Annotated in this window: 113 protein-coding genes, 5 tRNA genes and 3 rRNA genes (2 of these 121 only partly in view); 31 read left to right on the forward strand and 90 right to left on the reverse strand. The window is 36.3% G+C overall.

Features of this window, described 5'->3' with window-relative positions; all coding sequences use genetic code 11:
- The 3 genes in view from IP358_RS06825 to IP358_RS06835 are tightly spaced (at most 16 nt apart) and all read right to left on the reverse strand, a layout consistent with a single transcriptional unit that may run on beyond the window.
- Nucleotides 1–950 carry the 5' portion of an RNA-directed DNA polymerase gene (locus tag IP358_RS06825; protein ID WP_006802840.1) on the reverse strand. Its footprint begins 643 nt before the window's first position, so only the first 950 of its 1,593 coding nucleotides appear in the window; the start codon lies at nt 948–950; its stop codon lies beyond the left edge, outside the window.
- Nucleotides 951–966: 16 nt separating this feature from the next.
- Nucleotides 967–2,211, reverse strand: coding sequence for a restriction endonuclease subunit S (locus IP358_RS06830; RefSeq protein WP_101357082.1), 1,245 nt, complete (start codon nt 2,209–2,211; stop codon nt 967–969).
- The gene (locus IP358_RS06835; RefSeq protein ID WP_040498578.1) at nt 2,208–3,713 is read right to left on the reverse strand and encodes a type I restriction-modification system subunit M; all 1,506 of its coding nucleotides are present in this window, start codon (nt 3,711–3,713) and stop codon (nt 2,208–2,210) included. Before IP358_RS06835 ends, IP358_RS06830 begins: the two co-directional genes overlap by 4 nt.
- Before the next feature lie 196 nt (nt 3,714–3,909).
- Between IP358_RS06835 and IP358_RS06840 the strand changes: the two genes are divergently transcribed.
- On the forward strand, nt 3,910–5,907 hold the full coding sequence (locus IP358_RS06840) for a methyl-accepting chemotaxis protein (protein WP_370525614.1): 1,998 nt from the start codon (nt 3,910–3,912) through the stop codon (nt 5,905–5,907).
- A 35-nt stretch (nt 5,908–5,942) separates the two neighbouring features.
- Here IP358_RS06840 and IP358_RS06845 read toward each other — a convergent pair whose 3' ends face one another.
- The 14 genes from IP358_RS06845 to IP358_RS06910 form a co-directional block, all read right to left on the reverse strand.
- Nucleotides 5,943–6,155 carry a hypothetical protein gene (locus tag IP358_RS06845; protein ID WP_006802844.1) on the reverse strand — a complete coding sequence of 71 codons (213 nt, stop codon included), beginning with the start codon at nt 6,153–6,155 and terminating at the stop codon, nt 5,943–5,945.
- Nucleotides 6,156–6,276: 121 nt separating this feature from the next.
- A complete protein-coding gene (locus tag IP358_RS06850) occupies nt 6,277–8,391 on the reverse strand; it encodes a heavy metal translocating P-type ATPase (RefSeq protein WP_006802845.1) in 2,115 nt (704 codons plus the stop codon).
- Nucleotides 8,392–8,399: 8 nt separating this feature from the next.
- The gene (locus tag IP358_RS06855; protein ID WP_006802846.1) at nt 8,400–8,735 is read right to left on the reverse strand and encodes a hypothetical protein; all 336 of its coding nucleotides are present in this window, start codon (nt 8,733–8,735) and stop codon (nt 8,400–8,402) included.
- On the reverse strand, nt 8,713–9,084 hold the full coding sequence (locus tag IP358_RS06860) for a hypothetical protein (RefSeq protein WP_006802847.1): 372 nt from the start codon (nt 9,082–9,084) through the stop codon (nt 8,713–8,715). Before IP358_RS06860 ends, IP358_RS06855 begins: the two co-directional genes overlap by 23 nt.
- A complete protein-coding gene (locus IP358_RS06865) occupies nt 9,084–9,392 on the reverse strand; it encodes a YtxH domain-containing protein (RefSeq protein WP_006802848.1) in 309 nt (102 codons plus the stop codon). Before IP358_RS06865 ends, IP358_RS06860 begins: the two co-directional genes overlap by 1 nt.
- A gap of 3 nt (nt 9,393–9,395) precedes the next feature.
- On the reverse strand, nt 9,396–9,989 hold the full coding sequence (locus tag IP358_RS06870; protein WP_006802849.1) for a ferritin-like domain-containing protein: 594 nt from the start codon (nt 9,987–9,989) through the stop codon (nt 9,396–9,398).
- Nucleotides 9,982–10,350, reverse strand: a complete 369-nt coding sequence (locus IP358_RS06875; RefSeq protein WP_101357123.1) for an HMA2 domain-containing protein — start codon at nt 10,348–10,350, stop codon at nt 9,982–9,984. Before IP358_RS06875 ends, IP358_RS06870 begins: the two co-directional genes overlap by 8 nt.
- Nucleotides 10,351–10,518: 168 nt before the next feature.
- The gene (gene mreC, locus IP358_RS06880) at nt 10,519–11,361 is read right to left on the reverse strand and encodes a rod shape-determining protein MreC (protein WP_083781390.1); all 843 of its coding nucleotides are present in this window, start codon (nt 11,359–11,361) and stop codon (nt 10,519–10,521) included.
- Nucleotides 11,362–11,374: 13 nt separating this feature from the next.
- On the reverse strand, nt 11,375–12,409 hold the full coding sequence (locus IP358_RS06885) for a rod shape-determining protein (RefSeq protein ID WP_006802852.1): 1,035 nt from the start codon (nt 12,407–12,409) through the stop codon (nt 11,375–11,377).
- A gap of 21 nt (nt 12,410–12,430) precedes the next feature.
- A complete protein-coding gene (gene clpX, locus IP358_RS06890) occupies nt 12,431–13,681 on the reverse strand; it encodes an ATP-dependent Clp protease ATP-binding subunit ClpX (RefSeq protein WP_006802853.1) in 1,251 nt (416 codons plus the stop codon).
- Entirely contained in the window at nt 13,674–14,480 is an 807-nt protein-coding gene (gene lpxA / locus IP358_RS06895; protein ID WP_006802854.1) for an acyl-ACP--UDP-N-acetylglucosamine O-acyltransferase, read from the reverse strand. Before lpxA ends, clpX begins: the two co-directional genes overlap by 8 nt.
- Before the next feature lies 1 nt (nt 14,481).
- Nucleotides 14,482–14,946, reverse strand: a complete 465-nt coding sequence (gene fabZ / locus IP358_RS06900) for a 3-hydroxyacyl-ACP dehydratase FabZ (protein WP_006802855.1) — start codon at nt 14,944–14,946, stop codon at nt 14,482–14,484.
- A 20-nt stretch (nt 14,947–14,966) separates the two neighbouring features.
- Entirely contained in the window at nt 14,967–16,346 is a 1,380-nt protein-coding gene (glcD, locus tag IP358_RS06905) for a glycolate oxidase subunit GlcD (protein ID WP_006802856.1), read from the reverse strand.
- Between the two features lie 9 nt (nt 16,347–16,355).
- On the reverse strand, nt 16,356–17,192 hold the full coding sequence (locus IP358_RS06910; RefSeq protein WP_006802857.1) for a plasminogen-binding N-terminal domain-containing protein: 837 nt from the start codon (nt 17,190–17,192) through the stop codon (nt 16,356–16,358).
- Nucleotides 17,193–17,394: 202 nt separating this feature from the next.
- Here IP358_RS06910 and IP358_RS06915 point away from each other — a divergent pair, with 202 nt between their 5' ends.
- From IP358_RS06915 to IP358_RS06925, 3 genes are all read left to right on the forward strand, one after another.
- Complete coding sequence (locus tag IP358_RS06915) at nt 17,395–18,000, forward strand: hypothetical protein (protein WP_006802858.1); 606 nt, start codon at nt 17,395–17,397, stop codon at nt 17,998–18,000.
- A gap of 55 nt (nt 18,001–18,055) precedes the next feature.
- A tRNA-Met gene (locus IP358_RS06920) sits at nt 18,056–18,133 on the forward strand.
- A gap of 23 nt (nt 18,134–18,156) precedes the next feature.
- Nucleotides 18,157–18,233, forward strand: a tRNA-Arg gene (locus tag IP358_RS06925).
- A 46-nt stretch (nt 18,234–18,279) separates the two neighbouring features.
- Here the strand turns inward: IP358_RS06925 and IP358_RS06930 are convergent.
- The 14 genes from IP358_RS06930 to IP358_RS06995 all read right to left on the reverse strand — a co-directional run bounded on the left by IP358_RS06930 (nt 18,280) and on the right by IP358_RS06995 (nt 30,882).
- Entirely contained in the window at nt 18,280–19,938 is a 1,659-nt protein-coding gene (locus IP358_RS06930) for a cation acetate symporter (RefSeq protein WP_006802859.1), read from the reverse strand.
- Complete coding sequence (locus IP358_RS06935) at nt 19,922–20,266, reverse strand: DUF485 domain-containing protein (RefSeq protein ID WP_006802860.1); 345 nt, start codon at nt 20,264–20,266, stop codon at nt 19,922–19,924. The genes IP358_RS06930 and IP358_RS06935 overlap by 17 nt, the downstream gene beginning before the upstream one ends.
- A gap of 190 nt (nt 20,267–20,456) precedes the next feature.
- A complete protein-coding gene (ribD, locus tag IP358_RS06940; RefSeq protein ID WP_257534915.1) occupies nt 20,457–21,518 on the reverse strand; it encodes a bifunctional diaminohydroxyphosphoribosylaminopyrimidine deaminase/5-amino-6-(5-phosphoribosylamino)uracil reductase RibD in 1,062 nt (353 codons plus the stop codon).
- Nucleotides 21,512–21,964 (reverse strand): ribosome maturation factor RimP, encoded by a 453-nt coding sequence (rimP, locus tag IP358_RS06945; RefSeq protein ID WP_006802862.1) that lies wholly within the window; start codon nt 21,962–21,964, stop codon nt 21,512–21,514. The genes ribD and rimP overlap by 7 nt, the downstream gene beginning before the upstream one ends.
- Nucleotides 21,965–22,327 carry a 30S ribosome-binding factor RbfA gene (gene rbfA / locus IP358_RS06950; RefSeq protein WP_006802863.1) on the reverse strand — a complete coding sequence of 121 codons (363 nt, stop codon included), beginning with the start codon at nt 22,325–22,327 and terminating at the stop codon, nt 21,965–21,967. It abuts the gene before it with no gap.
- The gene (gene infB / locus IP358_RS06955; protein WP_006802864.1) at nt 22,327–24,990 is read right to left on the reverse strand and encodes a translation initiation factor IF-2; all 2,664 of its coding nucleotides are present in this window, start codon (nt 24,988–24,990) and stop codon (nt 22,327–22,329) included. Before infB ends, rbfA begins: the two co-directional genes overlap by 1 nt.
- Nucleotides 24,983–25,228, reverse strand: coding sequence for a DUF448 domain-containing protein (locus tag IP358_RS06960; protein WP_006802865.1), 246 nt, complete (start codon nt 25,226–25,228; stop codon nt 24,983–24,985). Before IP358_RS06960 ends, infB begins: the two co-directional genes overlap by 8 nt.
- A gap of 19 nt (nt 25,229–25,247) precedes the next feature.
- Nucleotides 25,248–26,171 (reverse strand): homoserine kinase, encoded by a 924-nt coding sequence (gene thrB, locus IP358_RS06965; RefSeq protein WP_006802866.1) that lies wholly within the window; start codon nt 26,169–26,171, stop codon nt 25,248–25,250.
- 8 nt (nt 26,172–26,179) lie between these two features.
- On the reverse strand, nt 26,180–26,740 hold the full coding sequence (locus tag IP358_RS06970; protein WP_040498583.1) for a hypothetical protein: 561 nt from the start codon (nt 26,738–26,740) through the stop codon (nt 26,180–26,182).
- A complete protein-coding gene (locus tag IP358_RS06975; RefSeq protein ID WP_006802868.1) occupies nt 26,733–27,278 on the reverse strand; it encodes a hypothetical protein in 546 nt (181 codons plus the stop codon). Before IP358_RS06975 ends, IP358_RS06970 begins: the two co-directional genes overlap by 8 nt.
- 10 nt (nt 27,279–27,288) lie before the next feature.
- Nucleotides 27,289–28,146, reverse strand: coding sequence for a menaquinone biosynthesis prenyltransferase MqnP (gene mqnP, locus IP358_RS06980; protein ID WP_006802869.1), 858 nt, complete (start codon nt 28,144–28,146; stop codon nt 27,289–27,291).
- Between the two features lie 8 nt (nt 28,147–28,154).
- Nucleotides 28,155–28,697: a DUF502 domain-containing protein gene (locus tag IP358_RS06985; protein WP_040498585.1), complete on the reverse strand. Its 543-nt coding sequence runs from the start codon at nt 28,695–28,697 to the stop codon at nt 28,155–28,157.
- A gap of 39 nt (nt 28,698–28,736) precedes the next feature.
- Nucleotides 28,737–30,023, reverse strand: coding sequence for a ComEC/Rec2 family competence protein (locus IP358_RS06990; RefSeq protein ID WP_101312893.1), 1,287 nt, complete (start codon nt 30,021–30,023; stop codon nt 28,737–28,739).
- Nucleotides 30,024–30,060: 37 nt separating this feature from the next.
- On the reverse strand, nt 30,061–30,882 hold the full coding sequence (locus IP358_RS06995) for a universal stress protein (RefSeq protein WP_006802872.1): 822 nt from the start codon (nt 30,880–30,882) through the stop codon (nt 30,061–30,063).
- A gap of 228 nt (nt 30,883–31,110) precedes the next feature.
- On the opposite strand from IP358_RS06995, the gene IP358_RS07000 reads away from it, so the two are divergent.
- Nucleotides 31,111–33,684, forward strand: coding sequence for an ATP-dependent Clp protease ATP-binding subunit (locus IP358_RS07000; protein ID WP_006802873.1), 2,574 nt, complete (start codon nt 31,111–31,113; stop codon nt 33,682–33,684).
- A gap of 4 nt (nt 33,685–33,688) precedes the next feature.
- Here IP358_RS07000 and IP358_RS07005 read toward each other — a convergent pair whose 3' ends face one another.
- Nucleotides 33,689–33,985, reverse strand: coding sequence for a hypothetical protein (locus IP358_RS07005; RefSeq protein ID WP_006802874.1), 297 nt, complete (start codon nt 33,983–33,985; stop codon nt 33,689–33,691).
- A 108-nt stretch (nt 33,986–34,093) separates the two neighbouring features.
- Between IP358_RS07005 and IP358_RS07010 the strand changes: the two genes are divergently transcribed.
- Nucleotides 34,094–36,613, forward strand: a complete 2,520-nt coding sequence (locus IP358_RS07010; protein ID WP_006802875.1) for an autotransporter family protein — start codon at nt 34,094–34,096, stop codon at nt 36,611–36,613.
- 216 nt (nt 36,614–36,829) lie between these two features.
- On the opposite strand, the gene flgG is transcribed toward IP358_RS07010, so the two are convergent.
- The 3 genes from flgG to IP358_RS07025 all read right to left on the reverse strand — a co-directional run bounded on the left by flgG (nt 36,830) and on the right by IP358_RS07025 (nt 40,272).
- Complete coding sequence (gene flgG, locus IP358_RS07015) at nt 36,830–37,621, reverse strand: flagellar basal-body rod protein FlgG (RefSeq protein ID WP_006802876.1); 792 nt, start codon at nt 37,619–37,621, stop codon at nt 36,830–36,832.
- Nucleotides 37,622–37,633: 12 nt separating this feature from the next.
- On the reverse strand, nt 37,634–38,467 hold the full coding sequence (locus IP358_RS07020; protein WP_006802877.1) for a flagellar hook-basal body protein: 834 nt from the start codon (nt 38,465–38,467) through the stop codon (nt 37,634–37,636).
- Nucleotides 38,468–38,781: 314 nt separating this feature from the next.
- Nucleotides 38,782–40,272 carry a flagellin B gene (locus IP358_RS07025; RefSeq protein WP_006802878.1) on the reverse strand — a complete coding sequence of 497 codons (1,491 nt, stop codon included), beginning with the start codon at nt 40,270–40,272 and terminating at the stop codon, nt 38,782–38,784.
- A 283-nt stretch (nt 40,273–40,555) separates the two neighbouring features.
- Here IP358_RS07025 and IP358_RS07030 point away from each other — a divergent pair, with 283 nt between their 5' ends.
- Together IP358_RS07030 and IP358_RS07035 are read left to right on the forward strand one after the other, a co-directional pair.
- On the forward strand, nt 40,556–41,845 hold the full coding sequence (locus IP358_RS07030; RefSeq protein ID WP_006802879.1) for an O-acetylhomoserine aminocarboxypropyltransferase/cysteine synthase family protein: 1,290 nt from the start codon (nt 40,556–40,558) through the stop codon (nt 41,843–41,845).
- A gap of 9 nt (nt 41,846–41,854) precedes the next feature.
- A complete protein-coding gene (locus IP358_RS07035; protein WP_006802880.1) occupies nt 41,855–42,742 on the forward strand; it encodes a homoserine O-succinyltransferase in 888 nt (295 codons plus the stop codon).
- On the opposite strand, the gene IP358_RS07040 is transcribed toward IP358_RS07035, so the two are convergent.
- The 5 genes from IP358_RS07040 to IP358_RS07060 form a co-directional block, all read right to left on the reverse strand.
- On the reverse strand, nt 42,729–43,193 hold the full coding sequence (locus tag IP358_RS07040; protein WP_006802881.1) for a hypothetical protein: 465 nt from the start codon (nt 43,191–43,193) through the stop codon (nt 42,729–42,731). The two genes, IP358_RS07035 and IP358_RS07040, sit on opposite strands and share 14 nt — an antisense overlap.
- Before the next feature lie 3 nt (nt 43,194–43,196).
- Entirely contained in the window at nt 43,197–43,655 is a 459-nt protein-coding gene (locus IP358_RS07045) for a hypothetical protein (protein WP_006802882.1), read from the reverse strand.
- A complete protein-coding gene (carB, locus tag IP358_RS07050) occupies nt 43,655–46,924 on the reverse strand; it encodes a carbamoyl-phosphate synthase large subunit (protein ID WP_006802883.1) in 3,270 nt (1,089 codons plus the stop codon). The genes IP358_RS07045 and carB overlap by 1 nt, the downstream gene beginning before the upstream one ends.
- Before the next feature lie 76 nt (nt 46,925–47,000).
- A complete protein-coding gene (gmk, locus tag IP358_RS07055) occupies nt 47,001–47,615 on the reverse strand; it encodes a guanylate kinase (RefSeq protein ID WP_006802884.1) in 615 nt (204 codons plus the stop codon).
- Nucleotides 47,615–49,183: a hypothetical protein gene (locus IP358_RS07060; RefSeq protein ID WP_006802885.1), complete on the reverse strand. Its 1,569-nt coding sequence runs from the start codon at nt 49,181–49,183 to the stop codon at nt 47,615–47,617. Before IP358_RS07060 ends, gmk begins: the two co-directional genes overlap by 1 nt.
- 76 nt (nt 49,184–49,259) lie before the next feature.
- Between IP358_RS07060 and IP358_RS07065 the strand changes: the two genes are divergently transcribed.
- Entirely contained in the window at nt 49,260–49,793 is a 534-nt protein-coding gene (locus IP358_RS07065; protein WP_006802886.1) for a phospholipase D-like domain-containing protein, read from the forward strand.
- Nucleotides 49,794–49,837: 44 nt separating this feature from the next.
- Here IP358_RS07065 and nrfD read toward each other — a convergent pair whose 3' ends face one another.
- The 13 genes from nrfD to aspS form a co-directional block, all read right to left on the reverse strand.
- The gene (gene nrfD / locus IP358_RS07070) at nt 49,838–50,797 is read right to left on the reverse strand and encodes an NrfD/PsrC family molybdoenzyme membrane anchor subunit (RefSeq protein WP_006802887.1); all 960 of its coding nucleotides are present in this window, start codon (nt 50,795–50,797) and stop codon (nt 49,838–49,840) included.
- On the reverse strand, nt 50,794–51,363 hold the full coding sequence (locus IP358_RS07075) for a 4Fe-4S dicluster domain-containing protein (RefSeq protein ID WP_006802888.1): 570 nt from the start codon (nt 51,361–51,363) through the stop codon (nt 50,794–50,796). The genes nrfD and IP358_RS07075 overlap by 4 nt, the downstream gene beginning before the upstream one ends.
- Before the next feature lie 9 nt (nt 51,364–51,372).
- Complete coding sequence (gene phsA, locus IP358_RS07080; RefSeq protein WP_006802889.1) at nt 51,373–53,646, reverse strand: thiosulfate reductase PhsA; 2,274 nt, start codon at nt 53,644–53,646, stop codon at nt 51,373–51,375.
- A 211-nt stretch (nt 53,647–53,857) separates the two neighbouring features.
- A complete protein-coding gene (locus IP358_RS07085; protein ID WP_040498588.1) occupies nt 53,858–54,484 on the reverse strand; it encodes a formyltransferase family protein in 627 nt (208 codons plus the stop codon).
- Between the two features lie 30 nt (nt 54,485–54,514).
- Complete coding sequence (gene pseH / locus IP358_RS07090) at nt 54,515–54,985, reverse strand: UDP-4-amino-4,6-dideoxy-N-acetyl-beta-L-altrosamine N-acetyltransferase (protein ID WP_306820935.1); 471 nt, start codon at nt 54,983–54,985, stop codon at nt 54,515–54,517.
- Between the two features lies 1 nt (nt 54,986).
- A complete protein-coding gene (locus IP358_RS07095; protein ID WP_006802892.1) occupies nt 54,987–55,742 on the reverse strand; it encodes a cytochrome c biogenesis CcdA family protein in 756 nt (251 codons plus the stop codon).
- Nucleotides 55,743–55,749: 7 nt separating this feature from the next.
- On the reverse strand, nt 55,750–57,024 hold the full coding sequence (locus tag IP358_RS07100; protein ID WP_006802893.1) for a TRAP transporter large permease: 1,275 nt from the start codon (nt 57,022–57,024) through the stop codon (nt 55,750–55,752).
- A gap of 17 nt (nt 57,025–57,041) precedes the next feature.
- Entirely contained in the window at nt 57,042–57,560 is a 519-nt protein-coding gene (locus tag IP358_RS07105; protein ID WP_083781394.1) for a TRAP transporter small permease, read from the reverse strand.
- Between the two features lie 62 nt (nt 57,561–57,622).
- Nucleotides 57,623–58,642 carry a DctP family TRAP transporter solute-binding subunit gene (locus IP358_RS07110; protein WP_040498592.1) on the reverse strand — a complete coding sequence of 340 codons (1,020 nt, stop codon included), beginning with the start codon at nt 58,640–58,642 and terminating at the stop codon, nt 57,623–57,625.
- Nucleotides 58,643–58,791: 149 nt separating this feature from the next.
- Nucleotides 58,792–59,310, reverse strand: coding sequence for an inorganic diphosphatase (gene ppa / locus IP358_RS07115; RefSeq protein WP_040498594.1), 519 nt, complete (start codon nt 59,308–59,310; stop codon nt 58,792–58,794).
- Between the two features lie 16 nt (nt 59,311–59,326).
- A complete protein-coding gene (locus tag IP358_RS07120; protein WP_050754817.1) occupies nt 59,327–59,809 on the reverse strand; it encodes a hypothetical protein in 483 nt (160 codons plus the stop codon).
- Between the two features lie 13 nt (nt 59,810–59,822).
- Nucleotides 59,823–60,395, reverse strand: coding sequence for an adenylate kinase (locus IP358_RS07125; RefSeq protein ID WP_006802898.1), 573 nt, complete (start codon nt 60,393–60,395; stop codon nt 59,823–59,825).
- Nucleotides 60,396–60,404: 9 nt separating this feature from the next.
- Nucleotides 60,405–62,156 (reverse strand): aspartate--tRNA ligase, encoded by a 1,752-nt coding sequence (aspS, locus tag IP358_RS07130; protein WP_006802899.1) that lies wholly within the window; start codon nt 62,154–62,156, stop codon nt 60,405–60,407.
- A gap of 207 nt (nt 62,157–62,363) precedes the next feature.
- On the opposite strand from aspS, the gene yedE reads away from it, so the two are divergent.
- The 6 genes from yedE (at nt 62,364) to IP358_RS07160 (ending at nt 67,126) form a co-directional block, all read left to right on the forward strand.
- Entirely contained in the window at nt 62,364–63,422 is a 1,059-nt protein-coding gene (gene yedE, locus IP358_RS07135) for a YedE family putative selenium transporter (protein ID WP_180322714.1), read from the forward strand.
- A gap of 10 nt (nt 63,423–63,432) precedes the next feature.
- A complete protein-coding gene (locus IP358_RS07140) occupies nt 63,433–63,642 on the forward strand; it encodes a sulfurtransferase TusA family protein (protein ID WP_006802901.1) in 210 nt (69 codons plus the stop codon).
- A gap of 42 nt (nt 63,643–63,684) precedes the next feature.
- Nucleotides 63,685–64,857: an aminotransferase class V-fold PLP-dependent enzyme gene (locus tag IP358_RS07145; protein WP_006802902.1), complete on the forward strand. Its 1,173-nt coding sequence runs from the start codon at nt 63,685–63,687 to the stop codon at nt 64,855–64,857.
- A gap of 3 nt (nt 64,858–64,860) precedes the next feature.
- Entirely contained in the window at nt 64,861–65,088 is a 228-nt protein-coding gene (locus IP358_RS07150; RefSeq protein WP_006802903.1) for a DUF3343 domain-containing protein, read from the forward strand.
- Nucleotides 65,089–65,129: 41 nt separating this feature from the next.
- Entirely contained in the window at nt 65,130–65,696 is a 567-nt protein-coding gene (locus IP358_RS07155; RefSeq protein ID WP_101342459.1) for a hypothetical protein, read from the forward strand.
- Nucleotides 65,697–65,779: 83 nt separating this feature from the next.
- On the forward strand, nt 65,780–67,126 hold the full coding sequence (locus IP358_RS07160) for an LTA synthase family protein (protein WP_050754819.1): 1,347 nt from the start codon (nt 65,780–65,782) through the stop codon (nt 67,124–67,126).
- A gap of 34 nt (nt 67,127–67,160) precedes the next feature.
- Here the strand turns inward: IP358_RS07160 and IP358_RS07165 are convergent.
- Nucleotides 67,161–67,235, reverse strand: a tRNA-Asn gene (locus IP358_RS07165).
- A gap of 135 nt (nt 67,236–67,370) precedes the next feature.
- On the opposite strand from IP358_RS07165, the gene IP358_RS07170 reads away from it, so the two are divergent.
- The gene (locus IP358_RS07170; RefSeq protein WP_006802905.1) at nt 67,371–68,084 is read left to right on the forward strand and encodes a YebC/PmpR family DNA-binding transcriptional regulator; all 714 of its coding nucleotides are present in this window, start codon (nt 67,371–67,373) and stop codon (nt 68,082–68,084) included.
- A gap of 88 nt (nt 68,085–68,172) precedes the next feature.
- The gene (locus IP358_RS07175; protein ID WP_006802906.1) at nt 68,173–68,493 is read left to right on the forward strand and encodes a thioredoxin family protein; all 321 of its coding nucleotides are present in this window, start codon (nt 68,173–68,175) and stop codon (nt 68,491–68,493) included.
- Nucleotides 68,494–68,601: 108 nt separating this feature from the next.
- Here IP358_RS07175 and IP358_RS07180 read toward each other — a convergent pair whose 3' ends face one another.
- The 20 genes from IP358_RS07180 to IP358_RS07275 all read right to left on the reverse strand — a co-directional run bounded on the left by IP358_RS07180 (nt 68,602) and on the right by IP358_RS07275 (nt 89,233).
- Entirely contained in the window at nt 68,602–69,048 is a 447-nt protein-coding gene (locus tag IP358_RS07180; protein WP_006802908.1) for a YqaA family protein, read from the reverse strand.
- 14 nt (nt 69,049–69,062) lie between these two features.
- Complete coding sequence (locus IP358_RS07185) at nt 69,063–70,388, reverse strand: sodium-dependent transporter (RefSeq protein ID WP_006802909.1); 1,326 nt, start codon at nt 70,386–70,388, stop codon at nt 69,063–69,065.
- Nucleotides 70,389–70,500: 112 nt separating this feature from the next.
- Nucleotides 70,501–72,231 carry an ATP-binding protein gene (locus IP358_RS07190; protein ID WP_006802910.1) on the reverse strand — a complete coding sequence of 577 codons (1,731 nt, stop codon included), beginning with the start codon at nt 72,229–72,231 and terminating at the stop codon, nt 70,501–70,503.
- Nucleotides 72,219–73,157: a cation diffusion facilitator family transporter gene (locus tag IP358_RS07195; RefSeq protein WP_006802911.1), complete on the reverse strand. Its 939-nt coding sequence runs from the start codon at nt 73,155–73,157 to the stop codon at nt 72,219–72,221. The genes IP358_RS07190 and IP358_RS07195 overlap by 13 nt, the downstream gene beginning before the upstream one ends.
- An 8-nt stretch (nt 73,158–73,165) precedes the next feature.
- Nucleotides 73,166–73,639: a hypothetical protein gene (locus IP358_RS07200; protein WP_101312890.1), complete on the reverse strand. Its 474-nt coding sequence runs from the start codon at nt 73,637–73,639 to the stop codon at nt 73,166–73,168.
- Nucleotides 73,632–74,519: a UDP-3-O-acyl-N-acetylglucosamine deacetylase gene (gene lpxC, locus IP358_RS07205; protein ID WP_006802913.1), complete on the reverse strand. Its 888-nt coding sequence runs from the start codon at nt 74,517–74,519 to the stop codon at nt 73,632–73,634. Before lpxC ends, IP358_RS07200 begins: the two co-directional genes overlap by 8 nt.
- Nucleotides 74,519–75,121 (reverse strand): septum site-determining protein MinC, encoded by a 603-nt coding sequence (locus tag IP358_RS07210; protein ID WP_006802914.1) that lies wholly within the window; start codon nt 75,119–75,121, stop codon nt 74,519–74,521. The genes lpxC and IP358_RS07210 overlap by 1 nt, the downstream gene beginning before the upstream one ends.
- On the reverse strand, nt 75,122–76,579 hold the full coding sequence (locus IP358_RS07215) for a M23 family metallopeptidase (RefSeq protein WP_040498596.1): 1,458 nt from the start codon (nt 76,577–76,579) through the stop codon (nt 75,122–75,124).
- Between the two features lie 161 nt (nt 76,580–76,740).
- Nucleotides 76,741–77,925 carry a DNA-processing protein DprA gene (locus IP358_RS07220; protein ID WP_050754820.1) on the reverse strand — a complete coding sequence of 395 codons (1,185 nt, stop codon included), beginning with the start codon at nt 77,923–77,925 and terminating at the stop codon, nt 76,741–76,743.
- Between the two features lies 1 nt (nt 77,926).
- Nucleotides 77,927–78,586: a hypothetical protein gene (locus IP358_RS07225; RefSeq protein ID WP_006802917.1), complete on the reverse strand. Its 660-nt coding sequence runs from the start codon at nt 78,584–78,586 to the stop codon at nt 77,927–77,929.
- The gene (locus IP358_RS07230; protein WP_143440576.1) at nt 78,586–78,831 is read right to left on the reverse strand and encodes a hypothetical protein; all 246 of its coding nucleotides are present in this window, start codon (nt 78,829–78,831) and stop codon (nt 78,586–78,588) included. The genes IP358_RS07225 and IP358_RS07230 overlap by 1 nt, the downstream gene beginning before the upstream one ends.
- A 208-nt stretch (nt 78,832–79,039) precedes the next feature.
- Nucleotides 79,040–79,189 (reverse strand): hypothetical protein, encoded by a 150-nt coding sequence (locus IP358_RS07235; RefSeq protein ID WP_180322713.1) that lies wholly within the window; start codon nt 79,187–79,189, stop codon nt 79,040–79,042.
- Nucleotides 79,190–79,288: 99 nt separating this feature from the next.
- A 5S ribosomal RNA gene (rrf, locus tag IP358_RS07240) occupies nt 79,289–79,404 on the reverse strand.
- Nucleotides 79,405–79,797: 393 nt separating this feature from the next.
- Nucleotides 79,798–82,681: ribosomal RNA gene (locus IP358_RS07245) — 23S ribosomal RNA — on the reverse strand.
- 443 nt (nt 82,682–83,124) lie between these two features.
- Nucleotides 83,125–83,200 (reverse strand) — tRNA-Ala (locus IP358_RS07250).
- A 14-nt stretch (nt 83,201–83,214) separates the two neighbouring features.
- Nucleotides 83,215–83,291: transfer RNA gene (locus IP358_RS07255), tRNA-Ile, on the reverse strand.
- An 86-nt stretch (nt 83,292–83,377) separates the two neighbouring features.
- A 16S ribosomal RNA gene (locus IP358_RS07260) occupies nt 83,378–84,876 on the reverse strand.
- The 16S, 23S and 5S rRNA genes sit together here with 2 tRNA genes alongside, the layout of an rRNA operon.
- A 771-nt stretch (nt 84,877–85,647) precedes the next feature.
- On the reverse strand, nt 85,648–86,196 hold the full coding sequence (locus tag IP358_RS07265; RefSeq protein ID WP_040498777.1) for a UbiX family flavin prenyltransferase: 549 nt from the start codon (nt 86,194–86,196) through the stop codon (nt 85,648–85,650).
- Entirely contained in the window at nt 86,193–87,104 is a 912-nt protein-coding gene (locus tag IP358_RS07270; RefSeq protein WP_006803088.1) for a flagella basal body P-ring formation protein FlgA, read from the reverse strand. Before IP358_RS07270 ends, IP358_RS07265 begins: the two co-directional genes overlap by 4 nt.
- On the reverse strand, nt 87,092–89,233 hold the full coding sequence (locus IP358_RS07275; RefSeq protein ID WP_006803087.1) for a heavy metal translocating P-type ATPase: 2,142 nt from the start codon (nt 89,231–89,233) through the stop codon (nt 87,092–87,094). Before IP358_RS07275 ends, IP358_RS07270 begins: the two co-directional genes overlap by 13 nt.
- Nucleotides 89,234–89,338: 105 nt before the next feature.
- Between IP358_RS07275 and IP358_RS07280 the strand changes: the two genes are divergently transcribed.
- The 6 genes from IP358_RS07280 to IP358_RS07305 all read left to right on the forward strand — a co-directional run bounded on the left by IP358_RS07280 (nt 89,339) and on the right by IP358_RS07305 (nt 95,409).
- On the forward strand, nt 89,339–90,364 hold the full coding sequence (locus tag IP358_RS07280; RefSeq protein ID WP_040498775.1) for a ribonucleotide-diphosphate reductase subunit beta: 1,026 nt from the start codon (nt 89,339–89,341) through the stop codon (nt 90,362–90,364).
- Complete coding sequence (locus tag IP358_RS07285; protein ID WP_006803085.1) at nt 90,354–91,079, forward strand: carbon-nitrogen hydrolase family protein; 726 nt, start codon at nt 90,354–90,356, stop codon at nt 91,077–91,079. The genes IP358_RS07280 and IP358_RS07285 overlap by 11 nt, the downstream gene beginning before the upstream one ends.
- 2 nt (nt 91,080–91,081) lie before the next feature.
- On the forward strand, nt 91,082–91,717 hold the full coding sequence (locus IP358_RS07290) for a protein-L-isoaspartate(D-aspartate) O-methyltransferase (RefSeq protein ID WP_006803084.1): 636 nt from the start codon (nt 91,082–91,084) through the stop codon (nt 91,715–91,717).
- A 248-nt stretch (nt 91,718–91,965) separates the two neighbouring features.
- Entirely contained in the window at nt 91,966–92,769 is an 804-nt protein-coding gene (locus IP358_RS07295) for a phosphatidate cytidylyltransferase (RefSeq protein WP_006803083.1), read from the forward strand.
- Nucleotides 92,766–93,890 carry a 1-deoxy-D-xylulose-5-phosphate reductoisomerase gene (gene dxr / locus IP358_RS07300; protein ID WP_006803082.1) on the forward strand — a complete coding sequence of 375 codons (1,125 nt, stop codon included), beginning with the start codon at nt 92,766–92,768 and terminating at the stop codon, nt 93,888–93,890. Before IP358_RS07295 ends, dxr begins: the two co-directional genes overlap by 4 nt.
- 100 nt (nt 93,891–93,990) lie before the next feature.
- A complete protein-coding gene (locus IP358_RS07305) occupies nt 93,991–95,409 on the forward strand; it encodes a DegQ family serine endoprotease (protein WP_006803081.1) in 1,419 nt (472 codons plus the stop codon).
- A gap of 16 nt (nt 95,410–95,425) precedes the next feature.
- On the opposite strand, the gene bcp is transcribed toward IP358_RS07305, so the two are convergent.
- From bcp to IP358_RS07340, 7 genes are read right to left on the reverse strand one after another with little or no spacing between them, the layout of a single operon-like run.
- Entirely contained in the window at nt 95,426–95,896 is a 471-nt protein-coding gene (gene bcp / locus IP358_RS07310) for a thioredoxin-dependent thiol peroxidase (protein ID WP_006803080.1), read from the reverse strand.
- A 2-nt stretch (nt 95,897–95,898) separates the two neighbouring features.
- Nucleotides 95,899–96,216: a dihydroneopterin aldolase gene (locus tag IP358_RS07315; protein WP_006803079.1), complete on the reverse strand. Its 318-nt coding sequence runs from the start codon at nt 96,214–96,216 to the stop codon at nt 95,899–95,901.
- Nucleotides 96,217–96,224: 8 nt separating this feature from the next.
- Nucleotides 96,225–96,773 (reverse strand): hypothetical protein, encoded by a 549-nt coding sequence (locus IP358_RS07320; protein WP_006803078.1) that lies wholly within the window; start codon nt 96,771–96,773, stop codon nt 96,225–96,227.
- A 2-nt stretch (nt 96,774–96,775) separates the two neighbouring features.
- Complete coding sequence (locus IP358_RS07325; RefSeq protein ID WP_006803077.1) at nt 96,776–97,594, reverse strand: MlaD family protein; 819 nt, start codon at nt 97,592–97,594, stop codon at nt 96,776–96,778.
- Between the two features lie 8 nt (nt 97,595–97,602).
- Nucleotides 97,603–98,349: an ABC transporter ATP-binding protein gene (locus IP358_RS07330; protein WP_006803076.1), complete on the reverse strand. Its 747-nt coding sequence runs from the start codon at nt 98,347–98,349 to the stop codon at nt 97,603–97,605.
- Nucleotides 98,350–98,351: 2 nt separating this feature from the next.
- Nucleotides 98,352–99,473: an MlaE family ABC transporter permease gene (locus IP358_RS07335; RefSeq protein ID WP_006803075.1), complete on the reverse strand. Its 1,122-nt coding sequence runs from the start codon at nt 99,471–99,473 to the stop codon at nt 98,352–98,354.
- On the reverse strand, nt 99,473–100,207 hold the full coding sequence (locus tag IP358_RS07340; protein ID WP_006803074.1) for a thioredoxin domain-containing protein: 735 nt from the start codon (nt 100,205–100,207) through the stop codon (nt 99,473–99,475). Before IP358_RS07340 ends, IP358_RS07335 begins: the two co-directional genes overlap by 1 nt.
- 217 nt (nt 100,208–100,424) lie before the next feature.
- On the opposite strand from IP358_RS07340, the gene IP358_RS07345 reads away from it, so the two are divergent.
- Together IP358_RS07345 and IP358_RS07350 are read left to right on the forward strand one after the other, a co-directional pair.
- On the forward strand, nt 100,425–102,623 hold the full coding sequence (locus tag IP358_RS07345) for an NADP-dependent isocitrate dehydrogenase (RefSeq protein ID WP_040498773.1): 2,199 nt from the start codon (nt 100,425–100,427) through the stop codon (nt 102,621–102,623).
- Nucleotides 102,586–103,308 carry a DNA alkylation repair protein gene (locus tag IP358_RS07350; protein WP_370523256.1) on the forward strand — a complete coding sequence of 241 codons (723 nt, stop codon included), beginning with the start codon at nt 102,586–102,588 and terminating at the stop codon, nt 103,306–103,308. The genes IP358_RS07345 and IP358_RS07350 overlap by 38 nt, the downstream gene beginning before the upstream one ends.
- A 4-nt stretch (nt 103,309–103,312) precedes the next feature.
- On the opposite strand, the gene IP358_RS07355 is transcribed toward IP358_RS07350, so the two are convergent.
- A complete protein-coding gene (locus IP358_RS07355; RefSeq protein WP_006803071.1) occupies nt 103,313–103,567 on the reverse strand; it encodes a helix-turn-helix transcriptional regulator in 255 nt (84 codons plus the stop codon).
- Between the two features lie 159 nt (nt 103,568–103,726).
- On the opposite strand from IP358_RS07355, the gene IP358_RS07360 reads away from it, so the two are divergent.
- From IP358_RS07360 to IP358_RS07375, 4 genes are read left to right on the forward strand one after another with little or no spacing between them, the layout of a single operon-like run.
- Nucleotides 103,727–104,260 (forward strand): DarT ssDNA thymidine ADP-ribosyltransferase family protein, encoded by a 534-nt coding sequence (locus tag IP358_RS07360; protein WP_006803070.1) that lies wholly within the window; start codon nt 103,727–103,729, stop codon nt 104,258–104,260.
- Between the two features lie 9 nt (nt 104,261–104,269).
- Nucleotides 104,270–104,959: a DarT1-associated NADAR antitoxin family protein gene (locus tag IP358_RS07365; RefSeq protein WP_006803069.1), complete on the forward strand. Its 690-nt coding sequence runs from the start codon at nt 104,270–104,272 to the stop codon at nt 104,957–104,959.
- Between the two features lie 14 nt (nt 104,960–104,973).
- On the forward strand, nt 104,974–105,636 hold the full coding sequence (locus IP358_RS07370) for a hypothetical protein (protein WP_040498769.1): 663 nt from the start codon (nt 104,974–104,976) through the stop codon (nt 105,634–105,636).
- Nucleotides 105,637–105,649: 13 nt separating this feature from the next.
- Complete coding sequence (locus IP358_RS07375) at nt 105,650–106,021, forward strand: hypothetical protein (protein WP_006803068.1); 372 nt, start codon at nt 105,650–105,652, stop codon at nt 106,019–106,021.
- Nucleotides 106,022–106,098: 77 nt separating this feature from the next.
- Here IP358_RS07375 and IP358_RS07380 read toward each other — a convergent pair whose 3' ends face one another.
- From IP358_RS07380 to IP358_RS07405, 6 genes are all read right to left on the reverse strand, one after another.
- On the reverse strand, nt 106,099–106,794 hold the full coding sequence (locus IP358_RS07380) for an ABC transporter ATP-binding protein (RefSeq protein ID WP_006803067.1): 696 nt from the start codon (nt 106,792–106,794) through the stop codon (nt 106,099–106,101).
- Nucleotides 106,781–107,557, reverse strand: a complete 777-nt coding sequence (locus tag IP358_RS07385) for an ABC transporter ATP-binding protein (RefSeq protein WP_006803066.1) — start codon at nt 107,555–107,557, stop codon at nt 106,781–106,783. Before IP358_RS07385 ends, IP358_RS07380 begins: the two co-directional genes overlap by 14 nt.
- A complete protein-coding gene (locus tag IP358_RS07390; RefSeq protein ID WP_040498765.1) occupies nt 107,554–108,738 on the reverse strand; it encodes a branched-chain amino acid ABC transporter permease in 1,185 nt (394 codons plus the stop codon). Before IP358_RS07390 ends, IP358_RS07385 begins: the two co-directional genes overlap by 4 nt.
- A gap of 9 nt (nt 108,739–108,747) precedes the next feature.
- Nucleotides 108,748–109,647 (reverse strand): branched-chain amino acid ABC transporter permease, encoded by a 900-nt coding sequence (locus tag IP358_RS07395; RefSeq protein ID WP_006803064.1) that lies wholly within the window; start codon nt 109,645–109,647, stop codon nt 108,748–108,750.
- Between the two features lie 23 nt (nt 109,648–109,670).
- On the reverse strand, nt 109,671–110,786 hold the full coding sequence (locus IP358_RS07400) for an ABC transporter substrate-binding protein (protein WP_006803063.1): 1,116 nt from the start codon (nt 110,784–110,786) through the stop codon (nt 109,671–109,673).
- A 187-nt stretch (nt 110,787–110,973) separates the two neighbouring features.
- Complete coding sequence (locus IP358_RS07405; protein WP_006803062.1) at nt 110,974–111,516, reverse strand: YceI family protein; 543 nt, start codon at nt 111,514–111,516, stop codon at nt 110,974–110,976.
- A 124-nt stretch (nt 111,517–111,640) separates the two neighbouring features.
- On the opposite strand from IP358_RS07405, the gene IP358_RS07410 reads away from it, so the two are divergent.
- Both IP358_RS07410 and IP358_RS07415 read left to right on the forward strand, forming a co-directional pair.
- A complete protein-coding gene (locus tag IP358_RS07410; protein WP_006803061.1) occupies nt 111,641–112,294 on the forward strand; it encodes a thioredoxin domain-containing protein in 654 nt (217 codons plus the stop codon).
- A gap of 83 nt (nt 112,295–112,377) precedes the next feature.
- Nucleotides 112,378–112,779 carry a DUF5666 domain-containing protein gene (locus tag IP358_RS07415; RefSeq protein WP_040498763.1) on the forward strand — a complete coding sequence of 134 codons (402 nt, stop codon included), beginning with the start codon at nt 112,378–112,380 and terminating at the stop codon, nt 112,777–112,779.
- A 41-nt stretch (nt 112,780–112,820) separates the two neighbouring features.
- Here the strand turns inward: IP358_RS07415 and kpsS are convergent, their stop codons facing one another.
- Both kpsS and IP358_RS07425 read right to left on the reverse strand, forming a co-directional pair.
- Entirely contained in the window at nt 112,821–113,984 is a 1,164-nt protein-coding gene (kpsS, locus tag IP358_RS07420) for a capsule polysaccharide modification protein KpsS (protein WP_006803059.1), read from the reverse strand.
- Nucleotides 113,950–115,343, reverse strand: partial view of a capsular polysaccharide biosynthesis protein gene (locus IP358_RS07425; protein WP_006803058.1) — the 3' portion only. Its footprint extends 682 nt past the window's final position; the window shows 1,394 of its 2,076 coding nt (coding positions 683–2,076); the start codon falls outside the window, past its right edge; its stop codon occupies nt 113,950–113,952. The genes kpsS and IP358_RS07425 overlap by 35 nt, the downstream gene beginning before the upstream one ends.

The following is a 115,343-nucleotide window of genomic DNA, read 5'->3' on the forward strand; positions in this document are numbered from 1 at the left end:
TTTAAAATTGTTTCCAAAAAAAGCCAATCCATTTTATCTTGTTTTATTGAGCCTTGAACAATGTTTTGGGAAACGCAAGTTTTATGAACATTAAGCTTTAAGCCTAAGCCTGTAAGGATTTTAGACAATTTTTTCAAAATAGTTTCTGCATCTTTTGGGTTATTCGTAAATATCCTATAATCATCTCTGTATCGTATAATCTTAAAATCATTAGAACAACCTATCTCTTTCACTAGAAGTTCATCAACATAAGCCAAAATAATCTCTGCTATAAAGTCCATTAAAACAGAGCCTTGTGGGATTCCATTTGTCTGCCCGTAAGACATATTCATAATTGTCCTATCAATTTTATTTCCCAACAACAACCTATCATTGCGTCCTTTTTTTGCCATATCCTTAGTGTGTAGAGCCCAAGCAATGGAATGTGTATAAATAGATGGGTAGAAATTAGCTATATCTGTATGGAGCAAATAATCAAACTCTATGCTATATTTTATGGAGTTTTGCTCGACCAAATTCCACCATTGTGAGATTTGCTCTGCTTGATTTGAATGTTTTGTTTCTGATACCACAGGGATACTACAGCATTCTATAAAGCTATCTTTGGCACACTCTTGAAATCTAGTTTTGATAAACTCCCAATTATCCTTTGTGGTCATTTCTCGAACAAGACAAGCATATAAAACAGGGTGTATCAACTCAAATGGACGCCAATCATATTTGCCATTTTTATTGGTAAATAATTTATAATTTACAGAATCATATTTTCTAGGCTCTCCTTTTAAGATATCCTCAAGTGTATAATTATTTATTTCAAATTCGTTATTTATAGCGTTAAACAAACCACCAAATTTAATATAAGGTGGCAAACTAAAACTACAATAGCTTTTTTCTTGTAGGAAAAAATCTCTAGCTTCATTATATTCAAGATCCAAAATATTTTTAGCCATTTTACATCTCCATTTTTTAATTGAATATTTTTCCCAACATCATATCCCGCATTGCTTGGAGATTCTGAATCTGCTTTGTGTTATTGTAGATTTTATCAAAAAATCCTTTAGCAATCATAGAAAATTCTACGATAATTTTTCTGTCGGGAATTCTTATATTTATACTTTTTATAAGCGTAGAATTGATTGCTGTAACTATTGATGATGTGCTACCCAAAGTTTCATACTTAAAAGTTTTTAAAAAACAATATAGATACTCTGTAAATAATCTATATTCACTATAAAGATTAAAATGTGCGATAGCTTCATTAGATAACATATTTTCAGTTGTTATGCTTACTCTACCTAAAGTCATTTTAAAACTTAAAAGGATTGTATTGGGTGGTATAAGGGGAATTCTAAATTTCCTAATAGCTTCCATTGTTAAAAATTCTGAAGTATTAACTATAAAAATTTTTTCTTCCATATCTTTTATAGAAATCCATTTGATATCTCTAGAATCTGTTGAAAACCAGTGTCTTTCTTTTCTAGGTGGTGTTCTACCGATACCTATTTCTGCAATTTCACTTAAAGGTTTTTCTTCCCATTCATTTCGGTTTGGATTGTCTATAAAGTAATGGCGAAAAAGGGTAAGGGCTAGAGATTCTAAAGTTTTGTTTTGTCTATGGAGTAAATCTATCTTATCATCAAAGCTACTTAGAATCTCTGCTATTTTTTGTTGTATTGTAAGTGGTGGGAGTGGGATTGTGAGGTTTTCTATATCCTTACTTGAAATGTTTGCTTGATTAGCACTCCCCGAAGAATGACTAGCTAAAATATTATGAATCTTGTTTGTCTTAAGCAAATAATATAAAAAATCTTGTTCTGCATCTTTTGTAACTATTTTCGCAACTCGTTGATTAAGCAATGCAAATTGTTTGTATTTGTATTTAGAAATTTGTCCTACAACTTGACTTTGAGCCTGTGGGTGATTCCCTGTCAAACTAACCAAAATATCCCCATATTTTATTAAAAATTTTTCTAGCTGCTTACTATAAGGATAAAACACAACATCATTTAAATTAACATCACCATTAGCAACATTTTTAATTTTTATGATAGGGAGAGAATCTCTTTGTTGGATATTTAAAAATTCCTTTGATTTAAATGCGTAGCCATTAACTATCTCCGCAACTTCCCCAAGCCTTACTTCCTGCCATTGCTCTTTATGGAGAGATTGTAGAAAATTCTCACAATGCTGTTCTTTTAGATTCACAATCATTTCCCACCTATAATCTCTAAATTATTTAGAATCTTTTCACTTAAGATTCTCTCTTCTTTGATTTGAGATTCTAGCTCGGCTTTTAAGCGTGTAAATTCTCTTTCAAAATCAAAGTCTTCATCATCTTCTGCCAAGCCCACATAGCGACCGGGTGTAAGGACATAGCCTAGATTTGCTATCTCTTCTTTGCTTACACTTTTACAAAAGCCTAGAATATCGCTATATTCCCCATCTTTTTGCTCTTGTGCCTTTTGCCATTTGTGGTAAGTCTCTGTGATTTTAGCAATATCACTTTGAGTTAGAATCCTATTTTTACGATTGATGAGCTCACCTAGACTTCGCGCGTCAATAAAAAGCGTGTTGTTATGGGATTTATTGCGTTTGATAAACCACAGACACGCTGGAATCTGCGTGTTTAAAAAGAGTTTTGCAGGGAGATTGACAATACATTCTATTAAGTTAGATTCTATTAAGTTTTTGCGGATTTGCCCCTCTGTGCTTGTGTTGCTTGTAAGAGAGCCTTTCGCAAGGACAAATCCCGCCCGACCTTTTGGAGCTAAATGGTGGATAAAGTGGCTTATCCACGCATAATTGGCATTTGTGCTAGGGGGTGTGCCATATTGCCAACGCACATCATTTTCTAGTGCTTCACTGCCCCAATCTGTGGCGTTAAAAGGTGGGTTTGCGATGATGAAATCTGCCTTTAAATCCTTGTGTGCGTCATTGAGAAAGCTTCCCTCGCTATTCCACTTTAATGAGCTAGAATCTATTTTTCGCAAGGCAAGATTCATCTTTGCTAGTCGCCAAGTGGTTTGATTACTCTCTTGCCCATAGATTGAAATATCGCTGATTTTACCCTGATGCTCTCGCACAAATCGCTCACTTTGGACAAACATTCCCCCACTTCCACAGCAAGGGTCAAACACTCTGCCATTATAAGGCTCTAGCATAGCTACTAGCAATTCCACAACGCTTTTTGGCGTGTAGAATTGCCCGCCTTTTTTGCCCTCACTCAAAGCAAACTCACCTAAAAAGTATTCAAAAATATGCCCTAAAATATCGCTTGTATTCTCTTGATTTAGTGAGATAGAATCTATTAAGTTTATCAAATCGCCCAAAGTCGCACTATCTAGGTTATCTTTAGCATAGACTTTAGGCAGCACGCCTTTTAACTGCGGATTGTCCTTTTCTATCAAGTCTAGGGCATAGTCTAAATCTTTGCCAATCTGTGGGCTTTTTGCCTTGCTTAAAAGAGAACTCCATCTAGAATCCTGTGGCACAAAAAAGATATTTTTTGCGATATATTCATCTTTGTCTTCTGCATCTTCATTCTGTGAAAGTAGCTCTTTATGTAAAGATTCAAAGCTATCGCTAATGTATTTTAAAAACACAAGTCCAAGCACGATGTGTTTATACTCTGCGGCGTCTATGTTTTTACGAAGTTTATCAGCGGCACTAAAAAGGGCGGCTTCTAGCTTTTGTGTTTGTTTTACCTTTGCCATTATGTTCCTACTTTTCATTTTTCTAGCATTATAACAAAGAACAACAAAAATACGATTCTACACATTTTTAATATTTTATTAATAAATTCTACTAATTTATAATAAAAATAATTTTTTTAATTTGATAGAAAGCAAGTTTATACTAGAGTATCAAAGAATCAAATAAAAATCTTAATCATAAACAAGGAGAACAGAGGTGTTTAAATCGCTTGTGTCTAAACTATCTATTTTGGCAATTGCCATTTTTGCAGTTATTATGTCCGTGGTATTGTTCTTTAGCTACCGCTCAACTTTAACAAATATGGAGAATATGTATCACACCCTACAAGATTCTATACTAAAAGCAAGCCATACCACAATCAATATTACAATGAATATTGAAGCAAAACAGCATTTAGAGGTTATCGCTGATAGCATCTCTCAATTATCAAAAAACGATATCATCTCTCAACGCGAAATACTTTCACATATCGCTGAAGCGGTAAAATATCCTGATGCTTTTGTTGTCTATGAAAGCGATGGAAGCTACATAGAAGAAGCTTATCACGAGAAAGCTTCAGCAAACTTTAATGATGTTTTAGATTCCACAGAAGTAGATATGCGCACACGCCCTTGGTATCAAGCAGCAAAACAAACTCAAAAATTCCATGTAACCAATGTTTATATAGGAACAGTTGGTAGCGTTAAGGGAAAAAAAGTTGCAACTGCTGTATTGCCTTTTAAGAAAAATGGGGTATTTGCTGGGGTTGTGGGTGTAGATATTATCATTGATGGCTTCCAAGATAGATTTAAAAACTTTGATACAGAATCTTTTCCATCACTCTCTGTTTTCTTAATAGATAATTACGGAGAAATTATATCCCATAAAAATCCAAATTTAATTTTAGATGGTAAAGAACTTCCAGTAGAAAAGCACTTGCGCGAACTCATTAAAACAAAGCCTAATGGAACCGCTACTTACAACAATGCAGAAGGCATTAAAACATTTGCATACTACAGGACATTTGATTTTGGTTGGACAATCGTAGTTTCTGCAAGTTTGGCAGACTATTCAAGAGCAGTCAATAAAGCAACTTTAGAAACATTGATTCAAACAATTGTTTTAATGCTAGTTGGAATCGCATTGCTCTATTTTGCGATTCGTTATTTTCTAAAACCTATCACAACAATCCAACAAGGTCTAGCACGCTTTTTTGCATATCTAAACAATGATATAAATGAAGCACCTAAAGCAATTATGATCCACTCCAAAGACGAATTTGGCGCAATGGCAAAAGAAATCAACACAAATATCCAAAATATTGAAGCAGGGCTCAAACAAGACTCCCTAGCCATTGCACAATCTGCACAAACAGCAAAAGCAGTAGAAAGTGGAGATTTAACAGCTAGGATTATAGAAAATCCTCATAATCCACAATTAATAGAATTAAAAAATGTGCTCAATAATATGCTAGATGTTCTACAAGAAAAAGTAGGCTCTAATATGAATGAAATCCATAGAGTCTTTGAATCTTATAAATCCTTAGATTTCACAACAGAAGTGCAAAATGCTAAAGGAAGTGTAGAGGTTACTACAAATATTTTAGGTGAAGAGATTAGAAAAATGCTAGCTTCTTCTGAAAGCTATGCAAAAGAATTAGTAGAACAAACAGATGTTTTACAAGAATCTATGAATAAACTCTTAGATGGTAGCTCATCTCAAGCAAGCTCACTTCAACAATCAGCAGCAGCTATTGAAGAGATTAGCTCATCAATGCAAAATGTTAATGATAAAACTACAGAAGTAGCAAGACAAGCAGAAGATATTAAAAACATTGTAGGAGTCATTAAAGATATTGCAGATCAAACAAACTTGCTTGCTCTTAATGCTGCTATTGAAGCAGCAAGAGCAGGTGAGCACGGAAGAGGCTTTGCAGTTGTAGCAGATGAAGTAAGAAAACTAGCAGAGAGAACAGGAAAATCACTTAATGAAATTGAAGCTAATGTTAATGTGCTAGTGCAAGGTGTTAATGATATGAGTGAATCTATTAAAGAGCAAACTCAAGGTGTCAGTCAAATCAATGAAGCTATTGCTCAATTAGAATCTGTTACACAAGATAATGTAAGTGTTGCAAATCACACTAGTGATATTTCAACAAATGTTAATAAGATTGCAGATGATATTTTAGGAGATGTGAATAAGAAGAGGTTTTAGGGGAGTAAGGGAGTTTTTATAACTCCCATTTCTTATCAAGACTTTTTAGGATACAAAGAAGCATGCCAAATAGAAAATCCAACTAACGCTACACCTGCTGTTATATGGATTGTTTTTGCAGTTTTGTTTTTCAAAAATAATGCACTTCCAGCTGTTAGTAACAAACTAGTGCTCATACCTATCTTTGCAATCTCGCGCTTTGTTTCAATAGAGATTTTATTGTCTTTAATTTCTAATTCTTTTTGCATATTTTCTCCTATTTTCTTTGCTTCTTTTTGGAATATTTTTTATACTTTAAAAACGCTTGTTTTGTCATTTGTGCTGTTAAAAATCCACTTCCAGCAGCTGCTAAGATCAAGAAAAATGGCATTAAACTATTTGCTTCTTTCTTACACGAATTCTTTGTAACGCATTTAAAAGCAAGCCAATAGTGGTTCCATTGTGCATAAATGCCGTTTGAATAGGACTTAGTTTTCCAAGAGTTGCTAAGATTAAAATCACAGAATTAACACCCACTGTAATCTTAAATCCCCTTTGCACTTTTCTAAGACAGGCAATTGCAAGTTCCCTAGCTTCCGCTACTGCTTCAATATCATCACGCAATAGCACCACATCAGCACTTGCCTTTGCAATATCAGCCCCCTTGTGCATACCAATCCCAATATCAGCACGGATTAAAGCTGGAGCGTCATTGATTCCATCTCCGACAAAAGCAACCTTTTTGCCTTCTTGCATAATTTGTTCTAAAATCTCCGCCTTTTGTGTAGGTAATAACTCTGCATAATAGCGATTAATTCCAAGCTCTTTAGCGATTTTTTCTGCCTTTTTCTTCGTATCGCCTGTTAGCATAATAATCTCTTTAATCCCGCTTTTACGCAATCGCTCCAATGCTATCTTTGCGTTCTCTCTTAAAGAATCTTTAAGCAAAATCATTCCCAAAAGCTCTTTGTCATAGCCGATAAACAAGGGCATTTCACCGCTTTCTAAAATCATTTCAATTTCTTTATTTTGCGCCTTAAAGCTAATCCCTTCATCATCTTCTAAAAAATGCCTAGAACCTATCACAACGCTTTTGCCATTAATCTCACTTTTCACGCCATGTGCCACGATAAAAGTTACCTCATCGTGATGAAAATGCTTAAAGTCCTTATCCTTTGCCGCCTTTACAACGGCTTGTGCCACTGGGTGAAAATAATGCTCTTCAATACTAGCGGCAAGATTTAATACCGCATCTTTATTCCAAGTTTTGTGAAAGGAATACACATCAAGCACTTCTAAATCCCCTTGTGTTAGCGTGCCTGTTTTATCAAAAATAAACACTTCACTAAGTTGCAAGGATTCCAAACTTTTTGCCCCTTTAATGATGATTCCTTCTTTTCCAGCACTTGAAATTGCAGATTTAAAGGTTACAGGCGTAGTAAGCTTTAATGCGCAAGAATAATCTGCTTGCAACACGCTAGCACTACGCATTAAATCCCGCGTTAAAATATAAGAGAGTGTCGCAAGTCCTAAAGTAATCGGCACTAAGGAATCTGCCATTTTAGAAGCATTAAGTTCTTGTGCAGATTTTTGCACTAAAGTTTCTTCAATATAGTTTTTAATCCTAGCCATTGCTGTTTGCGCGCCCACAGATTCTGCCCATACTTTAATTTTCCCTTCTTGCACGATTGTGCCAGATAGCACCCTATCACTATGCCCCTTTTGCACGGGAGTTGCTTCGCCTGTCATTGAAATTTGATTCACAAGTGCTTCCCCATCAATAATATGCCCATCAACTAAAATCGTATCACCCGCGCCAATTACCACAATATCGCTAACTTTTAACTCTTCACTTGGAATTTGTTTTAAAACACTCTTTCCATTCTCTACACGCTCAACCCAAGCTAAACCACTCTTCTGCTTGGCTAACTCTTTAATCAAATCATCGCTTTTATACATTGTTATTTCTTCAATATATTCGCCAAGTGCTAGCATAAAATTTGTGGAATTTGCTGTTTTAAAATCTTTTAAATAGAGAGAAATTGCAACTGCCATCGCTTCTAAAGAACGGGAGTTGATTCCATGCTCAAAAGTTTCTTTTAATCCACTAAAAAGCAAAGGAGAAGACGCAATAAGAGAGAATCCGAGTTGAGCCGTGGCATTATTTAATAAAGGCGAGAGCAACAACGCACTCCCAGCACGCGTTACTTCTGATGAGCTTGGAATCTCATCTCTTAAGGCTAAATAACTCTCATCATTCCTAATTAAATCCGATTCCACAGCAATACTATTTAACACTTCAAAAAGTGCGCATTTTAAGCTTTCTAAATCCCCACAATACTGCAAAATAATATTGTTTAAAATCGCATTGACACGCACTTCACTCACATTTGGTATTTCTTCTAAAGCCACACGAAGTTGTATGGGATTAACCCTAAAACCCCTTTTGCAAATGTATTTAAAACGCGCTCTTTTAGGCGTTGCGTGAAGCAAAATCAATCGCATTTTTAGCCTTAAATTTTATCACTATCATGGATTTCAGCTTTTGCATCTTCATAGCGTTCTTTTAGCTCTTCAATCCCGCTTTCAAATAAGCTGCTAATCTTTGCAAAGCCTTTAAAAATTGCTCTTTGCGCATTTTCATTTGTTAAAATAAAAGTTGCTGCCGCGCCAATTAATGCCCCTTTTAGAAAATCTTGTTTGGAATTGTTAGAATCCAAAAAATTTCCTAAAAAATTTTGCGCGCTATTTTGCGTATTGCCCTGTGCTTGTAAAATTGAATTTTGAGAATTCTTCACTCCAGAATCTGCTTGGTCAATATAGGGATTATTTGGATTTGGTTGTGCCATATTGGTCCTTTGTTAAAAATTTTGTATTAGCGCAGCAGCCCTTGCTTGCTAGCGTTTGGATTCCATACACGCTCGCTGCTCCAACAGCAACAAATGCAGAAGCTTCAATGATTCCCTGCGTAGTTGTTTTTGTATTGCTTCCTAATGCATTTGCTGCTGCAATGCCGCAAGCCGTAATGATTCCACCTTCTACACTTGCCTTAAGCGTATCTGTAATTGCTTCTTGCCTGCTAATTTCCTTGCGCTTATATTTTGCATACGCATACGCCCCACTTAGCATAAATGCAATAAGCCCCCCACTAATTGCATGTCCCGTAATAGAGCGCGGAGTGCCTGTGTTTGCTACCATTAATTCTCCTTTTTTGTAGTTTTACGCGTTGCGCGTTGTTTTGGGCTTTTGGATTCCATGTTTTGTAAATCTTGATGAGATTCTTGTATTTTAGATTCCGTATTTAGTGCATTTTTAAAACTATCTTTCGCGTAATTTAGCGCATTATTAGAGATTTCTTTTCCCTTGTTAATACTTTCACTTAAGCCTTTTTGAATATTTTGAGAAAAATCGCTACTGCTTAACTTTTCTTTAATCTGCTCTCTTTTTGTAAATAAAAGTGCAACTCCTGCACCAACTGCCAATCCTGCAATAAATGGTAATGCCATAATTTACTCCTTGTTTTGATTTAAAAGTTCATTGCAAATAATCACGCCAAATGCGCCTACAATCACACCGCCAACCAACGAATAATTAAGTCTGCTCAAGAAGTTTTCTAGCTGCTCTTGATTAAGCGTGCCTTCCTTTAGCTTCTCAATCATTTCACCTGTTTCATCTAAAAGTTCCCTGCCATTATTTAGCATATCCATTAGATTTCCTGTATTTTTAGAGCTAGCAAGTGCTTGTTGAAGTGCTGGAATGTGATGATTAAAACTTGCAGCTTGCAAACGATAAAATACATCTAAAATCTCTAGGTTTTGCTCCTTTGCAATTAAATCATTATAAAGCGCAATATTTGCATTTTCTTGTTCTAGCGCGATTTGCAAAGCTTCTATTGCATTACTTGGGAGTGCGATTGTGTTTAAATAAGGATTATTAGGGATAGGTGAATTTAACTTTTGAAGCTGAAAAGTTAATGCATTAATATGTGCATTCTCTGCATTTTGCAGATTTGTAAAAATCTCTCCAAATGGAATTGCTAGTGTATAAAAACTATATGCCTTATATTCATCATCTAATGCTTGCAATAAATTCTCTTCACTCATACAACCTCCTTACACTTTGATTAATAATTTCTGCAATTTGCTCTAGCGACTCTCCTTTAATACAATCCTCCCAAAGTGTAGGGCTTAATAGGTTAGAATCGTAATGGATAGTTAAAGAACCAATTAGTATATTAAACTTGAGTGATTTAATTAATGGAATCTTTTCTAACACTTCTAAAAGCGCCTTTGGGTTTATCCCCTTTTCTTGCGTAGCAGCTTTTAACTTTAGGCTCGCTCTTAAGCGGATTCTACCTTTTGTATGATGCACAATAGAAAAATAATCCTTTAAAACCAACAAATCACTAGGCTTTATTTCTAAATTTCGCAAAGTCTGAAGCAATGCCACTTTGTCATCTTGCATAATCATTCGCTTAAAAATTAATTTGGTAAGGATTTTAGAATAAAGGTTATAAAAATTTTCTTAATAAAAAATAATGAGATTTAATTAATAAAAAGGAGTATCATATTTATGGTATTTTTTAAAGCAAAAAAATTTTAAAAAATAAAAAAAATAAGAATCAAAAATAAGTTAATCTTGGGAATTAAAATTAAAAATTTTAGCTTCTTGTGTTTTAGATTCCATATTTTCCTCTAAAATAAGTTCTGCTTTTTGACTATCAATATCTACCAACCAATAAAATCCTGCTACTTTTTGGATTGATGGCTTAACTCTAGCAATTTGATAACCTTGCTGTTCTTCCACTGACTCTACAACACCAACAAACACGCCCGGATAAAAAATTTCATCAAAACCACTTGTATAAACACGCTCCCCAATTGCAACCTTAGGATATAAAGGAATATAATCCACTACAAAGCCTTTATTTAAATCATATTTTGCAACACCGGGAATATTTTTATCCCCTACCATCACGCTATAACTACACTTCTCATCTCCATTTAAATAACCCAGCAAGCGACCACTTTGCATTATAGCAATTCCAGCAACTTGATTTTCACTAATTAGCCCAAAAATTGTTTTTTCTCTTTGTTTTAATGTTTTATTTTTTTCAAGCCAAACTTTTGTGTAATTATTTATCTCTACATAAGAAATCATTCTAGTAAATGCAATTTGCATAACGCTTGGTTTCACTTCCAAGGCTTGCAAAAGTGCATTGTGTTCAATCTTTAAAGCATCGTAAGAATATTGTAGCTTTTCCTTATCTGCAAGTGCGTTTGTCAATTCTTTGATTTGCTGCACTTGATTAAAATGACGCGTGATAATATCAGCAACATTATTATTTAAATTTAGGATTCCAATTTTTATAGAATCACTTAAATACAAAACCTTTGAGTGAAGTTCTTTGGATACCTGCATTGCGATAAAAAATGCAACCACCAAGAATAGCACCCAAAGAAAAAGTTTTTTCAAAACAAGCCCTTAATCACTCGTATGTTAGCTGCTGTAAAACATCAATTTCTTCTAATGCTTTACCTGTTCCTTTTGCCACACATAAAAGCGGTTCATCGCCTACATACACAGGCAACTTAACAATATCTGAAAGATATTTATCAAGCCCACGAATTAATGCACCACCACCTGTTAATGCAATCCCATTTTCCACAATATCCCCTGCTAAATCTGGTGGCATTTGCTCTAACACATCTTTTAGCGCATTTGAAATTTCTTTAAGCGTTTCTTTCATTGCCTCTCTCATATCTTCACTTGTAAGTTCAATAGAATTTAAAAGCCCACTCACTTGATCACGCCCTTTAACTTGCATTATCAATGGCTCTTCAAGACTAATTGCTGAACCAATTTGAATCTTAATCTCTTCTCCAGTTCTCTCCCCAATCAAAAGACTATATTTTCTGCGCACATAATCCACAACTGCCATATCTAGCTTATCTCCAGCTGTGCGTAAAGACTTTGAGATCACAAGCCCACCAAGAGAGATCACACCAATCTCTGTTGTTCCACCTCCAATATCCACTACTAAGCTCCCCTTAGGCTCTTTTACTGGAAGTCCTGCTCCAATTGCTGCTGCCATAGGCTCTTCAATCAAAAAAACTTCTCTAGCCCCAGCACTAATAGCTGATTCTCTAACAGCCTTGCGTTCAACCCCTGTTAGCCCATAAGGCACGCACACAATAATTCTAGGGCGCATTAAAGCCTTTCTTCTGTGTGCCTTTTCAATAAAATGGCGGATCATTTTCTCTGTCATATCAAAATCTGCAATTACTCCATCTTTCATAGGTCTAACCGCTGTAATGCTTCCGGGAGTTTTACCTACCATTTCTTTTGCTTCGTGTCCTACGGCTAAAATCTTATTTTTTCCATAGCGGTCATTTTGCACCGCTACAACAGAAGGTTCATTAATAATTACTCCCTGCCCTTTGACTAAAACAATCGTATTTGCCGTCCCAAGATCAATGGAAATATCATGTGAAAACCAACCAATTATTTTATCTATCAACATATTCTCTCTCTTTTTATGGATTTAAGCACTTTTTTTGCTTGTCTTTTTTTGCTTTATTAGCATAGGTTTTGCTTCTTTTAATACAGCTTCTTTTGTAATAACTACTTCATAACCACTAAGCTCTGGCAATTCATACATCACATCTAACATAATCTCTTCCATAATCGCACGCAATCCTCTAGCCCCAGTTTTTCTAGAGATGGCAAGTCCTGCAATCTCTTGCAATGCTTCGTCTTTAAAAGTGAGCTGCGCGCCATCTAAAGAAAAGAGTTTTTTATACTGCTTTGTTAGGGCGTTTTTAGGTTTTTGCAAGATTTCTATCATTGCTTCTTTTGTGATTTCCTCCAAGGTTGCAAACATATGCAAACGCCCAATAAGCTCAGGAATAAGCCCATAACTTACTAAATCATCAGGCTCAACAAACTCTAACACATATTCTAATTCCTTCTTTTTACCCTTTTTATTGTGGAATCCCAGCGTATTGCCACCTAAGCGACGCTCAATAATATCCTTTAGCCCATCAAATGCCCCACCACAGATAAATAAAATATCTTTTGTGTCGATTTGAATAAACTCTTGATTTGGGTGCTTTCTGCCACCTTTTGGAGGCACATTTACCACACTGCCTTCAATAATTTTTAAAAGCGCTTGCTGCACGCCTTCCCCTGAAACATCACGCGTAATTGAACGATTCTCTGAAAGTCTTGAAATCTTATCAATCTCATCAATAAATACGATTCCTTTTTGCGCCTTTTGTATATCTCCACCCGCCTCTTGCAAAAGTCTTGTTAAGATATTCTCCACATCCTCGCCCACATATCCAGCCTCTGTTAAACTTGTCGCATCACAAATTGCAATAGGGATATTTAAAAACTTAGCTAAAGTCTGCGCCATTAGCGTTTTTCCACTTCCTGTTGGACCAATTAGCAAAATATTTGATTTTGTAATTTCTGTATCATCATCATCTATCGCAGCTCCCTGTAAAACACGCTTATAATGATTATACACTGCTACACTAAAAACCTTTTTCGCCTTTTCCTGTCCGATAACATATTCATCAAGCACTGCTTTTAACTCTTTTGGCGACACGATTTTTAAATCATCACTTTCTTTTGCTACTTCTTCTTCCCTATCTATTTGGGATTCCACACCAAAAAGCAAGTTATAAGATGCAATAATACAATTTTTACAAATACAAGCATCATTACCTGAAATCAAAGGATTCTTAATAGATTCCTTACTTTTACAAAAATCACAAACTCTTTCACTCATAATTCTTCCTTACAAAAGGTATTCCGCGTGTGGAATCCATTATAAACTGACACATTTTTACAACATTTTCATCTTGCGGATTTTCCCCTAAAATCTCTTTGGCAATCTCTTTAATTGGCGCATTTCCTAAAAATAGGCGTTTATAAGCATTATGGATTTTATCAACTTGATGGTGTTCAAAGTTTTTGCGTAATCTATGCAAATTTAGCCCACGCACTACTGCACGATTTCCTTCTGCCATACAAAAAGGTGGAATATCCTGTGAAAGCGCGCTTGCTCCTGCAATCATTGCATAATCTCCTACTTTTACAAACTGATGAATAGGCGTTAATCCTCCAATATTTATATAATTGCCAAGCACGATATGCCCACCTAGCGTTGCTCCATTTGCCAAAATACAAGAATCTCCAATAATACAATCGTGTGCAATATGCACATACGCCATTAAAAGATTTTTATTTCCAATAATTGTTTTACTTCCACCACCTTCTGTGCCGGGATTTATCATTGTAAATTCTCTAATTTTATTATAATCCCCAAAAATCAAAGAATTTGGTTCTCCATTATATTTTAAATCCTGCGGTTGAGTCCCAAGCACTGCATTTGGAAAGACTTCATTGCCCTTTCCTAAAGTTGTATTACCAAGAATTGTTACACAATTATAAAGCTTACAATCATCACCAATTTTTACATCTTTACCAATCACACTATAATGTCCAATTTCTACATTTTCACCAATCACAGCCCCTTCTTCAATAATTGCTGTTTTGGCGATTTTCGCTGATTTTGCAATACTCACTTTATGCCTTTTTCTCTGCATTATCTACAACCATCGCTTTAAGCTCTGCTTCTGCAACAAGTTTTTCATCAACATACGCATAACCTTGAAGCACCCAAATCCCCCCTTTTTGCTTTATCACTTCAAGCTTATAAGTTAGTCTATCGCCAGGGACTACAGGATTTCTAAACTTAGCTTTATCAATACTCATAAAATACACGATTTTATCGCCATTATTATTTGCATTCTCACCAAACATACTCACAAACGCTAGAACGCCTCCTGTTTGTGCCATTCCTTCAATGATATACACACCCGGATAAATAGGCTGGACTGGAAAATGCCCATTAAACACATCCTCATTAATTGTTACATTTTTATAGCCTTCAATACTTACATTTGGAGTAATTGCTGTGATTCTATCCACTAACAATAATGGATAACGATGGGGTAAAATCTCACGAATCTTTTGCACATCAAAAATCATATTATTTTCCTTTTGTTTATTTATAATCCCATTTTGCCTGGATTTAAAATATTATTGGGATCAAAAGCCTGCTTAATGGAGCGAAATAACTGCATTTCTTCTTCAGAGAAAGCCAAATGCATAAAAGGTGCTTTAGAAAGCCCAATCCCATGCTCTCCACTAAGCGTTCCACCAAGCTCTACTGTGATTTTAAAAATCTCCTCAATTGCCTTATGCCCCTTTTCTAACTCTTGGGGATTTGATCCATCAACCATTACATTTGTATGCACATTGCCATCTCCTGTATGCCCAAAACACGGAATTACAACACCATATTTTTTAGACACTTCTGCAATTCTTTCTAAAAGCTCTGGAAGTTTTGAACGCGGCACAGTGATATCTTCATTTAATTTTTTGCTTCCATAAATCGTAATGCTAGGGCTTGCATTTTTGCGCGCAAACCATAAATCCGCTACTTCTTCTTCATTGTTTGCTTTAATAAAATTAACCGCACCATTTTCACAGAATTTCTCTTCTATCTTATTAATTTGATAAGTAATTTCTTCAGGCAAATTTCCATCTACTTCTGTAATCAAAATCGCTCCAGCATCTTTTGGTAAGCCTTTATTAAACTTCTCTTCTACAGCTCTAATGCTAAGATTATCCAAAAACTCCATTGCCACAGGCGTAACTCCACTTGCCATTGTCTTATACACAGCATTCATTGCAGATTGAATACTAGGAAATACACCCATAGCACTTTGTTTAAACTTTGGCTTACTTAAAAGTTTTAGCGTAATCTCTGTAATCACACCCAGCGTGCCTTCACTCGCAATTAAGATTCCAGCAATATTATAACCTGCCACATCTTTAATCGTTTTTTTGCCAGCACGGATAATATCCCCATTTGGCAACACTGCGCGTAACGCCATTACAAAGTCTTTTGTGATTCCATATTTTGCCGCACGCATTCCCCCAGCATTCTCACTCACATTTCCACCAAGCGTAGAATAATGCTCGCTTGCAGGATCTGGCGGATAAAACAGCCCCACAGCTTCCACTGCTTTTTGAAGTTGCATATTGACAACTCCAGGCTGCACCCTTGCTACCATATTCTCCATATCAATTTCTAAGATTTGGTTCATATGTTTTTCTAGTGCTAGCACAACACCACCATTTACCGCTAGCGAACCTCCAGTAAAACCACTTCCTGCACCGCGTGGAATCACGGGAATTAAATGCGTATTACAATATTTTAAAATCTCACTCACTTCTTCTTCATTATGAGGAAATACAACACATTCTGGATATTTTCGTTCCTTTGTTGCATCATAACAATACGCACTTAAATGCGCCTTATCACTAAAGCACTCTCCCTTACCAACAATGGCTTCAAGATCTTTAATATTTTGATTTGTCATCTTGCGCCCTTAAAAAATATTTTTAATTTGATTTGTAAAATACCTTGTTACGCGCCCAAAAAATGTTGCGTCTTCATCTTTAATCTCACCCTTTAAAAGTGCATCAAAATACAAATAATAATCTTGTGTTGTAACATCATTTATAAGATAAGAAAACCACGCTTGATTATCGCTTCCAATACGCGAAAAAAAAGGCAACATTCTCTCATTAATTGGTGCGCGCCCTGTAATATAATCTTTCTTTACAGGCTTAAAAGTTTGGCAATCCAATGCTTGCCCTTCATTAAGATTGACTAAATACACAATCCCAGCAGCATATTGCGTGCAAACCCTACGAAAATCCCCTTTAACAGGTGATGTATGTCCAACATCCATTAAATATGCCGCTAACAAATCTGGATGCAACCAAGTAACATCAGGATATACTGCTTTAATCTTTTCATAAATTTCTTGAGAAGGGGCTACCAAAAATGCGCGATCATTAAATGCACGAAAAATCACTTCATCATTTTTCTTTGGATACAAAATTGGTGCTGGAAATGCTCCTTGTTCCAAGCCCTCAAATGGTTCAAATGCGATTTTAGCGCGATTATCTTTAATCTCCACAACAGCAGCCCTAGCAACAATAGCTGAATGCTCTTTTGTAAACCAGCGCACAATCTCTCCACTTTCACCAACTTTTAAATCAAAAGCTGGAACATAAGCATAATGCCTAAAATCTTCATCTAACTCTACAATGGGAACAATAAGTTTATTTCCAAAAGGAGAAGCATAGGAAAAAACATTAAAAAGCACAAGAAACAAGGAATATTTCAAGAAGTATTGAAAGGAATTTAAAAATTTCATACACAAACCTTTTAAAAGCCAATAATTGCTGTGCGATTTTAATTGATATTTGCTTAAAGTGGAGCAATGTTTTATATAACTTTTGTATATTTTTTACAAGTTTTTAAGTTTTATACACAAATTTTTCACACAACTTAAATTCTAAAAATGTGGAATTCTTTTTGCTTAGATGCTCTTAACTCTAAAAAGGATTCCATTCTAAATGCTTATCAATCACAACTTAAACACATCAGGCTTAAATGAGATTTTTAACGAAGCCAATCGTCTTTTAGGAAGCAATACACAAACAACACAATCCAACGCAAAAATACAAAGTGCCGATAAAATCCAAGATGAAAAGCAAGATTCCGATTTTTCCACAAAAGAACGCATAACCTATGGGCTTGTAAGCCTAGAAATTATGAGTGATGAGCAATACAAAGCATTTGAGCGCGTTACAGCAAATATGTCTCCTAATGAAAAAATCGCAGTAGCACAAATTCTAACACGCGCTGGAAATCTAAGTGCTAGCGTGGAACACATCAGGGAGCAAGAAAAAGCAATTGCCAATCAAAATGCAAAAAGTGCGCAAGGCAATACACAAGGTTTTTTGGGCGTTACACAAAATGGCTGGAAAGAAGTTGCAAAAGAATTTCAAGACAATCTTAATAATCTTAATGGAATCTATACAAAACACTACAAAAAAGATATTACAAGCAACTACAATGATATTTTACGCAAAAACAATGAAGCAAAAACGCAACGCATTCTGCGAGAATTTAGCCATGCAATTTTTAGTGGTAGCGCGCGGATTGATACAATAGGCTAATTTTATCATTTTTTAAAGAAAAGAATACTAAAATACGCCTTCCACTTTTTGGTATGCCAAGGTAGCTCAGCTGGTTTAGAGCGCTGGTCTCATAAGCCGGAGGTCGGGGGTTCGAGTCCCCCCTTTGGTACCACTTAAGATTCTTTTTATAACTTTGCGCTCATAGCTCAGCTGGATAGAGCAACGGCCTTCTAAGCCGTAGGTCAGAGGTTCGAATCCTCTTGGGCGTACCACCTAAATAATTCCTATTCTATATCTCATAACTTTTAGAATTACAAATCAATGCGCCACCGCTTCGCTAATCCCAACTCCACTTTGCGCACGAAAGTCTTGTGCATTAAATCCTGCTCTATCCACTACTGCACGCTCGCTATTATCTAGTTTTGAGATAATATAAATTAACACAAAAGTTAGTGGCATTGAAAAAAGAGCTGGGTGATCGTAAGGAAAAATTGCCTCTGCAAATCCAAAGCTTTTTACCCAAATACTAGGACTTAAAAGAACCATTGTAACAACCGTTACAAGCCCGATTAATCCTCCCCAAAACGCACCTTTTGTAGTCAGCTCTTTCCAATAGATACTTAAAAGCAAAATCGGAAAATTTACACTTGCTGCAATTGCAAAAGCAAGTCCTACGGTAAATGCAACATTTTGATTCTCAAACACAATTCCCAAAACAATCGCAAAAATTCCAATCCCAATGGTTGCCATTTTAGTAACTTTCATCTCAAGTTTTGGATCACATTGCCCATCTTTGCAAACATTTACAAACAAATCATGAGAAATCGCCCCAGCCCCAGAAATTGCAAGCCCAGCAACAACTGCTAAAATCGTAGCAAAAGCAACCGCAGAAATAAATCCTAAGAAATAATCCCCACCAATAGCCTGTGCAAGAGTGATTGCCACCATATTTGTGATTCCATTAAAACTTCCATCAGCATTTGTAAATTGTGGATTCCCAAGCAATAATGCAATTGCTCCAAATCCAATAATAAAAGTTAAGATATAAAAATATCCAATTAATCCTGTCGCATAAAATACAGACTTTCTAGCCTCTTTTGCGTCTTTTACAGTAAAAAAGCGCATTAAAATATGTGGCAATCCAGCTGTTCCAAACATTAACGCAAGCCCTAAAGATAGCGCAGAAATCGTATCTGGTAAAAATCCTCCCGGCAGCATTATTGCCTCACCTTTAGGATGATTTTGCACTGCCTGTGAAAAATAATAACTCAAATCAAACTTTGTTAAATACAAAATCATAATCGCCATAAAAGTAGCTCCACCAAGCAACAAAATCGCCTTGATAATTTGCACCCAAGTTGTTGCGTGCATTCCACCAAAGACAACATAACAAATCATCAAAATCCCAACAAGCACAACAGCCACCGTGTAAGGAAGTCCAAACAAGAGTTGGATAAGTTGCCCAGCACCCACCATTTGCGCGATAAGATAAAATACAATCACACTAAGTGCAGAAACTGCTGAAATCACACGAATAGGCTTTGCATTTAAGCGATACGCCGTAATATCCGCGAAGGTGAATTTACCAAGATTTCTAAACTTCTCCGCAATCAAAAACAAAATAATAGGCCAGCCAGCAAGAAATCCAATAGAATAAATTAGCCCATCAAAACCATTTGTAAAAACAAGTGCTGTAATCCCAAGAAAACTAGCCGCGCTCATAAAATCTCCAGCAATTGCTGTCCCATTTTGCATTCCTGTAATATTCCCACCTGCTGTGTAAAATCCACTTGCGCTTTGGCTTTTTTTGTTTGAATAATAAGTAATTAGCAAAGTGCCAAGCACAAAAATTAAAAACATCGTTACTGCAATAGGATTAAACGCATTTTGCGTAACATTCTCCACATCAAAGCTAGCAGCATTTGCAAGACTTGCACCAAACAATACCCCCAAAGTTAGTTTAATACTTTTTTCCATTTTTCAATTCCTCCAATGCTCCGCTTTGCTCTAAATTTTGCAAAATCCCATCTTGTTGCCTGTCAAAATACTGGTTTGCTAAAAATGTATAAAGACCAGTAGCCGTGATACACAGGGCAATCAAAAAGATTCCGACAATAATTCCAAGTGTAATTGAGCTAGGACCTAGACGATACCCTAAAATATCTGGAAAAAGCCCTATACTAATAACAAAAGCGTAATAACAAACTAGAACAATGGCAGATAACCACAACGCTACTTTGTTTCTAAAGGAAACAAATTTTTTAAATTCCTGGATAGATTGTTGATAATCCACATTTTTTCTCATTTATTACTCCTTACAAATTGTAATTTAGCCATTAAAATGTTACAAAAATTCCAATAATAAGTATAGAGTAAAAAATAAATATTTCAATAAATACAATATAAATGTATATTTTAGTAACATTTATATATTAAATTACATTTTGTAACATATTAGTAAATAAAAATTTGGAATAGTATTTTTGGATTCTATCTTAGTCCTTTGGTATAAGCCACAGAAAAATATCATCTGCAATTTGCTCACTATGAAGTAGATTAAAGTTTGCATTTAGCGACATTGTAAGATTGGAATCCCTTTTGAAATTTGGGCTTAAAATCACAAGTGTTAAATCCATAGAATTTTGAAGTGCCTTAAAAAGCCCAGATCCCCCTTCACAAAAGATAAAACCATGCAAGGCTTTCACTTGCTCTAGGCTATGTAAAATCTCTACTTTACGATTTGGAATTTCAAATAAAGGCGCGGATTTTGGGAAGTCCTTTTGACGCGTTAGAATCGCTACATTTGGATTTCTTTGCTCTAAAGTCGCAAAGCGCGTATCAAGACGCGGATTATCCACACGCACACTCTCTCCAGAAATTAGCAACACATCAGCTTTTGTGCGATAATCGTGCATTAGGCTTTGTGCTTGGTGTGTGCTAATTTGCCCACCATCAATGCTACCATCAAGCCTGCTTGCATATTTAAAAAGCATAAATTTACCCTGTGTTTGCAACAATCTAAAGGGAAGCAAAAGTGCATTTGCTTGTTTATGGATTGCTTGTAAGGCTTCCACCTCCCACGCTTTAATCACACAAATTCCTGCTTCTATAAGCTCTTGTGCGCCGCCTTTTGCACTTTTATCGCAATCTTGTGTAGCAATGATTACACATTTTGGCTTTAGAGTTTTAAGCAAAGTAGCACACGAAGGTGTTTTACCCTTTTTATTGCTACTGCAAGGCTCTAGGGTTACATAAAGCATTGTATCCTTAAAAATTGGAATCGCATTTTTCAAAAGATAGGAATGAATTGCTTGAGATTCCTTTAAAGACAAAATCGCATTATCGCCACTTAGGGCTGCATAGGCTTTTTGTAAAGCTAACACTTCCGCGTGGGGCTTACCACATTCTTTGTGAGATTCTAAGCTTACAATCGCCCCATTTTCATCTAGCACTAAAGCTGCGACAGCAGGGTTTGGAAGCGTTTTTAACTGCTCTTTCCACGCACATTGCAAACACAAATCCAAATAAAATGCGTGCGCCAGCATTTTATTTACCACTCAAAGTAGGTTTGAGCCTTTTTAATCGCATTTAGCGGAATCTCTACGCCATTTTCTAGCACAAGAACACTTTCGCTAACACTTACTAACTTGCCCTTAAATTCTTTTTTACCTGCAATTTCTTGAAGCGTTTTAACCTTAATTAACTCATTAATCGCGCCTTTATAATGCGCTAAGGTTTTCAAAACGCGTTCAATCCCGGGTGAGCTAACTTCTAAGTAATATTTTTCAAAATCTGGCATTTCTACATCTAGCAAAGGAGAGAGCGCAAGGCTCACCTCTTGACAATCATCAAGGCTTACACTTTTGGATTCCATATTTTTTGTGATACAAATACGCAAAATTTGATTTTCATTTTCTTTAAGAGTTAAAACATCATACAAATCAAATCCCAAACTCTCCACTAAAACTTTAATCTTATCTTCCAAATTTGGCGAAATTGTCATTTAAGATTCCTTTTCTTTGTTTTCACGCTCTTTTTGTAAAGCTTCAAAGATTTGATCAAGGCGATTTTCCTGCTCTAAGCTTCCATCAAAGATAAATTTAAAGTCTGGGCAACGAAACCAGCCTGTTTCCTCTAAGCAAAACGCCTTGATTAAACTATGTGCCTTTTTGAGCTGCTTTAAAATCTCTGCTTTTTCTTTTTCTGTGGCAAATGGTGCATTTAAAAACACTTCAGCAAAGTATTTTCCACGCGAACAACGCACATCAACAACATTAAGCGCATTTAAGCGCGTATCACTCAAATTTGCTAACGCACTAGGTAAAATCTCTTTTAAAAGGGATTGTGTGCGTGCTTGTTTTAGCATTAAAGCGTCCTTTGTTTTTCTACTTCTTTGTAAGTTTCAAACACATCGCCAATTTGAATATCATTATAATCCTCTAGCATAATTCCACACTCAAAGCCTTTAGCCACTTCTCTTGCATCATCTTTGAAGCGTTTTAATGAAGCAATATTTCCCGTGTGAATCACTACCCCATTGCGGATTAAACGCACTTTAATTCCGCGCTGAATTGTGCCTTCTGTAACAAAACAACCTGCAATTGTGCCAGCTTTTGCAATACTAAAGGTTTCTCTAACCTCTGCTTGCCCAGTATTTTCTTCTTCCATAACTGGTGAAAGAAGCCCGCCTAATAAAGCTTTAATATCATCTAATAAAGAATAGATAATAGAGTAGGTTTTAATCTCTATTCCAAGCTCTTTTGCCTTGTTTTTAACACTACCAGTTGGACGCACATTAAAGCCTAAAATCACGCAATTTGTGCTAGCTCCAGCGAGCGTTACATCACTCTCTGTAATGCCACCTACACCTTTGTGGATAATATTAACTTTAACTTCTTCATTTTGGAGCTTATCCAAACTTCCACGGATTGCTTCTAAGCTTCCTTGTGTATCTGCTTTAATAATCACAGGCAAAGTTTTTAACTGCCCTAAAGCAACCATTGAACTTAACTCATCAAAAGAAACCTTTGTGGAATGTGAAAGCTCTTTTTGACGCAAGTGTGCTGCACGCTTTTGCGCATAATCTCTAGCAATCGTATCATTTTCTACCGCTAAAAGCACAGAGCCAGCTGGTGGCACTTCGCTTAATCCTGTAATCACACCAACGCCAGATGGAGTAATACTAGAGATAGAACGCCCTAAATCATCACTAATTGCCCTAACTCTTCCAAAAGAAGTATCCGCAATAATGCTATCACCAACCCTTAGCGTTCCATTTTGCACAATAAGTGTTGCAACAGGACCTTTGCCTTTCTCTAAACTGCTTTCAATAACAATAGCGCGTGCAGGGCGATTTGGATTTGCCTTTAAATCTAAAATCTCTGCTTGCAAAAGAATTGTTTCTAATAAATCATCAATTCCTTCACCAGTTTTTGCAGAAATATGCACAAACTCATATTCTCCACCCCATTCAAGCGGTGTGAAGCCTAGCTCTGCTGCTTCAGCTTTAAGCTTATCTGGATTTGCATCAGGCTTGTCAATTTTATTAACTGCAATGATAATAGGCGCATTTGCCGCTTTTGCGTGGTTTAATGCTTCAATAGTTTGAGGTTTCACCCCATCATCTGCGGCAATAACAATAATTGCTACATCTGTAACAGAAGCTCCTCTAGCGCGCATTTCACTAAAGGCTTCGTGTCCGGGCGTATCAATAAAAGTAATCTCTCTACCACCCTTACTAATGGTGTAAGCACCAATATGTTGCGTGATTCCGCCTGCTTCACCTGAAGCAATTTTTGTATTTCTAATGTAATCCAACAAAGAAGTTTTGCCGTGATCCACATGCCCCATAATCGTAACAACCGGAGCGCGCGTAATTAAATGCTCTTCTTTGTCTTCATTATCGTGAAGTTGAGTATAATCTAACTCATCAGCAGTATTTAAAAGCTCCACTTGCACGCCAAATTCTTCCGCTAAAATTTCAATAGCGTCTTTTTCTAAAAAGTCGTTTTTAGTTACCATCATTCCAAGGCTAAAAAGCACTTTAATCACTTCACCGGTGGTTCTACCAATTTTCTCTGCAAATTCGTAAGCCCTAATTTCCTCTGGAATCTTGACCATACCACTTACGGCTTCTTGCACCTTTTGGACTTTTGGAGCCTTTTTGCGACTAGAACGCCTTGTGCTACCCTGCTCCATAAAAGGATTATGGCGTTGGACTTTAATACGCTCAGTTGTCGCCTTGCGTTCATTTTCTTCTTCGTCCATATCGCGTTCATCTTGCACACTTAAGTCAAATAAAATAACTTCTTCTTCATCGTCATCTACACTTTGAAATTCTCTATTATCCAACAAATCCATTTTTTGCTGTCCTAAATTTTTACTAGTTTGCAAGCTTGGCTTTTCTTTTTTCTTTTTCTTTTGCTGTGTGTGGCTTTCTTCTAAATTTCCTAATAAATCTTGCAAAGTGCGCGGTGATTCTTTGCGTTCTTCTTTTTTAGACTCTTTAATGCTCTCTGTCTCTTTAAAATCACGCTTTTTGACAATCCTTAAACCCGTGCGTTTAATTGCTAGATTATCTTGCCCATTCACTTCTTTTGTTACTAATGTTTCTTTTGATGTATCTTGCAAGGTTTCCTGTGGCGCTTCTTGCTTTTCTTGCAAAATCTCTTGTGTAGCTTTTTTAATAGACTCTCTAGGCAAATTCTCTTGCATAGAATCCTTTTTGAGAGTTTTTGAAGTAGTGGCTTTTGGCTTTTTTTCTGTGCTAGATTTTGCTTTAGCGCTAGATTTTGCACTTTCTTTTGTATCTTTTTTAGAATCCTTAGTTACAGTTTTTTTAGGGCTTTCTTTGCCAGCGTTTGGATTAACACCTGATAAAATATAGTTATAAAGAACATCGGCTTCTGTGGCAGTAACGGCACTTGAAGCAGTTTTTACTTCAAAACCTAACTCTTGTGCTTTTTGCAAAACTTCTTTGCTTGTTTTACTTAACTCTTTGGCAATTTGACTAATACGGATTTTATCCATATAAAAAAATCTCCTTTAATGCGGTTTTAATTATCTCTTTGTGTTTCTTATCCAATTTGCAAATTCTTGTGATGTGATCGCTTAATTTTGGAGCTTCTTGGCAGTTTCTACACACATAAAAGCTTCTGCCAAAGCCTTGAAATACTTGCAATTTAGAATTTTGATATTGCAAGCGTAGCAAAGATTCTTGTGGAAACCTCCCCCTACACACAACGCACATTCTAACCGGACTAGACATAAACTCTCATTATAGCAAACTAGAACTTAAATTCATCACCAAAATATTCTAAACTCTCATTTTCAAATAACACACCATCATTATCAAACTCCAAGCTTAACACTTTTAGCTTTGAAAACTTCTGACTAAGCGCATCAAATAAACGCTTTTTGTCATCTTGATAACACAGACTAAAAAAGCTTGAACCGCTACCTGAGAGTGTGCTCATTAATGCACCATTTTGTAAAGCGGTGCGTTGCACTTCAAAAAGCAATGGAATTTGCTTCATTCTATAAAATTGGTGAAGTCTATCTTGACTTGCTTCACGCAACAAATCAAAACGCCCTGTAATAAACGCACTTGAAAGCAAACTTGCGTGCGAAAGATTAAACACAGCATCTTTTTGAAAATAGCGTTTAGGAAGACTTTGGCGCGATAAATGCGTGGAAGTAGATTGATTTGGAATCACCACTACGGCAGAAATGCTATCTGGCAAAGACTGATTGATAAAACGCACTTCCTTGTCTCTACTTGCCAACATACAAACATTAAATCCCCCCATACACGCTGGAGTGATATTATCTGGATGAGACTCATAACGCAATGCAAGATTTACAATCTTTTGCTTATCAAAAGGCACTTGTGCCACCTTAAATGCAGCAGAAATTGCACCAATAATTACTGCCGAACTACTTCCAAGCCCCCTAGAAATAGGAATTGCATTATCAAAAACAAACTTAAATGGAATCGCAGAACCTGTGAGTTTTTTTAGTTGCTCATTAAAGATTCTAACAAAAACATTATCCACGCGTAATTTTGGATTCTTAGAACCTTCGCCGTGGATTTGGATAGAAGTAATTTTAGATGGCTTTAGACTAAAACGATTATAAAGCTTAAGCGCAAGCCCTAAGCTATCAAAGCCCGGACCCAAATTAGCACTTGTTGCTGGGACACGAAACTCCATATTATTCCCTACCCTAGATTTGCAAATTTTAGAGTAAATTCCACTTCACCCTTACCAATGCGTAGCTCTTTTGCAATAGAATCTACACTCCAACCATCTTTAAACATAGCAATAATACGCCCTTCATCAATATTTGTAGGACTCGTAGGTGTATAAGCAAACTCTTTAATCCTATCTTCTAGAGCAAACATTTTATTTTCTAAATGCTCTATATTATCCAAAATACTCTTTGTCCCTTGCCATTGTGCTTTAAGCGATTCCATATCATTACGCAAGGGAGCAACTTGCGCCCCTAAATTTGCATCAAGCAGATTTTTCATCTCTAGACGCGTATCTTGATAAATTTGCGCCTTAATACTAACTTTAAAGCGTTCTAGCTCACTTTCTTGCTCTTTTATACGCTTAGTTAAACGATAGATTTCCTTATTTAATTCTTCAATAGACTTTTCATATCGTCTTGCGCGCTTATTGCTCTCACTCTCCTTTAAATACAAGTATGCAATCAACAAAACAAAGACAACAACAATTCCAATTCCGCCCCAAAGCACAACATTTATCTCACTACCCATTTTCTGCCTTTTTGCTATTCTTTATTGATCGGATTAATGCTCTCTCTTTGCTTGCAACATAGCCGTCCCATTCCACTTCATCGCGTCCGTGGATTTTTTCAATCCACGCAAGCCCAGAATGATACACAAAATACACTGGAACAATACGCGCAGGAAAAGTTGGAAGCTCTATTCTACCATAATAAAGCGTATTTTCTAAAAGATTAGAATCCTTAAGAGCAAAACAACTATGCCCAATTGTAACAACACTCCCTTTGTTTTCTAATGCTACATAATTCTTTTTTTCTCCACTAATACGCGCTTCAAGGGATTCTATCTTTCTATAAATCTCTACAAGTAGTTCTAAAATCACCACATTATCCGATTCCAAATTTCCCTTTTTAGCGCGCGTTAAGCGCAACCATTCTCCAATAGGATCTTCATCGCTTTGTGTAAGTTTGTTAAACTCTTGCACAAAGGCTTCTGCATTATTATGCACTGCTTCGTATTGAATATTTAAGAATGTTTGGATTAAACGGCTTTTTGCAAAATTTTCCATTGAATTTTCCTTATCTACTCATAAAATCCACAATACAAAATCCTAAAAACGCAATTCCTAAATAGCCATTTATTGTAAAAAACGCGCGCGGAATATGTTCAAAGTTTTTAGACACCAAATATTGCTCAACACTTAATGCAACAACTGCCACAACAAGCCCTATCCACATCCACATTCCAAGCCCAGCTTCTTTAATAAATAATGCCCAAAAAATAAGCGTTAAAGCGTGAAAAATACGCGAAATCCAAAGCGTTTTTTGCACTCCAAAAACACTTGGCACAGAATATAACCCTTCTTTTTTATCATGATTTATATCTTGCAAAGCATAAAGCAAATCAAACCCAGCTACCCAAAATAGCACACCAATGCACAAATACACACTCCATAGCGGAATCTCTCCACTAACTGCAACAACTCCAGCAATTGGCGCAAGCCCTAAAGATAGCCCAAGCACCAAGTGTGCTGCGCTTGAAAACCGCTTCATTAAAGAATAACTTGCCAAAATAATTAGAATCGGAAATGAGAGATAAAAGCACAAAGGGTTAATCACATATCCCATTGCCACAAAAATTAACGCATTTACAAAAATAAAAAGTAGCATTGCCCCCTTAGAGATTCTACCATCAACGCTTGGACGATTTTTTGTGCGTGGATTTGTCGCATCAAACTTTCTATCTGCAAAACGATTAAACGCCATTGCAAAATTCCTAGCGCTCACACTTGCAATCACACCAAAAATAAGCAATTTAACACCAAACCAACCTTGCGCTGCTGTAACCATTGCGATAAAAATAAAAGGCATAGAAAAAATACTATGCTCAAACATTACAAGCTCTCTAAAGTCTTTAACCTTTTGCAAAAATTGCATAAACTTCCTTATTTTACACCCAAAGAGATGATTTTCTTAAATCCTTCGCTTACTGATAAATCCGAGATTTTCACCTTATCTTTTGCGATTTTTAATACAAAGCCTGAAGTAGGATTTGGCGTTGTTGGCACAAACACCCAAAACACTTCCTCTTCTTCTTTTGTAATAAAACCTAGAAGCTCCATATTCCCCACATTCACATACGCCACGCCTAAATAGCCATCTTTATTTTTACCAGAGAAAATGTTTAAAACTTCTTTAATCCCAGAATAAATGCTTTTAACCAGCGGAATCCTACCAATGATAATTTCTGATACTCTAATGAGCAAAAATTCTTTATTCTTATCCACTAAATACCCAATATAATAGAGCAAAACCACACTTAAAACAAAGATTAAAAGCGTGATAAATAAATTTGCATTTGTGATTCCAAAAACAGAATAAAAAATGTTCGCGCAAAACTCATAAACAAAAGAAAATATCCAAAACAATAGCAAAAAAGGCAGAATCGCAAAAATCCCTTTGCTAACTTTAGAAATTATGGTATCCACACAAAAATCCTTTGCCAAACAAAAATTTCAGATTCTAACCTAAAAAGCATTAAAATACAAATACACTCCATAGCAAAAATACACAATATTAAGCCCCAAAAGTCCTAAAAAAGCAATTTTATACCTAACTGCCACAAGGCTTAGGGCATTACAGAATAAAAACGCATAAATTCCGGGATTTAAAGGAATTGTGCGCGTTGGAATCTCTAACCACCACAGCAAAAGCGTATCTAAGATTCCACCCAAGCCTAAAAAATGGGCAAAGAAAACCAAGGGATAATATAAGCTAAATAATGGCGTAAATATGAGTGAAAGCAGTGATAAGGGGGAAAATGGCGGAAAAAAATAATATACAATAATTCCCATTTGAAAAAAGGTAGAAGCATTAAGTGCGATTCCATAAAATAACTTCTTTAATACGCCTTTTGGAATCTTAAAATATTTAAAGAAAAGAAAAATATACAGCACACCAAGGCAAGAAAAATAAAAGCCCACAGAAAACAATAATTGCGGAAAAAACGCAAGCAATCCCAAAACGCACCAAAATAACATCTCAAGTCGCCAAATATCAATCCCTCTCCACAGCATAGCAAACGCCACCACACTCATTGTAATAGCACGCAAATATGAAGGTGATTGCGTAAGGATTAAATAATAAGCCAAAAGCAACGCAACCACCATAAAACCCACATCAAAAAAGAAATTCCTAAAAGGAAAAAATCTTGCCTGCAAAGGCTTATATAAAAATCCCAAAATAAAAAACCCAACCGCGCTTAAAATCCCAGTATGAAAACCAGAGATTGCAAAAATATGTGCGATTCCATAACTTTGGGCTAAATCTCTCCATTGCTTTGGCAAACTATCAGCTAGAAAAAGTGCTAAATAATACTCCCCCATAATTTGCGTAGAATGCTGAGAAATAATACTTTGGCGCAAACTCTCTTTAAACCCTGCACCAGAATCGCGCAACAAAATAATGCTAAAACTAGGCGCGTAAAATCCCTTCAAAAACTCTAAAAATCCCACATTTTTAAACACCAAACGCAACAAAACTTCTTTACGCTTAATATCGCGCAAATCTTCATAAGTGGTGGTATAAAAGATTCCAATATCACTTTTAAGTTTTAAAACAGAATAAGTTTTATTATTTTTTGTTTTTGTGTATTGTAATAAGACTTCAGCTCTAATTTGTGGCGTTTGCTCCAACTTTAAAGTGTGAAATTGATAAAACTTAAACAAAAGTGTGCAACCACACACAATAACTAAAAAGGCAAATAATATAAGGCGTTCTTTAAAAGTTGTAAATAAAGAAACAGGCTCTAACACAATCAATCAAAGAATCGCAAAAGCGATTCTTATAGAATTAAAATTTGCAAATAAAAATGTCTATATTAGAATTTTGCAAAACATCTAAGGCAAAAAAGCTAATTTTTCCGCTTGTTGGCAAGGCGATTAATGAAGCATTTTTAGATTCCGCCACACTTAGCAATCTTGTATAAGATAAGATTCCACTATCTAGCACCACTTCACTTTTACCAGAGAAATTTTTTAAGAATTTTTTTGAAATTTCTTTTGCCCTATTTTCAGTATCTTTATTAAAACTTGAGATTTGTTCATCATCAGCACCATAATGCCCCAAACGCAACTCAAAAGGGCGTGCAATCATATGATAAAAAATTAAATTTGCATTTGGAAAGAACTTGCGTGTCGCCTTTGCTGTCTTTAAAGAATCTTCTGAAAAATCCGTTGGAGAAAAAATATTTGCGTAATCTGGCAAAGACTCATCTTTTGTTACAAGCACTGGAATTTCAGCCTTTCTTACAATGCGTTTTGCCACAGAACCTAGTAAAACTTCTGTTAAATGCTGCGTCTCTCCCGTTGCGCCAATGATTAGCAAACGGCATTCCCTGTCTTTTGCGTGTTTGTGAATCTCTTTGTGGATTGTGCCCACATAGCAAAATTGTGCAATCTCCACTTCTGGTTTTGGAAAATGATCTGCAATAAACTTTGCTAATGCCTCTTTACCGGCTTTTTTATCCTTTTTTGGATCGTGAAAAATAGAATATTCCACTATATGCACAATATCAAGTGAGCATTTTTCTTTTTTTGCTAGATACATTGCCTTTGTTAAGCTAACCAAACTGCTTTTTGAAAAATCCGTTGCGACTACGATTCTATCTTTCATACACCACCCTTAAATTTTAGATAAATAGCCTACATTATACCAAAGATAAAGATTAAATAAAGCCAAAGACTTCATAAAATCCTTTAAATTTTTCATTATATTTTCAAAACTACCCATTTATCTTTTAGTTTATAAGATTTAGAAAATCTTAGTATTTAATCATTATAAAACTTGACAATAATAGACTAAAGTTATATAATACACGCAATCTTAACACAAGGAAAATCTATGAACCTTTTAGAAAAGCTCACCAACACATTACAAGAAACCTTAGAGCAAGGTGCTTCACTTGCCTTACATAATAAAAACCAAGAAATTGAACCTATTCATCTCTTTTGGGCTATGCTAACTAACACTAGCTCACTTTTAAACCAAGCTCTAAACCGCTTAAATATTGATAAAACAGCTCTTGAACTTGAAGCAAAAAGCATTGCTAGCGCACTTCCACAAAGCAGTAGCGTAACAAAAGAAAACCTTAAAATCTCACGCAATCTAAGCGATGCCTTAAACCAAGCTGATGGGCTAGCAACAAAAAATGGCGATTCTTATATTGCTCTTGATACCTTTATTCTGGCAAATCTACAAGAGCCTACTATTAGGAATCTTTTTTCTAAATTTTTAGATATTAATGAGCTTAAAAAAACTTTTGAAGCAATGCGTGCAGGAGCTAAGATTGATTCACAAAGCGCTGATGAAAACTTAGAATCCCTAGAAAAATTTGGCATTGATTTAACAAAAAAAGCCATTGAAGGCAAGCTTGACCCAGTCATCGGTAGAGATGAAGAAATCACCCATATGATGCAAATTTTAATTAGAAAGACAAAAAACAATCCTATTCTCCTAGGCGAACCCGGCGTTGGAAAAACCGCTGTTGTAGAGGGACTCGCACAAAGAATTGTTAAAAAAGAAGTGCCACTTTCTTTGCAAAACAAACGCGTAATTGCCCTTGATATGAGTGCATTAGTTGCAGGGGCAAAATATCGCGGAGAGTTTGAAGACCGCTTAAAAAAAGTGATTGATGAAGTCAAAAAAAGTGGAAATGTTATTTTATTTATTGATGAAATCCATACAATCGTAGGTGCAGGCGCTAGCGAAGGTGGAATGGACGCTGCAAATATCCTAAAACCCGCTCTTGCAAGGGGAGAACTCCACACCATAGGCGCAACAACACTCAAAGAATACCGCAAATATTTTGAAAAAGACGCTGCCTTACAAAGACGATTCCAACCTGTAATGCTAAATGAGCCTAATGTTAATGAAGCCTTGCAAATTTTACGCGGGATTAAAGAAAGATTAGAAGCCCACCATAATGTAACTATAACAGATAGTGCATTAGTCGCCGCTGCAAAACTCTCAAGTCGCTATATTACAGATAGATTCTTGCCTGATAAAGCCATTGATTTAATTGATGAAGCAGCCGCTGAACTTAAAATGCAAATAGAATCCGAACCAAGTGAGCTTGCCAAAGTTAAAAGAGAAATGGAAGCCTTGCAAGTTGAAAAAGAAGCACTTTTAATGGAAAAAAGCGAGAAAAACCAAGCACGCATTGCAGAAATCCAAAAAGAACTTAGCGACAAAGAAGAAGTTAAAAAAGCTCTAGAAGCGCAGTTTGAAACAGAAAAACAAGTGTTTAACAAAATTGCTAACATTAAAATAGAAATTGACTCTTTGCGCACACAAAGCACGCTAGCTAAACGCAATGGGGATTTTAGCAAAGCTGCTGAAATTGATTATGGCAAGATTCCACAGCTAGAAAACGAACTCAAAGAGCAAAATCAAAAATGGGAGAATATGCAAGAAAATGGCACACTTTTAAGAAATGCAGTATTACCAGAATCCATTGCAGCAGTGATTAGCCGTTGGACACAAATCCCTATTAAAAAAATGCTCCAAGATGAAAAGGACAAAATTCTAGGCATTGAAGAAGAGCTTAAAAAAGATGTTGTAGGACAAGATAATGCCTTGCACGCTATTGCAAGAGCTATAAAGCGCAATAAAGCAGGCTTAAGTGAGCTAAATCGCCCCATAGGAAGCTTTTTATTCTTAGGACCCACAGGTGTTGGGAAAACAGAATCAGCTAAAACGCTAGCTAGATTCTTATTTGATAGTGAGAAAAATCTTATCCGCATTGATATGAGCGAATATATGGAAAAACACGCTGCAAGCAGACTTGTTGGCGCACCTCCGGGATATGTAGGCTATGAAGAAGGTGGGCAACTCACAGAAGCAGTGCGTAGGAAACCTTATAGCGTCGTTCTATTTGATGAAATTGAAAAGGCACATCCAGATGTGTTTAATATGCTTTTACAGGTGCTTGATGATGGGCGATTAACTGACAATAAAGGCGTAACCATTGATTTTAGAAACACCATTATTATTTTAACAAGCAATATTGCAAGCAATGCGATTATGGAAATTAGTGATTTAACAGAGCGTGAAAAAGCAGTAAAAGAAGCCCTAAAAGGCTATTTTAAGCCAGAATTTTTAAACCGCTTAGATGATATTATTATCTTTAATCCTTTAGGATTAGAGCAAATCACAAGCATTGTAGAAATTCTCTTTAAAACAATCCAAAAGAAAGTGCAAGAAAGAGATATTAACGTTACATTAGAAGAAAGCGCGAAAGAATTTATTGCAAAAGTCGGATTTGATCCTATTTATGGAGCTAGACCCCTTAAACGCGCACTTTATGAAGAAATTGAAGATCGCCTAGCAGATTTAATTTTACAAGATAAAATCAAAGAAGGGAGCAAGGTTAGCTTCTATGCAGAAAATGGTAGCATACACGCTAGAATCCTTTAAGATTCTAGCTAATATCATTTTCTTCAATCTTATTCTTTTCTTTCAAATTCAAAAGAAATTCATCAACACCTACAAAGAAATCCATTACATTTACTTCTAAAATCATAGATATTTGCAAAAGATGTTCAATATTAAAATGTGCTCCTTTTAAGCAAATCTCTGAAAAAGATACCAGACTTACAGAATTATGTCCCATTGCAAGAGATAATTTTAATTGCGAATATTTCTTTTGTTTTCTAATTTTTGCAACATTTGCTCCAATAATTTTATAAGCATACAAAACATCTTTTTGCTCTAACAAACTTCACCTTATAATAATAAGTTATTTTTAATTATATTTTTTATAAAATCACTTAACAACTTGTAATAATAAGTTGTTAATAATATTATTTAATTCAAGGAGATTAAGATGTCCAAATTATCACTCGTAACGAGTAGGATCCTTCTAGGAGTAGGAATTGCAGGTGCTGTTGTAGCAAACGCAGTTACTATTTCAGATAAACCGAGCTTTGATACAAATTTCAAGTATTCTAATGGCTCTATAACAACAAGTGATAAATCAGCAATTACAACTGATTCGAATTCAACTTTTAGCTATGATGTTAATACTTATGTAGATAAAGATGGAAAACCTTTAGATGTTAAAAATTTAAACATTAATGCAGATGGTAAAGAACTAACTGTTAGTGCTGGAGCAAGTCTTGGAGGGGAAGCACAAGACAATTATGCTTTCAATATCAAAGCTAAAACAATCAATATTGATTCTGCAAATGTTTTTCAAAACTCTAACATTACAGGGGATACAACTTTCACTAATTCTTTGAATGTTACAGATAGTGTATTAAATATTAAAGGAAACACAACTTTAGGAAACAACACTTCTTTAGATAATGGTCGTATCAATATCAATGGAGATTTAACAGCTAATGGTGGAACATTTAATTTTGCAGGAAATAGCTTAATTCATGCCACTGGAGCAGGAAATATCACAGGCTCAACTTTTAACCTAGATTCAGGAAATAATTTCTTCTTAGGAAAATACACTCTTGTGCAAGCAGATAAAAAATTAAATGCAAATGCAGCAACAAATACTCTAGGAAAAATTTCATATGATAGACATATTAATAGCTTGCTTAGCAATCCAAACACTCTAGGTCAAGGTGAAAATGGTGAATATGAAATTACAATGAATATCAACCAAGCAGGTGGCAATAGCACAAACACTCTACTAGGTCAGTTTGGATTAGATTATAAACTAGAGCTTTCAAAAGATGGAAAAACACTCTACATCAATGGAGAATCAACTGCAGACTTAAGCAAGACAGAAGTGAAAGCACTTCTTGGTGGTTTTATTACTCAAGAACAAACTTTAGTTACTGCTGCAACACAAAAATTAAACACTTCAAAGACAGGTAAAGAAGCTAGCAAGAAAGGTGCTGAAACAGGCAAAAAAGACGCTGAAGCACAAAAGAAAAACTTGCAAGCACAATTAGAAACTGCAAAAGATCAAGAGCAAAAAGATAAAATCCAACAACAAATTGATGCGCAAGATAAAATTATCGCAGATACAACCGCGCAAATCAATAAATTAACAAATGAGCTTAAATCTATTGAAGCAGCTCTAAAAGATCTTGCTAATAAATCTCAAGGCTTAACTGCAGCCGCAGGAAAAACAGAAGCAATTGATATCATTAAAGCAATCACACCAAATATCAATGCAAATCTTGCAAATAGCGCACTAACTAATATCAAAGATAAAAATAACACCGTTTTGGCTGGAGTTATGCTTGATAGTGGAAATCTCGCTTCTATGACAACTTCACTTTCTAACGCAGGAAATAACGCAGAAGCAATTGGAATCTTAAATGGTATCGTAACTGCTAAAGGCATAGATAATAGTAAAATTCTAGGAGCAATCACAAACACAAACTTCTTCAAAACTACAAGAGATAATGCAAAAGCTATCGCAAACCTTTCTGATTCTTCATCTTCTGCGACAAATGCAATCAATGTGTCAAATGATATGGCAATTGGAAGTCGTATTGCAAGATTTAATAATCCTTATGGAGATAAATTTGCAAGTGTAGCTTCTGATACTGGATCATACAAATATTATGACACATATACAGCTAGCGTATGGACAAATGTGTTTGGTGGTGCAAATATCATTGATGGCGAATCTGGTGGTTTATATGGAATTAGTGTTGGTGTTGATGGAAACCTTACAGACAATGTTTTATTGGGTGGATATATAACTTATGCCAATGCAACACTAGAAGACAATCTTGTTAATCAAGAGTCTGATAACTTCCAATTTGGTGCATATTCTCTTATTAAACTTAATCCAACTTGGGAGCTTAATCTAAGAGCATATGGACAATTTGGCAAAACAGATCAAGAAGTTTCTACAATTGCTGGAGCAAATACTGCAGATTTTACAAAAAGATTCTTTGGTCTTAGTGCAAATGTTGGAAAAGTGCTAGATTTTGGTAATAGCATTTTCTTAAAACCATTTATCGGCGCAAATTATTACTTTAGCTACACTCCAGACTATACAGAATCCGGCGTTTTAGCTCAACATGTAAGATCATCTACAAACAATTCTTTAAGCCTTGAAGTAGGTGCGGAATTTAGAAAATACTTCAATGCAAGTTCTTATCTTTTCGTAACACCAAAAATTGAACAATATGTTTTAAACAATGGGGACGATTATGTTGCAAGATTTGCTGGTTCTAGCTCAGTATTTAGCATTGCAGGAACAGACAAAGAAAAAACTTATGGTCAATTAACAATTGGCGGAAATGTAGAGCTTAGTGATTCTTGGAGTTTCAATGCAGGTATCGGGGCAAAACAAATTTTAGCAGGTGAAGTTGATGACAAAAATGAAACTTATCTTAGCGGAAATGTTGGCTTAAAATACAAATTCTAAGCAACAATACAAAACCAAACTTCAATTTTAATCTCCACCTATTTAAGTTAGGTTTTCACCTAACTTAAATAGAATATTCGTATCTCACTTGTATTAAAAAATTCATAAACAATAAGAGAATATAAAAGTTACCGACTATTTTGGAAAAATTGGAGAAATATAAGAATCATTAGAAAAACTAAGCATAATAATATGCCTAGCTTTTTACAGAAAATTTTAATTACGCTTGAGCTGATTAACAATTTGAAGCATAGAATCTGCAGTTTGAATAGATTTAGAGTTTGCTTCATACGCCCTTTGTCCAACAATCAAATCTGTCATTTCTTCAACAAGCTTCACATTACTTGTTTCTACAAATCCTTGCGCTAATTGCCCAAAGCCATTTAACCCCGGAGTGCCTACAATTGGATCGCCTGAAGCGTTTGTGTTAAGATAGAGATTATCTCCTAGTGCGTGCAAACCTGCTGGGTTAATAAAATTCACCGTTTCAATCTGCCCAAGTTGATTGACTTCTGTTTCATTGCCTTGCACAACAGTTACGGTGCCGTCTTTCCCAATATTAATCTGTGTGGCATCATCTGGGATTGTGATATTTGGCACTAGCAAATAACCTTGCGCATTCACTACATTCCCTTCATCATCACGCTTAAACGAACCATCGCGTGTGTAAGCAATCGTGCCATCAGGCAATTCAATTTGAAAAAACCCATTCCCTGTAATTGCCACATCAAGATTCTGCTCTGTTTCTTTAAAATTCCCTTGCGAGAAAATCTTTTGCACCGCTGTTGGTCGCACACCTAGCCCCACTTCAATCCCCGTTGGGCTTAGCGTTGTTTCACTTGTGCTAGAACCTGCATATTGCAACACTTGATGGAACAAGTCCGCAAACTCCGCTCTTTCTTTTCTATAACCAAAGGTATTTACATTTGAGATATTGTTTGAAGTTACATCAATTTGTAATTGTTGTCCTAACATTCCTGTTGTTGCTGTATAAAGTGCGCGCATCATTTTAAATCCTTTTTATGCTTTTGCTGCTAGTTTTGTGATTGCTTCTGTGTTTAGCTCATCCATATGCGTTTTTAACACCTTAGAATAAGCTTCTACTAAGCGATTTGTTTCAATCAGTCCTGTCATCTCTTGGACAACATTAATATTGCTTTTTTCTAAAAACCCTTGGCGGACTGCCCCGCTTCGCTCTAGTGCTTCGCGTTCATCTGTGCGTTCTTGCGGGTAAGAGTAGAGATTATCGCCGATTTTTTTAAGATATTTTGGATTTTCAAAAGACACCACGCCGATATTTGCCATTAATGCCATTTCACTAATGCCTTCGTTATTTAAATCCCTTGTATAAATGTTGCCATTGCTATCCACTTCTACTTGGAATCCATCAATAAATTCAATATATTGTGGAGCGTCTAAGTATTCGCGCGGAAGCACGGGATAACCTTCTTTAGTAACAAGCCTGCCTTGCTCATTTAGCACAAAGGAGCCATCACGCGTGTAGCGGATTCCATCAGGTGTCTCTACCATAAAATACATATTTTCTTTACTCAAAGCAAAGTCAAATGTATTATCTGTAATCATCATTCCGCCCACTTTATTGTCTGTGTATTCTTCTACAATTTGTGGAACGCGGTTTAAAGAGCGGTTATAAAACTGCGCTGCGTCTTTTGTTTGCTCATCAATAGGCAAAAACTCTTTGTGCTGTTCATATAAGCGCATAAAATCACCAATCACAACATCATCGCGTTTAAAGCCTGTTGTGTTAGCATTTGCGATATTGTTTGCAATAACATCTAGGCGGTTAATTTGCGTAACCATACCGCCTACGGAGTTGTAATATCCACCTTGCATTCTAAGCCTTTTTTACAAAATTACAAGACTTAAAGCAAAAGGTATTCCACAATAAAATCGTGTTTAATTATTCCTTAAAAAGTTTGCTATGGCTTCCTAGCCTTACAAGGTAGATTATTTTGTAACTTTCTGCTTCTTGCATATACTTCTGCAAAATTACTATAAGTCTTAGAATCTCCCTTACCACACATTTTAATAGCTTCTAGTGTTTAGGCTTTTTGGATTCCTTTAGAGACTAGCATTATAATGAAAGATTTTAAAAAAAGAAAAAGAAGCGGAGATAAAGAATAGAATCCCAAAAAGGGATTCTAAGACTACTGAAGTAGTCTTAAGATATTTTGTTGTGTTGCGTTTGATTGACTTAACGCATAGCTACCAGCTTGAGCTAGAATGTTTAGGTTAGAGTAGTTTGCAGATTCACTTGCAAAATCCACTTCTCTAATACCAGATTCTGCTGACTTCACATTCACTTGAGTGATTGTGATGTTGTTGATTGTTGATTGCATTTGTTGTTGCACAGAACCCAAGTCTGAACGGATAGCATCTAGTTGCTTGATTGCGGATTCTGCGATATCCATTACTAGCATCGCGCCTTTAAGCGTTGTTACACCACCACCTAGTGCATCTCCAGCTTGTCCAACAAATGTATTTCCTAAATTTGCGTTTGCTCCAATAGCTGATTTAACATCCGCACCAAAGACGCCTTTTGTTTCTCTTAGAGATGTAGTAGTTTGTGCAATTGAAGTATCACTAAAGAATGCGCCACCAGAAACTTTCATATCGCTTGCACCAAGCTTGGTTAGAGTTAAAGAACCAATATTTGTTGTTGAGAAACCATCTCCAATAATGTCTGATCCTGACGCACCTGAAACTGTAATCGCTCTACCATCTGTTGAAGTTAGGATTAGCTTACCATCTTCAGAGAGAGATGCTTCGACACCTGTTTCTTCTTTTCTTGAATTGATAGCTTGAATAAGTCTTCCATCTGCGTCATTTTTCTGGACACCTGTAATATCACCAATTCTTACACCATTGATAGTTAAACTTACAATGTCTCCCTCAGCAATAGAATCCGCACCAATACTTTGCACAGTTGCTTCTGCGCGGATTCCACCTAGATTATCAGAGTTTTTATTAATAACTTCTGCTAATGCACCAAGTCCTGTTCCAGCTGAATGAGAGATTTTTACAGATTCAAGAGTAATGTCTTTTCCATCTCTTTGTCCAACAAATTTCATTGTGATTTCACCCAAAGCTGTTCCTGCTGAGAATCTGATTGTCTCATTTCTCACATGCCCGATTTTATCAGAGCTTGTCGCACCAATACTTGTTCTAATTGTTTGGTTAGAATAAGCACCTACTTGGAATTCTTTGTTTGTAAATCCACCAGCAAGCAAGCTTAAGCCATTGTAACTTGTAGTTGCCGCAATATTATCCAAAGATTCAATCAAGCGGTTAATGTCAGCCTGGATTGCTGTTCTTGTTTGTGTTGTTTGACCATCTTGAGCAGCTTGAGTTGCTTTAGTTTTAATAGTATCTAGGATTTTAACTTGCTCGTCCATTGCTTTATCTGCAATTTGGATAATTCCCATACCATCGTTTGTGTTTCTAATCGCTTGTCCTAGTGCGTTTGCTTGAGAGCGTAAGCTATCAGCAATCGCCATTCCTGATGCGTCATCTTTTGCAGAGTTGATTCTTAACCCTGAACTTAACTTTTGCAATGAACTAGAAAGACTAGTTTGTGTAAAAGTGCTTTGAGCGTGTGCGTTTAACGCATTAACATTGGTATTGACTTGAAATGCCATTTTTAACTCCTTTTAATTGTGCTAACCCGTCCTTGGGTATGCATTGGTTTTACTAAAGACTAGCGTAAATTTATCTTTAGTAAGCTAAGCCAAAGACTTAAACCGCCTTGTAAAGTTTAGCTATGCAATTATATCGGATAAAAAACAAAAAAGATTAGAGTCAATTCTAAAAAATGTGCAAAATTTACAAAATTGTTAAAATTTTTGATAAATTTTATAAATACATATTGTATTTTTAAAATTTTATGATAGAATAGTGCAAATTTAATCAAAAAGGACAAAAATGACAACAAAAAATTATCAACAAGAAACTCTAGCACTACACGCTGACTATACCTTTGATACACAACGCACTTTAAGCGTGCCAATTTATCAAAACACTGCATATAGCTTTGAAAGTTTAGAGCAAGCAGCAGCTAGATTTGCGCTTCAAGAGCTTGGGAATATCTACTCTAGACTAGCAAATCCCACGCTTAATGTTTTAGGCAATAGGCTTGCAGCAGTTGAGGGTGGGGCTTTTGGAGTCCCAACTGCAAGTGGAACAGCAGCGATTTTTTACGCGCTTGTAAATCTAGCACAAAATGGCGATAATATTGTGTATTCTAATAAAATCTATGGTGGAACACAAACGCTTATTGCACACACTCTAAAACGCTTTGGGATTGAAGCTAGGGCGTTTGATATAGATAATATAGAAAAATCTTTAGAAAAAGTGATTAATGAAAAAACTAAGGTAATTTTCTTTGAGAGTCTATCAAATCCACAAATTGCAATCGCTGATGTGGAGAAAATCACAAAAATTGCTAAAAAATATGGAATCATAACGCTTTGTGATAACACGGTGGCAACGGCATTTTTACACAAGCCTTTTAACTTTGGCGTGGATCTTGTGGTGTATAGCCTTAGCAAATACATTAATGGGCAAGGAAACGCACTTGGCGGAGTTGTGATTGAGCGCAAAGGCTTAAATAGCTTGATTGTGGATAATCCACGCTATGCACCTTTTAATGTGCCTGATGAGAGTTATCACGGCTTGGTGTATGCGTCTTTAGCAGAATCTTTACCGATTTTTAGTATCCGTTTAATTACAGAGTGGCTAAGAAATATCGGTGCGACACTCTCCCCACAAAATGCTTGGCTTATTATTCAAGGCTTAGAAACACTAGAGTTGCGCATTAAAAAGCATAGTCAAAATGCCTTAGAAGTAGCGCGATTCTTGCAATCTCACCCAAAAGTTAAAGCAGTGTTTTATCCTAGCTTAGAAAACAATCCTTACCATTCATTGCTTCAAAAATATTTTAAAGACTCTCAAGCTAGCGGACTTTTGAGCTTTGAAGTGGAGAGCTATGAGAAGGCAAAAAGTGTTTGTAACGCACTAGAGATTTTTGAGATAGTCGCAAATATCGGAGATTCTAAATCGCTTGTGATTCACCCAGCTTCTACAACACATTCGCAATTAAATGAAAATGAATTAAAATCTGCTGGAATCACGCCTTGCACAATTCGCTTAAGTATCGGATTAGAATCACCACAAGATTTAATTACAGATTTAAAACAAGCATTAGAAAAATAAGGATTTAAAATGCCACTTGTTATTTCAGAAGAGATTCCAGCTTTTAAACTGCTAAAAGAACACGCTTTTATTATGGGCTGCAATCGCGCAAAAACGCAAGATATTCGCCCCTTAGAAGTGCTAATTTTTAATCTAATGCCAACAAAGATTCAAACAGAAAATCAGATTCTCTCTTTACTTGCAAACTCCCCTTTGCAGGTAAATATTACTTTGCTATCCACTTCTAGCTATATTGGCAAAAACACTCCAAAATCGCATTTAGACAGGTTTTATGTCAATTTTAGTGAGATTCAAGGCAAGAAATTTGATGGCGCGATTGTTACAGGCGCACCTATTGAGCATTTAGAGTTTAAGAGTGTGAAATATTGGGGCGAGCTTGTGCTAATAATGGAGTTTTTAAAAACGCATTGCACAAGCACGCTGTATCTGTGCTGGGGAGCAATGGCTGGGCTATATCACTTCCATAACATTCAAAAAATTGCTTTAGATTCCAAACTTTTTGGAGTGTTTGAGCATTTTTGCGTGCAACAAGATTTAATCTTAAATGGGCTTGATGAGCTTATTAGGATTCCACATTCTAGGCATTCTGGCATTAATGAAAATCAAGTTAGGAAAAATAAGAATCTAAAAATCTTGCTTGAAGGAAAAGAGAGTGGGATTACTGCATTAAAAGATGAAAAAGACTTTTTTATCCTAGGACACCCAGAGTATTCTAAAGATACACTAGATTTAGAATACAAGCGCGATTTGCAAAAGGGCTTAGAGATTACCAAGCCAAAAAACTACTATAATGCAGAATCTAAACCTGTTTTTTCGTGGCGTTCAAGTGCTAGCGTACTGTTTGCTAACTGGCTTAACTTCTCTGTATATCAAGACACGCCTTTTATTTTGCAATAGGTTTTTCATAGTAGATTAGATTCCGCTTGCGCGTTTCAAAATCATCAGAATCTGCGCTTAGATACACAATATAGCGATGATTTTCATAAAGACTATTAACGCTCTTTTGCTCGCCTTGTGTGGTTATAACTTGCTCTTGTGCTAGAAAAATTCCCCCCATTACCCTACCAAAAGGTGGCACAAAAAGTGATAAAACACACACCAAAGACACAAAAAATAAAAACTTAAAAAACTTATCTAAAAATGGAATCGCCAATCCTATACCAAAAATCCCCACACAAATAAAAAACGCCACAGGATTAAAAACATTGCCAAAAAAGGGGTTAAAAAACTCTCCGATTCCATAATATTTGATGTAACTTGCATAAATCCCAGCCCAGAACACGCAAAAGAGTAAAAAAACTAATACCAAACTCAACAAAAAAGACTGCAAAATATCTGTTGTTTTCATTATCTACCTTATTCTTTTTATTTGTAAATTTGAAATTTTATACATTTTTGAAGGCTTTTGTGCGCTTAAAAAACGCTTATCTAACACAATAATATCGGCTCTATCTAGTGCGAAATTTAAATCAAACTCCGCTTTGTGTGCATTTGCGGAGCTTGAATATAAAAATGGAAAAAACTCTAAAAACGCGCTGTGCGGGCTTTTGGCATTTACAAGGCGAACGGCTAGGGATTCTTGGCTTAAAGAGTTTTTGCCCCTATAAACAAAAGTGCTTTTTGTGCTTTTGCGCACCCTGTTTTTATGCGCATTTGGAATACGCACAAGATTTTTTAACTTACTCAAAGAATCTAGCGTTAAAAGCACACTTTGTTGTGTATTGCGCATCTTTGTGCGGTTTAATGCTCTAAAATCTTGGCTTAAAAAGCCAGCAGTTGTATCGCTTTGGGCTAAAAAAATGTATTCCATTATGCTAAATAATCTTGGATTGCCTTAGCAAAATTTGGATTCTTACTTTCTATCTCACAAATTGCGCTCACCGCTACACGCGCCGCTTCTATGGTGGTAAAATACGGCACATTATTGCGTAAAACTTGCGTGCGGATTTTGTCAGTATCATCCTTGCTTGAGGCTTCATCGCTTGTATTAATCGCTAAAGCAATTTCTCCATTTGCCAGCCTATCACCAATGTTTGGACGCCCTTCGCTAATTTTCAGTTCTTCTTCACACGCAATTCCATTTTGATTTAAAATTTCTGCTGTGCCTTTTGTTGCACAAATGCTAAACCCTAAACTTGCTAAATCTTTTGCTAAAGGCAAGGCTTGGGGCTTATCAAGCGCGCGCAAGGAAATAAACACTTTGCCTCTTGTTGGCAAGGCATTTTTACACGCCATTTGACTTTTTGCAAAACTTAGCCCAAAACTCTCACTTATCCCCATAACTTCACCCGTTGATCGCATTTCAGGTCCCAAAGTCATCACTGCGCCACTAAGTTTATTAAAAGGAAACACCGATTCTTTAACCGCAATATGTTTCAAAGCTTTTGGCTTATAAAGCCCATCTTTAAATTCCACTTTTTTGAAAGTATCATAGCATTCTAAAGCGGCTTTTAGATTTTGATTTACCATTACACTTGTGGCAACCTTTGCAAGCGGAATCCCTGTTGCCTTACTCACAAAAGGCACGGTGCGACTAGCGCGAGGATTGACTTCAATTAAATAAAGCGTATCTTCAAAAATCGCATATTGCGTATTCATAAGCCCTATAACACCTAAATTTCTAGCAATTTTTGCAGTGGTTTGCTCTATCTCTTCAAGCTTCTCTTGTGAAATACTAATTGTAGGCAAAGAACAAGCAGAATCACCACTATGGATTCCAGCTTCTTCAATGTGCTGCATAATCCCTGCAATATAGACATCTTCACCATCACAAATAATATCTACATCAAGCTCAATAGCGTTATTTAGGAATTTATCAATTAATACTGGGGAATCTTCACTAACGCTTACTGCTTCACTCATATACTCTTGCAATTCTAACACACTATACACGATACGCATTGCACGCCCACCTAGCACATAACTAGGACGCACAAGAACAGGGAAGCCTATGTTTTGGGCAATAGAAATGGCTTCTTCTTTCGTATAAGCAGTGCCATTTTTTGGTTGTAAAAGCCCATTTTCTTCTACAAATTTTGCAAATTTTTCTCTATCTTCTGCAATATCAATGGTTTTCGCACTTGTGCCGATGATTTTTGCACCAATGGTTGTGAGCTTTTTTGCAAGCTTTAAAGGCGTTTGCCCTCCAAAATGCACAATGATTCCATCTGGCTTTTCTCTCTCAATCACGCTACGCACATTTTCAAAAGTGATTGGTTCAAAATATAAAACATCACTTGTATCATAATCTGTGCTAACGGTTTCTGGATTACAGTTATACATAATGCTTGTATAACCCATATCACGCAATGCAAAGCTTGCATGCACGCAACAATAATCAAACTCAATGCCTTGCCCTATGCGGTTTGGTCCCCCACCTAGAATTAGCACCTTTTTGCGCGGATTTTCTTGTGTCCTTTCTTGTGTTTTACTTGCGTATTCTAACGCGTGCGCAAAGCTGGAATACAAATATGCCGTATTTGTAGCAAACTCTGCTGCGCAAGTATCCACTTCATTATAAATAGGTTGCACATCCGCTTTTTCTCTAAGAGCATAAATATCTTCTTCGCGCAATTCTAGCGATTCATTTTTATTAATCAAAAAAGCAAGCATTTTATCACTAAAACCACTTGTTTTTAAGTCTCTTAAAAATTCTGTATTGCTCAGTTTTTCAAAAGAAACTTCCTTTTCAAGCGCAATAATCTCTGCAATCTGCCCTAGAAAATATTTGTCAATCTTGCACCACTTTTGCACCTCATCTACACTCACACCACAGCGGAATGCGTCAGCAATATAAAGCAATCTTTGCGCATTTGGGCGACGCACTTCGCGTTGGATTTGACTTAAATCTGTGCTTAAAGAATTAAAGCCAAAAATTCCTGTTTCAAGGCTACTAAGCGCCTTTTGCAAAGATTCTTTAAAGGTTGTGCCTATTGCCATAACTTCACCGATGGATTTCATAGAAGTTGTAAGTGTGGAATCTGCTTGTGGAAACTTCTCAAAAGTGAAGCGCGGAATCTTCGTAACAATATAGTCAATGCTAGGCTCAAAACTTGCTGGAGTGCCTGTAATATCATTTTTAATTTCATCTAAGGTATATCCCACCGCCAGAAGCGTGGCAACCTTTGCAATAGGATAGCCTGTTGCCTTAGAAGCAAGAGCAGAGCTTCGCGAAACGCGTGGATTCATCTCAATTACAGTCATTCTTCCTGTGCTAGGATTTATCGCAAATTGCACATTAGAACCGCCTGTATCTACGCCAATTTCTCGCAAAATCGCAAAGGAAGCATCTCGCATTCTTTGATATTCTTTATCTGTGAGTGTTAAAGCAGGCGCAATAGTGATAGAATCTCCAGTATGCACGCCCATAGGATCAAGGTTTTCAATACTGCATACAATAATGCAGTTATCCACCCTATCGCGGATAACTTCCATTTCGTATTCTTTCCAACCCAGCAAAGATTCCTCAATTAAAATCTCATTAATTGGGCTAACTTCTAAGCCATTTTGCGCTAAGGCCTTAAATTCATCAATATTATAAGCAACACCACTTCCCCCACCTGCTAGTGTATAGCTTGCACGGATAATCAAAGGAAATCCAATCTCTTTTGCTGCTTCAAGTGCTTCTTCAAGCGTGTAGGCATAGCGTGATTTTGGCAAATCCATTCCAATTTTTAGCATTGCCTCTTTAAAAGCTTGCCTATCCTCACCCTTTTTAATCGCTTCAGGCTTTGCTCCTAGGAATTTAACACCTTCAAGCATTCCTTTTTCAAACATACTCATTGCGATGTTTAGCGCAGTTTGCCCGCCCATTGTTGGCAAAATCGCATCAACTTTTTCTTTTTTAATAATATCAGCAACAACTTCTTCAGTAATTGGTTCAATATAAGTTCTATCGGCAAACTCTGGATCTGTCATAATCGTAGCAGGATTTGAGTTAATCAAAACAACTTTAAATCCAAGCTCTTTTAAAGTCTTTGCAGCTTGTGTTCCAGAGTAATCAAACTCGCAAGCCTGCCCAATTATAATTGGTCCAGAACCAATAAGTAGGATTGTGTTAATATCATTTCGTTTTGGCATAAAATCTCCGTAGAATCTCTTTGGCGTTAAAATTTAAAAATTCTAGCGTTTTATGCCTTAATCTTGTAGAAAATATTTATTTTTCCCAGTTTTGCAAAAAGGATTCCAACTCATAAAGAGAAGCTTTGCAAAATGCGCTTCTTGCGATACACAACAGCTTGCTTGTAGCTTCATCTAAGCTTTCATTAATAATTAAATAATCATAATTTGGCAAACTTTTAACCTCATCAAGAGCATTTTTTAGACGCGTTTGAATCACACTATTGCCATCGCTCCCACGCTCACCTAAACGCTCTTGTAAAATACTTTTGTTTGGCGTTGTAACAAAAACACTCGTTGTGTGGCGCGGAAAAGCTTTTTTAAGATTAATTTGTCCTTGCACATCAATATCAAAAACAACAAGCTTATCTTCTTCTAATGCCTGAATCACTTGTGCTTTAGAAGTGCCATAATAGTTATTATGCACTCTAGCCCATTCCAAAAACTCCCCATTATTAATTCCTGCTTCAAACTCATCTTTAGAAATAAAATTATAATGCACGCCGTGAATTTCACCTTCACGCTTTTGGCGTGTTGTTGAAGAAATAGAAAAATAATGGTTTGGAAACTCTTGTGCTAGCTTTTTATACAATGAGCTTTTTCCCGCTCCGCTAGGACCAGATAAAACAAGAATCGCACCTTTTAGTTTCATTAATTTTCATCTTTTTTGGGAAATTGGATATTAATATTAATTGTTGCGCCACTTAAAAGCTCTTTTAAAGCCTGTGTTTGAAGTGTTTGCAATGCTCCAATTAAAGAATCTAAAGAATTTGCTTGAATGCTACTTGGAATATTATTTGGGAGTTGTATTTCTTGGCTTTTAGGGGCTTCTTTTGCAATAATTGGTGCAGGGATTGGCTCTTTTTGGATTGGCTCACCTAATGCTTCCCCCATTTCTTCAAGACTAAGAGTCGCAAACTCATCATCACTATCCACCTTTAAATCCATTGGTAAATCTGTGTCTAATTCCACTTTTTGCTCTGAAATTTCATCTGTAATTTTCTCGCTAGACTCTATATTTTCATTATTATCTAAATTAAAGCTTTCTAATTCTGTTAAGTCTTCACTTGCGCTTTCTGCGGTTTCTATATTTTCAGAATCTGTCTCTTTTGTAGAATCTTCTAAATTAGATTCTAAATTAGAATCCAAATCCAACTCTAAAGATTCCGCATTATCAAAAGATTCTTCACGCTCTACTTCTTCTAAATTAGATTCTATATTTTCAGACTTTTCTACTTCTTGACTTTTTTCAGATGTTGTATTATCCATTTCAACACCTAAATCAAAATCACTTAAATCAAGCTCAAAATTTTCCGCTTCTTCCTTGACTTTAGATTCCGCATTATTTTCAATATCAGTCCCTATAATATCCTCTAAGTTAAAATCCAAATTATTATCTGTCTCTAATGTAGAATCTAATTCTAAATTAGCTGGCTCTTCTATTGCCTCTAGCGCAGATTCTTGATTTTCTTCTTTTTGTTCTGCAACTTCTAATTCCTCTTTTATACTCTCTGTGCTAGTTGGTTCTATATCTCCTGCATTATCTGTAATTTCACCAAGTTCTTTATCCAAATCAAACCCTAGCAAAGGATCATCAACCACTTCTTTAGAATCATCTAATAAATCCTTAATTGTATCCACCTCACTTTTATCTAACACTTGCAAATCATCACTTTCTTGCACCTGTTCTACACTTTCTGTGGAATCTATATTATCAAGCCCATCATCTCCACCAAAATCAAGCTGCGTATTGCCATCATCTAAATTTAAATCATTATCACTTTCTAGTCCCAAATTATCTAAATTAGACAAATCCAACTCATCATCTAAATTTAACTCGCCTAAATCATCACTGCTATCAAGCTCTAAAATATCACTCTCTACATTCTTTTTAGTAGAATCTTCTACGCTAATTCCTGAAATCTCGCTTAAAGTTTTTACTAAATCTGTAGGCAAAAATGGCTTTTGGATATAAGTATCAAACCCTTCAATACGCTCAGTTGCCTTGGAGTAAAACAAAATAATTTTCGCTTCTGCATTCCCTTCCTTATATACTGCAAAACTCTCCGCTTCAAAACATTCATCATCCATTAATACAAGCTCTGCACTAATGTTAGTATCTAAATCTTGAGATTCTACCATTTCTACACCAAGCTTAGACGCGCTTAGGGCTACAAGCTTGTTAATGATTGGATTTTTGCTGATAAGGTATAACTTCATAAATACTCCCCTTGGCTTAATCAAAGAATTGCTACAATTTTAACAATTTGTATCTTAATTTTTTAAAAGGATTGTAATGTTTAAAAAAGTTTTCACACTATTTTACCTTAGTGCATTGTGTTTAAGCCACCTAGTTGCAAACGATTTATATTTTATGCCAAAGGAACAAAAGCAGGCGTTAAACACCCTTTTGCACACGATTAAAAACACGCAAAACACGCTAGATGTCGCAATTTACAGCTTTACAAATCGCGAAATTAGCAAGGCAATTAGAGATATTGCCAAAAAAGGCGTGAAAGTGCGTATTATTTATGATGAAAAAAGCAATAAAGATCCAAACAAATCCACAATTGGCTATCTTGCAAAACTAAACAATATAGAAACTTGCCTATTAGAAGGAAAGCGTTCAAAAAATGGAAAATACAATGGCTTAATGCATATTAAAATGGCAATTAGCGATGATAAACGCCTTATTTTAGGCTCTGCTAACTGGTCCAAAAGTGCTTTTGAAACAAACTACGAAACCCTTTTAATCCTAGATGATAAAAAGCTAATAAAACAATCCCATAATGCTTTTGAAGAAATGTTTAAAAAGTGCGAGAAGTATTGATTGCTAAAATGCGATTCCAACCTTTGAAAGTTGGAATCTAAATCTTACACACCTAGATAAATTTGCCCAGCGTATAAAATATACATTCTTAGCGCAAAAACTCCAATCATAATTGAAGCAGCATTTAGCAAGATAAAATTCACTTTGTAGGCGTGATTCTTAAGCGCTGTTAGGGCAATAACACTAGGAATTACAATACTAAATCCAATCACACACAACCAAAATATCGTCGCCCAAGACCCACTGCTGAGTGCTGTTATTGCAACAACTGCTTTCTCTCCACCCTGGAAATAAAGTCCGACAAATAACGCAAAGATCAATAAGGACTCAATAGGAATTACCCTTAAATCCATTGTCAAAAGATATTTTGTTGTGCTTTTAGAAACTTCTTTTTCAAAGAATAACAACCCAAAGCAAATGCACGCTGCAATTCCACTTGACAATCCACTTGCAAGGAATAAAATTGGCAAAATCGGGCTGTTATAAAGCGGAAAGGTTTGGATTGCAGAAAGCAAGAATCCTGTATAAACTCCAACTCCGCCTGCAAATGCAAAAATCAATCGTCCAAACCACAAAGAATGCCTTTCTAAAAAGTCTAAGATTCCGCCAAATGCACGCACCAAACCTCCTAAAAAGCTAGATTCCAAACTTGCACGGAATCGCATAGCCGCATAAATAATAGAAAGTGGCGTATAAACAAGCAACAACAAAACACCTAGCGACATTACAGATTGCAAATTGTAAGTCAAAAGCAATTTGTAAAAATTTAAAGGCTTTGTTAAGTCAAACACCAAAATCAACAACCCCACAATAATCGTTACAGGTGCTAGCAAAACCCCAGCCCTAACAAAAGCGTCCCAAGGGGCTTTTTTCTCTGGATTCATCCACTCAACACTTAAAGCTGTCATCATCGCCCCAGATGACAAACCTGCTAAAAACAAATACACCGCAATTGGCCAATGCCAAATTATAGCTACTGCATCAGGTCCCCATATTGGATTCATAGTGTGATACCTCCCTTAGAATTAGGAATAACAAAAAGCTTAGGTTTTGTTCCTAAATGTGGTTTATTAACAACAAAAGGCTTTGTGGTTAAAATATCAAAAATTGGACTATTTGGATCATCTAAATCCCCAAATACTAGCGCATCTGTTGGACATACCGCAACACAAGCTGGCTCTCCATATTGCTTTAAATGCGTATGCTTACAGAAGTTGCATTTATCAGGCACTTTGGTTTCAGGATTCACATAGCGCGCATTATAAGGACAAGCCACTACGCAATACAAACAGCCCACGCATTGACTTGCATCAATATCTACGATTCCATTTTCATCCATAAAAGAAGCGTGCGTTGGGCAAACCGTTACACAAGGTGTATGTTCGCACATCTCACAAGAGTGGCGCACATAATTAAAGCTTAGATTTGGGAAAACTCCGTGTGGTCCGTCCATTTTAACTTTCAATCTAAAAAACCCATCAGGGATTGCATTCTCACTTCTACAAGCAATCGTGCATCCTTGACAACCGATACATTTTACAGAATCGTGAATCATTGCATATTTTGCCATAATAACCCCCTATACTTTTTCAATTTTAACGCCAATGGTATGGACATTATTGCCCGTTACCGGAGAGATTGTATTTGCTAGCAAGTGGCTTGCACTCATTCCCTTTTCATAAGCAATCTCTTGATATTTGCTTGTGTGTCCAAACCCAAAATACGCAAACAAAGTGTCCTCTCGGATTCCAACTGTTGGCAACACGCTTGCAATTTGTGAGCCGACTTTGCTTGTAATTTTAATTTTATCTCCCTTTTTAAGGCGTAGCTTGCTAGCGACATCTTGATTAATCCAAACCGCATTATCGTCCATTAAGGTATTTAGCCAAGGCACATTCATTGTGTGTCCATTTGTATGCACGGCAACTTTACCTTGTATGAAGTAAAACTCCCCTTCTTCTTTAAGTTTTGGGTCATTATAGGTTAATCCACCACGCCCACAAGCTGCTTCTAACACTTCGTCAAAAAGCTCAATCTTCCCACTTTTGGTTTTGCATTTTAAAAACTCTGCAAACTCGCCATCCGCGTCTAAAAACTGCTTAGAGTTAGGGTATTTTTCTACAAACTTCTTCACACTTTTGCTATCTCTTGCTAAAAGTGGGATTCCATATTTAATAATCCCTTTGTGCTTTACTTCAAACATATCTTCTGGGTATTCATAGGCTTGTTGCATTCTATAATCATTCATATCTTTATAAGGGAATGCTGCCTCATAGCCCATTTTTTGCGCCATTTCTAAGTAAATCTGCCAAGAAGGTTTTGTATCCCCGATAGTCTCTACTACTTTTTGGCGCACTTGATAGCCCGGATTTTTACCATTTGATGCTAAAAACTGCTCATCTCTTTCAAGGTAAGTAGATTCTGGCAAAATAATATCCGCATATTGTGAAGTATCAGAAACATACACATCCACACTTACAAACAAGTCTAACTTCTTAAGTGCTTCTACAACTTCATTGGAGTTATTGACCGTCATCACAGGATTTGACCTTGTAATCCACAATCCACGAATCGCATAAGGCTTTCCATCTAAGACTGACTTAAAGACCTGAGAATACACTCCGCGTGTTTTTGAAATCTTGCTAAACTCTCCATCTTTAACATCAATAAGGTCAATGCGTGGGTGCTTTGGAGCTGGAATCTTTGGCAAAATAGAGCCCTTAAACACAGGTGCAACCTTTTCTCCTGCAACTTTATTGTAGATACCAGGACCCTTAGGGAAATAAAGCCCACCTTTAGCTTCCACATTTCCAAGCAAGGCATTAGCAATAGCAATGGCTCTTCTAAACTCAATCTCCTCTGGCGTGAAAGTCGCACGATGTCCAAAATCCACTATACAATGTGGCGCATAACTTGCACACTCTCTTGTGATTGCCACAATCTTATCCGCTGGAATATCACATTCTTTTGACATTCTCTCTGGCGTGTAGTCCTTAACACTCTCTTTTAACTTCTCAAAACCTATGGTGTATTTTTCCACAAATTTCTTATCATACAACTCTTCAAAAATTAGCGTATGCACAAAAGCCATCATAAAGGCTGTATCCCCAGCAGGTCTAATAGGAATCCACTCACTCGCCTTAGAAGATAACACAGAAAATCTAGGATCTAAAGAAACAAGCTTGCAGCCTTTTTCTAACGCTTCTGTAACTCCCCTAGCATAGCTAATCACAATCCCTTCATACACATTATGCCCAAAGTTTAGCATATATTTACAATTTGAAAAGTCCCTACTCACAGAGCCTGAACCAAACACACTTGTAAGAGCCACAGCATATCCAGATGGACAGGTGTTTCCGTGATCAAAAGTATTTGGGCTACCATAGGCGTGCGCAAATTGATTTAAAAACGCTTGCTCCGGACCTGATTTTGAAGCAAAGGCAACACTTTGTGCGCCATACTTCTCTTTAATCTCCACAAGCTTTTTGGCAATATAATCATACGCTTCTTCCCAGCTTATCTCTTTCCATTTGCCCTCACCCCTTTCTCCTGTGCGCATAATAGGCTTAACAAGACGCTTAGGATCAAAGAGTTGATTTGCGCCTGAACCTCCCCTTGCACATACTGAACCACCTGTTGCAACAGAATAAGGATTCCCTTGAATAAACACCTTTTCCCCATTATCCACCCTAGCTTCTATGGGACAGCGCGTGCTACACATCTCACAAATGCTTGGCACAAACTTTGAAACTCCTTCTAGCTTTCCTTGAAATGCCCCTAGCGTTCCGGGCATACTCAAAGCAACAGACCCAACACCAACTCCCTTTAGGAAGTCTCTGCGATTGACACTCAACTTTGCCTCCTTTTTTAGTTTTACAAAATTGCATTTTACGACTTTTTATGTGAAAAGTTAGTAAAAAATTTATATTTTATTTATATTTATTTATGTATATCGGATTATTCTTAACACCATTAAAAACATTTATATATCCTAGCTTTATAGATTTCCAAGAATATTTTTTACTTTTACCTTAAATTTAACTAGAATATTAAAAGTTATTGTTCTAATTTTCTTTATAAATTTTTACAATAAACTTTTTTCCATTTTTATAAAAAAATGCTGGAAATTTCTCATTACTAACAATTCTTAAGAGATTAAATTGCTCTTCTATGCTCTTTGTAATATCAAGCTCACTATCTGCTTGCGTGCGTTTTTTATAAAAACTCTCATTACCACATTGCGCAGTAGGCTGCAAATTTGGATACATTGCCAAAAACTCTAAACAAAGTATCTGACACATTTCTGCCTGCAACTCTCTTAGCTCACCATAAAGCTCCACTCCGCTTAAATGTAATGTTTTTTGGAGATAAATTACTCCATTATCTGCTTTTAAATCCGCTTCAAAAAGCGTGAAAACCACTTCATTTTTGCCTTCTAACACTTGCCAAAACAAAGGCGACCAACCCTTTCCTTTAGGCAAACTAGAAGCGTGAATCACTAAATTATGCTTATGAAGTTGTAAAAACTCTTGGGGAAGCAACTGATGATAAGACAAGATAAACACCACATCATAAGACTTTTTAATCTCTAAATGCGATAAATATAGCCTAGAAGTTGGAATCGCTTTTTGAAGCTGTTTTGCATAAGGAATAAACCATTGATTTTTGGAAGTTAAAATCGCTACTTTCACGCTGCCACTCCATAGCCAAGGCAGGAATAGTTAAAATTTAGCCCCCCCCCCCGCACAAATAAAATAACTCATCGTTTCATCCTTTCTTATTATCTTAAATCCAAAGCGCAAATATAAATCAATCGCTCTAGTATTAACATTAAATGCACAAGCACGCAATTCTTTAACCCTTAAAGTTTTAAACGCATAATCCAAAACCTTTTGCATCAACTTTTCCCCATAACCCTTAAGAAATGGGCTTTGATAGACTCCAAACTCACAAGATACCCCACGCACAATAGCAATAAAATCAATCACGCCAAGTGGAATCGTATTTTCAAAAACTAAAAAATACTCTTTTGAACAATCACTCTTTAACGATTCTATAAAATCCAAATGCTCTTGCTTTGTGATATGTTTTTGTTTCATAAAAGTCGCCACACTTGCGTGATTACGCCACCTAAGCACAAGTGCAACTTCATCTTCATTTAATTGCGTGAAATTCTTAAGCTCCAATCTCACCCTACAAAACCTTTAGCAAATATGCAGAAAGTGCGCTTATTCCACCACTTGCTACTAGGATTCCAATACCAATTAACAACAATCCAGCACACCATTCAATCACACTAAAATACCGCTTGATTCCTTCTAAAAAACTAAAGGCATAACTAATAAGCAATGCACAAAGCAAAAAGGGCAATGTTAAGCCAAGCGTGTAAATCACTAGCAATATAACTCCACCTTGTCCATCTAAACTAGCAAGCGCAATAATACTTGCCAGAATCGGACCCACGCAAGGAGTCCAGCCAAGAGAGAAGCTTGCACCTAATAAAAAAGGCGTTAAAAAGTCTTTTAGAATTCCAAACTCTTCACTAGTGCGCGATACCCCTTGTAATGTCTTTTGATAATTTAAAAATGGAATTCTAAAAACCCCTAGCGTATGTAATCCAAAAAGTATTAATACTCCACCAGCAAAATAGCGCAAATTTGGGCTTAATAAGATTCCTCCATTTAAGATTCTAGCTGCCACAGCACCAAAAGCAATAAATACAAGCCCTAACCCAAGAGTAAAAAACAGCGCACTTCTTAAAATCCTAAAACGCTGCTTTAAATCCAAAACTTCAGTGTCTTTAAGCGATTCTAAGGAAATTTCAGAAATATAAGAAAGATAGATAGGGATAAGTGGAAGCACGCAAGGGCTAAGAAAAGTTAGAATCCCAGCAAGTAGGCTAATTAAATGCGGAGCATTATCAAAAAGCCCAAGCAGTGATTCTTCCATGCAATATTTATCCTAGCAGACTAGGCAACCAAAGAGAAATCTCAGGAATATAAGTAATCAGTCCAAGTCCTACTAATAACACACAAAGCCAAGGAATGATAGAAAGTGTAACATCTTTTAGGCTAAGTCCCGTTAAAGAGCTTGCAACAAAAAGGTTAAGCCCAACAGGCGGTGTTAGCATTCCAAGCTCCATATTTACAATCATCACAATCCCAAAATGAATAGGATCAATCCCAAGTTGCATAGCAATTGGCAAAAGCAAAGGCGTCATAATCATAACCACAGATGATGGCTCCATAAATTGCCCCATAATAAACAAAGCAACATTTACCAAAATCAAAAACATCCACCAACTCATATTCATACTAACAAGATATTCCGCAATCATATGTGGAATGCGTTCTCCAGTTAAGAAGTGTGCAAACACAACAGCAAAACCAATGATAAAGAAAATCATCGCTGTTGTAATTGCTGCGTCTAAAAATACACTATAAAGATCTTTAAGCTTAATATCCTTATAAACAAAAAGTGATACAATAAATGCATACACTGCACTAATTCCAGCAGCTTCAGTGGCAGTAAAAACCCCTGCATAGATTCCACCAATTACAACAAACACAATCAATAATGCCCAAAATGCTTCTTTAAATTTCAGCCACCGCTCTTTAAAGCTTGCAGGTTTTGTAGCTTTAAACCCTAAGCGTATTGCACCAAAATATGCATAAAGCATCATCATTCCGCCAACCAAAAGCCCCGGAATTACACCCGCCATAAAAAGCTTTTCAATAGAAACTTCTGCTGTTACCCCATAAACAATCATTACAACAGAAGGCGGAATCAAAATTCCAAGACTTCCAGCTGATGTAATTGCTCCAACTGAATAACTCTTAGGATACCCTGCTTCTTTTAACGCCATAAACATTACAGAACCAATAGCAACAACTGTCGCTGGGGAACTTCCACTAACTGCTGCAAAAATAATACAAGCTAAAATTGCACTCATAGGCAAGCCACCGGGCAAATGCCCAACGATACTTTTAGCAAAATCCACAATTCTCTGCGCAGAACTTCCTTTGCTCATTAAAGAACCTGCCAAAATAAACATAGGAATTGCCATTAATGCTGGCTTTAAACCATTTAACATAATCTCTGGCACAGCAAAGACATCATAAGAACTAAATAACAACATTGTTAAAACCGCGCTCACCCCTAGCGAAATTGCTACGGGCACGCCAAGCAATAACAATCCAAATAAAACAATTAATAAAAATGCAACACTCATAGAAATCCCTTACTTTTCTAGTCTTTCACAACAGAATCGTGAATCATTTCTTTCTCTGCGCTTTTAACTACCTTATCTGCTGGCATCAAAGAAACCTCATAAATTTTCTCCAAAGAGCGATAAGTTGCGCCCAAAAAAGCAATTGGCAAACACAAAAGAAATACCCACAAAGGAACACTATGCAGTGCTTCACTCATATAACCAATTTCATAATTTAAATAGCAAACCATCAAACTTGCATAAAACATAAATCCCAAAAACACAGAGTTTAAAAGATGTGTTAATAACACACAAGTTTTTGCAAGAGATGGTGGAAATTTCTCAATCAACATTGTTACAGCAATATGCACTCCTTTTCTAAAGCCATAAGCTGCTCCAAAAAATGCCGACCATAAAAAGCAGTATCTTGCCACCTCTTCTGCCCAAGTAAGGGAACCAATTTCTGGATAAAATCCTGCAATATAGCGCACACAAACATTAATCGCTGTAATTACAATTCCAGCCGCTAGCCCGAATACAGCAACGCTCTTGTTCATTGTCGCAATAACCCTATCTAACGCTTGAAAAAAATTCACCAATGCCCCTTACTTAAATTTAATTATTTTGTATTAATTGTTTTTTCAATTAATTCTTTACCCACTAAATCATAAAACTTAGGATAAATCGCAATCATTACATCTTGCCATTGTTGTTTTTGTGCAGCATCCAACTCATACACTTTTGTGCCTGTTTTATCATCAGCTTTTAAGCGATCAAGCAAAACTTTTTCCTCTTTTGCGCTTTCTTCTCTCTCATAAATTGTAGCCTCACGCATTGCAGTTGTAAATTTTTCTTGTAAATCCTGCGGCAAACTATTCCAAAACTTCTCGCTTGCAACAACCAAATATCCTAAATAGCCGTGATTTGAAATAGTAATAGAACTTTGCACTTCATAAAACTTAGAATTATAAAGGTTTGAAAGTGGATTTTCAGCAGCATCTACAACACCAGTTTGTAACGCTGAATACACTTCACCAAATGGTAAAACTTGCGGGATTGCTTTAATTGCCTTTGTTTGCTCCTCTAACACTTTAGAACTCATAATACGCATTTTTTGCCCCTCAGCATCACTAGGAAGAATAATAGGTTTTTTATTTGTGCTAAACTGCTTAAATCCAGCATCCCAATAATCTAACGCAATATAACCTTTAGAGCTAATCACATCTCTTAAGATTTTTCCTACTTCGCCATCCATTACATTATGCAAATGTTCAGTATCGCGAAAAAGAAAAGGGACATCCCACAAATTAAATTCTTTTGCAAAAGGTGTAAATTTAGAAAAGCTTGGTGCTGCAAGCTGCACATTATTACGCTTTAACTCTTGAAATACCTTATCATCATCCACAAGTTGCGCAGAAGGAAAGACATGCACTTTAATTTGCCCATCCGTTAGCTCTTCTACTCTTTTTGCAAAGAAATTTGCTGCCTTTCCTTTTGGTGTATTCTCGCTTACAACATGCGCAAATTTCACTTCATAGACTTTTTTATCACCTGCCGCACCTGCTGTTGTTTCTTTTTGTTCACCACAACCAACCAGCGCAAATGCTGCTAGCACTGAAGCTAAAATAACTTTTTTCATTGTCTTCTCCTTTAGAATTTACTCTAGCATTTAAGAGTTAAGTATTTTACAAATTTTTATTACAAACTTAAGAAAAAAATCAAAAATCCTTTACAATTCTCTTTGCAATCTATAATTTTTAGTATTAAAAATTACTTTTAGTAACAAAATTATTTGTAATTTTTAATTGCCTTATCTAATATCTCTTTTGCTGTGTTTAAATCCTTATATTCTTTGACTTTTACCCATTTATTTGGCTCTAACATTTTATAAGTTTCAAAAAAGTTTTTGATTCTATCTAAAGTGATTTGTGGTAAATCTTCTAAACTCTTAATTCTGTCATATCTTGGATCAATCTTGGAAATAGGCACAGCGATAAGCTTTTCGTCCATTCCACTCTCATCTTCCATAATCAAAACTCCAATCAAACGCGCTTTGATCACACTTCCAGCTTGCAAAGGATATTCATTAATCACAAGCACATCAGCAGGATCTCCATCATCACTTAGTGTATTTGGAACAAAACCATAATTTGCAGGGTAAAACATTGCACTATACATTACTCTATCCACTACAACCGCACCACTATCCTTATCAATCTCATATTTAATATTTGAACCATAAGGAATCTCAATCACAACATTTAACCTCTCTGGGTTACTTCCTACTTCAATTTTACTTAAATCCATTTTTGCTCCTTTAAAATTATTTTTGAGACATTTTATGCATATAATCTGCCACTTCTGCACAAAATTCCTTACCATTATAAATGTTGGAAACGGCAATTTGTGCAGATTCTGTATATTTATGCGTGATAAATACCGTATAAGTTTTTAGGATATAGGACCAAAAACTTTGTTGGAACATAGCACCTCCGCAATCATTCCAAATAATCCCATTGACCCCTTTAGTCCAAGGAAATATTCCCCGATGAAACCAAACTCCACGCTCATTCATAAAAACATATTGTGCCCTCAAGGATAAAAAACGAAGTGTGAAATTTATCAACTCCAAAACTCCAAATCCAAGAAGAATCTTCCAAAAAAATTGAGGAAGAAAATATTTTGCCCCATACACAACAATTATAACAAAAATCAAATGCACTAAAGACATTTTAACATAAGCAACCCAAGAAATTCCATATCTTTTTGACTGGAATCCTCTTCCGTCAATTTCTCCAAATTCCAAATTATCTCCTTTGTTAAATCTTGCCTTTAATAAATGCTTCCATTTCATTTGTGATTTCTTCAATAGTGCGCTCGCCATCAATTTTATGTAAGATTCCTTTTTTGCCATAAAATTCTTGAATTTCTTTTAAAGGCTCTTGAAACACGCGCATACGATTATTAAACACTTCTACATTATCATCTGCCCCCCTTGCACGCCCCAACACTCTATCACAAGCTGTTTTCTCACTAACTTCTACTTCAATCACACTTGCAAGTGTAATATCGTTTTTATCCTGCAAAATCCTATCAAGCTCTATCATCTGCTCCACACTTCTAGGATAACCATCAATTAACACCACATTTTTTGGTGCATTTGAAATCGCATCCACGATTGTTTTTACCACAATCTCCAAAGGCACAAGATTTCCCTTGCTTGTAAAACTATCAATAAGTTTTCCTAGCTCACTTCCACTAGCAACTTCCGCACGCAAAAGCTCACCTGTAGAATAATGCACCATAGAATCGCTATTGTTTTTACTGATAATCTCCGCATCTGTTGTCTTTCCGCTTCCGGGCGCACCAATTACTAAAAATAATTTTTTCATCTTTTCTCCTTACCTTTTAGTTTCTCTAACTCTTATATGCAACTCCCTTAATTGCTCTTCATTTGCCACACTTGGCGCATCTGTTAAAGGACAAGTTGCCTTTTGTGTTTTAGGGAATGCAATCACATCACGGATTGAATGCGCTTTACACAAAAGCATTATAATTCTATCCAATCCAAAGGCTAAACCGCCGTGTGGTGGAGCGCCAAATTGCAAGGCTTCTAAAAGAAAGCTAAATTTATCCTGTGCTTCTTCTTTTGAAATTCCTAACAAATCAAACACGCGACTTTGAATCTCTTGCTTATGGATTCTAATGCTTCCTCCGCCAATTTCAAAACCATTTAAAACCACATCATATGCCACAGAGTTAATCTCCTCTAAATCCTCTACTTCTAAATTGCTAGGCATTGTGAAAGGGTGGTGAAGCGCTGAAATGCTTCCATCATCATTGCGTTCAAACATAGGAAAATCTACAACCCACAAGAATTTATACGCATTTTTATCAATCAAATCCATATCTTGTGCGATTTTTTGACGCAATCTTCCCATATAATCCCACACAATCTTTTTCTCACCCGCTCCAAAGAAAATAATATCTCCAACACTTGCTCCCGCGCGCTCAAGCAAAATTTTTAAGTTTGCTTCACTTATAAATTTTACAAGCGGACCTTTTGCGCCTTCTTCTTTAATTTGAATATAAGCCAAACCTTTTGCACCAAATTTTCTCACAAACTCTTCTGCCTCGCCTAAAGTTTTGCGACTAAAGAATGTATCGCCACCTTTTACACAAAGGGCTTTAAAGCGATTCTTTTTAGGATCTTTTGCAATGGAGGCAAAAATATCATTGCTAGAATCCACAAATAAATCCCCCACTTCAACAAAAGGTAAATCAAAGCGTAAATCTGGCTTATCACTTCCATAAGATTCCATAACTTCTTTATAAGAATAACGCTCAAATGGCGTAGCAATCGTAATCCCACACGCATTAAAAATAGATTTTAAAACTGCCTCTGCCACACCCATTACATCATCAGCATTACAAAAACTCATTTCTAAGTCAATTTGTGTAAATTCCGGCTGTCTATCTAGGCGCAAATCCTCATCTCTAAAGCACTTTGCGATTTGAAAATACCGATCAAATCCACTCACCATCAAAAGTTGCTTAAAGAGTTGCGGAGATTGTGGCAATGCGTAAAACTCCCCGTGATGCACACGACTAGGCACCAAATAATCCCTTGCACCTTCTGGCGTGGCTTTTGTTAAAATTGGAGTTTCAACTTCTAAGAATCCTAAATCGCTAAGCGTATTGCGCGTAGCTTGTGTTACTTTGGAGCGTGTGATAAAAATTTCTTGTAATCTAGGATTTCTTAAATCTAAATAGCGATATTTTAAACGCACATCTTCACCCACGCTCTCATCGCCCACAGCAATAGGTGGCGTTAAGCTTTTATTTTCCACTACCAAAGATTCCACGAGCACTTCAATTTTGCCTGTTTTAAGCTTAGGATTTTCTAGCCCTTCTCCCCTTCTGCGCACCTTTCCTTTTGCAATTAAGACATATTCATCACGCACTTCACTTGCAATTTTATGTGCCTCTTGGCAATCTTTTGGATCAAACACAAGCTGCACCAAACCACTTCTATCACGCAAGTCAATAAACACAACTCCTCCGTGATCGCGGTAAGTATTACACCAACCACATAAACTTACCACTTCTCCAATATTTTGCTCGCCTAAATCCGCGCAATAATGGCTTCTCATCTTTAAAACTCCTAAAATTTTTACAAAACAAGGCGATATTCTAACAAAAAATAGCAGAAGAAAAAATTAAATCCTAGAGCATTGTAGTCTTTTAAGCAATACTCTGTTAAAATATCCGCTTTTATTTGGCTTGAGGCTCAAGCAAACAGCTACTTCTTAACTTTCTTTTCACACTAGCTGTCTTATTTTATCTTTTAGGAGTTTATGATGAAGTTGGCAATTTGGCCGATTCTTGCAGGGATTGCACTTGGAGTCCTAGCACCTGTTTTGGTGTATTTTGGCAATCCGGGCAATATGGGTATGTGTGCAGCGTGCTTTACACGCGATATTGCAGGAGCTTTAAACTTGCATCAAGCAGGCATTGTGCAATACATTCGCCCTGAAGTGATTGGGTTAGTTTTTGGTGCGCTTCTTGCTGCCTTTCTTTTTAAAGAATTTCGCCCGCGTGCAGGTTCAGCACCGATTGTGCGTTTTGCGCTTGGGATCTTTGCGATGATTGGCGCACTTGTATTTTTAGGCTGTCCTTGGAGAATGTGGCTGCGTTTAAGCGCGGGAGATTGGAGTGCCATTGCAGGTGTATTTGGGCTTGTGTTTGGAATCTTAATTGGAGTCTTTTTCTTAAAACGCGGATTCTCTCTTGGGCGTAATCGCCCAGCAAGCAAAATCGTAGGATTTACATTTCCTATCTTTATGTTAGGGCTTTTAGGGCTTTTAACTTGGGGTTTGCTTGATCCAAATGCTCCAGTTAAATTTTCACAAAACGGACCAGGCTCTATGCACGCACCACTTATAATCTCACTCATTGCAGGATTATTCTTGGGTGCCATTTTTCAAAAAAGTCGCTTCTGCATGATTGCAGCGGTGCGTGATACCGTTCTTTTGCGCGATACGCATATTCTACAAGGTGTGATTGCACTTGTAGTTGCGGCATTTTTTACCAATCTTGCGCTAGGCTTATTTAATCCTGGTTTTACAGGACAGCCTATTGCTCATAACGATGCACTTTGGAATTTCTTAGGAATGGCACTTGCAGGAATTGCCTTTACACTTGCTGGAGGTTGCCCAGGAAGACAACTAATCTTAAGCGGCGAGGGTGATGGTGATGCAGGAGTATTTATTATGGGATTGCTTGTTGGAGCAGCTTTTGCACATAACTTTGCTCTTGCAAGCTCCCCAGCTGGAATTAGTGCAAATGCACCTATTGCAGTGATTGCTGGATTTATTTTTTGTTTGCTTGTTGCAGCTTTTGCTAGAGAAAAACGCTAAGGAGAAATTTATGGTAGAACTTGATGTGCGCGGGCTTAGCTGCCCAGAACCTGTGTTAAATCTAAAGCCTTTATTGGAAAAAGGCGAAAGTGTAATTAGGGTGCTCTGCAATTGTGGAGCAAGTAGCGATAATATCCGCCGTTTAGCAGCACAGCACGGCTACAATGTGAAAGCTGAAACTGAAAATGGTGAAGATTTAGAATTTATTTTAAAAAAATAATTTTAGGATTCCATTTTTGGAATCCTGATTTTAGGAGCAAAAATGCAAGATTTCCAAAAATACATTTATTTAGATAATGCAGCGACAACCTTCCCTAAAGCACCGGGTGTTAAAGAAGCTGTTAATGTATTTTTAGAAAACTTGGGGGCAAGCCCAGGTAGAAGCGGGCATACACTATCTATTAAATCAGGAAGGATTCTTTTTCAAACACGCAAGGCTCTAGCAGATCTTCTAGGCTTAAAAGATCCTAAACGCGTTATTTTTACGCTCAATGCAACAATGGCAATCAATACTCTTTTACAAGGTTTTTTAAAGCCTAATGATATTGTTGTTACCACACAAATGGAACACAATGCTATTAAACGCCCATTAAATGCACTTAAAGCCACTCTTGGCATAAAAGTGCGTGAGATCCCTTGCAATAGCACACATACACTAGATTTACAAAGCGCAAAAGAGTTGCTAAAGGGAGCAAAGCTTCTTGCTTGCACACATATTAATAATGTTAGTGGAGCAATGATTCCTATTGAAGAGCTTGCAAAAATCGCTCACACAAATGGCGCAAAAGTCTTGCTAGATGGCGCACAAAGTGTCGGATGCGTGCCTATGCAAGAGATAATGCACCAAGTCGATTTTCTAGCACTTAGCGCGCACAAAGGGCTTCTTTCTCCTATGGGAGTGGGGGCGCTTTTGCTTAGTGATTCCTTTGATTTTAGCGAGCTTTCTCCACTTGTTTTTGGGGGAAGTGGAAGTGCTAGCGAAGAAGAGATGCAGCCTAACTTTTTACCAGATAAATTTGAAAGCGGCACACACAATATGCACGGAATTGCTGGATTAAAAGCGGGTTTAGATTGGATAGCAAAGCAAGATGTAAAGAAAATCCACGCATATGAGCTGCATTTAAGAAATGCTTTAATTACAGGTTTAAGTGGCACGGATAATATTAAAATCTACCATACACAAGGCGATAGCAGTGGAGTGTTATCTATCAATATTACAAACCGCTTGCTTTCAGAAGCGGGAATGCGTTTAAGCAATGAATATGGGATCTGTGTACGCATAGGGCTACACTGCTCACCTTCTAGCCATAAAACTCTAGGAAGCTTCGCAAGCGGTGGCACAATTCGTCTAAGTCCCGGAATTTTTACCACAGAAGATGAGATTGAAACCACAATCCAAGCATTACGCCAAATTGCAAAACATTCACAAGGATAAATTATGGCAAAACCAAACATTGAGGGCTATGTTTTAGTCTATACCACTTCTAGCGCATTTGAAAGTGAAAGTATCTTGCAAAATCTAGGAATCCCTATTAAACTTGTGCCTACACCTAGAGAGTTTTCAAGTGATTGCGGGATTGCCATTTGGTTTCAATGCGAAGATGAAACCGTAATTAAAGATACTTTAGATTCCGCTAACATTGAATATGAAATCGCAAAAAAATGATATAATCACGCCTTTTACACTATGCTTTAAGGCAAAAAATTATGTTTAGAATCTTTTTTCAAATTTTAAGTTTTGCATTACTTTTTATAATGCTTTTTGGAATTGCTAGAATCACGATGGGGACTGCTTTTATCCCTAGTGAGATTATAGAATCTAATCGCAATGATTTTTATAAAATGTTTGCTTTGGGTGCAGTTACAGACTTAAGGCTTATTGCAGCGGCGTTTTTACCTTTGCTACTTTGTGCGTTACTTGCAAGCTTTCCTCCCCTTTTAAATGCTTATGCAATTTTTCATAAAAATTTAGCAAATCTAAATAAAATATATAAAGTTTTTTCAAATTTTTATATAGGTTTATTTTCTTTTATTTCCATAATATTTTGCTTTATAAATTTTTATTATTATCAAATGTATCAAAGTAATATCACAAGCTTTATTTTTGGGCTAAAAGATGATGAAACAAGTGCAATCATTAGCATTATCTTAAAGGATTATCCTGTATTTTTGCTTATCTTTATTGCATTGATTTTTAGTGGATTTTGTGTGTTTTTAAACACAAAAATACTAGCAATTACCCCCCCCCCCCACTTATCAGAAATAAACCCTTAAAGTTCCCTGCACTTTTAGCACTCTTCTTAGTCTTTGCCACCCTTTATGCTCTAGCATTAAGAGGACCCTTTAGACATGTCACAATGAATGTTGAAAACTATCGCTTCTCTAGCATTGAATCCCTAAATGCTATTGCACTAAATCCCATAATGGCGTTTGCTTGGGCGCATAAAAATTACAAAGAAGAATCGCTTGGAGTCTTAGCCCCTGTTGATGAAAAACTTATGGAATCCTTTTTGCCCCATTTTCCACTTTTTTCTAAAACGCCTGAAAATCCGCTTGTAAGGGAGAAAAAGCCCCATATTATGGTAAATCTTATGGAATCTTTTGGAAGTAATATGCTAGCCTTTCACAATGATAACTTAGATTTACTAGGTAACCTACAACCACATATTAAACAAGACTTCTTTTGGGAGAAATTTTTACCTTATGAAAACGGAACTGCACCAAGCCTTTCATTTTTATTTTTTGGCTCTCCTATTAATCTTACAAAATCTAATTACAACAAACACTATCTCCCACACTCTCCTATTGAAACTTACAAGAAGCAAGGTTATAAGGTTGTTTTTCTAACCTCTGGCAACCGCTCTTGGTATGCGATGGGAGATTTTATGCTAACTCAAGGTGTAGATTCCATTGTTGATGAGATTATTTTAAAGAAACTTTATCCAGAATCTATAAAAACTAGCAATTCTTATGGAGTCTTAGATGAGTTTATGTATCGTGCCGCTTTTGAACTCTTAAAAGACGCCACGCAACCCCTTTTAATTTTAGCACTAACCACAAGCAACCACCCACCTTATCCTAATATAGAAAAAACCATTAGCGAAAATGCAATCCCACAAGAGCTACACAATCGCATACGCAAAAACAAAGTCGCCTTAGTAAATACCTATGCTTATGCTAACAATGCTTTTGGAGAGTTTTTAGATTCCATTAAACAAAGCCCATTAAAAGATAAGGTAATCATCGCCGCCACAGGAGATCACAGAGTGCGCGATATAACAAGCAATGCAAGCAAAGAAAAAGCCTTGAGTTTTGGCGTGCCTTTTTATCTTTATGCGCCTAAAAACTACCAGCACAATATCCACTATAACCCTAATTATATCGGCTCGCACAAGGATATTTTTGCCACACTCTTTGCGCTTTCTTTAGATTCTGTGGAGTATTTAAATCTAGGGGGCAAAAATCTCTTAAGTAAAGAGAGTGCAGAAAACTTTGGCTACAATATATCAGTATCTATTGATAATAATGGAATCTATCCTAAAGGCGCAAAAGAGGGCTATGGCTTTGCAAACACGCATAATTTATTAGACGATAATAAAGCGTTTGCTTCCAACAAAAGTGAGTTTATCACACTTTATGAAAAATATTTAGATTATCAATTCCACTATCGGTTGATTAATCTAAAAAACAAAATGAAATTTTAATGAAAAACAATTTAAAAGATTGTGAAGATTAGAGTGGCTCCGGATGTAGGATTCGAACCTACGACCAAGCGGTTAACAGCCGCCTACTCTACCGCTGAGCTAATCCGGAATAAAATTTTAAGAAGCTCGCTTAAAAACGAAGTGTGATTATATAACAATCACTTCTCTATGTCAAGAGATTTTAGAATTTTTAAACTTTAAAATACTACAATTCTAATTTTAAATTTCTATGATAAGGTGATTTATGGGAAGAGCGTTTGAATACCGCAGAGCAAGCAAAGAAAAGCGATGGGATAAGATGTCTAAACTTTTTCCAAAACTAGGCAAGGCAATTAGCATTGCTGTTAAAGAAGGGGGAAGCGGTGATCCTGATATGAATTCTAAGCTTAGAACCGCAATCCTTGCTGCTAAGGCGCAAAATATGCCAAAAGACAATATTGAAGCAGCGATTAAACGCGCACTAGGAAAAGATGGAATCCAAATCACAGAAGTTAATTACGAGATTAAAGCACCGCATGGTGCGCTGTTTTTTGTAGAATGCGCCACAGATAACACAACAAGGACGGTTGCAAACCTAAAGAGTTATGCCAACAAACTTGGCGGACAAATGCTAACAAATAACTCTTTAGAATTTATGTTTTCGCGCAAGGCACATTTTGAGATTAGCAAAGAAGGGATTGCGGATTTAGAAGAGCTAGAGCTAAATCTCATTGATGCAGGATTAGATTCTATGGAAGTAGAAGAGGATATTATCCATATTTATGGGGATTACACAAGTTTTGGAACTTTAGCAAACGCACTAGAAACAATGCAAGCTAGCGTTAAAAAGGCAGCATTAGAGCGTATTGCAACAAATCCTGTGGAGTTTAGCGAAGAACAACTTGTGGATATTGAAAAATTACTTGATAAAATTGAAGATGATGATGATGTGCAGGCGGTTTTTACAAATATTGCGTAACATTATCACGAGATTTTGAACACTTTGCTAACTTTTAAGCAAACTTATTTCAAAATGCTTGCGTAAATTTAAAACAAAGGATTTAACAATGTTAGAAAAATTAACAAAAGATTCTTATCAAAACGCAATTAAAGAAGGCGTATGTATGGTGGCAGTAGGTGCGCCTTGGTGTCCAGATTGTCGCAAAATTGAACCTATTATTGGAATGCTTATGCAAGAATATGGGGAAAAAGTCAAATTCTTTGCTGTAATGGCAGATGAAGAAGAAACTTTAAAAGAAGAACTAGGCGTGCGTAGAATCCCAACGCTGATTTTTTACAAAAACGGCGCAGAAGTTGGCGAACGCTTAGTTGAGCCAAACTCTAAACCCCTAATTGAAAATGCTATCAAAACAGCACTAGAAGCGTGATTTATGCACCCTTTGTGGTGCGTGATTTTACCTTACAAACATTTACTTTTTATATTTTTGTTACAATGCCCCTAAAAATCTCGCATAATACAGAAAAGCTAGAACCAGTCAAAAGACTTGCTGATATTTATCATACATTGCAATTAATGCCAAATACCGCGCACCCTTCCCTATGGTAATAAACACAAACACTTTTATAAAAGAATAACGATACACTCCCAAAGCTAGAGCAAATACATCTCCCAAAATCGGTAAAAAAGTCAAAAGCGCATAAAGGAATCCGTAATTTTGGATTCCAACTTTGTAGCGATAAATTCTCGCTCTCATAGCTTGAAAGCGTGGATTTTTGAAATGTTTCGCACAATACGAATCTCCAAAATATCCGACTCCATAAGTGGTTAATGAACCTAATGTGTTTCCAAGTGTCGCTACAATCCACACCCAAAACCACGCATACTCAAATGCTAAAAAGCCTACCACAAAAGCTTCAGAGCCTAACGGATAGAGACTACTTGCAAGAAAACAGACTAAAAATAGCCCAAAAAGCGATTCCACATTAATTAAGCCTATTAAATTAAACTTGCCATTGCAACTAAAATTCCAAGTGGCGCAATGTAACGAATCACTGCATACCAAGCTTCAAAATAGATTCCTTTTAAATGTCCTTCACTCATTGCATACACGCGTTCTTTTGGTAAAATCCACCCCATATAAACACACATAAACACACCAGCAAGTGGAAGCATAAAAGAACTTGTAATATACACAAACCAATCAAAAAGATTCTTACCAAAAAATGTTAAATCCGCAGAAAATGCTTCCGTATTGCTAAGTAACACAACCACGCCTAGCATATACGCACAAAGCACACTGATTAAATTTGCATTTCTACGCTTCATTGTATATCTCTCAATTAAATAGCTATTTAATGGCTCTAGCATAGAAACTGCCGAAGTAATCCCAGCAAAGATTAAAGCCACAAAAAATAAAAACGCAATCACTTGCCCGCTAATGCCCATATTTGCAAAAATTAACGGCAAAGAAACAAATACAAGTCCAGGACCTTCTGCTGGTTCTGCTCCATAACCAAAAATAAAAGTAAAAATCACAAGCCCAGCAACCAGGCAGAAAAAGAAATTAAGCAAGGCAACAATCACCGCAAAACGCACAAAATTCCCGTGTTTTGGCAATGAATTTGAATAAGTCAAAATCACTCCAACTCCCAAAGATAATGCAAAAAATGCCTGTCCTATCGCCTTTACTACAACTTCTGAATTGATTTTGTTAAAATCAGGTTGGAATAGGAATTTAAAGGCTTCTAAAAATCCATCTTGAAGCATTGCATACCCAAGTAACCCTAGAAAAATAAACAATAACATAGGCATTAAGACTAGATTTAACTTCTCAATCCCAGCTTTCACGCCACGATTTAAGATATAAGCGCACAACACCACAACTAAAAAATGCCACAACATTTGCCATAAAATCTGACTAGATGCGAAATTGCCCCATAAGTTTTTTGTATCTTCTAGTGTCGTTGGCATTCCAAAAAGGCTTAAAAACATATAATGCACAAGCCAACCCAAAACTACCGCATAAAATGCAAAAATCAACACACCAGAAATCATCATAAAGCCGCCATATTTTAAAAAACCTAATCCTTTTGGAGCGAAAGATTCAAAGGTGCTTACTGCATTTTGCCCACTTGCTCTACCAAAAAGCATTTCCACAATAAACACACTCACACCAAAGATTAAAAATGCTAACACAAACACAAGCACAAAGGCAAAGCCACCATTTTGCCCAACCAAATAAGGAAAGCCCCAAATTCCACCAAGCCCAATCGCACTTCCAGCTGTGGAGAGCACAAATCCCATTTTAGAAAATCTTGTCATAATACCGCCTGTTTCAAAGTAAATCTAAGATTATACAAAATTTAAAAAGAAATTCCTATAATATAATTTCAATCATAAGCTAGTAATAAACAAATTCACTAGCTTTTGCCCATCAAATATGGAATCCCATTTCGCGCGCTCCATCAAAATTAGACTTCAATTCACGCTTAATTTCATCTAAAAAACTCTGTGTGCTAAATTCTGGCTTTTTAACACTTGCAATATTATAAGCAGTATTTTTTACAACAAGTGCGATTTGCCCCCCACTTAGATTAAACTCCGCAAGTTTTTTGAGATTAAATTCCTTAGTAAAAGGAGCATTTTTGGGGAGTAGCTTCTCCCACAAGCGCATTCTCTCATCAAAATTTGGTCGCTTAAATTCAATCTTATAATTAAATCTCCTAGAAAACGCCGTATCAAGTGTTTCTAGCAAATTTGTTGTGGCAATTAAGATTCCATCAAATTTTTCAATTTGTTCTAAAAAAATGTTTTGCATTTGATTGTGCATTTTATCCGCCCCACTTCCACTTGTGGTGCGTGTGCTTAAGAATTGATCGGCTTCATCTAGCAACAAAATAGGTGTTTGCTTAGAAGTTGTGCATAACTCTTTATAAGATTCAAAAATCTTACGCACATTTTTTTCACTCTCACCTACATACATTGATAAAATCTTAGAGCAATCAAAACTTAACACAGGCTTTTTAAGTGATTTTGCAAGCGCAAGAGCTGTCATTGTTTTGCCAGTGCCTGCTGCGCCATAAAAAATAATTTTTGCATCAATCCCACGCCTTTTGTCCTTAATCCCCCAGTCTTTTAAGCGTTGCAGCACTTTAGAATCCATTTGCTTAAGTAACACTTCAAGCGTTGCTTTTGTGCTAGGGCTTAGGACAACTTCATTTAAAGTTTCCCTCGGACGAACAAAATCAAAAATATCTTGTTCTTTAACAAGCGATTCTAGACTAATGCGCTCTTTTGCACCTTGTGTTTGGGGATGTGTGATTTTTTTTAGCACACCATCTGGGATAAAAAATGTTCGGCTAACTCCCCCAAAAGGATTTAAAATCTCATCATAATCCACAAGTCCTTTTTCCACCAAACGACTTCTATCGTCTAAAAGGGCGCGATTTTTCATTCTCTCATAATCATTCATACTAACAAGATTTATAAGTGTGCCAAGCTCCCTACCTTCACTCTCTTTTCCTAAATACTCTTCTCTAATAAGCGCCAAAAAAATAACTTTTTCTTGTGGATTTAAGCCATATTCTTTACATAAACTCTCCAAACCCAACTTTTCTTTTGTTAGCTCTAAACGCCCTTGAATCCTATCTTGCAAAAGCTTGTATTTTTGCATTCCTTTTTTTAAAAGTGGCGATGAGTGATTGTCTTTTTTGTGTGGGCTTAAGCTATGTAACAACTCAATACAAGCAAACTGATCCTTTAAATATTCTAAATGATCGCTATAAGGAGCAATTTTAGGAAGTTTTGGGTTAATCCCACCTTCTTCAACGAGTTTTAAAAAACTCGCGCTCAAGGAGATTGTCATATTTAAAAGCTCTAAAAGCAATTCTTCTTGATTCAAAGTTTTTAAAAAAATGTGTTGTGCAATCCAACCTGTATCCAATAAATTTTTAAAAAATGGCAAATATTGTAAAACTTCTATTTCATCTTTTGGTGCAAAAAGCGCGTTAATCACATCAAGACAGACAACTTCGTGTTCGCCCCTTAAAAACTCTCTGCATAAATGGCGCAAAATCAAAGCTTCCTCTTTGCTACACTTTAAAAAAGGATAAATCTTTGCCTTATTAATACTACTTACTCGTAAAAAATCAATCAAATACTGCACGCACTAGCCCCTTCATCATCATAAGGATCAAGGTGTGTTATCACAACCCAATTTCCTTTTAGATTCTGTATTTTACACTCTATGGCATCTGCAATACTATGTGCATCTCTTAACAAAATCTCTGGGCTAAATACCAAATGCACCTCTACAAAATATGTATCTCCACTTTGTCTAGTTTTTAAATCGTGGTAACTTTGTACCTCTTTTGTGGAATCTAAAATAGCTTTTATCTCATCTTGTTTGTCATCATCTAATGCGCGATCCAGCAAAACTAACACCCCTTCTTTTAATAATCCAAATGCAGAATACCCTACATACAGCCCAATTGCAATTCCAAAGAGTGCGTCAATTATGCTAAGTCCTGTTAGCTTCACAATCACAAGCGCTACAAGCACCGCGCCATTACTTAAAATATCCGTTTTATAATGCAACGCATCAGCTTTTATCACTAAATTATTACTTATCTTTGCTACATAACTAAGATACAGCACAAGCAAAGTTGTTAAGATAAAAGAAAAAACCATCACATACAAGGATAAATCAAGGCGTGCCAACTCACTTCCTAACACGATTTTCTTTAGCGATTGATAAAGGATAAAAATCCCAGAAACTAAAATCACACTCCCTTCAATCACTGCGGCAAGTGATTCTATCTTTCCTCTCCCATAATTAAACTTTAAATCTGCTGGTTTTTCCGCCTTTGTGATTGCATAGAGATTAAACAATGAAGCTGATAGATCAAGTAAAGAATCAATAGCACTTGCAAGAATCGCCACAGAACCACTTAAGATTCCAGCGATAAACTTCACACAAATTAGCACACACGCCACAAAGCTTGATACAATTGTAGCCTTACGCTGAATGCTTATCTTTGGCTTTTTAATTTCTGGATGAATTAAACAATTATGCGGTAAATTCTCAAGCATTTTACATCTCAAACAGGGGGCAATAAATAAAGCGGTTGCAAGTTTTCCCCAAAAATACTACTATCAAGCACCCCAGGCAAAGAAAAAGGCAAAATGTGCGGAATCGCGGCAAACTTTTTCACGCAAATTGTCGCATTTTTGACATTTTCACACACAAAATAACAATCCCCATAAGCCTTAATAGGCGAGTTTCCATTAAAGTAAAATGCGTGTGTAGCATAGAGCTTTATTCCCCTTGCTATCTCTAATGTTTTTGCAAAAAGATAGATTAATTTTAACGCCATAAAACTCCCAGGACCCCTTACAAAATACAATGTATCAAACTCAATCCCTTGTTTTTCTAGATCCATAAACTTAGGGACCAAAGCATCACTTAAAGGAGCGTTTAAAACAAAATCTTTATCTAACTTCAAATTTTCATCATACACGCCAATTAAAGCAGGCTCTTTAATACCATTTGGTAAGATTAAAATTTTATGCATTTTGCAAAGCATACTCATAGACTTGTTGCGCTTCTTTGCTTTCTAAAATTTCATAAGCATCACTATTTTCAAAGAGTTTTTTGGTTAGCAAATGATTAAGCTTATGACTTCCTGCATAAGATACATACGCCCCAAGGAGCGGGATTCCAAGCAATGCCATATCGCCAATAGCATCTAAAATCTTATGGCGCACAAACTCTTCTTTATAACGCAAACCATCTTTATTTAAAATGCTAGATTCATCAAGCACAATCGCATTTTCTAGCGAACCACCAAGCGCCAATCCAATAGAACGCAAATATTGCACTTCGTTTAAAAAGCCAAAAGTCCTAGCACGCGCAATTTCTTCTTTATAATTTTTCGTAGAAAAGTTAAATTTATAACTCTGTGTGCCAATCGCTGGGTGTGAAAAATGGATAGAAAAATCAAACACACAAAGCTCACTAGGCTCAAAACGCACAAATTTATCACCATCTTTAACTTCAATAGGAGCTTTAATCTTTAAAATTTTTTTAGTTGCCTTTTGCTTGATTACGCCCGCTTCCTCTAAAAGCATACAATACCCTATGCTACTCCCATCCATTATCGGCACTTCTTCATTATCTAGCACAATTTTAAGGTTATCAATCCCATAAGCGTGGATTGCTGAGAGTAAATGCTCTATGGTTGAAACTTTATGCCCATCTTTTGCAATCACCGTTGCCATTGTTGTATCTACCACACTTTCAGGCTTTAGCGGTATGCTAACGCCCACATCACTCCGATAAAAATGGATTCCACAATTTTCCTCCAAAGGCTCTAATATCATTCTCACAGGAACACCTTTGTGTAAGCCAATCCCTACTAACTCGACTTTTTTTGCTATAGTTTGTTGTCTCATTATAAGCCTTCTACAACAATGGAATCATTTTTTCTATATACTTTATTGCGAGGATATTTTAACAACTCTTTATCTACAATCTCTCCACCAAAAAGCACATTACCCTCACTCACTTCACCTAAAATCATATATTCTCCATCGCAAAACACATTACCACTAATTGTGCCAAAAATTTGTAGATTTCCGCCACTTTGGATATGCGCGCCACTATTAATTCTCCCAAAAATTGTTAAATCCCCCTTTGCAATAATCTCTTCTCCACTCCTAATTGTGCGATTTAGCACAAGAGTGTTTGCTTGCGTTTTGGATTCTATTTTTTTAGATTCTGCTTTAGATTCCACATTTTTAGATTCCAACTTCCCTATATCTTGAGCCTTTGTATCAAGCCCTAAATTCTCTATGCTATTTGCTAAAACAAACCTTAATTGCTTCTGTTTTAAATACTCCAAAAGTTCAGCATAATTATGATTTAAATCAAAAGTAAAAACCAGCAAAAGACTTTGTAAAAGCCCTAAATTTTTATCAATATAAGCAATTATTTCTTGCGCTTCTCCTTCTACAAAAATAAACGCACGAAAATTTTTCTGCCTTGTTTTTACCATTTAAGAACCTTGAATTTGGTTGATAATTGTCTTTGCTTCATTAATTACATCAGTAATATTAAGTTTAATCCAATTTGAATCCATCCACTCCGCATTCCACACTTCATAGCCTTGCACAAGCACACTAAAATGCAAATGATCGCCAAGTGCTAGTCCTGTGTTACCAGTGTTTGCAATTTTTACATTAGATTCTAACACATCTCCCACGCTCACATCAGAAGCTGTTAAATGCGCATATAGAGTAGATAGTCCAAGTCCGTGATACACCACAACACTATTCCCATCAATACCTACAAACTCATTTAGCGTTACAATACCCGGATTACTTAAAATAACAGGGGCTTGCTTAATGCTCGCTAAATCCAATCCCATATGGTTAGACTCACTAACAATCTCTCCTTGATAAGTAAAGCGACGATGATCCCCAAAACTTGCCATTACAGCACCATTTCTTAAAGGTGTAAAGGGTTTAATAGCAAAGTTCTCCACAACAGATTCTATATCAAAACTAGAAGCCACTTTAAATATCCTATCAAAACTCTGTTCTCTCACACTTTCATTAATATAGCGAAAAATATCCACTTTATTTTCAAATTCCCCTAAGCTTTTCTCGCCAATCTCCTCCACAAGCGTTGAGATTTTGCCATCCACAAAGGAATCAGTAAGTGGAATCGTGGAATCTTTGTATTGTTTCTTTTGCTGAAAATAGCCAATAGGCACAATACTAACATTGCCCGCGCTATCTTGTGCGATGATTTTTGGCGTAAAATTCTCGTGTAACTTTGACCAAGCAATTAACGCGATATAAAAGCCCTCCCTATAAAAAGGCTGTGCTTTAAATTCCAAGTTTCCATTAGTAATTACAAGGTTTTCTAAATTTTCATCACTTGCGCGAAAAATCACAAGTGCGCTCCCACCTTGCGTGATTTTATAAGAATTTGCTACCACTGCTAATTGTGGCTTTTTTGTATCAATGGCAATGTTAAATTGCTGTGTTGTTGTATTGCCTTTAAAAAGATTCCATTTGCTTGTATCTGTAACGCTTACTTCAAGAGTAATAAACTTTGTGTTATTTTTAATTCCTGCTGGCTTTTGGATTCCAATACAAAAGCTTTTTATCGGAGTATTTGTAATGAGATTTTGCGCTAGCTGAGAGATATTTGCATTTTTTGCTACACACATTGCATCTTGTGCATTGATTTGTTGTGCTTCAAGTGGAATTCTATTACCATTTTCAATTAATGCGACACTATAACTTTTAATGCCTAGATTATCGCTAATTTCAATAGGAAAAGATTCCTTAAGATTCCACACTGCCTTGTCTTTAATTACAATCTTTGGTGCTTCTTTCTCAAAAGAATCAGAAGTTAAAGCAAAAATCCCCCCACCAATTAAAACTAAAACAACAATCAAACCTAAAATCTTCACAAAACCACTTTTCATTTTTGGATTGCGCATTACTTCCCTTTAATGCAAAATTTACCGCGATTCTAGCCAAAAAGTGCTTATTTAGAAGTAAAAATTAAAACTTCTCTTAAAGATTTTAAGATTCCTTATCCCTTTCTTTACTTTAAATAATATTCTATGCTTTTAAAGCCTGCGTGGATTAAAACTATTTTCTATAAATTTTCAAGATTAGGAAGTGAAGGTTGCTCTCCTTTTATTTTTGGCTTTTCAGTGGAAATTTGCTCTTTCCACTTTTTTAAAGATCCAATAATAAACTTTACATTTCTTTTGGTAATAATCTTAAAATCTTTACTCTTATCGCTTTTGTTAAATTCCATAATGACTTGTTCATCTAGCTTTGCAATTGACATTTTCATAGCAATCAATTCTCTATTCAAATTAAACTTCTCATCATCAAAAATTGTTTCATCATACATTACCGCTCTTTTAATCCCATAATCTTTGGCTTTACCCATTGCATGTCTTGAGCCACTATCTTTTTTCTTGTCCCTCTTAGAATCCTTTTCACTATAACTTGCCGTCAAAATCACCATATCACTAAAGAGCGCCTGCAGCCTATCCCTTTTTATATATCTATTGATATACTCAAACTTATTTTCTGCTTCCTTATAATATTCACTGATTAAAAGCCCATTTTTATTCCTTACTATCTCACTTGCTAACTCTCTATTTTCTTTTGGCAATATATTATCTAGCGTGCTAGGCAATATAGCAATTGTGCAATTTTGATCAGAAACACTCTTATGCGCTATAGTATCACAACCAAGCGCAAGACCACTTATGATAGTAGCATCATACTTTAAAATTTCCCCAAGAATCTCTTTTTCTAGTTGCTTAATTTCTTCAGTTGGTTCCAAAATGCCTATAACGGCGATATTAAAATTGTTTTTTGATAATAATTTTAAATCCCCTTCATAAGCCAAAAATACAGGTAAATCGTTCTTATTTTCAATTCTCTCAAAACGACATTCAGGAAAATCCTCGTCTCCAAAAGCAGTGTATCTTATGCCTTCTTTACTATTATCCAACAAGTTCCCAATCTCTTCCATTTCATTATTAAAATCAAATTTCTTAATCTCCTCAATCTTCTTGTTTAATTTGTTAATCTCCTCAATCTTCTTGTTTAATTTGTTAATCTCCTCAATCTTCTTGTTTAATTTGTTAATCTCTTCTTCCTTAAACTTCTCAATCTCCTTGCTTAATTTTTCAGTTGTCATATCATTTTTATAGCGTTCCCTAATCCAAGATGATTTTATCCCCGGAAACCTAAGAGCGATTAAGACATTTAAAACATTTCGGCTATATTTTCCATTTTCTTCACTAAAACAATATTTCATCTCAATCCTTTTGTCGTGTCTTTGCTAGAGCATAAAACTCAACTCTTTTGGAGCCACAATCCAAAAGTGCCTGTAAACAGTCCTCGTCAACACCTACAAACTTATTGCCATGATGATGTGTATAAATATCATCAACAAGCAACACATTCCTTCCTTTAATTCCTTCTTCAAATATATCACAGGTGTCCTTAGTAATTCCAGGATAAGGATCTAGCCCTCCATCGGATTTAGAAAAATGCGTTGTACGAGTTTCTCTTATGCGCTTAATATAATCTGTTCCATCAATGATACTACCCCCATAATCACGCTCTTGAATATGCCCAATAACATACTGAATAAAATCCTTAAAATGTGTGGATTTGTATGGCTTGGATCTTGGCACAACACAAACAACAAAATTCTCTTTATTCCTTTTGTATTCGCAGCAAAAATGCGTTAAACAATTCAATACATAGCCATATCCTTTGTTGCGGGCTTTTACAATCACATCACTATCAAAGCCATATTTCGAATTATCATCCTTAAAATCCACAATCCAGTCTGGATTCTCAGGATTATGTAGATTTGTATATTGCAGACTATGGTAAGCTTTGATATCTTGCTTTAAAAATTCACATGCCTTGATTATAAAAGAATTAAAATTTTTCTCATTCTCATTCATCAACAAATTCTCCTTTTAGATTTAATTTGAATTTCATTACTAAAATCATCACCGATTTGAATAATCCTATCCTTTGTAATACCAGCACATAAAGCATTTTCCACTTGCAATTTTTCATTTTCAAAAACAAGCATATCTTTTGCATTTAATTGTAGAAATTCTATGCAATTTAAAAATTTATTTCCGTATTCATTATAAAAAGTGTGAGAAAAATATTTTTCGATACGATGATATTCTAGTAACAATTTAGCCCTATTTCTAGAAGCATTAGTTAGTAAAATAATCTGATTTTTTTGGTAAAACTGAAGAACAATATCAAAAAGATTATGATTCAAAAATGTATATTCTAAATATTTAAAATAACTAGAGTCCTTAAGATTCTTAATTTCTTTAAGTTTTAAATCACTAAATAAGGCAATTTTTTCTAAATCTTTTAAAGTAATTCTTTTAATTCTATTTATAGAAGGGGGGGGGGGGCGATTTTATCACTTTTTCAATAGCATCGTAATAAGCTAAATTGTTTGCTCTATCTGTTTGCAATAATGTACCATCTAAGTCAAAAACCAAAACATCAGTTTTAATAATCTCAAGACTATATTTCACTTCTTCAACCCTCTTGCAAACTTTTAAACCAAACTAAACAAACTTAAATAGAATAAACAAAGCAAATGCAGAATCCAACACAATCTTATTACACTCTCATCTCCGCACCGTCCTACTTTACCACTCCTGAAAGGAGCAGTATCATCAGCGAAGAAGAGCTTAACTTCTAGGTTCGGAATGGAGCTAGGTGGAACCTCTTCTCTATTAGCACGAAGATGACAATGTAATACTCATAAATAATACTAAGCCTATATAAGCTTTATCCCTTTAAAGCATAACCTAAGTAACTTTACTAACACTTTAGCAAAGATTTTAAAAGAATCTAGGTTTAATATTTAAATTATGATACTAAGCCTATATAAGTTAATTTGATTAAATACTTTAAAAGAAAAGTAAAATCAACCAAATAAGTCTTTAATCATTTAACTCTTTAAAGTTTCAATTTTTAAAGCTTGAATTCTTTAGAAGCTTTTAAATCTTTATCTTAATATCCTTTTAGCTACTTAAACTATTCTAAAGGCTTTAAAGATATTAAGAGATACTATAAGTAATGCAATAACTAAAAATCTATCTTAATGGATTACACTCATTAAGGCAGTGGCTTTTTATCAATTAAGCCAAACGGTCTATTAGTAGTAGTCAGCTAAACATATTACTATGCTTACACCCCTACCCTATCAAGCAGGTAGTCTTCCTGCGACCTTCAGGGAAAGTTCATCTTGGAGTTGGCTTCACGCTTAGATGCTTTCAGCGTTTATCACATCCATACGTAGCTACGCTGCGATGCCCATAGCAGGACAACAGCTACACCAGTGGTATGTCCATCCCGGTCCTCTCGTACTAGGGACAGATCTCCTCAACTTTCCTACGCCCACGGCAGATAGGGACCGAACTGTCTCACGACGTTCTGAACCCAGCTCGCGTACCGCTTTAAATGGCGAACAGCCATACCCTTGGGACCTGCTCCAGCCCCAGGATGCGATGAGCCGACATCGAGGTGCCAAACCTCCCCGTCGATGTGAGCTCTTGGGGGAGATCAGCCTGTTATCCCCGGGGTACCTTTTATCCTTTGAGCGATGACCCTTCCACACAGAATCACCGGATCACTATGACCGACTTTCGTCTCTGCTTGACTTGTTTGTCTTACAGTCAGGCTGGCTTATGCCATTACACTCTACAAATGATTTCCAACCATTTTGAGCCAACCTTTGCAAGCCTCCGTTACTTTTTAGGAGGCGACCGCCCCAGTCAAACTACCCACCAGGCATTGTCCTACTAGAGGATAACTCTAGCTAGTTAGCAGACAGAAACATTAAGGGTGGTATCTCAACGGTGGCTCCATCTCTACCGGAGTAAAGATTTCAAAGCCTCCCACCTATGCTGCGCATAATGCTCCCATCGGCAGTGCCAAGCTGTAGTAAAGGTCCACGGGGTCTTTCCGTCTTGCCGCGGGTAGGAGGAATTTTCACCTCCACTACAATTTCACTGAATCACTCTTTGAGACAGCTCCCATCTCGTTACGCCATTCATGCAGGTCGGTATTTAACCGACAAGGAATTTCGCTACCTTAGGACCGTTATAGTTACGGCCGCCGTTTACTCGGGCTTCAATTCAAAGCTTCACCTTGCGGCTGACTAATCCTCTTAACCTTCGAGCACCGGGCAGGCGTCACACCTTATACTTCCTCTTACGAGTTGGCAAAGTGCTGTGTTTTTGGTAAACAGTCGGGAGGGACTCTTTGCTGAGACCACTTAAAGTGGCACACCTTATCGCGAACTTACGGTGTTAGTTTGCAGAGTTCCTTAAAGAGAGTTCTTTCACGCGCCTTAGAATACTCATCTCATCTACCTGTGTCGGTTTACGGTACGGGCAACATTAGCTAAACTTAGAGGCTTTTCTTGGCACGACGATCTTAACAATTCACACCGCTACCCGAAGGTTTTGGTATGCCTGTTGGGTTTGGGATACGGGAGCGGATTTACCAATCTCCTAACTTGCACCCTTCGACTGACACTTCTATCCGTCAGCTTGTCTTGACCCTATGCGTCCCCCCATCGCACACTAATGTTGGTATAGGAATATTAACCTATTTTCCATCGACTACCCATTTCTGACTTGTCTTAGGACCCGACTAACCCTACGATGACGAGCATAGCGTAGGAAACCTTAGATTTTCGGCGAAGTGGATTCTCACCACTTTTATCGCTACTCATTCCTGCATGCTCACTTCACACCGCTCCACCACTCCTTACCGGTATGGCTTCAACGCTGATGTGAACGCTCTTCTACCACTGTGCATCAGCACAATCTACAACTTCGGTGTCTATCTTAGCCCCGTTATATTTTCAGCGCAGAATCACTAGACCAGTGAGCTGTTACGCTATCTTTAAAGGATGGCTGCTTCTAAGCCAACCTCCTGGTTGTCTGAGTAACTCCACATCTTTTTCCACTTAGAATAGAACTTTGGGACCTTAGTTGGTAGTCTGGGTTGTTCCCCTTTAGACGATTGATTTTATCACCCACCGCCTGACTCCCAAGATACGGTAATAGGTATTCGTAGTTTGACAGGGGTTGGTACCGCGGTGAGCAGCCCTAGCCCAATCAGAGCTCTACCCCCTATTACTATCACTTGAGGCTATACCTAAATATATTTCGAAGAGAACCAGCTATCACTGAGTTTGATTGGCCTTTCACCCCTATCCACAGCTCATCCCAACCCGTTTCAATGGGTACGAGTTCAGTCCTCCGGTAGGTGTTACCCCACTTTCAACTTGGCCATGGATAGATCACTCAGCTTCGGGTCTGCAGCATCTGACTAAATCGCCCTTTCAGACTCGCTTTCGCTACGGCTTCACATTAGTTTAACCTTGCCAGATACCACAACTCGCAGGATCATTATGCAAAAGGCAGTCCATCACCCTGATAAATCATAGGGCTCTGAATGATTGTAGGCAAATGGTTTCAGGTTCTATTTCACTCCGCTCACTGCGGTTCTTTTCACCTTTCCCTCACGGTACTGGTTCGCTATCGGTGTAGTAGTAGTATTTAGGGTTGGAGAGTGGTCTCCCCTGCTTCAGCCCGGATTTCACGTGTCCTGACCTACTCTGGATCCTGCTACCTAGAAAGACTCTTTCATATACGGGGCTATCACCCTCTGTGGCTATCCTTTCCAGAATGTTCTATTAGAGTCTCTCCGTGGATGTTGCAGTCCTCAACCCCAGTAGCAAGCTACTGGTTTGCCCTGTTCCCCGTTCGCTCGCCGCTACTAAGAGAATCTCTATTGATTTCTTTTCCTCTAGTTACTGAGATGTTTCACTTCACTAGGTTCGCTCCATTTAAGGTAATACATATTGCTATGTATTGGGTTGCCCCATTCGGAAATCTATGGATCAAAGCATCTTGACAGCTCCCCATAGCTTATCGCAGTCTAGTACGTCCTTCATCGCCTCTACTACCCAAGGCATCCACCATTTGCCCTTCACAAGCTTAACTGACTTTATATTCTAACGCCACTGCCTTAATGAATGCAATGCAAACATTAAGACAATCTTTAGTTATTTGCGTGATTGTAGTTATTACTTATATAGGCTTTGACAATGTGTTGTTAAATATCATTTAGAATCTCTACTAAATCTATTAGGTTTTATAAAGATTCTAATGTAAATGTTTGAGATTTAAAACACTTACATTAGAATCACTTGAGAATCACTTTAATTATCTAAGTATATCCCAGAATTACTTTAAAAATATTATTTAAAGAAATAAAAAGTTTATCTTTTATTGTTAATTCTATTACATTAGGCATTAATATCACATACTAACAGGCTTACTTATATTTAAAAAGTTAGCTTTTATAGATAACATATTTAAGTATAACTCATTTACAAATAAACTGCTCTACTAAATTTGTTATTAGCGCATTGTCTTTTAAGACTTGGTGGAGAATAGCGGGATCGAACCGCTGACCTCCTGCGTGCAAAGCAGGCGCTCTCCCAGCTGAGCTAATTCCCCAAAAGAATTTCATCTGGTGGGCTTAGGAGGACTTGAACCTCCGACCTCACCCTTATCAGGGGTGCGCTCTAACCACCTGAGCTATAAGCCCCTACTTAAAGTCTTATGATCTCTGAAAACTAAGCAGGATAAAGAACAACTTAAACTCAATAAACAAATATTGAGTTATCTCTCTTGAAAGGAGGTGATCCAACCGCAGGTTCACCTACGGTTACCTTGTTACGACTTCACCCCAGTCGCTGCATCCGCCGTGGGCGGTAGCCAGTTTGGCATTCCGACTTAAGGCGAATACAACTCCCATGGTGTGACGGGCGGTGAGTACAAGACCCGGGAACGTATTCACCGCAACATTGCTGATTTGCGATTACTAGCGATTCCAGCTTCATGTAGTCGAGTTGCAGACTACAATCCGAACTGAGATATGTTTTATAGATTTGCTCCACCTCGCGGTATTGCTTCTCTTTGTACATACCATTGTAGCACGTGTGTAGCCCTAGGCGTAAGGGCCATGATGACTTGACGTCATCCTCACCTTCCTCCTCCTTACGAAGGCAGTCTCCTTAGAGTGCTCTACCGAATAGTTAGCAACTAAGGACGAGGGTTGCGCTCGTTGCGGGACTTAACCCAACATCTCACGACACGAGCTGACGACAGCCGTGCAGCACCTGTTTTCAAGTTCTAGCAAGCTAGCACTCCACTATCTCTAGCGGATTCTATCAATGTCAAGCCTAGGTAAGGTTCTTCGCGTATCTTCGAATTAAACCACATGCTCCACCGCTTGTGCGGGTCCCCGTCTATTCCTTTGAGTTTTAATCTTGCGACCGTACTCCCCAGGCGGAATGCTTAATGCGTTAGCTGCATTACTGGAGTGACAAGCACCCCAACAACTAGCATTCATCGTTTAGGGCGTGGACTACCAGGGTATCTAATCCTGTTTGCTCCCCACGCTTTCGCGCATCAGCGTCAGTAATGTTCCAGCAGGTCGCCTTCGCAATGAGTATTCCTCTTGATCTCTACGGATTTTACCCCTACACCAAGAATTCCACCTACCTCTCCCATACTCTAGAATAATAGTTTCAAATGCAGTTCTATGGTTAAGCCATAGGATTTCACATCTGACTTATTATCCCGCCTACGCGCTCTTTACGCCCAGTGATTCCGAGTAACGCTTGCACCCTCCGTATTACCGCGGCTGCTGGCACGGAGTTAGCCGGTGCTTATTCGTTAGATACCGTCATAATCTTCTCTAACAAAAGGAGTTTACAATCCGAAAACCTTCATCCTCCACGCGGCGTTGCTGCTTCAGGGTTTCCCCCATTGAGCAATATTCCCTACTGCTGCCTCCCGTAGGAGTCTGGACCGTGTCTCAGTTCCAGTGTGTCCGATCACCCTCTCAGGCCGGATACCCGTCATAGCCTTGGTGAGCCATTACCTCACCAACAAGCTGATAGGACATAGGCTGATCCTTTAGCGAAAAACCTTTCCCCCGTAGGGAATATCCGGTATTAATCACCGTTTCCAGTGGCTATCCCAGACTAAAGGGCACATAACCTATGCATTACTCACCCGTGCGCCACTAATCCACTTCTAGCAAGCTAGAAGCTTCATCGTTCGACTTGCATGTATTAGGCACGCCGCCAGCGTTCACTCTGAGCCAGGATCAAACTCTCCATAAAAATTATGGAAGTTTGTATCAAAAATAAATAATGATTGCAAACTCTCCATAAGATAAAGAAAGAAAAGCTTAAAAGAATAAAGATTTAAAGATTCTCTAAAGAGTTTCTTTAAATTTTAAGATTTAAGTTTTACTTGGTTTTAGATTCTTATTAATAAGTTTAAATTATCTAAAAAGAATCTGTGTTTGGATTAGTTTGTCCTAAAATCTCAAAATCTCTGTTTTAGATTTGTGTTTTATGCAAACAATCTTTAGTGTGCTTTAGTTATAAGTTTAGTAAAAAGTTCCAAAATATAAAGAAAGAATTAATCTTTCTATAATAAGAAACTCAAAAAAATATAAACTTTTAACAAATGACATAAAGACTGCTTTAAAGAATAAAACCACAAAGCAATAAATTGAGTTTGTTGTATAAGAATTTAGAAAATAATTTAAGAAGTTGTTGTTCTTTATTATTTCCTGCTTAGTTGTCAAAGATCATTTAACTTTAATGCGCATACTACATTAATATGTATATTACATAATCTAAAGTTAAAGAACATTTTTACATTAAAGATTAAACCTTAGAAAAGCCTGCATCTTAAGTTTTAAATAAAATCATTTGCTGGATTCTTGATTATAATCAAGAAAAGTAAAGATTTATAAAACTAAGGATTAAATGAGTGAAATTCACTTATTATAATCTGTTACAATGTGCTAATTTAAGGGATTAAAATTTAGCGCAAAAAAGGAAGTGGAATTATAGCTAGAAAAGCTTAAGGGGAGATTAAAATTATTCCCAGCGTTTATAATCGCAAGCAATCCCCAAACTATCGCACCACTTTCCTATTAATAAAGCTTCAATTTCCTCCATACTTCGTCCAGCATAATACCCAAGAATAGGCGGTGCTATCACAACTCCTAATTGTGAAAGTTTTAACATATTCTCTAACATAATTGCACTAAAGGGCATTTCTCTAACCGCTAAAAGCAACTTTCGCTTCTCTTTTATCATCACGCTTGCCGCGCGGAATAATAAAGTATCACTAATTCCACACGCAATTTTCGCTAAAGCATCGCTTGAGCAAGGAATCACCGCCATCGCTTCACACACAAAAGACCCACTTGCAATACACGCCCCTAATTCTTCATCATCTAGTAATTTTAGATTCCATATTTTGCTAAAATCAAACTCTCCCACACCTTCTTCAAGCTTTAAAACTTCCCTAGCACCCTTTGTAATCACACAATATTTTTCAATCTCACAAGGCAAAGATTCTAAAAATTTCAACCCTAGCCCTGCTCCACTTGCTCCACTAATCCCTACAATCACACGCTTCATAGCAACTTCCCCTTGCCTTCTTCTATAATTTCCACTTCATAAGTCTTTTTGCCATTAATCACACGCGCCTTTATAACATCGCCCACAGCAGCGTCCTTTTGTGCTTCAAGCGTAAATTCTAGCAACACTCCGTTTTCTACCACACTAATTAAAATCCTATCCCCTTTTTTTACCACACGCTTTGAAATTAGCCTATCTCTAGTGATTATCACATCTTTTGGCGTGTAAGATCGCACCGCAACTCTCCCCATCTCTCCCTCTTCCATTAAAGGACTACTAATTTTCTCAAACGAAATCCAAACCAAATGTGCATTATTATAATTTACCCCATTTCTACCACTAATAGGCTCACTACTTTGGATTGCTTGTAGTTTTGCATCAATTACATATTTAAAATACACTTTTCTATTGCGTATTTGCTTGCCCTTTTGCTCCCCTATAATAACATCAAAACTCCCTGTATTGCGCTTTAGCAACTTTGCTGGAAAATCAATAGATTTTATCGCATCTTCTTTAAAATCTACCGGTGTAATTTGTTCTAAATGGATTGCTTGAATTTGGATATTATTCTTTTTATATTCTTTTAATAACTCGCTTAAAATATAATTCTTAATCCCTTGTTGTTCTCCACCAAACGCACGCTTAAAGGTAATAATAGGCACTTCAGCCCCAACCACAATGCCTTCATTTTCAAAAGTCTTAATGATTTGGCTACTCTTAACCTGATAATTATTAGAGCTAGTTGGAATCCTAAAAAGCAAAAAATCCTTTGGAGTCTCTTTAAACAAGTCCTTTGCATACACTTCTTCATTTTTAAAGCGATATTCTTTTTCTAGCACAAAATAATCCAAGCCAAACGCACCATTAATACACGCAATGCATAATAAAAAAACAATTATTTTTCGCATTTTTCTAATCTTGCTTTTGAAATTCTTAGTGCATTACTAACAACACTAAGCGAACTTAATGCCATTGCTGCCCCCGCAAATGCAGGCTGTAAGGCAATCCCAAAAAAGGGATAAAACACGCCTGCTGCAATAGGAATCAACACAATATTATACACATAGGCGAAAAATAAATTCTCCTTAATGTTATGTAAAGTTACTTTTGCAAGATCAAAAACTTCCACAATCCCCCACAAATCGTCTTTTAAAAGCAATACATCGCCAACTTCTTGCGCTAATTGAGTCGCATCAATAAAAGAGATTCCAAAACTTGCTTCCTTTAAGGCTAGCGCGTCATTAATCCCATCACCCACAAAGCACACACTGCCCTTTTTAGCAAACTCTGCCACAATTTCCGCCTTTTGCACAGGCGCAATGGAAGTAAAATATTCTGTAATCCCAAGCTCTTTTGCAACTTTTTCTACACTTTGTGCGTTATCCCCGCTTAAAATCACAGGCACAATTCCTCGTTTTTTAAGCGCGTTAATCGTAGCTTGTGCATTTTCTTTAATGGAATCTTGTAAATAAAATAGGGCTAAAAGCTCATTTTCACTAGCTAACGCAATGGCATTTTCATTTTTTTGAATACCAACCTTAGTGCAAGATTCCACCCACTCTAATTGCCCAAAATAATAAGATTTCCCTAAAATCTCCCCTTTAACGCCCTTTGCAATTGTGTATTCCTTGTTTTCTAACTCTAGCATTTTAGAATCCTTTGCAAACTCTAAAATCGCTTTTGCAATAGGATGGGGATTATTGTGTTGCAAAGTTTTTGCCACAGATTTAACAAAATCTTCGCCCTTTTTTGTGAAAATCCTACATTCTTTTACCGTAATTTCACCCTTTGTCAGTGTGCCTGTTTTATCAAAGATAATCGTTTTAATTTGCTGTGCTTTTTCATAGATTTCTGGGCTTTTTATTAAAATTTCTAAACTCTTAGCGCGCATACTAGCACATACAATAGCTAAAGGCGTAGCAAGCCCTAAAGCACAAGGACAAGAAACCACCAAAACACAAGCAGCAATAGAGAGTGCAAAAGCCAAACTCTCTCCTAATGCTATCCACATCATAAACGCAAGCAAACTAATTGCCACCACACTTGGTACAAATACACTTGCAATCTTATCTGCAAGCTTTCCAATAGGGGGCTTTTGGCTTTGAGATAACTCTAGCAAATCTAGCATTTCATACACAAAAAATGCATTAGCGTCCTTAGTTGCTTGAATGGTAAGCTCCCCATTTAAAACCAAACTTCCCCCAACAACTTCCGCCCCACTCTCTACAAGCTTTGGCAACTCTTCTCCATTAATATGCGCGCTACTCACTTCCGCCTTGCCACTAAGCACCACACCATCTAGAGGGATTTTCTCTCCACCTAACACCAAACACACATCGCCTTTTTGGATTCCATCTATTGCAACCCATTTTGTGCTTTTTAAATTAGATTCCAGCTTTAATCTTGCTTGTGCAGGCAGCAAAGATGCGAGCATTGCCACACCATCGCTTGCCTTTTTTTTTGCGCTTGACTTTAAATACTCCCCCACAAGCACAAAACAAATCACCGCGCTACTACCTTCAAAATAAAACCCACTCTCTCCCAAAGCAAACAAATACAAAGAATACGCATACGCTACACTTGTGCCAAGTGCAATTAGCATATTCATATCCGCTGATTTTGTTTTAAAAAAGCTCTTAGCTCCCACATAAAAAGGATACCCACAATAAAATTGCACCACACTTGCCAAGACCAGCTGAACAACGCCGCTCCAAGCACTATGGAATCCCCCCATATGTAAAAGAAAAATCCCTAAAAAAAGCGGAACTGCGACAAACAAGCGTTGCTTTAACCCCTTGATATAAGCCACTTCTTGCGCCTTAGAATCATCTAAGCTTGCAGGAAATCCATAAGAAGTAATTAAATCCATAATTTCTTTAGAAGAAATTTTTGTATTCTCATAAGCAATTTTCGCGCGCCCGCTAATTGCATTAATTTTAATATTTGTAATGGCTGGAATCTTTTGTAGATTTTTTTCAATCGCAGAAGAACACGCGCTGCAATGCATCCCGTTAATATTTAATTTCACAATCTCCATTTTTTATTCCTAAAAAATCTATTTAATCAGTTTTAAACTATAAAGCTTTATAATACTGCTCTTAAAATTTTATCAATTATTTCATTTTTTTTGCAAGGCGTGACAATGATTCATCGTAAAAAAATCTATAATCCAAACTCCAAAGAAAGCGTTAATGAACGCCGTATTTTTGGGGGAAATCCCACAAGTATTTTTGAGCTTAACAAGATTAAATACCAGTGGGCTTATAATCTTTGGAAAGTAATGCTTGCAAATTCCTGGTTTCCAGAAGAAGTCAATATGACGCAAGACAAACGCGATTACTCTGATGGCTTAACGCCAGAAGAAAAAATTGGTTATGACAGAGCTTTAGCGCAACTAATCTTTATGGATTCCTTGCAAACGAACAATCTTATTGATAATGTTAATCCCTATATCACAAGCCCAGAAATTAACTTAATCTTAGTGCGTCAAGCTTTTGAAGAGGCTTTGCACTCCCAAAGTTATGCGGTAATGGTAGAATCTATTTCTGCAAACACTGATGAAATTTATGAAATGTGGCGCACAGATATTCAACTAAAAAGCAAAAATGATTATATTGCAAATGTTTATGAGGAGCTTTCTGTTAATCCTACAGAATCTATACTTCTAAAAGCGATGTTTGCTAACCAAATCTTAGAAGGGATTTATTTTTATAGCGGATTTGCCTTTTTCTACACACTTGCAAGAAGTGGTAAAATGCTAGGAAGTGCTCAAATGATTCGCTTTATACAACGCGATGAAGTAACACATTTATTGCTTTTTCAAAATATGATTAATTCCCTTAGAAAAGAAATGCCTCATCTTTTTACCAAAGACTTAATTGAAGAAGTGCTAGAAATGTTTAGAGAAGCGGTACGCGTAGAATCCACCTGGGGGGAATATATTACACAAGGGCAAATTTTAGGACTTACTAGTGAAATTATCCACGAATATATCCGTTATCTTGCAGATAATCGCCTAACACGTGTTGGCTTACCGGCACTTTACAACGCAAGACATCCAATTAAATGGGTGGATTCTTTTAGCTCCTTTAATGAGCAAAAAACAAATTTCTTTGAAGGAAATGTTACAAATTACGCAAAAGGGAGTATTAATTTTGATGATTTCTAAAACGCTTTATTCTTTACAAGTTAAAACTAAGCAAAATTTCTTAGAAAATTTAGAGCATTTGCGCAATCTTATTATCCAGTGCAAAAGCGATTCCATTATTGTAGCACCAGAAGTGTGCTTGACAAATTTTTGCTATCAAAGAATGGATGAAGCCAGTGAGTTTGCAAAAGAAGCTACAGAAACACTACTTACACTCTCAAGCGATCGCACAATTATTGTTACAATGATTGAAAAATATCGCAATGGTTTCTATAACAATTTAAAGGTTTTTCACAAAGGTGAATTACTCCACAAGCAAAGCAAGCACAAGCTTTTTCCGCTAGGCAATGAACATTTGCATTTTCAAAGTGGCGATATTGCCGAGATTGCACCTTTTAAGATTGATAGCTTAACTTGCGGTGCGATTAATTGCTTTGAATTGCGATTTATTGAGCTTTGGCAAAGGCTAAAGAGTTGTGATTTAATCTTTGTTCCAGCACAATGGGGGAAAGAGCGCAAAGACAACTTTGAAACTCTAACAAAAGCCTTGGCAATCACCACACAAAGCTTTGTTATCGCAAGTAGTGGCGCAAATGATACTTGCGCTAAAGGAAGTGGAATTATCACACCTTTTGGCACTGCAATAGTAGATGATAGCAAAGAAATCATTAGTCTAGAAGCTGATTTTAACGCCATTGCACAAGTGCGCAAATATATTAATATTGGATTAAACTAAAGGTGCAAGCGTTAAAAACTGCAAATATGGTGCTTGAGATTTCTAAGCACTTTCCACTTAGCCCACCAACTGAAAAGGCATTTTTAAGTATCAATAGAGAGCTTTTTGTCCCTAATGGCTTTAAACACTTAGCATACACTCTTGACGCACTTCCTATGGGAGCAAGCCAATGGATTAGCTCCCCCTTAACCGTAGCAAAAATGACAGAATATTTACAATGTCAAGGTGCAGATTCTGTGTTAGAACTTGGCTGTGGAAGCGGTTATCAAGCAGCAATTTTAAGCAAACTTATACGCCGTGTTTTTAGCATTGAACGCATTGAAAAACTCTGGCTTGAAGCAAGAGATCGCATTAAGCTTTGTAATATCTACAATATCAATACAAAGCTTGATGATGGACAAAATGGTTGGACTACCTTTGCGCCTTATGATAGAATTCTATTTTCTGCTTCCACAAAAGAAATTCCGCAAAATCTTATTGCACAACTCAATGAAGGCGGAATTCTCGTTGCTCCAATACTCACAAATAATAAACAAATCATTACACGCTTTAAAAAACAAAATGGAATCTTAACGCAAAAAGAAGAACTTGAAAGCTGTGTGTTTGTGCCTGTTTTAAATGGGTTAGAAAAAACTTAAGATTTATAAAGAATTTGAAACCTTCCATATAAGAAAGTGTCTTAAAAAGGGGGATAAACAGAAAAACTCTATTCTTAATATGGAAGGAGATTGCAATTATAACAAAACATAAACTAAAATTACTATAAAAATAAATTTTTGTTATTTAAATTGAATTCTAATTTCATAACTTTTAATTTTTGGCGTTTAAAAACAAGCTTTAAAGCAATCTTGGCTATAATCAAATAACAATTCTTTTTAGGAAAACTATGCTAAATAATATCAAAGTTTTAGAACCTAGACGCATTTACACAGCCCTTATTATGCTTATCGCCATTGTAATAATTGTGATTTTTCATAGCCCTATTTTACTATGGAGCGTGCTTGGTGTAGCATTTTTAATTGGATTTTATGAAAGTTGCAAGCTCTACAACGCTTCTAAAGATTCTTCGCAATCAAACACTCCTAAGCTCATATTTTGGGTATTAGCAATTTTAGTTTGGGTAAGTGTTTATCTCTATGAATCTCCTATAGGCACATTTGTAGCTCTTGTTATCTTAGGTGCATACCAAAGTTACACAAAGCGCGGAAACTTAGAGAAAATGATGCCCTTTATCTACCCTACAATCCCCTTTATTTTTTTATATTTACTCTATCTTGAATACTCCATTAACGCTATCATTTGGCTACTTTTTACCATTGGATTAACTGATAGTTTTGCCTATATCGGTGGCAAAATGATAGGTGGAAAACTCTTTGCAAACAGCGCGTTTTGCCCCACTTCGCCAAACAAAACTAAAGAAGGGGTGCTTGTTGGCGTAAGCGTTGCAACCATTGTTGGCACGCTTATAGGACTTGGAGTTTGTGGCTTTTTTACTGCATTTATCCTAACTCTTCTTACAAGCTTTGCTAGCGTGTTTGGCGACTTGTATGAGAGTTTTTTAAAACGCCAAGCGGGAGTAAAAGACAGTGGAACTCTCTTTCCCGGGCATGGTGGAATCCTAGATCGCTTAGATGGATATTTCTTTGGCGGAATCATTCTTTACGCGCTTTTAGGGTTAGTTAAACTATGATTATTCTAGGTTCTAGTGGCTCTATTGGCGTTAATGCTCTTGCTATTGCCGCACGCTACAAGCTCCCTATTGAAGTGCTAGGCGTTGGCAAAAATATCGCCTTGCTTAATGCGCAAATTTTACAATTCCACCCAAAGTCTGTAATCATTGCTGATGAAAATGATAAACACCTTATCACACCTGCATTTAAAGGCAAGATTTATAGCGGAGAAAATGGAATCTTACAAGCAATCCTAGAAGCGGAATCTAAGCTCGTAATTAACGCACTTGTGGGATTTATCGGACTTGCACCAACGCTTTGTGCAATCTCTTGTCAAAAAAAGGTCGCTCTCGCAAACAAAGAAAGCCTTGTTGTAGCCGGTGATTGCGTAAATAAAGAATATATTATCCCCATTGATAGTGAGCATTTTAGCCTAAGTTATCTCTTGCACTTTAGCAAATCACCCCGCCCATTCAAGAATCTCTACATTACTGCAAGTGGTGGTGCATTCCGCGACACTCCCCTAAAAGAGATTCCACAGCAAAACGCCACAAACGCGCTCAAACACCCAAACTGGAAAATGGGACGAAAAATCACTATTGATTCTGCCACAATGGTCAATAAACTCTTTGAAATTCTAGAAGCCTATTGGCTTTTTGGTTCAAAAAACCTTAATGCTTTCATAGAAAGAAACTCTCATATACACGCGCTTGTAGAGTTTTGGGATGGAAGTGTTGTAGCGCATTTTGCAAATGCAAATATGCAACTCCCTATTGCCTATGCGATTTGCTTTGGACTAGGCTTAGATGAAGCATTTTTGCAAGATTTCAAAAGTGATTCTATCATTGAACGCTTGCATTTTCAAAATATTAATTATAGTTTAAAAGACATTGATAAAGCACGCTATCCGCTATGGGGGCTCAAAGATACTCTCTTGGAAACCCCAAAATTAGGGCTTGTTCTAAATGCGGCAAATGAAGTGGCTGTGGAAGCGTTTTTACAAGATTCCATTGTTTTTGGCAAGATTGCAGAGATTATCCAAAACGCATTAGAAAAGTTTAAGAATCCTAATTTTAACGACTTAGAAAATATTAAAGCTTTAGATTTAGAGGTAAGAAATTACACAAAAGCTCTATTATAAACGAGCTTAGAAGCCTTTTTGGATTTCACATTATTACACTGATTATTTATTGATTTACATTTTTTTGAAATAATACGCACAAAAATTTAAGGAGTATTTTATGAAAATTAAAACCTTGCTACTTAGTGCGCTTGTTGTAAGCAATGTTTTCGCCTTTGAAGTGAGCGAATTACCAAGCGTAACAAATCGCCAAACCCCTGATGTTTCACAAACCAAAGTGTATTCTTTTTATGATTCCATAAAAGAAGCCAAAAATGCTGTTGTAAATATCTCCACACAAAAAAAAGTCAAAGCACCAAATCTCCAAAATCACCCCTTTTTTAACGATCCTTTCTTTAGGCAATTTTTTGGAGATTCCTTTGGGGCAATAATTCCAAAAGATAGAGTGGAGAGAAGCCTTGGGAGTGGTGTTATCATCTCAAAAGATGGCTATATTGTAACAAACAATCATGTAATTGATGGAGCAGATAAAATCCTTGTCGCACTCCCAGAATCCAACAAGGAATTCGAAGCAAAGGTTATCGGCAAAGACGCAAAAAGTGATTTAGCAATCATTAAAATCAATGCAAAGGACTTGCCATTTTTGAAGTTTGCCTCCAGCAATGATTTGCAAGTGGGCGATGTAGTCTTTGCAATAGGCAATCCCTTTGGCGTAGGTGAGAGTGTAACACAAGGAATCATCTCTGCACTTAATAAAAGTGGAATTGGGATTAATGATTATGAAAACTTTATCCAAACTGATGCTTCTATAAACCCAGGAAATAGTGGTGGTGCGCTTGTAGATAGTCGTGGGGGGCTAATTGGAATTAACACTGCTATTCTCTCACGCACAGGAGGCAATCACGGAATCGGATTTGCAATTCCTTCTGAAATGGTAAAAAAAATCGCTAAAGCACTCATTGAGGATGGTGTAATTGAACGCGGGTATTTGGGCGTTAGCATTCAAGATATTAATGAAGATTTAAAAGATGTGTATAAAAACCAAAAGGGAGCAGTTGTTATCTCTATTGAAGAAAACTCACCAGCGCAAAAAGGTGGCTTACAAATTTGGGATTTAATCATCAAGGTAAATGGCATTAATGTAAAAAGTGCAGCGGAGTTAAAAAATATCATTGGCACACTTAATCCTAATTCTAAAGTTACACTAACACTTTTGCGCGATAAAAGCGAAAAGACACTCACCCTAACACTTGCTAAAGCAAAAGATGAAACAAATCAAAAAGCCAACGATAGCACAAAAGGTGGAATCCCTGGGCTTGAAATACAGCCACTAAGCCAAGAAGCAAAAAATCAATTTGGAATTTCAAATAATCTTGAAGGCGTGCTTGTTAGTCGTGTAAAACAAGGTTCAAGAGCCGATGAACTCGGCTTTAATAGTGGAGATATTATCACACAAATTGAAAGTTATCGTATCACAAATCTTAAAGAATTTAATCAAGCAATGCAACGCTACAAAGGACAAACCAAGCGAATGCTTATAAATCGGAATGGAAGAATCTTTAGCATTGTAGCAAAATAAAGGTGCAAAGGCTTTTTTAAGCCCCTAGCTCCTTTAACTTCTCTTTAATTGCTTCAATGTGCCCATTAATTTTGACATTTTTCCAAAAAAACGCTATCTTGCCTTCAGGGTTAATGATAAAAGTGGAGCGAATCACACCTTCATATTCCTTACCATAGAGCTTTTTAAGACCCCAAGCACCATAACTTTTTAGCACCACTTTTTGATTATCACTAAGCAGAGTAAAATTTAATCTTTCTTTTTCAATAAAACTTTGGTGTGACTTTACACTATCTGGGCTAACTCCTAAAACTACGGCATTTAGCTTGTTAAAACTTTGTATAGAATCCCTAAAATCACAAGCTTCTGTGGTGCAACCTGGCGTTTTATCCTTAGGATAAAAATACAACACAACAAAACTTCCGCGAAAATCACGCAATGAAATCTCGGCGTTATCTTGGTTTGGAAGGCTAAATAGCGGGGCTTCTTCATTAATTTTTAATTCCATAATTACTCCTTATAATAACTTGTAATTGAAACTTTGCAATCGCTAAAAATTTCAAGCTTGGTAATTTTAATCCAAAATTCCTTGATTTGTGGAAACTCTTTAGGAAGCGTGCTTAAAAAATATTTATGTGCTTCTTCTAATAACCCAAACTCTCTTGCAAACGCGATTACAATATGTTCCCTTAACAAACAATAGTCCAAATACTCACCCTCTATCAAAAATTCCGCATTGACACGAATTTTTTGTTTCTTTTCTCGCTCAAACGGCAAGATTCCAATAATACATTCTAATTCTAAATCTTCTAATGCTATTTTCCACACACTTTCTCCTAAAATTTTGTAAAAATCTCTGCAAATCCAGCATTTAGCGCACGCTCAAACCCTTTAATGATTTGAATAAATCCCCCACTCTCCACTAACTCCACCTTCTCTATAAAAACACTCCCTTTGCTAGATTCTATAAAAAAGCGTATAAACACACTCTCCCTTTGCGTATCAAAGTAGCAATCTAGCACATTAATTTTTATATGTTCTTTACTATCTTGGCTTACTTGGGAGTTTAAGATTCCATAGTTTCCGGCAATCTTTAGCGCAAGTGAATTTACCATTACAGAAAAAGGCTCAATCCACGCATTTTTGGAAAAATACGCAATACTATTTGCATTATTTTTATAAGCGATTTTTTTGCTAGCAATTTTTGACGCAACACTAATCTCCCACACAAGCGTGCGCGGCTTGGAATCTTTTTTAGATTCCAACTTGACACCATTTAAGGCTTCAATCTCATAATATTGTATCTGTGGCATTTTCCCAAAACAGCCACTAAAAACTAAAATAAAGCTAGCAATCCACGCAATTTGCATCAAACCCCTAAACATTTTTACTCCCTTGGTCCCAAAATCTCTCTTTGCCCACCAAACAAAAATCCACTAGGCGAACTTGAAAACTCTTCTAAAGCACTCTCTGTGTTTTGCAAGATTCCATCTAGTCGCATAGAATTTTGCTCCAATTGAAACAAAAGCGGTGTTAAAATAGAGCGCAAATTATAATCCCCACGCTCTAAAGATGTGTTAAAAAGCATACTGCTTTTTTGGATTCCATTCATTGCATCTTTTGTGCTAACAAACACTCCATTTAAGCCACTCAAAGCCGTTTTAAACTCCACAGAAGCGTGCTTAATATTCTCTAGTGCAATTTCTACATTTGTAAGATTTTTCTCACTTAAAAGCATATTTAAGCGATCAAGGCTTACTTCAAGCCTATCAAAAACAACTTCTGTTTTGCTCCCCAACTTTTCAATCCAATTTTCTTGAAAATCAATGACCCCACCTTTAGTTAAAGGCGCGCCATCTCCCTGTGTTAGCGCGATATAATTTCCCCCTGTTAAGCCCTGTGATTCTACAATTGCACGCGTCCCTTCTTTTAGCATGATCTCCTTTTTTACCCAAAGAACAATCTCTACTTTATCTTGTGCTGTGCTTAAATCATAACTCTTTACAAATCCCACAGGAAGCCCAAGATAACGCACTGGTGTCTCTATGCGAATCCCTTTTGGCAATTCCTTGTTATATAAATAATACTCCACATAAGCCCCAAGATTCCTATCATACTTTCCCATCCAAAATACAAATCCCGCCAATGCTACCAATGAAGCAACCAAAAACACGCCAAGCAACACATAATTTAACCGCGCTTCCATACTCCCTCCTATATTCTCTCCAAAAACGCATCTAGCGATTCTACTTGTTCTTTTAAATCTGTCAAACTTCCCTCAAAAAATACTTTCTTATCTTTTAGCACAATCATTCTATCCACCACTCCCTTAACAGATTCCATATCGTGCGTTACCATCACCACACTAATACCCAGTAAATCCCTAAGTTGCGCGATTAGTGTGTCAAAATGCCTTGCACTTCTAGGATCTAGCCCACTTGTTGGCTCATCTAAAAATAATATTTTAGGGCTTAATGCCAAAGCCCTTGCAAGCCCCACGCGCTTAACCATTCCACCACTTAGCTCATTAGGATACAAACTTGCTACTTCTTTTTTAAGCCCCACGCGCATAAGCCACATAAAAGCCAATTCTTGCATATCCTTTTGGCTAAACTCCGTGTATTCCCTTAAAGGAAGCATAATATTTTCTAACACACTAAGTGAGCTAAAAAGCGCGCCAAACTGAAACAAGACGCCTAAATTCAACTTCATATCCAAAGAATCTCTAGGATTTAGATTCCATATATCCTTACCTAAAATCCTAACTTCCCCTCCACTTGGAGCTTTTAAAAAAATCATTGTGTTAAGCAGTGTGCTTTTTCCGCTTCCACTTCCCCCAAGTAATGCAAAAATCTCTTTTTTATAAATCTTAAAAGAAATATTATCGTGGATAATCCGCTCCCCATAACCTGTAGTTAGATTACACACTTCCACAACAGATTCTTGTATTTTAGATTCCATCTTTACCAACCTATTTGCGTAAAAAGCACAGAACAAAGCGCATCAAAGGCAATCACGCAAAAGATAGATTCCACCACGCTTTTTGTTGTATGCACACCAATGCTTCTTGTATCTTTTTGAGTTGCAAATCCGTGATAACAACCAATTAATCCAATAATTAACCCAAAAAATGGAGCTTTTAGCATTCCAATCCAAAAATGACGCATCTCCACAGTCTGTAAAAAACGCTCTATAAAATGCTCACTACTAATTCCAAGCTGCAATTGAGAAATCAGCATTCCCCCAAGCAATCCAAACATATCCGCCACAAACACAACCAAAGGCAAGGCAAATAGCAGAGCAAAAATACGCGGAAAAATAAGAAAAGTTACAGGATTAAACCCCATTACACGCATTGCATCAATCTCTTGTGTGGCACGCATCATTCCAATCTCTGCGCTAAATGCCGAAGCACTACGCCCAGCTACAATAATTGCTACAATAATAGGTGCCATCTCACGCAAAGTTAGCATTGCACTCATCTCTACGATTAACACGCTAGCCCCAAATTGCCGCAATTGCAAACTTCCTTGATAGGCAATCACAATCCCAATTAAAAAGCAAGCAAGCGAAATAATAGGAACAGCCTTAATCACCGCTTCTTGGATTTGAAAAAACAACGCTCTAATACGAAAATCTCTAGGATTTAACACACTATGATAGAGTAAATACACAATCTCACCCAAAAAACTAAGCGTAATTACAAGGCGACTTCCCCACACCTTTAAAATCTCTAAAGTATCCTTGTGTGCTTGAATCACATCTTGTGTAAATTCCTTTTTCTCTAGCGTTGTTTTGCTTTGTAAAATCGCGAAAATCTCCGCTGTTTTAGAATGCTCTAAAAGCGTGTTTTCTATGGTGCAACACTCACTTAAATGTTCAAGCCAATTTATTAAAACCTCCCCTCCACAAAAGTCTAAATCAAAACTTGCATCTTTTTGGATTCTAACTTTTTGTGGGGATTTTTTTAGAGTGTCAAGCAAGGTATATAGCGCGTTTAAAGTGGATTTCGGGACACTTCTATCCCACATTCCAAAAAGAATAATGCTCTGATTTTCTCGCTTAAACTCTACTCTAGCTAGCATTACTTCATTTCAAAAATAAAAGGCACGCCAGTAATCAAGCCGCTACCAAAAATTTTTTCTGTGGTAAATCTCACTTGCTTAATATCTATCTTTTTTTCTTTATCACTTAGTTTAATATCCTTGTAATATTTGCGTAAAATCGCAATCTTTTTTACATTATCTTTTACTTTTGCACTTTCATTTAAAATAAGTTGTGCTTTGATAAAGGCTTCTTCTTCATGCACTGGCGCAAAGATTAGCTTTAAATTTGCTTCTTTAAGTTGTGCTTCAATCCCTTCAAGATGCTTGCGACAATACGGACAATCAGGATCAGTTACTACAATCTTTGTAGGCAAATTCTTCCCCTCACCTTTCAAAACTACAAAATCACTCTCCTTAAAAGAGCTAAAAAGCTTTTTTAAGCCTTCTGCGTCGGCTTTCATCTTGGCTTCACCTGCTTTATTAATCTCTTCTGTAATCATCTTAGAGTCTTCTTTGCTAAAATTCATCACACTGCTAAGTCCGATAAAATGCTTACCATCTTGGCTAACAATTACAGGAAAAATATCTCCACCGCTTGTGCGACCAATCACAAAATATTCCCCATTAAAACTTTTGAGTTGTTTTTTAACTTGCACTTCTACATCAACGCCTGTGAGCTCTTTAATACCTTGTTTGAAGTTTTTCTCAAAGTTTCCAAATGCAAAACTAGCAAATCCTAGCACAAACAATAATCCTAATGCAATTTTTCTCATCACTTGTCCTTAAATTTTAGTAATCAAAGCGCATTGTATAATAATCTCCCATCAAAATCAAAACCACCAAAATAAAATATACCGCAAATGATTCTTTACAAAGTGCAACATAATGTAAAAAATTCTAAAAAGTAAAACAAATCTTGACTAAAATAATTAAATTTTGCAAGATTCTTTGCTATACTCTAGCCCAAACCCTACTTTAAAGGAATCCAAAATGAAAATCACTTACACATTAACTGATGAGTCTCCAGCACTTGCCACTTACTCTTTTTTGCCTATTGTACAGGCATTTTTAGGTAAAGTTGGAATCCCAATTGAAACTTCTGACATTTCACTTGCCGCACGCGTTTTGGCGCAATTTACAGAAAATCTATTAGAATCTCAAAGAGTTAAAGACTCCCTAAAAGAGTTAGGCGAGCTTGTCAATACTCCCAACGCAAATCTAATTAAAACGCCAAATATCTCCGCTTCTATTCCGCAGCTTAAAGCCACCATTAAAGAATTGCAAGAAAAAGGTTTTGCAATTCCAGATTTTCCTGATGATCCTAGCAATGCTAGCGAAAAAGAAATCAAAGAAAAATACCAAAAAGTGCTAGGTTCAGCAGTAAATCCCGTTTTAAGACAAGGAAACTCCGACAGGCGTTGCACAAAAGCAGTAAAAGACTATGCTAGAAAAAATCCTTATAAAATCACGCCTTTTAATAAGGAATCCAAAACCCGCGTATCTTACATTCAAAAGGGCGATTTTTTTGACAATGAAAAAGCAATTTTGATTAAAGACTCCACGATAGCCAGCATTAGCTTTATTGGAAAAAATGGCACAGAAGTGCTAAAAGAAAATTTAAAATTAGATAAAAATGAGATTTTAGATGCAACTTTTATGAGCGCAAAAGCCTTGCGTGCATTTTATAAAGAACAAATTGAAATATGTAAAAATGAGAATATTTTACTCTCTTTGCATTTGAAAGCCACAATGATGAAAGTTAGTGATCCTGTAATCTTTGGACATGCAGTAAGTGTGTATTTCAAAGAGTTATTTGACACCTTTGGCGAAGAGCTTCACAATCTTGGAGTTAATCCAAACAATGGTGTAAGTGAGCTTTTAGCAAAAATTGAAAATAGCTCCAAAAAGGCTGAAATCCTAGAAAAATACAATGAAATTCTAGCAAAAGGCGCACCACTTTCAATGGTAAATTCCGACAAAGGAATCACAAATTTACATATCCCAAGCGATGTTATTGTAGATGCTTCAATGCCAGCAATGCTAAAAAATGGAGCGAGATTATGGGATAAAGATGGCAAGGAATGTGATACAAACGCACTAATCCCTGATAAAACCTATGCTACCATTTACGAAGCCGTGCTAGAAGATTTACGCGCCAATGGCACGCTAGACCCTAGCAAACTAGGGAGCGTTTCAAATGTAGGCTTAATGGCAAAAAAGGCTCAAGAATACGGCTCACACGATAAAACTTTCATCGCAAAAGAAGATGGAATCTTTAAAATCACAGACGCACAAGGCAACACACTACTTGAACACAGCGTGGAAAAAGGCGATATTTATCGCGCAAATACCGCGAAATTTGATGCTGTGCAAAATTGGATTGATTTAGGAATTGAACGCGCAGATTTAACAGGAAGCAAGGCGATTTTCTGGCTAGATTTAAAACGCCCAAGCAATAAGATTATGGCGGATTTAGTGCAAGAAAGACTTAAAGAGAAGGGCAAAGATCTTGCGATTTTAGCCCCAAAAGAAGCGTGTTTAGAATCCTTAAAGCTAATCCGTGACGGAAAAGATGCAATCTCTATTACAGGTAATGTTTTAAGAGATTATTTAACAGATTTATTCCCTATTTTAGAGCTTGGCACAAGTGCAAAAATGCTTTCAGTCGTGCCAATGTTAAATGGTGGGGCGATGTTTGAAACAGGGGCTGGTGGAAGTGCGCCAAAGCAAGTGGAACAACTTGTAGAAGAAAACCACTTGCGCTGGGATAGTTTAGGCGAGTTTTTAGCCTTGCAAGCGAGCCTAGAATTTTACGCACAAAAAACAGGTAAAAAAGAAGCACAAATCCTTGCAGACTCTCTTGATATAGCAATCGGTGAGTGGCTAAATAATAATAAAGCCCCTTCACGCAAGGCAAAAGAAGATGACAACCGCACAAGCCACTTCTATCTAGCACTCTATTTTGCAAAAGCCCTAGCAAACAATTCTCAAAACTCCACACTTCAAAACTTTTTTAAAGGAATCTTTGAAGAGCTTAATGCAAATTCTGATAAAATCCACCAAGAATTTATCAACGCACAAGGCGTTAAAGTTGATTTAGGCGGCTATTACAAGCTAGACGATAAAGCTTGTGATGCTATTATGCGTCCAAGTGCTACCTTTAATGCAATCCTTGCAAAAATCCATTAAAAACTCTCTTAGGCAAGAACTTCTTGCCTTAAAGGATTTAAAGCACCAAAACTTTTGCGTAAAACTTCTCCCAAACCTAGAAAAATCTAAAATTATCGGCGTAAAGACAAAGCCCATTAGGGATTTGGCAAAACGCGTTTTTAAAACTTCTCTTACAGAGTATCTAAACGACTCTAGCCCTAATGTTTATTTTGAAGAAAATCTTTTAGAATGCTATATTTTGGCACTTTATTTACAAAAACAATGGAATCCAAAATTAATCCATACATTTGTTTTGCGCATTGACAATTGGTGGGTTTGCGATTCCTTTTGTGCCACTCTTAAAGGATTAGATGAAGTGCGTTTGTGGGAGCTTGTTATGCCTTATTTAAATACACAATCCCCCTATGTTTTGCGCTTTGGCATCGTAATGCTTCTTAAAACACAAGAGATTCCAAAGGCTCTTTTATGCTTAAGCAAGATAAAACATAAGGATTATTATGTCCAAATGGCGATTGCTTGGGTAATTTCAGTGCATTTTATTCACGATTCCAACATTGTTTTGGAGTTTTTAGAAAAAAAGAGATTTACAACTTGGATTCACAACAAGGCAATCCAAAAAATCTGTGAATCTCTGCGTGCAAGCATAGAAGACAAACAACGCGTAAAAGCTCTGTTTATCCAATCAAAAAATCCCAATCGCTAAACGCTTAAGTAACAAAAAAATCTCTCACATCGCATTCAAAAAGACGCGAAAGTTTGAATAAATGCAATAAATTAAAATGTTTTCCGTGTGCGTTGTTTTCCATATTTGCATAAAATCCACCTGATGATTGCCCAATAGATAGCGCAACTTCTAATTGACTAATGCCTTTTTCTAAGCGTTTTGTTTTGATGTTTTTTGCAATATTGTCTAAAAATGCTTTTTCTTCTTCTGGCGTTGTGATACTCGGTAGATTTAGCATAATTATTCCTATAGAAAAGTTTTCTATAAGTTTATTTTGATTAAAATCTTAATGCAAATTTCTATTGAGATTATTTTTAAAGAGATTATTTCTATAGATAATATTTAAGGAGGAATATATGAAACAAAATAAGGCATCAAGAAAAATATAGGAAGATTTATGCAGAAAATTATAGAAATACTATACTCTCAAGGAGTTTTTAAATTTTATCATCTTACAAAACTTGAAAATTGGGACAGTGGCAAAAAAACAGATATAAAACAGATAGGCTTATATAGCAGAGAGTGCCTGATGGATAATAATGTTGCTATAAACTTTTCTTCAAACAATCTTTCACATGATTTAGATACAAGAAAAAAGCTTAATAACTATGTAAGACTTGCTTTCACAAAAAATAATCCAATGTTTAAGAGTTGGCTCAAGCAAAGCTTTAACCAAAAATTTGCTTGGTTGACCATTGATTTGGACATATTAAATAAGGGTAAAGTAATCTTTTCCAATATTAATGCCACAGATAACCGAGCAAAGTATTTTGATAGCCCTGACGAGTTATTAAGTCGTATGGACTTCGATGCATTCAAAAGAACAGATGACATATCCAAACAAGACAAACATTATAAATTGTCTCAAGCCGAAGCAATGGTAAGAACCCGTATAGAACCCAAATTTATATCATTAGAAGAAATAATTTAGGTTTAAAATATGAAATTCGCAACTAGGCCATATTATTATGCTAGCAACAACCCCAAAATGCAACTAATTAATGCAAAAGATGTAAAATTTGAGTATTTTAGCGGGTTTGCAAGAGAACGAAAACAAAAAAGTATAGAAAGCATGCATAAAGCCATAAAAAAACTATACCCACAGGCAAAAATATTAGAGATTAGCAAAGCCTCTCCTAATCAACTAGGACAAAAATTAAGTGCCTTTAATCTAAAACTTAAAGTATTCAATGGAATTCAAGATATAACTGCCAGCGTTGAGAGATTTTTTCAAGGTTCTAAAGTATTTAATAATGGTGGACCTTTTGAAGAAATTATCTTTAATGAGAATATCCATCCAAAAAAGTATGACAAGTTAAAAAAGGGTTGCAATTTTCAGGGATTTAAATTATTTGGAAAATGCTACAGCACTGAGCCTGTTACTTTTTTTTACGATTGGCTTTATATCAATGCCTTAAAACAAAATAGTATTTTAGCTACCGAATTAGAAAATTACGACATTTTTACAGATATTGAATTTAACCCCAATAAATCGCTTTCATGTCAAGCCGCAACAGTAGCTCTATTTTTAAGCCTTAAAAAAGCTGGAACACTAGATAAAGCTACTAAAACCAGTGATGAATTCTTAAAGCTGAGGCTATCAGTAATAGACAATCAAAGCCTATTTTAATATGAAGGAAAATAATGTCCACAAGATACTTTGATAATGATCAAATGTGTTTTTTATCTACACCATCTCCCGATTCATACTACGGAGAAGAAATTACTGATATATGTGGAAAACCCATGGAGAACTTTATCGGTAGCGGCGAATCCAATATAGAGAAAAGTAACATGAGGGCTTTAACTAATTGCACAAAAAGGGAAATAAACCAAAAAGAGATAGAGTTTATTTTGGAAATTGGAAAATTTTGCTTTCTATGCAATGATTATAAAAAGAAAAAGAATATATTTGTAGAAAAAATCGGCTTTAATGTCCAAAATGGTGCAAATGTTATAAAAAAATCCAATAACGAAAAATATGTATTCTTTTCATATAAAACTACGAATATAAATGAGTCTCTTCCGTGCAATTACGAGGTTTATATGTCGGAGAGAGATGGAAGCATAAAGCGACTTTCTTTTTTTAGTACAACACAACAAACAGAGGCGCTTTACCCTATAAATCCTTTGAACTTATGTTTGATACTGTTAAGCATTTATATAGATATAAATAATTTAACGGTGGAAAATCAAGCATATTTTATTTCAACCATATTGTGCGATAAAAATCTTTCAAGCATAAAAAGTGAAATAATCAAAATGCCAACTTTCGCAGAGATAGATAGGATATTAAAAATAAAATAGCTAGGAGAAAAACATGCAAACCTTAATAGAACTACCACTCATAATGAATATTGTCCATGGGGAAGAAATTCGAGAGATTGCAGCTGTAATTGAACAAACTTTTCAAAATCGAGAAGACGCCTATAATTTTGTATGCGAACAATTAGATGGCGCTAGAAAATGCGGTGGCGACTTCGCTAAAGAATTTGTTAAACATGCAGGTGTGCCTTTTTATGATTACACTGATGCCATGAATGATTTTGATACCGAAGCTGGCATCATCATGTTAACATCAACATATGGCATCTTTGGTTTGGATCCAACGAGACTTGCTATTGCGAATTTATATATTGTAGATCTCATCATGCGAAAATACAAATTTGGGATATATGGAGAGGGGCTGTAAAATAAGTCTCTACATGAACTCATATAATTTTTATACACTATCCTAATCTCAATCCATATTTATCTACAAGGAAAAATCTATCCTCCTAAATAACGCTTTTTAATCTCATTGTCTTCTAGCATATTTTTTGCCAAATTCTCCATAACAATTTTACCATTCTCTAGCACATACGCACGATTTGCAACTTTAAGTGCAGCAAATGCGTTTTGCTCTACTAATAAAATTGTGATTCCATTCTCTCTTAAATTCAAAATAATCTCAAAAAGCTCACCTACAACCTTTGGTGCAAGCCCAAGGCTAGGTTCATCAAGCATTAAAAGCTTTGGCTCACTCATTAATGCTCTAGCAATCGCAAGCATTTGCTGCTCTCCCCCACTCATTGTGCTAGCAACTTGCTTATAGCGTTCTTTTAGGCGAGGAAAAAGCGCATACATCTTCTCGCGCATTACAGAGAAATTCTCATCATTATTATACGCACCCATTCGTAAATTCTCATCTACACTAAGCCCTGTAAAGACGCGTCTACCCTCTGGGACCAGTGCGATCCCGCGCTGGATAATCTTATGTGTGGGAACTTTTGAAATATCCGCCCCAAAAAAACGCACCTTGCCCTTAGTTTTGACACTATGCACGATTCCATTTAAGCTTGAAGTCTTGCCTGCTCCATTACTCCCAATTAGCGTGATAATCTCGTGTTCTTCAATATGAAAACTCACCCCCTTTAGCCCAGCAATCAAGCCATAATGCACTTCTAAATTTTCAACTTGTAGCATAGAAATCCCCTAAATACGCGGCAATCACTTCTGTATTATTAATCGCTTCTTGCGGTGTCCCACAAAAAAGTTTTTTACCATAATCAAGCACTAAAACCTGCTCACACAAGGCATTTACAAAAGGCATATCGTGTTCAATTAATAGCACACTTAAATCAAAATCCTTTTGCATTTTAAAAATTAGCTCGCTTAATTCTTGCGTTTCCTTTGGATTCATTCCTGCTGCTGGCTCATCTAGCAATAATAATTTTGGATTTGTTGCTAACGCCCTTGCAATCTCTACCTTACGACAATTCCCATAGCTTAATCCACTTGCATTTAGATGCATTTTATCACCCAATCCCATATAATCTAAAAGCCACTTCGCACGCTCTTTAATGCGCCTTTCTTCTTTAAAGTATCGCCCAACACGAAACGCCGCTTCAAAAAAGCTATATTTTGCGTCATTGTGCAAGCCAATTAGCACATTATCAAGCACACTCATTGAGCTAAAAAGGCGGATATTCTGAAAAGTTCTTGCAATTCCTAAATTTACAATTGTATTTGGTTTATAGCGTGAAATATTTTTACCAAGGAAAGTTACCTTTCCAGAATTTGGCTTATAGTTTGCAGTAATAATATTAAACATTGTGGTTTTACCCGCACCATTTGGACCAATAAGCCCAAAAATTTGTTTGGATTCCACCTTAAAGCTCACATTGTCAATTGCCTTTAGCCCGCCAAAGGCAATGCCAACATTTTCAAGCTCTAAAATTGCCATCATTGCCTCCTTTTAAACCATCTTGTTTTTGTAGGATTTAAATCCCAAAGCTCATTTTTTCCCATAATTCCCTCTCTTGCAAAAAGCATAATAATTAGTAAAATCACAGAGAAAAACACCATTCTAAGTCCAGGATACGAGCCAAAATCCGCACCAAAGAAAACCAAAGGCTGATCTAAAAATCTTAACCACTCGCCTCCGCCAATCACTAAAATTGCCCCTAAAATCGCCCCAGTTGTGCTTCCTAAGCCACCAAGCACAATGATAATTAAGAGTTGAAAGGTGAGCTCAAATCCAAAGATTTTTGGATCAATTGTTGTAAGCCATACCGCCATAAGTCCGCCACCCACACCTTCTAAAAAGGCACTTGTGCTAAAGGCAAAAGTTTTGATTTTAAAGGTATTAATTCCCATTGCAATGGCAGCATCTTCATCATCACGCACTGCCTTCATCGCGCGTCCATATTTAGAATACACAATTTGCAAAATTAAAATCACAGATGCAGTAGCAAAAATCCCACTCCAAAAAAACACTGTGATGTTTGCGCCACCGGTAAATGCGTGCGTATAAAGTAGATTAAAAAACCCACTCAATACAGAATCTCCACTGCTTAACGAAAGTAAAGTTTGCTCAATATATCGCACAACAGAGTCTTGATTGTTTGGAATCTCATTTAAGCCAATTGCTCCATTTGTCCATTGTGGATTATTGATTGCTAAAATCTTAATAATAAACCCAAACCCAAGTGTAACAATCGCTAAATAATCCCCACGCACGCGAAAAACTGGAAAAGAGAGTAAAACTGCAATAATCGCCGCTACAACACCACTACAAAAAAGAGCGGGAAGTAGCTCGCTATACATACTAAGCACAAAAGGATGCGGATCATTTAGTTGAAACATACTCCATTTTAAATCTTCATCCAAGAGCATTAATGCAGTGATATACGCACCAATGGCGACAAATCCATTTGGCTCTAAAGAAAGCTGCCCTGTAACGCCATTAATAAGGTTATAACTCACCGCCAAAATCACAAAAATTAAAATGTTATTAAAAATCCTAAGCGCATAATCTCCAAGCAAAGTTTGCGCAGCAAACACCACGCAAATTGCGCAAAAATATAGGAAAATATGGAATCCAAAAGTCGTAATTGTCGGAGTTTTTACATATAAAGTTTTTACCATCATAGACTCCTAAAAACGACTTTTTTCTAAACGCCAATCGCCCATAATTCCAATAGGGCGGAATAGCAACACTAAAATCAGAAATAAAAATGCAAACGCATCTTTATAGCCACCAAGTTCCGGAAATAACGCAACTGCCATAACTTCCGTAAAACCTAAAATGAAACCTCCAAGCACAGCACCACCAACACTTCCAATCCCCCCAAGCACAGCAGCCGCAAAAGCTTTAAGTCCTATTAGCACGCCCATTAAAGGATCAATAGTTGGATAAGAAATCGCATAAAAGATTCCACCAATTCCAGCAAGCATACTCCCAATAGCAAACACAAGAGCGATGATATTATTCACATTTATCCCCATTAAACGCACAGTGTTGATATCAAATGCACTTGCACGAATCGCCATTCCTTGCTTTGTGTAATGTAAAAAGCGCAAGAGCAAAACGAGCAAAACGAGCGTTACCACAGGTACAATAATAGTGATTGCCGTTAAACTCACGCCAAAAATTGCGATAGGTTGCATAAAAAACTCAGGCGCACTAAAAAATCTAGGTGTTGAACCAAAGAAAACATTAAACACATTCTCTAAAAAGAAGCTCACGCCAATTGCAGTAATTAGCATTGAAATTCTAGGCGCACTTCTCAAAGGTGTGTAAGCGATTTTATCAATCAAAACCCCTAAGATTCCACAGAGTATAACAGCAAGAATTGCTGAAACATAAAAAGGAATTCCAAAAGCATTCACTGCAAAAAATACTAAAAATGCACCCACCATCATAATATCTGCGTGTGCAAAATTAATAAGACGCAAACAGCCATACACCATCGTGTAGCCAATAGCAATGAGCGCATACATACTGCCTAAACTCAAACCATTAATACACTGTTGAAAAAAGGTTAAAATATCCAAATTGATAGCCTTAAAAACAGCGATTAAGGATTAACTGTTGTTTTATAGATTAGTTTGCCATCTTTGACTTCATTAATAACTGCGCTGCGCACAGCTTCACCATTATTTAAAGACACATTACCGCCAATTCCCTCATAATTTTGAACATTGCGAATTTTTTCATTGATGCATTCTCTATCTTTAGCTCCACACGCTTCAATTGCTTGCAAAGCGATTCCATATGCATCTGCTAACATTGCACTAAATGTGCTTACAGGCTCTTTGTAAGTCACCTCATAATCTTTCATAAACTGCTCACCCTTTGGTGTTTGTTTTGCACTTGTTGAATAATAATCTGTTACCATATAGCCATTGCCTGCATCTTTAGCAACATCAAAGAAAATCTTATTAGAAACAAGTCCATCGCCACCAATTGTTGGCACACTTAAACCAAGCTGTTTTGCTTGCACAGCAATTAATGCACCCTCATTGTAATAAATCGGTAAATACAAAATATCAGGATTTTTTGCTTTAATGCTTGAGATTTGTGCTTTAAAATCCTTTGTTCCTGCTTGCGCATTAGCTTCAATCACAATCTCTCCACCTAATTTTTTAAACTGATTTTTAAACGCACGCGCAAGACCAATAGAATAATCACTGCTATTATCAAACAAAACTGCAGCTTTTTTGAGCCCTAAATCTTTATAAGCTAGATTTGCAGCAATAATCCCTTGAAAGCTATCTGCAAAACTTACACGAGAAACAAACTTTTTACCCTTTGTTACTCTATCATTTGTCGCCACAGGGGAAATCAAAGGCGTTTTAGAGTCATCAGCAATTTTTGTCATCGCAAGAGCATTTGTAGAAATCATAGGACCAATTACAACACTCACCTTATCACTTGAAACAAGCTTTTGCATTGCATTTGCTGATTCAATCTTATCACTTTTATTATCAATGAAAATTAACTCAATGGAATCACCATTTTTTGTTTTGCTTTGTGCTTTGTAAGCTAAATCAATTCCACGCTTTCCTAACTCTCCAAAACCACCAACTGCACCACTAATAGGTAACACAACACCAATTTTAATAGTCTCTGCATTTAAAGTGCCTACCAACATCCCACACGCCAAGGACATTGCTAATATTGCTTTTCTCATTCTCAAAAACTCCTAACAAAGAAAATTGTAAAAATTTTATGATTATAGAGAATTGCGACTTTAAAACAACTTTAATAGAAACAAAATGAAGACTTACGCAAGCCTTGCGCAAGTTTTAAATATGTGTAGGAATGTGTAGAATTGGAATCCAAAATTGAGATTCCAACTTTTAAAAGCTTCAAAAACTTTATTGTGCATTTGCTTTTAGGTTTAATGTAATTTCTACCTCATCACTAACTGCATTATCTTTAAAAATACTGCCCCACTCTAGTCCAAATTCTGAACGCTTGATCATAGTTTGTGCAGTTACATCAAGCGTTTTGCCATTTAAAACTTCTTTGCTTGTTAGCACGACTGGTTTTGTAACTTCTTTGATTGTTAAATCCCCATAAATCTTTCCTGCTTCATATTTTGTCATCTTAAAAAACATTTTAGGAAATTTTTTTGCATCAAACATATCTGGAGCTTGCAAATGTGCATCACGCTTTGTATTTTCTGTATTCACAGAAGTCATATCAATTTCTCCATCAAGCACTTTAAAGCTCTTAGTTGCACTATCATAATCAATATTCGCACTAAAATTTTTAAACACTCCATCAACTTTTGTGATTTTTACATGTTTCACACTAAAACCTACTTTAGAATTTGCCACATCTATTGCATATGGGGCTGCTAAAGCTGGAAAACTAAGTGCTGCTACCAAACTTGAAACCAAGACAAACTTTTTCATTTTAAATCCTTAAGAAAAATTTAGAATCAAATTATACATAAAAATTAACAAGAATTATTAAAAATATTAAATAAAGCATTTAATTTCTTTTGCTATAATGCCCTAAATTTATATAAGGAATCCTATGCAAACACTCTTAAAATATGTATTGAGCTTGTTCTTCCCTCTTGTATTAAGCACTCAATTTCTCCAAGCTGAAGACTTAAAAGAAGGAAGTGATTTTATTACGCTGCAAAAACCTCTTAATGCTCCAAAAAACAGTATTATAGAGCTCTTTAATGTAAGTTGCCCACACTGTGCTAGCATAAGCAAGGTTTTACCCAATCTTTTTTCCTTTCTTCCTAGTGAAGTTATCTTTATGCCTTATCATATTATTACAAGCGCACCCTTTAGCTCCCAAGCTTCAGAGATGTTAGCTGTTAGTCTAAGCTTAGATAAAACACAAAAGCTTTCTCCAAAAGATTCTAACTCTAATTTTAAGCGCGTTTTGGATTCCTATTTCAATGCAAACTTCACACAAAGAAAACACTTCAAAGATGCAGGATCCTTTATTAGCTATGGTCTAAATGCAATTAATATTTCCGAAGAAGTTTTTAATTCCACATTAAAAGAATCCCACACACAAGAGCTTCTACAAGCTTGGAAAGAAGCTACACAATATGCAAATATACAAGGTGTGCCAAGTTTTATTATTAATGGCAAATATCTAATTCTAGCGCAAGGCTTAAAAAGTGAAGAAGATTTCATCTATAAAGTGGATTATTTATTAGGGCTTTAATTAACAAAAATTTGGCAATATCTTCACATTTTATTGACAAAGGATTTTTATAATTGCACTTACAATTTACAAAAGGAGCAAAAATGAAAACCTTAAAATTTTTTGGAGCACTAGCGACAGCAGCGATTTTAGCAACTTCAGCCATGGCAGATTATGACTTTGATGTGCAAGGACAAATTTCGGCAGTAGATGATGCAAATAAAACAGTTACCATCACAGGACCAAGCGGTTCACTGACAATTAAAGTTTTGCCTTATACTGAAATCAAAGGGGATGATTGTGGTGCATTTGGACAAGATATATATGGCAGCTTTAAAGATTTAACCGTTGGAAAGTTTGTAAAAATTGAAGCTGTGCCTTATGGAGGTTACAACGCATATAACCCGAATAACTCCCAGGCGATCAACCCAGCAACTGGTCTTCCAAAAGATATGCAACTAACTGCAAAAGAAATTGAATGGAAATGCTATCCTAGAGCATACTAAACCTATACAAGGGGCCTTTAGGGCGACTTGTTCTCTAGCCTTTAAATACCCACATAAAAGCTTCCATTGACTTGCGTTTTCCAAATAATGTAACTTCTAAATCTTGTATGCAATCTTGAGCTTGGTTTATATGAGCGGCATTCTTTCCAAAAAGAATGTAAATTACCCTGATAAGTCAATCCATCAATATCATAAAAGGCTCTTCCAACCACTTTTAATGGACAATTATGATAAAGCGCGGATAATCCCACCGTGCTATTAATTACCACACAACCCCTTGCATTTGTTAGAAGAGTTGGAAGATGCAAATCATGCACATACAAAACTCTTCCTTCTACATTAAATTTTAAACTTAAAGTCTCTATCAACTTTGCGTAATTTTTATATCCTCTGTCCATAGGATGATGCTTAAAAACCAAATAAGATTTTGCTTTTGCGTGATTTGCAAAAGACAAAATAGTTTCTTCTATAAATCTCTCTATCGTTTTATTATAATGATATGAAATTTGTGTATCATTATACACTTGTAAAATTGCTAAAAAATATTTTTGCTTAAGCGATAAAATTTTTGTATTCACACTTTTTTCTGTAAATTGATATTTGTATTTTCTAAGTAAAGATAAAATCCAAGGCAAAAAATCAAAAAGCTTTAAGCTTCTATGGTGCATTGTATTATTAAAATACCATCCCAATAAAAAGGCAAAAAGCCAATACAAAAATGCAAAAAAAGCCATCTTTGAAAATGTTCCTGAAAATCTCTTAGATTTAAACTCTTTTGGGGAATACTTTAGATAAAAATCTCTATCTTTTGGTAGCGTTGAATTAGCATTCACTCCATCTTTTTCAAAAGTAATAAAATTTGGACGAATATATCCCTCTTCAAAAATCCAAACTTCAATCCCCATCTCCTTAGCAACTTTAATGGCAATCTCGTGAATTCTTCTGCAGTCATTGTACATAATGATAGCTTGGATATTCTTTGCTTGAAAAATATTTTTATAAAACCCTTCAAGATGCTCTATATCACCACGATAATTTATACTTTTAAAAGGATAAAATAAAAAATCTCCGCCATTAAAATTGATTTTATAAACATTAGAGCCTGCAAGATATTTCGAAATTCTCCAAAAAAAATCTCCAATGGGACCCTGCAACAATAAAATATTTTTATTAGAAAATTGTTTTAATTTTTTTCTTAGATCCATTTTTTATAATAAACTCTAGCACTCTTCTTATTTTTCTTAAGATAAAAGTTCTAAAATCCACAAAAAGTCTCACATGAATTTTAGAAAAATAATCTCTCTGTATTTTTAGCATTATATCTAAAGCAATCTCAACTTCACATAAACTTTTGCTTTTTGGATGAATATACCTAGGATAAACTATCAATGTTCCAGCAACCAACTCTTCAAGTTTTAATATTCTAGTGCGTCTTGTAACTCTATGCTTATCCTGCGTTAGTCCCCAACCTGCATAAAATGGCAAACCATACACAAAAACTTTTTTTTCTCTTAAAAGCGCATCAAATCCACTCGTAGAAGTAATTGTATGCACTTCATCACAAGCCAATATCGCACTATCTATGCTTACATTCTCTAAAATAAAATCACAATATTTTAAAATTATTTTCTTATCCTTCAAGCCTTTACGATTTCCACTTGAAACATCTGGATGGGGCTTATAGAGAATAAAAGCCTCAGGATTTTTTTCCCTGACTTCTTGCAATAACAATAGCGTCGTATATCCCATTCCACCAAGCAACATTGAAGCATCATCTTCTACCTGGGCAGGAATTAATATGATTTTTTTATCAGTATTAATTTTCAAATCTTTATGTTGCAAACCATTGTATTTTGAAAACTTATGATGAACAATATTGTCCCTAAGAGACTTTGCGCGCTCAATTAACCCCTCATTAAAATTATAATTTTGTAAAATACCTTCAAGATCACTAGGCAAATTTGGATCAACATATAACCCCTTGCTATCAACAATCAATGAAAAAGGTCTTGTCAAATCAGATCCCAAAGACACAGAACGCAAAAAACCATCCTCAACAAAATAAACTTCAGAATTATAAACACCTAGGTTTTGCAATACTCCTATCAGATCTTCTTTGGCAAATTTCCCGCCCCATATAAAAAATTTATCCACTTGAGTCAATGGATATTTTTCTAAATCTTCTAAAGAATTTAAGAAAAAAAATCTATTATTTTTTGCTTTAAAGAATGGCTTTATAAACCATCTCTTCCATAAAGTAAAACCAAGAAAATATAAATTTCCAGAATTATTTTGTTCTATTTTTTTATATTTTGCTAGAGTATTAATCGTATCAAAAATATCACTTTTTTTTCCAAGATAAGGATTAAAATACTCACTATAAAGCATATAGCTTGCTGCAAAAACTTCTTCTAATATTCTCTTTTTTGTTCTTCTATTGCAAATCAATTTATCTTGTGTTAGCCCCCAACCTGCATAAAATGGCAAACCATAGCAAACACACTCACAACCCATCATCAATGCTTCAAACCCCATACCAGAAGTCTTAGTATAGACTTTTTTAA

It is taken from the genome of Helicobacter winghamensis ATCC BAA-430, assembly GCF_028751035.1.
Taxonomy (GTDB): Bacteria; Campylobacterota; Campylobacteria; order Campylobacterales; family Helicobacteraceae; genus Helicobacter_D; species Helicobacter_D winghamensis.

Bases quoted from the DNA above. Each gene is read 5' to 3' on its own strand.
- IP358_RS06830 (WP_101357082.1), bottom strand. From the start codon at position 2,211: ATGATTGTGAATCTAAAAGAACAGCATTGTGAGAATTTTCTACAATCT.
- IP358_RS06835 (WP_040498578.1), bottom strand. From the start codon at position 3,713: ATGGCAAAGGTAAAACAAACACAAAAGCTAGAAGCCGCCCTTTTTAGT.
- IP358_RS06845 (WP_006802844.1), bottom strand. From the start codon at position 6,155: ATGCAAAAAGAATTAGAAATTAAAGACAATAAAATCTCTATTGAAACA.
- IP358_RS06850 (WP_006802845.1), bottom strand. From the start codon at position 8,391: ATGCGATTGATTTTGCTTCACGCAACGCCTAAAAGAGCGCGTTTTAAA.
- IP358_RS06855 (WP_006802846.1), bottom strand. From the start codon at position 8,735: ATGGCACAACCAAATCCAAATAATCCCTATATTGACCAAGCAGATTCT.
- IP358_RS06860 (WP_006802847.1), bottom strand. From the start codon at position 9,084: ATGGTAGCAAACACAGGCACTCCGCGCTCTATTACGGGACATGCAATT.
- IP358_RS06865 (WP_006802848.1), bottom strand. From the start codon at position 9,392: ATGGCATTACCATTTATTGCAGGATTGGCAGTTGGTGCAGGAGTTGCA.
- IP358_RS06870 (WP_006802849.1), bottom strand. From the start codon at position 9,989: ATGAGTGAAGAGAATTTATTGCAAGCATTAGATGATGAATATAAGGCA.
- IP358_RS06875 (WP_101357123.1), bottom strand. From the start codon at position 10,350: ATGCAAGATGACAAAGTGGCATTGCTTCAGACTTTGCGAAATTTAGAA.
- IP358_RS06885 (WP_006802852.1), bottom strand. From the start codon at position 12,409: ATGTTGATAGATAAAATAATTGGTTGGTTTTCACATGATATTTCCATT.
- clpX (WP_006802853.1), bottom strand. From the start codon at position 13,681: ATGAGTGAAAGAGTTTGTGATTTTTGTAAAAGTAAGGAATCTATTAAG.
- fabZ (WP_006802855.1), bottom strand. From the start codon at position 14,946: ATGATTTTTGATGTGCAAAAGATTCGTGAGATTTTACCCCATCGTTAT.
- glcD (WP_006802856.1), bottom strand. From the start codon at position 16,346: ATGACAAATCAAAATATTAAAGATCTTGAAGCCATTGTTGGTAAGGGA.
- IP358_RS06910 (WP_006802857.1), bottom strand. From the start codon at position 17,192: ATGAAATTTTTAAATTCCTTTCAATACTTCTTGAAATATTCCTTGTTT.
- IP358_RS06915 (WP_006802858.1), top strand. From the start codon at position 17,395: ATGCTTATCAATCACAACTTAAACACATCAGGCTTAAATGAGATTTTT.
- IP358_RS06930 (WP_006802859.1), bottom strand. From the start codon at position 19,938: ATGGAAAAAAGTATTAAACTAACTTTGGGGGTATTGTTTGGTGCAAGT.
- IP358_RS06935 (WP_006802860.1), bottom strand. From the start codon at position 20,266: ATGAGAAAAAATGTGGATTATCAACAATCTATCCAGGAATTTAAAAAA.
- rimP (WP_006802862.1), bottom strand. From the start codon at position 21,964: ATGACAATTTCGCCAAATTTGGAAGATAAGATTAAAGTTTTAGTGGAG.
- rbfA (WP_006802863.1), bottom strand. From the start codon at position 22,327: ATGCTAAAACAAGCACGCACACAATCCCTTTTAAAAGAGATTTTACCT.
- infB (WP_006802864.1), bottom strand. From the start codon at position 24,990: ATGGATAAAATCCGTATTAGTCAAATTGCCAAAGAGTTAAGTAAAACA.
- IP358_RS06960 (WP_006802865.1), bottom strand. From the start codon at position 25,228: ATGTCTAGTCCGGTTAGAATGTGCGTTGTGTGTAGGGGGAGGTTTCCA.
- thrB (WP_006802866.1), bottom strand. From the start codon at position 26,171: ATGGAGTTTCGTGTCCCAGCAACAAGTGCTAATTTGGGTCCGGGCTTT.
- IP358_RS06970 (WP_040498583.1), bottom strand. From the start codon at position 26,740: ATGGGTAGTGAGATAAATGTTGTGCTTTGGGGCGGAATTGGAATTGTT.
- IP358_RS06975 (WP_006802868.1), bottom strand. From the start codon at position 27,278: ATGGAAAATTTTGCAAAAAGCCGTTTAATCCAAACATTCTTAAATATT.
- mqnP (WP_006802869.1), bottom strand. From the start codon at position 28,146: ATGCAATTTTTGCAAAAGGTTAAAGACTTTAGAGAGCTTGTAATGTTT.
- IP358_RS06995 (WP_006802872.1), bottom strand. From the start codon at position 30,882: ATGAAAGATAGAATCGTAGTCGCAACGGATTTTTCAAAAAGCAGTTTG.
- IP358_RS07000 (WP_006802873.1), top strand. From the start codon at position 31,111: ATGAACCTTTTAGAAAAGCTCACCAACACATTACAAGAAACCTTAGAG.
- IP358_RS07010 (WP_006802875.1), top strand. From the start codon at position 34,094: ATGTCCAAATTATCACTCGTAACGAGTAGGATCCTTCTAGGAGTAGGA.
- flgG (WP_006802876.1), bottom strand. From the start codon at position 37,621: ATGATGCGCGCACTTTATACAGCAACAACAGGAATGTTAGGACAACAA.
- IP358_RS07020 (WP_006802877.1), bottom strand. From the start codon at position 38,467: ATGCAAGGTGGATATTACAACTCCGTAGGCGGTATGGTTACGCAAATT.
- IP358_RS07025 (WP_006802878.1), bottom strand. From the start codon at position 40,272: ATGGCATTTCAAGTCAATACCAATGTTAATGCGTTAAACGCACACGCT.
- IP358_RS07030 (WP_006802879.1), top strand. From the start codon at position 40,556: ATGACAACAAAAAATTATCAACAAGAAACTCTAGCACTACACGCTGAC.
- IP358_RS07035 (WP_006802880.1), top strand. From the start codon at position 41,855: ATGCCACTTGTTATTTCAGAAGAGATTCCAGCTTTTAAACTGCTAAAA.
- IP358_RS07040 (WP_006802881.1), bottom strand. From the start codon at position 43,193: ATGAAAACAACAGATATTTTGCAGTCTTTTTTGTTGAGTTTGGTATTA.
- IP358_RS07045 (WP_006802882.1), bottom strand. From the start codon at position 43,655: ATGGAATACATTTTTTTAGCCCAAAGCGATACAACTGCTGGCTTTTTA.
- carB (WP_006802883.1), bottom strand. From the start codon at position 46,924: ATGCCAAAACGAAATGATATTAACACAATCCTACTTATTGGTTCTGGA.
- gmk (WP_006802884.1), bottom strand. From the start codon at position 47,615: ATGAAACTAAAAGGTGCGATTCTTGTTTTATCTGGTCCTAGCGGAGCG.
- IP358_RS07060 (WP_006802885.1), bottom strand. From the start codon at position 49,183: ATGAAGTTATACCTTATCAGCAAAAATCCAATCATTAACAAGCTTGTA.
- IP358_RS07065 (WP_006802886.1), top strand. From the start codon at position 49,260: ATGTTTAAAAAAGTTTTCACACTATTTTACCTTAGTGCATTGTGTTTA.
- nrfD (WP_006802887.1), bottom strand. From the start codon at position 50,797: ATGAATCCAATATGGGGACCTGATGCAGTAGCTATAATTTGGCATTGG.
- IP358_RS07075 (WP_006802888.1), bottom strand. From the start codon at position 51,363: ATGGCAAAATATGCAATGATTCACGATTCTGTAAAATGTATCGGTTGT.
- IP358_RS07095 (WP_006802892.1), bottom strand. From the start codon at position 55,742: ATGGAAGAATCACTGCTTGGGCTTTTTGATAATGCTCCGCATTTAATT.
- IP358_RS07100 (WP_006802893.1), bottom strand. From the start codon at position 57,024: ATGAGTGTTGCATTTTTATTAATTGTTTTATTTGGATTGTTATTGCTT.
- IP358_RS07105 (WP_083781394.1), bottom strand. From the start codon at position 57,560: ATGAACAAGAGCGTTGCTGTATTCGGGCTAGCGGCTGGAATTGTAATT.
- IP358_RS07110 (WP_040498592.1), bottom strand. From the start codon at position 58,642: ATGAAAAAAGTTATTTTAGCTTCAGTGCTAGCAGCATTTGCGCTGGTT.
- ppa (WP_040498594.1), bottom strand. From the start codon at position 59,310: ATGGATTTAAGTAAAATTGAAGTAGGAAGTAACCCAGAGAGGTTAAAT.
- IP358_RS07125 (WP_006802898.1), bottom strand. From the start codon at position 60,395: ATGAAAAAATTATTTTTAGTAATTGGTGCGCCCGGAAGCGGAAAGACA.
- aspS (WP_006802899.1), bottom strand. From the start codon at position 62,156: ATGAGAAGCCATTATTGCGCGGATTTAGGCGAGCAAAATATTGGAGAA.
- yedE (WP_180322714.1), top strand. From the start codon at position 62,364: ATGAAGTTGGCAATTTGGCCGATTCTTGCAGGGATTGCACTTGGAGTC.
- IP358_RS07140 (WP_006802901.1), top strand. From the start codon at position 63,433: ATGGTAGAACTTGATGTGCGCGGGCTTAGCTGCCCAGAACCTGTGTTA.
- IP358_RS07145 (WP_006802902.1), top strand. From the start codon at position 63,685: ATGCAAGATTTCCAAAAATACATTTATTTAGATAATGCAGCGACAACC.
- IP358_RS07150 (WP_006802903.1), top strand. From the start codon at position 64,861: ATGGCAAAACCAAACATTGAGGGCTATGTTTTAGTCTATACCACTTCT.
- IP358_RS07155 (WP_101342459.1), top strand. From the start codon at position 65,130: ATGTTTAGAATCTTTTTTCAAATTTTAAGTTTTGCATTACTTTTTATA.
- IP358_RS07160 (WP_050754819.1), top strand. From the start codon at position 65,780: ATGAATGTTGAAAACTATCGCTTCTCTAGCATTGAATCCCTAAATGCT.
- IP358_RS07170 (WP_006802905.1), top strand. From the start codon at position 67,371: ATGGGAAGAGCGTTTGAATACCGCAGAGCAAGCAAAGAAAAGCGATGG.
- IP358_RS07175 (WP_006802906.1), top strand. From the start codon at position 68,173: ATGTTAGAAAAATTAACAAAAGATTCTTATCAAAACGCAATTAAAGAA.
- IP358_RS07185 (WP_006802909.1), bottom strand. From the start codon at position 70,388: ATGACAAGATTTTCTAAAATGGGATTTGTGCTCTCCACAGCTGGAAGT.
- IP358_RS07195 (WP_006802911.1), bottom strand. From the start codon at position 73,157: ATGCTTGAGAATTTACCGCATAATTGTTTAATTCATCCAGAAATTAAA.
- IP358_RS07200 (WP_101312890.1), bottom strand. From the start codon at position 73,639: ATGCATAAAATTTTAATCTTACCAAATGGTATTAAAGAGCCTGCTTTA.
- lpxC (WP_006802913.1), bottom strand. From the start codon at position 74,519: ATGAGACAACAAACTATAGCAAAAAAAGTCGAGTTAGTAGGGATTGGC.
- IP358_RS07210 (WP_006802914.1), bottom strand. From the start codon at position 75,121: ATGGTAAAAACAAGGCAGAAAAATTTTCGTGCGTTTATTTTTGTAGAA.
- IP358_RS07215 (WP_040498596.1), bottom strand. From the start codon at position 76,579: ATGCGCAATCCAAAAATGAAAAGTGGTTTTGTGAAGATTTTAGGTTTG.
- IP358_RS07220 (WP_050754820.1), bottom strand. From the start codon at position 77,925: ATGAAATATTGTTTTAGTGAAGAAAATGGAAAATATAGCCGAAATGTT.
- IP358_RS07225 (WP_006802917.1), bottom strand. From the start codon at position 78,586: ATGAATGAGAATGAGAAAAATTTTAATTCTTTTATAATCAAGGCATGT.
- IP358_RS07265 (WP_040498777.1), bottom strand. From the start codon at position 86,196: ATGAAGCGTGTGATTGTAGGGATTAGTGGAGCAAGTGGAGCAGGGCTA.
- IP358_RS07270 (WP_006803088.1), bottom strand. From the start codon at position 87,104: ATGCGAAAAATAATTGTTTTTTTATTATGCATTGCGTGTATTAATGGT.
- IP358_RS07275 (WP_006803087.1), bottom strand. From the start codon at position 89,233: ATGGAGATTGTGAAATTAAATATTAACGGGATGCATTGCAGCGCGTGT.
- IP358_RS07280 (WP_040498775.1), top strand. From the start codon at position 89,339: ATGATTCATCGTAAAAAAATCTATAATCCAAACTCCAAAGAAAGCGTT.
- IP358_RS07285 (WP_006803085.1), top strand. From the start codon at position 90,354: ATGATTTCTAAAACGCTTTATTCTTTACAAGTTAAAACTAAGCAAAAT.
- IP358_RS07295 (WP_006803083.1), top strand. From the start codon at position 91,966: ATGCTAAATAATATCAAAGTTTTAGAACCTAGACGCATTTACACAGCC.
- dxr (WP_006803082.1), top strand. From the start codon at position 92,766: ATGATTATTCTAGGTTCTAGTGGCTCTATTGGCGTTAATGCTCTTGCT.
- IP358_RS07305 (WP_006803081.1), top strand. From the start codon at position 93,991: ATGAAAATTAAAACCTTGCTACTTAGTGCGCTTGTTGTAAGCAATGTT.
- bcp (WP_006803080.1), bottom strand. From the start codon at position 95,896: ATGGAATTAAAAATTAATGAAGAAGCCCCGCTATTTAGCCTTCCAAAC.
- IP358_RS07320 (WP_006803078.1), bottom strand. From the start codon at position 96,773: ATGTTTAGGGGTTTGATGCAAATTGCGTGGATTGCTAGCTTTATTTTA.
- IP358_RS07325 (WP_006803077.1), bottom strand. From the start codon at position 97,594: ATGGAAGCGCGGTTAAATTATGTGTTGCTTGGCGTGTTTTTGGTTGCT.
- IP358_RS07330 (WP_006803076.1), bottom strand. From the start codon at position 98,349: ATGGAATCTAAAATACAAGAATCTGTTGTGGAAGTGTGTAATCTAACT.
- IP358_RS07335 (WP_006803075.1), bottom strand. From the start codon at position 99,473: ATGCTAGCTAGAGTAGAGTTTAAGCGAGAAAATCAGAGCATTATTCTT.
- IP358_RS07340 (WP_006803074.1), bottom strand. From the start codon at position 100,207: ATGAGAAAAATTGCATTAGGATTATTGTTTGTGCTAGGATTTGCTAGT.
- IP358_RS07345 (WP_040498773.1), top strand. From the start codon at position 100,425: ATGAAAATCACTTACACATTAACTGATGAGTCTCCAGCACTTGCCACT.
- IP358_RS07355 (WP_006803071.1), bottom strand. From the start codon at position 103,567: ATGCTAAATCTACCGAGTATCACAACGCCAGAAGAAGAAAAAGCATTT.
- IP358_RS07360 (WP_006803070.1), top strand. From the start codon at position 103,727: ATGCAGAAAATTATAGAAATACTATACTCTCAAGGAGTTTTTAAATTT.
- IP358_RS07365 (WP_006803069.1), top strand. From the start codon at position 104,270: ATGAAATTCGCAACTAGGCCATATTATTATGCTAGCAACAACCCCAAA.
- IP358_RS07370 (WP_040498769.1), top strand. From the start codon at position 104,974: ATGTCCACAAGATACTTTGATAATGATCAAATGTGTTTTTTATCTACA.
- IP358_RS07375 (WP_006803068.1), top strand. From the start codon at position 105,650: ATGCAAACCTTAATAGAACTACCACTCATAATGAATATTGTCCATGGG.
- IP358_RS07380 (WP_006803067.1), bottom strand. From the start codon at position 106,794: ATGCTACAAGTTGAAAATTTAGAAGTGCATTATGGCTTGATTGCTGGG.
- IP358_RS07385 (WP_006803066.1), bottom strand. From the start codon at position 107,557: ATGATGGCAATTTTAGAGCTTGAAAATGTTGGCATTGCCTTTGGCGGG.
- IP358_RS07390 (WP_040498765.1), bottom strand. From the start codon at position 108,738: ATGGTAAAAACTTTATATGTAAAAACTCCGACAATTACGACTTTTGGA.
- IP358_RS07400 (WP_006803063.1), bottom strand. From the start codon at position 110,786: ATGAGAAAAGCAATATTAGCAATGTCCTTGGCGTGTGGGATGTTGGTA.
- IP358_RS07405 (WP_006803062.1), bottom strand. From the start codon at position 111,516: ATGAAAAAGTTTGTCTTGGTTTCAAGTTTGGTAGCAGCACTTAGTTTT.
- IP358_RS07410 (WP_006803061.1), top strand. From the start codon at position 111,641: ATGCAAACACTCTTAAAATATGTATTGAGCTTGTTCTTCCCTCTTGTA.
- IP358_RS07415 (WP_040498763.1), top strand. From the start codon at position 112,378: ATGAAAACCTTAAAATTTTTTGGAGCACTAGCGACAGCAGCGATTTTA.
- kpsS (WP_006803059.1), bottom strand. From the start codon at position 113,984: ATGGATCTAAGAAAAAAATTAAAACAATTTTCTAATAAAAATATTTTA.